112 protein-coding genes and 3 tRNA genes (2 of these 115 running past the window's edge) are annotated in these 110,332 nt (G+C 62.6%); 64 read left to right on the top strand and 51 right to left on the bottom strand.

From position 1 onward, the window contains the following. Positions 1-261, top strand: partial view of a hypothetical protein gene (locus ACTIGF_RS01385; protein ID WP_439635162.1) — the 3' portion only. Its footprint begins 210 nt before the window's first position; 261 of the gene's 471 nt are visible here — the last part of the coding sequence; its start codon lies beyond the left edge, outside the window; it ends in the stop codon at positions 259-261. A 72-nt stretch (positions 262-333) separates the two neighbouring features. On the opposite strand, the gene purL is transcribed toward ACTIGF_RS01385, so the two are convergent. From purL to purC, 4 genes are read right to left on the bottom strand one after another with little or no spacing between them, the layout of a single operon-like run. Continuing rightward, positions 334-2,577: a phosphoribosylformylglycinamidine synthase subunit PurL gene (gene purL / locus ACTIGF_RS01380; RefSeq protein WP_439635161.1), complete on the bottom strand. Its 2,244-nt coding sequence runs from the start codon at positions 2,575-2,577 to the stop codon at positions 334-336. After that, on the bottom strand, positions 2,574-3,239 hold the full coding sequence (gene purQ / locus ACTIGF_RS01375; protein ID WP_022699939.1) for a phosphoribosylformylglycinamidine synthase subunit PurQ: 666 nt from the start codon (positions 3,237-3,239) through the stop codon (positions 2,574-2,576). The genes purL and purQ overlap by 4 nt, the downstream gene beginning before the upstream one ends. Before the next feature lie 28 nt (positions 3,240-3,267). Next, positions 3,268-3,510: a phosphoribosylformylglycinamidine synthase subunit PurS gene (purS, locus tag ACTIGF_RS01370; RefSeq protein WP_107712831.1), complete on the bottom strand. Its 243-nt coding sequence runs from the start codon at positions 3,508-3,510 to the stop codon at positions 3,268-3,270. Next, positions 3,507-4,268: a phosphoribosylaminoimidazolesuccinocarboxamide synthase gene (gene purC, locus ACTIGF_RS01365; RefSeq protein ID WP_022699937.1), complete on the bottom strand. Its 762-nt coding sequence runs from the start codon at positions 4,266-4,268 to the stop codon at positions 3,507-3,509. Before purC ends, purS begins: the two co-directional genes overlap by 4 nt. A 290-nt stretch (positions 4,269-4,558) precedes the next feature. Here purC and ACTIGF_RS01360 point away from each other — a divergent pair, with 290 nt between their 5' ends. After that, positions 4,559-4,879, top strand: coding sequence for a DUF1476 domain-containing protein (locus tag ACTIGF_RS01360; RefSeq protein ID WP_439635160.1), 321 nt, complete (start codon positions 4,559-4,561; stop codon positions 4,877-4,879). 62 nt (positions 4,880-4,941) lie between these two features. On the opposite strand, the gene ACTIGF_RS01355 is transcribed toward ACTIGF_RS01360, so the two are convergent. The 5 genes from ACTIGF_RS01355 to ACTIGF_RS01335 all read right to left on the bottom strand — a co-directional run bounded on the left by ACTIGF_RS01355 (position 4,942) and on the right by ACTIGF_RS01335 (position 10,544). After that, positions 4,942-5,385, bottom strand: a complete 444-nt coding sequence (locus ACTIGF_RS01355) for a thioredoxin domain-containing protein (protein ID WP_439635159.1) — start codon at positions 5,383-5,385, stop codon at positions 4,942-4,944. A gap of 48 nt (positions 5,386-5,433) precedes the next feature. Next, complete coding sequence (locus ACTIGF_RS01350; RefSeq protein WP_439635158.1) at positions 5,434-6,384, bottom strand: aspartyl protease family protein; 951 nt, start codon at positions 6,382-6,384, stop codon at positions 5,434-5,436. A gap of 144 nt (positions 6,385-6,528) precedes the next feature. Then, a complete protein-coding gene (gene purB, locus ACTIGF_RS01345) occupies positions 6,529-7,833 on the bottom strand; it encodes an adenylosuccinate lyase (RefSeq protein ID WP_439635157.1) in 1,305 nt (434 codons plus the stop codon). Positions 7,834-7,902: 69 nt separating this feature from the next. Then, a complete protein-coding gene (locus tag ACTIGF_RS01340; protein WP_439635156.1) occupies positions 7,903-9,189 on the bottom strand; it encodes a spinster family MFS transporter in 1,287 nt (428 codons plus the stop codon). Between the two features lie 110 nt (positions 9,190-9,299). Further along, complete coding sequence (locus ACTIGF_RS01335; RefSeq protein WP_439635155.1) at positions 9,300-10,544, bottom strand: threonine synthase; 1,245 nt, start codon at positions 10,542-10,544, stop codon at positions 9,300-9,302. Between the two features lie 36 nt (positions 10,545-10,580). On the opposite strand from ACTIGF_RS01335, the gene ACTIGF_RS01330 reads away from it, so the two are divergent. Next, on the top strand, positions 10,581-10,970 hold the full coding sequence (locus ACTIGF_RS01330) for a VOC family protein (protein ID WP_439635154.1): 390 nt from the start codon (positions 10,581-10,583) through the stop codon (positions 10,968-10,970). A gap of 7 nt (positions 10,971-10,977) precedes the next feature. Here ACTIGF_RS01330 and ACTIGF_RS01325 read toward each other — a convergent pair whose 3' ends face one another. Both ACTIGF_RS01325 and radC read right to left on the bottom strand, forming a co-directional pair. Then, positions 10,978-12,738 carry an amidohydrolase gene (locus tag ACTIGF_RS01325; protein WP_439635153.1) on the bottom strand — a complete coding sequence of 587 codons (1,761 nt, stop codon included), beginning with the start codon at positions 12,736-12,738 and terminating at the stop codon, positions 10,978-10,980. Between the two features lie 48 nt (positions 12,739-12,786). Then, entirely contained in the window at positions 12,787-13,485 is a 699-nt protein-coding gene (gene radC / locus ACTIGF_RS01320) for a RadC family protein (RefSeq protein WP_439635152.1), read from the bottom strand. A 198-nt stretch (positions 13,486-13,683) separates the two neighbouring features. Between radC and gor the strand changes: the two genes are divergently transcribed. Then, complete coding sequence (gor, locus tag ACTIGF_RS01315; RefSeq protein WP_439635151.1) at positions 13,684-15,087, top strand: glutathione-disulfide reductase; 1,404 nt, start codon at positions 13,684-13,686, stop codon at positions 15,085-15,087. Positions 15,088-15,110: 23 nt separating this feature from the next. Here gor and ACTIGF_RS01310 read toward each other — a convergent pair whose 3' ends face one another. Further along, the gene (locus tag ACTIGF_RS01310) at positions 15,111-15,296 is read right to left on the bottom strand and encodes a hypothetical protein (RefSeq protein ID WP_439635150.1); all 186 of its coding nucleotides are present in this window, start codon (positions 15,294-15,296) and stop codon (positions 15,111-15,113) included. Between the two features lie 185 nt (positions 15,297-15,481). On the opposite strand from ACTIGF_RS01310, the gene ACTIGF_RS01305 reads away from it, so the two are divergent. Then, positions 15,482-16,858 (top strand): class II 3-deoxy-7-phosphoheptulonate synthase, encoded by a 1,377-nt coding sequence (locus tag ACTIGF_RS01305; protein ID WP_439635149.1) that lies wholly within the window; start codon positions 15,482-15,484, stop codon positions 16,856-16,858. 139 nt (positions 16,859-16,997) lie between these two features. Here ACTIGF_RS01305 and ACTIGF_RS01300 read toward each other — a convergent pair whose 3' ends face one another. Continuing rightward, positions 16,998-17,264, bottom strand: coding sequence for an HU family DNA-binding protein (locus tag ACTIGF_RS01300; protein WP_028284481.1), 267 nt, complete (start codon positions 17,262-17,264; stop codon positions 16,998-17,000). 208 nt (positions 17,265-17,472) lie between these two features. On the opposite strand from ACTIGF_RS01300, the gene ACTIGF_RS01295 reads away from it, so the two are divergent. After that, the gene (locus tag ACTIGF_RS01295) at positions 17,473-17,664 is read left to right on the top strand and encodes a hypothetical protein (protein ID WP_439635148.1); all 192 of its coding nucleotides are present in this window, start codon (positions 17,473-17,475) and stop codon (positions 17,662-17,664) included. Here the strand turns inward: ACTIGF_RS01295 and ACTIGF_RS01290 are convergent. The 4 genes from ACTIGF_RS01290 to ACTIGF_RS01275 all read right to left on the bottom strand — a co-directional run bounded on the left by ACTIGF_RS01290 (position 17,649) and on the right by ACTIGF_RS01275 (position 20,854). Further along, positions 17,649-18,371, bottom strand: a complete 723-nt coding sequence (locus ACTIGF_RS01290; RefSeq protein ID WP_439635147.1) for a hypothetical protein — start codon at positions 18,369-18,371, stop codon at positions 17,649-17,651. The two genes, ACTIGF_RS01295 and ACTIGF_RS01290, sit on opposite strands and share 16 nt — an antisense overlap. A gap of 57 nt (positions 18,372-18,428) precedes the next feature. After that, on the bottom strand, positions 18,429-18,860 hold the full coding sequence (locus ACTIGF_RS01285) for a PaaI family thioesterase (RefSeq protein ID WP_439635146.1): 432 nt from the start codon (positions 18,858-18,860) through the stop codon (positions 18,429-18,431). Between the two features lie 204 nt (positions 18,861-19,064). Then, positions 19,065-20,066, bottom strand: coding sequence for an NADP-dependent oxidoreductase (locus ACTIGF_RS01280; protein WP_439635145.1), 1,002 nt, complete (start codon positions 20,064-20,066; stop codon positions 19,065-19,067). After that, positions 20,063-20,854, bottom strand: a complete 792-nt coding sequence (locus tag ACTIGF_RS01275) for a hypothetical protein (protein ID WP_439635144.1) — start codon at positions 20,852-20,854, stop codon at positions 20,063-20,065. Before ACTIGF_RS01275 ends, ACTIGF_RS01280 begins: the two co-directional genes overlap by 4 nt. A gap of 162 nt (positions 20,855-21,016) precedes the next feature. Between ACTIGF_RS01275 and gltX the strand changes: the two genes are divergently transcribed. Next, positions 21,017-22,369, top strand: a complete 1,353-nt coding sequence (gltX, locus tag ACTIGF_RS01270) for a glutamate--tRNA ligase (protein ID WP_439635143.1) — start codon at positions 21,017-21,019, stop codon at positions 22,367-22,369. Positions 22,370-22,473: 104 nt separating this feature from the next. On the opposite strand, the gene map is transcribed toward gltX, so the two are convergent. The 4 genes from map to sfsA all read right to left on the bottom strand — a co-directional run bounded on the left by map (position 22,474) and on the right by sfsA (position 26,305). Further along, positions 22,474-23,298, bottom strand: a complete 825-nt coding sequence (gene map / locus ACTIGF_RS01265) for a type I methionyl aminopeptidase (RefSeq protein WP_439635142.1) — start codon at positions 23,296-23,298, stop codon at positions 22,474-22,476. A 101-nt stretch (positions 23,299-23,399) separates the two neighbouring features. Beyond that, positions 23,400-25,004, bottom strand: coding sequence for a M28 family metallopeptidase (locus tag ACTIGF_RS01260; protein WP_439635141.1), 1,605 nt, complete (start codon positions 25,002-25,004; stop codon positions 23,400-23,402). 93 nt (positions 25,005-25,097) lie between these two features. Continuing rightward, positions 25,098-25,607, bottom strand: coding sequence for an acyl-CoA thioesterase (locus ACTIGF_RS01255; protein ID WP_439635140.1), 510 nt, complete (start codon positions 25,605-25,607; stop codon positions 25,098-25,100). Then, positions 25,604-26,305, bottom strand: coding sequence for a DNA/RNA nuclease SfsA (sfsA, locus tag ACTIGF_RS01250; RefSeq protein ID WP_439635139.1), 702 nt, complete (start codon positions 26,303-26,305; stop codon positions 25,604-25,606). The genes ACTIGF_RS01255 and sfsA overlap by 4 nt, the downstream gene beginning before the upstream one ends. A gap of 71 nt (positions 26,306-26,376) precedes the next feature. Between sfsA and ACTIGF_RS01245 the strand changes: the two genes are divergently transcribed. The 3 genes from ACTIGF_RS01245 (at position 26,377) to ACTIGF_RS01235 (ending at position 28,074) form a co-directional block, all read left to right on the top strand. Further along, positions 26,377-27,138 (top strand): competence/damage-inducible protein A, encoded by a 762-nt coding sequence (locus tag ACTIGF_RS01245; RefSeq protein ID WP_439635138.1) that lies wholly within the window; start codon positions 26,377-26,379, stop codon positions 27,136-27,138. Between the two features lie 130 nt (positions 27,139-27,268). Beyond that, entirely contained in the window at positions 27,269-27,889 is a 621-nt protein-coding gene (locus ACTIGF_RS01240) for an ATP-dependent Clp protease proteolytic subunit (RefSeq protein ID WP_439635137.1), read from the top strand. A 96-nt stretch (positions 27,890-27,985) separates the two neighbouring features. Beyond that, positions 27,986-28,074, top strand: a tRNA-Leu gene (locus tag ACTIGF_RS01235). 181 nt (positions 28,075-28,255) lie between these two features. On the opposite strand, the gene ACTIGF_RS01230 is transcribed toward ACTIGF_RS01235, so the two are convergent. Next, the gene (locus tag ACTIGF_RS01230) at positions 28,256-29,605 is read right to left on the bottom strand and encodes a DUF1330 domain-containing protein (protein WP_439635136.1); all 1,350 of its coding nucleotides are present in this window, start codon (positions 29,603-29,605) and stop codon (positions 28,256-28,258) included. Positions 29,606-29,713: 108 nt separating this feature from the next. Here ACTIGF_RS01230 and ACTIGF_RS01225 point away from each other — a divergent pair, with 108 nt between their 5' ends. Beyond that, a complete protein-coding gene (locus ACTIGF_RS01225; RefSeq protein ID WP_439635135.1) occupies positions 29,714-30,592 on the top strand; it encodes a LysR family transcriptional regulator in 879 nt (292 codons plus the stop codon). A 96-nt stretch (positions 30,593-30,688) separates the two neighbouring features. Then, a complete protein-coding gene (locus ACTIGF_RS01220) occupies positions 30,689-31,117 on the top strand; it encodes a hypothetical protein (RefSeq protein ID WP_439635134.1) in 429 nt (142 codons plus the stop codon). Here the strand turns inward: ACTIGF_RS01220 and ACTIGF_RS01215 are convergent. From ACTIGF_RS01215 to ACTIGF_RS01205, 3 genes are read right to left on the bottom strand one after another with little or no spacing between them, the layout of a single operon-like run. Beyond that, positions 31,114-32,646, bottom strand: coding sequence for a PepSY-associated TM helix domain-containing protein (locus ACTIGF_RS01215; RefSeq protein ID WP_439635133.1), 1,533 nt, complete (start codon positions 32,644-32,646; stop codon positions 31,114-31,116). The genes ACTIGF_RS01220 and ACTIGF_RS01215 overlap by 4 nt on opposite strands. 11 nt (positions 32,647-32,657) lie before the next feature. After that, a complete protein-coding gene (locus tag ACTIGF_RS01210; RefSeq protein WP_439635132.1) occupies positions 32,658-33,248 on the bottom strand; it encodes a hypothetical protein in 591 nt (196 codons plus the stop codon). 17 nt (positions 33,249-33,265) lie between these two features. Further along, a complete protein-coding gene (locus ACTIGF_RS01205; protein WP_439635131.1) occupies positions 33,266-35,359 on the bottom strand; it encodes a TonB-dependent siderophore receptor in 2,094 nt (697 codons plus the stop codon). Between the two features lie 127 nt (positions 35,360-35,486). Here ACTIGF_RS01205 and ACTIGF_RS01200 point away from each other — a divergent pair, with 127 nt between their 5' ends. After that, the gene (locus ACTIGF_RS01200) at positions 35,487-36,098 is read left to right on the top strand and encodes a DNA-3-methyladenine glycosylase family protein (protein WP_439635130.1); all 612 of its coding nucleotides are present in this window, start codon (positions 35,487-35,489) and stop codon (positions 36,096-36,098) included. A 192-nt stretch (positions 36,099-36,290) separates the two neighbouring features. Here the strand turns inward: ACTIGF_RS01200 and ACTIGF_RS01195 are convergent, their stop codons facing one another. Then, positions 36,291-37,337, bottom strand: a complete 1,047-nt coding sequence (locus tag ACTIGF_RS01195; protein WP_439635129.1) for a serine hydrolase domain-containing protein — start codon at positions 37,335-37,337, stop codon at positions 36,291-36,293. Positions 37,338-37,445: 108 nt separating this feature from the next. Here ACTIGF_RS01195 and ACTIGF_RS01190 point away from each other — a divergent pair, with 108 nt between their 5' ends. Genes ACTIGF_RS01190 through ACTIGF_RS01180 form a run of 3 tightly spaced genes read left to right on the top strand, consistent with a single transcriptional unit; the run spans position 37,446 to position 41,169 of the window. After that, entirely contained in the window at positions 37,446-38,942 is a 1,497-nt protein-coding gene (locus ACTIGF_RS01190; RefSeq protein ID WP_439635128.1) for a LytTR family DNA-binding domain-containing protein, read from the top strand. A 59-nt stretch (positions 38,943-39,001) separates the two neighbouring features. Next, positions 39,002-39,775, top strand: coding sequence for a putative hydro-lyase (locus ACTIGF_RS01185; protein ID WP_439635127.1), 774 nt, complete (start codon positions 39,002-39,004; stop codon positions 39,773-39,775). 50 nt (positions 39,776-39,825) lie between these two features. Continuing rightward, positions 39,826-41,169, top strand: a complete 1,344-nt coding sequence (locus ACTIGF_RS01180) for a hypothetical protein (RefSeq protein ID WP_439635126.1) — start codon at positions 39,826-39,828, stop codon at positions 41,167-41,169. A 61-nt stretch (positions 41,170-41,230) separates the two neighbouring features. On the opposite strand, the gene murD is transcribed toward ACTIGF_RS01180, so the two are convergent. The 4 genes from murD to ACTIGF_RS01160 all read right to left on the bottom strand — a co-directional run bounded on the left by murD (position 41,231) and on the right by ACTIGF_RS01160 (position 45,974). Continuing rightward, positions 41,231-42,550, bottom strand: a complete 1,320-nt coding sequence (gene murD, locus ACTIGF_RS01175; RefSeq protein ID WP_439635125.1) for a UDP-N-acetylmuramoyl-L-alanine--D-glutamate ligase — start codon at positions 42,548-42,550, stop codon at positions 41,231-41,233. A gap of 3 nt (positions 42,551-42,553) precedes the next feature. Further along, on the bottom strand, positions 42,554-43,843 hold the full coding sequence (gene tyrS / locus ACTIGF_RS01170) for a tyrosine--tRNA ligase (protein WP_439635124.1): 1,290 nt from the start codon (positions 43,841-43,843) through the stop codon (positions 42,554-42,556). 87 nt (positions 43,844-43,930) lie between these two features. Next, positions 43,931-44,803, bottom strand: a complete 873-nt coding sequence (locus ACTIGF_RS01165) for a crotonase/enoyl-CoA hydratase family protein (protein WP_439635123.1) — start codon at positions 44,801-44,803, stop codon at positions 43,931-43,933. Between the two features lies 1 nt (position 44,804). Beyond that, positions 44,805-45,974 (bottom strand): CaiB/BaiF CoA transferase family protein, encoded by a 1,170-nt coding sequence (locus ACTIGF_RS01160; RefSeq protein ID WP_439635122.1) that lies wholly within the window; start codon positions 45,972-45,974, stop codon positions 44,805-44,807. Positions 45,975-46,092: 118 nt separating this feature from the next. On the opposite strand from ACTIGF_RS01160, the gene ACTIGF_RS01155 reads away from it, so the two are divergent. From ACTIGF_RS01155 to ACTIGF_RS01140, 4 genes are all read left to right on the top strand, one after another. Continuing rightward, on the top strand, positions 46,093-46,926 hold the full coding sequence (locus tag ACTIGF_RS01155) for a sulfurtransferase (protein WP_439636635.1): 834 nt from the start codon (positions 46,093-46,095) through the stop codon (positions 46,924-46,926). Further along, on the top strand, positions 46,923-47,468 hold the full coding sequence (locus ACTIGF_RS01150; protein ID WP_439635121.1) for a GNAT family N-acetyltransferase: 546 nt from the start codon (positions 46,923-46,925) through the stop codon (positions 47,466-47,468). The genes ACTIGF_RS01155 and ACTIGF_RS01150 overlap by 4 nt, the downstream gene beginning before the upstream one ends. 78 nt (positions 47,469-47,546) lie before the next feature. Beyond that, positions 47,547-48,512 (top strand): NAD(P)H-dependent flavin oxidoreductase, encoded by a 966-nt coding sequence (locus ACTIGF_RS01145; protein ID WP_439635120.1) that lies wholly within the window; start codon positions 47,547-47,549, stop codon positions 48,510-48,512. 17 nt (positions 48,513-48,529) lie between these two features. Continuing rightward, positions 48,530-49,132, top strand: a complete 603-nt coding sequence (locus tag ACTIGF_RS01140; RefSeq protein ID WP_439635119.1) for a hypothetical protein — start codon at positions 48,530-48,532, stop codon at positions 49,130-49,132. Positions 49,133-49,144: 12 nt separating this feature from the next. Here ACTIGF_RS01140 and ACTIGF_RS01135 read toward each other — a convergent pair whose 3' ends face one another. Continuing rightward, the gene (locus ACTIGF_RS01135; protein ID WP_439635118.1) at positions 49,145-49,777 is read right to left on the bottom strand and encodes a TetR/AcrR family transcriptional regulator; all 633 of its coding nucleotides are present in this window, start codon (positions 49,775-49,777) and stop codon (positions 49,145-49,147) included. A 96-nt stretch (positions 49,778-49,873) separates the two neighbouring features. Between ACTIGF_RS01135 and ACTIGF_RS01130 the strand changes: the two genes are divergently transcribed. Continuing rightward, complete coding sequence (locus tag ACTIGF_RS01130) at positions 49,874-51,409, top strand: amidohydrolase family protein (protein ID WP_439635117.1); 1,536 nt, start codon at positions 49,874-49,876, stop codon at positions 51,407-51,409. Between the two features lie 73 nt (positions 51,410-51,482). On the opposite strand, the gene ald is transcribed toward ACTIGF_RS01130, so the two are convergent. Further along, positions 51,483-52,601 carry an alanine dehydrogenase gene (ald, locus tag ACTIGF_RS01125; protein WP_439635116.1) on the bottom strand — a complete coding sequence of 373 codons (1,119 nt, stop codon included), beginning with the start codon at positions 52,599-52,601 and terminating at the stop codon, positions 51,483-51,485. 211 nt (positions 52,602-52,812) lie between these two features. Between ald and ACTIGF_RS01120 the strand changes: the two genes are divergently transcribed. From ACTIGF_RS01120 to ACTIGF_RS01090, 7 genes are all read left to right on the top strand, one after another. Continuing rightward, complete coding sequence (locus tag ACTIGF_RS01120; protein WP_439635115.1) at positions 52,813-53,274, top strand: Lrp/AsnC family transcriptional regulator; 462 nt, start codon at positions 52,813-52,815, stop codon at positions 53,272-53,274. Positions 53,275-53,319: 45 nt separating this feature from the next. Continuing rightward, positions 53,320-53,784 (top strand): preQ(1) synthase, encoded by a 465-nt coding sequence (gene queF, locus ACTIGF_RS01115; protein ID WP_439635114.1) that lies wholly within the window; start codon positions 53,320-53,322, stop codon positions 53,782-53,784. A gap of 197 nt (positions 53,785-53,981) precedes the next feature. Continuing rightward, entirely contained in the window at positions 53,982-54,887 is a 906-nt protein-coding gene (locus tag ACTIGF_RS01110) for an alpha/beta fold hydrolase (protein WP_439635113.1), read from the top strand. Between the two features lie 2 nt (positions 54,888-54,889). After that, a complete protein-coding gene (locus tag ACTIGF_RS01105; protein ID WP_439635112.1) occupies positions 54,890-55,282 on the top strand; it encodes a hypothetical protein in 393 nt (130 codons plus the stop codon). Continuing rightward, on the top strand, positions 55,279-55,482 hold the full coding sequence (locus ACTIGF_RS01100; protein WP_107712870.1) for a helix-turn-helix transcriptional regulator: 204 nt from the start codon (positions 55,279-55,281) through the stop codon (positions 55,480-55,482). The genes ACTIGF_RS01105 and ACTIGF_RS01100 overlap by 4 nt, the downstream gene beginning before the upstream one ends. A 250-nt stretch (positions 55,483-55,732) precedes the next feature. After that, on the top strand, positions 55,733-56,242 hold the full coding sequence (locus ACTIGF_RS01095; protein WP_439635111.1) for a curlin-associated protein: 510 nt from the start codon (positions 55,733-55,735) through the stop codon (positions 56,240-56,242). A gap of 74 nt (positions 56,243-56,316) precedes the next feature. After that, the gene (locus ACTIGF_RS01090; RefSeq protein WP_439635110.1) at positions 56,317-56,763 is read left to right on the top strand and encodes a hypothetical protein; all 447 of its coding nucleotides are present in this window, start codon (positions 56,317-56,319) and stop codon (positions 56,761-56,763) included. Here ACTIGF_RS01090 and ACTIGF_RS01085 read toward each other — a convergent pair. After that, a complete protein-coding gene (locus tag ACTIGF_RS01085) occupies positions 56,760-57,332 on the bottom strand; it encodes a TIGR00730 family Rossman fold protein (RefSeq protein ID WP_439635109.1) in 573 nt (190 codons plus the stop codon). The two genes, ACTIGF_RS01090 and ACTIGF_RS01085, sit on opposite strands and share 4 nt — an antisense overlap. A 139-nt stretch (positions 57,333-57,471) precedes the next feature. Here ACTIGF_RS01085 and ACTIGF_RS01080 point away from each other — a divergent pair, with 139 nt between their 5' ends. The 4 genes from ACTIGF_RS01080 (at position 57,472) to ACTIGF_RS01065 (ending at position 64,091) form a co-directional block, all read left to right on the top strand. Then, the gene (locus tag ACTIGF_RS01080; RefSeq protein ID WP_439635108.1) at positions 57,472-58,479 is read left to right on the top strand and encodes a LysM peptidoglycan-binding domain-containing protein; all 1,008 of its coding nucleotides are present in this window, start codon (positions 57,472-57,474) and stop codon (positions 58,477-58,479) included. A 54-nt stretch (positions 58,480-58,533) separates the two neighbouring features. After that, complete coding sequence (locus tag ACTIGF_RS01075) at positions 58,534-60,366, top strand: ABCB family ABC transporter ATP-binding protein/permease (RefSeq protein WP_439635107.1); 1,833 nt, start codon at positions 58,534-58,536, stop codon at positions 60,364-60,366. A 94-nt stretch (positions 60,367-60,460) separates the two neighbouring features. Next, complete coding sequence (locus ACTIGF_RS01070; protein WP_439635106.1) at positions 60,461-62,665, top strand: patatin-like phospholipase family protein; 2,205 nt, start codon at positions 60,461-60,463, stop codon at positions 62,663-62,665. Positions 62,666-62,807: 142 nt separating this feature from the next. Beyond that, entirely contained in the window at positions 62,808-64,091 is a 1,284-nt protein-coding gene (locus ACTIGF_RS01065) for an NAD(P)/FAD-dependent oxidoreductase (RefSeq protein WP_439635105.1), read from the top strand. Between the two features lie 80 nt (positions 64,092-64,171). Here ACTIGF_RS01065 and ACTIGF_RS01060 read toward each other — a convergent pair whose 3' ends face one another. The 4 genes from ACTIGF_RS01060 to ACTIGF_RS01045 all read right to left on the bottom strand — a co-directional run bounded on the left by ACTIGF_RS01060 (position 64,172) and on the right by ACTIGF_RS01045 (position 68,251). Further along, positions 64,172-64,375 carry a YgaP family membrane protein gene (locus ACTIGF_RS01060; protein ID WP_439635104.1) on the bottom strand — a complete coding sequence of 68 codons (204 nt, stop codon included), beginning with the start codon at positions 64,373-64,375 and terminating at the stop codon, positions 64,172-64,174. Between the two features lie 167 nt (positions 64,376-64,542). Then, on the bottom strand, positions 64,543-66,078 hold the full coding sequence (putP, locus tag ACTIGF_RS01055; protein ID WP_439635103.1) for a sodium/proline symporter PutP: 1,536 nt from the start codon (positions 66,076-66,078) through the stop codon (positions 64,543-64,545). A gap of 52 nt (positions 66,079-66,130) precedes the next feature. Beyond that, complete coding sequence (locus ACTIGF_RS01050; RefSeq protein ID WP_439635102.1) at positions 66,131-67,423, bottom strand: glutamate-5-semialdehyde dehydrogenase; 1,293 nt, start codon at positions 67,421-67,423, stop codon at positions 66,131-66,133. A gap of 54 nt (positions 67,424-67,477) precedes the next feature. Further along, on the bottom strand, positions 67,478-68,251 hold the full coding sequence (locus ACTIGF_RS01045; protein ID WP_439635101.1) for a pyrroline-5-carboxylate reductase family protein: 774 nt from the start codon (positions 68,249-68,251) through the stop codon (positions 67,478-67,480). 271 nt (positions 68,252-68,522) lie between these two features. On the opposite strand from ACTIGF_RS01045, the gene proB reads away from it, so the two are divergent. Continuing rightward, entirely contained in the window at positions 68,523-69,677 is a 1,155-nt protein-coding gene (gene proB / locus ACTIGF_RS01040) for a glutamate 5-kinase (protein WP_439635100.1), read from the top strand. A gap of 175 nt (positions 69,678-69,852) precedes the next feature. Here the strand turns inward: proB and ACTIGF_RS01035 are convergent. Further along, positions 69,853-69,928: transfer RNA gene (locus tag ACTIGF_RS01035), tRNA-Asn, on the bottom strand. A 320-nt stretch (positions 69,929-70,248) separates the two neighbouring features. Here ACTIGF_RS01035 and ACTIGF_RS01030 point away from each other — a divergent pair. Then, complete coding sequence (locus ACTIGF_RS01030) at positions 70,249-70,605, top strand: DUF962 domain-containing protein (protein WP_022699846.1); 357 nt, start codon at positions 70,249-70,251, stop codon at positions 70,603-70,605. A 103-nt stretch (positions 70,606-70,708) separates the two neighbouring features. Here the strand turns inward: ACTIGF_RS01030 and ACTIGF_RS01025 are convergent. Then, positions 70,709-70,782: transfer RNA gene (locus tag ACTIGF_RS01025), tRNA-Cys, on the bottom strand. Positions 70,783-70,973: 191 nt separating this feature from the next. On the opposite strand from ACTIGF_RS01025, the gene ACTIGF_RS01020 reads away from it, so the two are divergent. From ACTIGF_RS01020 to ACTIGF_RS01005, 4 genes are all read left to right on the top strand, one after another. After that, entirely contained in the window at positions 70,974-71,630 is a 657-nt protein-coding gene (locus ACTIGF_RS01020) for a protein-L-isoaspartate O-methyltransferase family protein (RefSeq protein WP_439635099.1), read from the top strand. A gap of 126 nt (positions 71,631-71,756) precedes the next feature. Further along, positions 71,757-73,106, top strand: a complete 1,350-nt coding sequence (locus ACTIGF_RS01015; protein WP_439635098.1) for a TolC family outer membrane protein — start codon at positions 71,757-71,759, stop codon at positions 73,104-73,106. A gap of 95 nt (positions 73,107-73,201) precedes the next feature. After that, positions 73,202-73,828, top strand: a complete 627-nt coding sequence (locus tag ACTIGF_RS01010) for a DUF2497 domain-containing protein (protein WP_439635097.1) — start codon at positions 73,202-73,204, stop codon at positions 73,826-73,828. 93 nt (positions 73,829-73,921) lie between these two features. Further along, on the top strand, positions 73,922-74,890 hold the full coding sequence (locus ACTIGF_RS01005; RefSeq protein ID WP_439635096.1) for a DUF3137 domain-containing protein: 969 nt from the start codon (positions 73,922-73,924) through the stop codon (positions 74,888-74,890). Here the strand turns inward: ACTIGF_RS01005 and ACTIGF_RS01000 are convergent. Then, positions 74,887-75,285 carry a VOC family protein gene (locus ACTIGF_RS01000; protein WP_439635095.1) on the bottom strand — a complete coding sequence of 133 codons (399 nt, stop codon included), beginning with the start codon at positions 75,283-75,285 and terminating at the stop codon, positions 74,887-74,889. The genes ACTIGF_RS01005 and ACTIGF_RS01000 overlap by 4 nt on opposite strands. Next, positions 75,282-76,073, bottom strand: coding sequence for an exodeoxyribonuclease III (gene xth / locus ACTIGF_RS00995; RefSeq protein ID WP_439635094.1), 792 nt, complete (start codon positions 76,071-76,073; stop codon positions 75,282-75,284). The genes ACTIGF_RS01000 and xth overlap by 4 nt, the downstream gene beginning before the upstream one ends. Positions 76,074-76,103: 30 nt before the next feature. Here xth and ACTIGF_RS00990 point away from each other — a divergent pair, with 30 nt between their 5' ends. Continuing rightward, positions 76,104-76,490 (top strand): hypothetical protein, encoded by a 387-nt coding sequence (locus tag ACTIGF_RS00990; RefSeq protein ID WP_439635093.1) that lies wholly within the window; start codon positions 76,104-76,106, stop codon positions 76,488-76,490. Positions 76,491-76,624: 134 nt separating this feature from the next. Next, a complete protein-coding gene (locus ACTIGF_RS00985) occupies positions 76,625-76,975 on the top strand; it encodes a hypothetical protein (RefSeq protein ID WP_439635092.1) in 351 nt (116 codons plus the stop codon). A 73-nt stretch (positions 76,976-77,048) separates the two neighbouring features. On the opposite strand, the gene ACTIGF_RS00980 is transcribed toward ACTIGF_RS00985, so the two are convergent. The 4 genes from ACTIGF_RS00980 to erpA all read right to left on the bottom strand — a co-directional run bounded on the left by ACTIGF_RS00980 (position 77,049) and on the right by erpA (position 81,150). Further along, positions 77,049-78,761, bottom strand: a complete 1,713-nt coding sequence (locus ACTIGF_RS00980; protein ID WP_439635091.1) for a serine hydrolase — start codon at positions 78,759-78,761, stop codon at positions 77,049-77,051. A 112-nt stretch (positions 78,762-78,873) separates the two neighbouring features. Then, positions 78,874-79,935, bottom strand: a complete 1,062-nt coding sequence (locus ACTIGF_RS00975) for a helix-turn-helix domain-containing protein (protein WP_439635090.1) — start codon at positions 79,933-79,935, stop codon at positions 78,874-78,876. Between the two features lie 118 nt (positions 79,936-80,053). Beyond that, the gene (locus tag ACTIGF_RS00970; protein WP_439635089.1) at positions 80,054-80,731 is read right to left on the bottom strand and encodes a nitroreductase; all 678 of its coding nucleotides are present in this window, start codon (positions 80,729-80,731) and stop codon (positions 80,054-80,056) included. 74 nt (positions 80,732-80,805) lie between these two features. After that, the gene (gene erpA, locus ACTIGF_RS00965) at positions 80,806-81,150 is read right to left on the bottom strand and encodes an iron-sulfur cluster insertion protein ErpA (protein ID WP_439635088.1); all 345 of its coding nucleotides are present in this window, start codon (positions 81,148-81,150) and stop codon (positions 80,806-80,808) included. 99 nt (positions 81,151-81,249) lie between these two features. Here erpA and ACTIGF_RS00960 point away from each other — a divergent pair, with 99 nt between their 5' ends. The 18 genes from ACTIGF_RS00960 to ACTIGF_RS00875 all read left to right on the top strand — a co-directional run bounded on the left by ACTIGF_RS00960 (position 81,250) and on the right by ACTIGF_RS00875 (position 95,995). Further along, the gene (locus ACTIGF_RS00960; protein ID WP_439635087.1) at positions 81,250-82,425 is read left to right on the top strand and encodes a deoxyguanosinetriphosphate triphosphohydrolase; all 1,176 of its coding nucleotides are present in this window, start codon (positions 81,250-81,252) and stop codon (positions 82,423-82,425) included. A 120-nt stretch (positions 82,426-82,545) separates the two neighbouring features. After that, positions 82,546-83,358, top strand: a complete 813-nt coding sequence (locus ACTIGF_RS00955) for an SPOR domain-containing protein (protein ID WP_439635086.1) — start codon at positions 82,546-82,548, stop codon at positions 83,356-83,358. Then, positions 83,355-84,383 carry a beta-N-acetylhexosaminidase gene (gene nagZ, locus ACTIGF_RS00950; protein WP_439635085.1) on the top strand — a complete coding sequence of 343 codons (1,029 nt, stop codon included), beginning with the start codon at positions 83,355-83,357 and terminating at the stop codon, positions 84,381-84,383. The genes ACTIGF_RS00955 and nagZ overlap by 4 nt, the downstream gene beginning before the upstream one ends. Then, positions 84,380-85,228 carry a segregation and condensation protein A gene (locus tag ACTIGF_RS00945; protein ID WP_439635084.1) on the top strand — a complete coding sequence of 283 codons (849 nt, stop codon included), beginning with the start codon at positions 84,380-84,382 and terminating at the stop codon, positions 85,226-85,228. The genes nagZ and ACTIGF_RS00945 overlap by 4 nt, the downstream gene beginning before the upstream one ends. Further along, positions 85,221-85,985, top strand: coding sequence for an SMC-Scp complex subunit ScpB (gene scpB, locus ACTIGF_RS00940; protein WP_439635083.1), 765 nt, complete (start codon positions 85,221-85,223; stop codon positions 85,983-85,985). The genes ACTIGF_RS00945 and scpB overlap by 8 nt, the downstream gene beginning before the upstream one ends. Before the next feature lie 145 nt (positions 85,986-86,130). Further along, positions 86,131-86,379 (top strand): Sec-independent protein translocase TatA, encoded by a 249-nt coding sequence (locus ACTIGF_RS00935; RefSeq protein ID WP_439635082.1) that lies wholly within the window; start codon positions 86,131-86,133, stop codon positions 86,377-86,379. Positions 86,380-86,382: 3 nt separating this feature from the next. Further along, the gene (gene tatB, locus ACTIGF_RS00930; protein WP_439635081.1) at positions 86,383-86,814 is read left to right on the top strand and encodes a Sec-independent protein translocase protein TatB; all 432 of its coding nucleotides are present in this window, start codon (positions 86,383-86,385) and stop codon (positions 86,812-86,814) included. Further along, positions 86,814-87,617, top strand: a complete 804-nt coding sequence (gene tatC, locus ACTIGF_RS00925) for a twin-arginine translocase subunit TatC (RefSeq protein ID WP_439635080.1) — start codon at positions 86,814-86,816, stop codon at positions 87,615-87,617. The genes tatB and tatC overlap by 1 nt, the downstream gene beginning before the upstream one ends. 117 nt (positions 87,618-87,734) lie before the next feature. Further along, positions 87,735-89,009, top strand: coding sequence for a serine--tRNA ligase (gene serS / locus ACTIGF_RS00920; protein WP_439635079.1), 1,275 nt, complete (start codon positions 87,735-87,737; stop codon positions 89,007-89,009). Continuing rightward, positions 89,006-89,791 carry a 5'/3'-nucleotidase SurE gene (gene surE / locus ACTIGF_RS00915; protein ID WP_439635078.1) on the top strand — a complete coding sequence of 262 codons (786 nt, stop codon included), beginning with the start codon at positions 89,006-89,008 and terminating at the stop codon, positions 89,789-89,791. Before serS ends, surE begins: the two co-directional genes overlap by 4 nt. Beyond that, on the top strand, positions 89,788-90,435 hold the full coding sequence (locus ACTIGF_RS00910; RefSeq protein ID WP_439635077.1) for a protein-L-isoaspartate(D-aspartate) O-methyltransferase: 648 nt from the start codon (positions 89,788-89,790) through the stop codon (positions 90,433-90,435). The genes surE and ACTIGF_RS00910 overlap by 4 nt, the downstream gene beginning before the upstream one ends. Before the next feature lie 102 nt (positions 90,436-90,537). Further along, positions 90,538-90,948, top strand: coding sequence for a hypothetical protein (locus ACTIGF_RS00905; RefSeq protein ID WP_439635076.1), 411 nt, complete (start codon positions 90,538-90,540; stop codon positions 90,946-90,948). 66 nt (positions 90,949-91,014) lie between these two features. Continuing rightward, positions 91,015-91,932, top strand: a complete 918-nt coding sequence (locus ACTIGF_RS00900) for a LysM peptidoglycan-binding domain-containing protein (RefSeq protein WP_439635075.1) — start codon at positions 91,015-91,017, stop codon at positions 91,930-91,932. Between the two features lie 109 nt (positions 91,933-92,041). After that, positions 92,042-92,410 (top strand): preprotein translocase subunit YajC, encoded by a 369-nt coding sequence (yajC, locus tag ACTIGF_RS00895; protein WP_022699820.1) that lies wholly within the window; start codon positions 92,042-92,044, stop codon positions 92,408-92,410. A gap of 62 nt (positions 92,411-92,472) precedes the next feature. Then, positions 92,473-94,107, top strand: coding sequence for a protein translocase subunit SecD (secD, locus tag ACTIGF_RS00890; RefSeq protein ID WP_439635074.1), 1,635 nt, complete (start codon positions 92,473-92,475; stop codon positions 94,105-94,107). 12 nt (positions 94,108-94,119) lie between these two features. Continuing rightward, positions 94,120-95,103 (top strand): protein translocase subunit SecF, encoded by a 984-nt coding sequence (gene secF, locus ACTIGF_RS00885; protein ID WP_439635073.1) that lies wholly within the window; start codon positions 94,120-94,122, stop codon positions 95,101-95,103. Next, the gene (locus ACTIGF_RS00880; RefSeq protein WP_439635072.1) at positions 95,093-95,461 is read left to right on the top strand and encodes an Mth938-like domain-containing protein; all 369 of its coding nucleotides are present in this window, start codon (positions 95,093-95,095) and stop codon (positions 95,459-95,461) included. Before secF ends, ACTIGF_RS00880 begins: the two co-directional genes overlap by 11 nt. A gap of 39 nt (positions 95,462-95,500) precedes the next feature. After that, the gene (locus ACTIGF_RS00875; RefSeq protein ID WP_439635071.1) at positions 95,501-95,995 is read left to right on the top strand and encodes a hypothetical protein; all 495 of its coding nucleotides are present in this window, start codon (positions 95,501-95,503) and stop codon (positions 95,993-95,995) included. Here the strand turns inward: ACTIGF_RS00875 and ACTIGF_RS00870 are convergent. Both ACTIGF_RS00870 and ACTIGF_RS00865 read right to left on the bottom strand, forming a co-directional pair. Beyond that, positions 95,968-97,305 carry a serine hydrolase domain-containing protein gene (locus tag ACTIGF_RS00870; RefSeq protein WP_439635070.1) on the bottom strand — a complete coding sequence of 446 codons (1,338 nt, stop codon included), beginning with the start codon at positions 97,303-97,305 and terminating at the stop codon, positions 95,968-95,970. The two genes, ACTIGF_RS00875 and ACTIGF_RS00870, sit on opposite strands and share 28 nt — an antisense overlap. Before the next feature lie 96 nt (positions 97,306-97,401). Next, complete coding sequence (locus tag ACTIGF_RS00865) at positions 97,402-97,998, bottom strand: superoxide dismutase (RefSeq protein ID WP_439635069.1); 597 nt, start codon at positions 97,996-97,998, stop codon at positions 97,402-97,404. Positions 97,999-98,137: 139 nt separating this feature from the next. Between ACTIGF_RS00865 and ACTIGF_RS00860 the strand changes: the two genes are divergently transcribed. After that, positions 98,138-98,983 (top strand): squalene/phytoene synthase family protein, encoded by an 846-nt coding sequence (locus tag ACTIGF_RS00860; RefSeq protein WP_439635068.1) that lies wholly within the window; start codon positions 98,138-98,140, stop codon positions 98,981-98,983. On the opposite strand, the gene ACTIGF_RS00855 is transcribed toward ACTIGF_RS00860, so the two are convergent. Together ACTIGF_RS00855 and trmFO are read right to left on the bottom strand one after the other, a co-directional pair. After that, positions 98,980-100,914, bottom strand: coding sequence for an alpha/beta hydrolase family protein (locus ACTIGF_RS00855; RefSeq protein ID WP_439635067.1), 1,935 nt, complete (start codon positions 100,912-100,914; stop codon positions 98,980-98,982). The two genes, ACTIGF_RS00860 and ACTIGF_RS00855, sit on opposite strands and share 4 nt — an antisense overlap. Positions 100,915-100,986: 72 nt before the next feature. Next, on the bottom strand, positions 100,987-102,390 hold the full coding sequence (trmFO, locus tag ACTIGF_RS00850; RefSeq protein ID WP_439635066.1) for a methylenetetrahydrofolate--tRNA-(uracil(54)-C(5))-methyltransferase (FADH(2)-oxidizing) TrmFO: 1,404 nt from the start codon (positions 102,388-102,390) through the stop codon (positions 100,987-100,989). Between the two features lie 105 nt (positions 102,391-102,495). Between trmFO and ACTIGF_RS00845 the strand changes: the two genes are divergently transcribed. The 4 genes from ACTIGF_RS00845 (at position 102,496) to ACTIGF_RS00830 (ending at position 106,388) form a co-directional block, all read left to right on the top strand. Then, complete coding sequence (locus ACTIGF_RS00845) at positions 102,496-103,374, top strand: hypothetical protein (protein ID WP_439635065.1); 879 nt, start codon at positions 102,496-102,498, stop codon at positions 103,372-103,374. A 70-nt stretch (positions 103,375-103,444) separates the two neighbouring features. Beyond that, positions 103,445-104,446 carry a hypothetical protein gene (locus ACTIGF_RS00840; RefSeq protein WP_439635064.1) on the top strand — a complete coding sequence of 334 codons (1,002 nt, stop codon included), beginning with the start codon at positions 103,445-103,447 and terminating at the stop codon, positions 104,444-104,446. Between the two features lie 3 nt (positions 104,447-104,449). Then, positions 104,450-105,406, top strand: a complete 957-nt coding sequence (locus tag ACTIGF_RS00835; RefSeq protein ID WP_439635063.1) for a hypothetical protein — start codon at positions 104,450-104,452, stop codon at positions 105,404-105,406. Between the two features lies 1 nt (position 105,407). Next, positions 105,408-106,388, top strand: a complete 981-nt coding sequence (locus tag ACTIGF_RS00830; RefSeq protein ID WP_439635062.1) for a CPBP family intramembrane glutamic endopeptidase — start codon at positions 105,408-105,410, stop codon at positions 106,386-106,388. A 12-nt stretch (positions 106,389-106,400) separates the two neighbouring features. Here ACTIGF_RS00830 and uvrA read toward each other — a convergent pair whose 3' ends face one another. After that, the gene (uvrA, locus tag ACTIGF_RS00825) at positions 106,401-109,283 is read right to left on the bottom strand and encodes an excinuclease ABC subunit UvrA (protein WP_439635061.1); all 2,883 of its coding nucleotides are present in this window, start codon (positions 109,281-109,283) and stop codon (positions 106,401-106,403) included. Positions 109,284-109,505: 222 nt separating this feature from the next. Between uvrA and ssb the strand changes: the two genes are divergently transcribed. Beyond that, a complete protein-coding gene (ssb, locus tag ACTIGF_RS00820; RefSeq protein WP_439635060.1) occupies positions 109,506-110,033 on the top strand; it encodes a single-stranded DNA-binding protein in 528 nt (175 codons plus the stop codon). A 73-nt stretch (positions 110,034-110,106) separates the two neighbouring features. Here ssb and ACTIGF_RS00815 read toward each other — a convergent pair whose 3' ends face one another. Continuing rightward, positions 110,107-110,332: the end of a tyrosine-protein phosphatase gene (locus ACTIGF_RS00815; protein WP_439635059.1), read on the bottom strand. 812 nt of this gene lie beyond the right edge of the window; the window shows 226 of its 1,038 coding nt (coding positions 813-1,038); its start codon lies beyond the right edge, outside the window; the stop codon is at positions 110,107-110,109.

Genomic DNA, 110,332 nt, shown 5'->3' with positions numbered 1-110,332 from the left:
TCCAACCGCAACAAGAACGCCGCCGCCGTCAATCTGTGCGCCGCGCTCGCCAATCAAGGCGATTCCGGCACGGCGGACGCCTGCGCCATGGCCATCGAACGCAATCCCGAAGGCTGGGAAGCCTACACCAATCGCGGCGGCGCCTTCTGGCTGGCGGGCGATCACGCCGCCGCCGCCGCTGATTTCGCGCGCGCCGCCGAACTGGGCGCCGGTGAAGCGGCGGTCACGCACAATTCCGCTCTGGCTCAGTGCCACAGCTAAGTCGCTGACCCGTTCAAATGAAAAAGGCCGGAGCATTGGCTCCGGCCTTTTTTGTGTGCTCTGTCGCCTGTCTTACTCGGCGACGCGTGCTTCAGGCTCGCCCTCCATCAGGGCCGGCATGAAGCCTTCATGGGCCTGTTTGAGGCGGATCAGATCCACCGCATGGCCGCCATTGATGGAGATGAAGCGACCGCCTGCGAGGCCCACGACCTCGACCGGGACGCTTGCGGTCTTGGCGTCCGCGCGGATGGCCTCGGCGTCTGACGCATCAGCAGCGATCAGATAACGGCCCTGATCCTCGCCGAACATCCAGGCGAAGACCGGCAGGCCGCCCGTATAGGCGAGCTTGATCCCGACGCCAGCCGCCATCGCCATATCAGCGGCGGCGCAGGCCAGGCCGCCGTCTGACAGGTCATGGACCGCCTTGGCGTGACCGGCGCGGATCGTCTTGCGGACAAAGTCGCCATTGCGTTTTTCAACGGCCAGGTCGACGCGCGGCGAGGCGCCTTTTTCCTGGTTTTCGATCTCGCGCAGATAGATCGAGGCGCCCAGCTCCCCGCGGGTTTCGCCTACCAGCAGCAGCACCTGGCCCTCTTTCAGACCGCCATAGCCCATGCGCTGGGCGATATCGGGGATCAGGCCCACCGCGCCCACCGCCGGAGTGGGCGGAATGGCGACGCCGTCGGTCTCGTTATAGAGCGAGACATTGCCGGACACGACGGGGAAGTCGAGCGCCTTGCAGGCCTCGGCCATGCCTTCCACGCAGCCCACGAACTGACCCATGATTTCAGGGCGTTCGGGATTGCCGAAGTTCAGGCAGTCGGTGATGGCGATGGGATCAGCGCCGACGGCGGTGAGGTTGCGCCAGGCTTCGGCCACGGCCTGCTTGCCGCCTTCGAACGGGTCAGCGAAGCAATAACGCGGCGTGCAGTCGGTGGTGATCGCCAGCGCTTTTTGAGTGCCGTGCACGCGCACAATGGCGGCGTCGGATGCGTCTTCGGAGCTGGCGGCGGTGTCGGCCATCACGTGGCGGTCATACTGACGCCAGATCCAGCGCTTGGACGCCATGTCCGGGCTGCCCATCAGGCTCGCCAGCACTTCACCCAGATGTTCAGGCTGGTGCAGATCCTTGGGATCGATGGAGCCGCGGGCTTCGGCGGGGAACCAGGGGCGGTCGTATTTCGGCGCGTTCTCGCCAATCGGATCAAGCGGCAGGTCGCAGACGACCTCGCCCTTGTGACGCAGCACAAGACGGCCATGGGGCGCAGTCTTGCCGATGGTCGCCACATCCAGATCCCATTTGCGGAAAATGCGCTCGGCCACATGCTCACGACCCGGCTTGATGATGATCAGCATCCGTTCCTGGGATTCTGACAGCATCATCTCATAGGCGGTCATGTTCTCTTCGCGCTGGGGCACGTGATCGAGATCAAGCTCGATCCCGAGGCCGCCAGACGACGCCATTTCCACAGATGAAGACGTCAGGCCGGCCGCGCCCATGTCCTGGATCGAGCTGATCGCGTCTTCGCTCATCAGCTCAAGGCAGGCTTCGATCAGTTTTTTCTCGGTGAAGGGGTCGCCGACCTGAACGGTCGGGCGGTTCTCTTCAGAGCCTTCGCCAAACTCCGCCGACGCCATGGTGGCGCCGTGAATGCCGTCGCGGCCGGTTTTCGCGCCCACATAGAGCACAGGGAACTCAGGCTCGCGCGCGGCGGCGGTGAAGATCTTGTCGGTGTCCGCCAGGCCCACAGCCATGGCGTTCACCAGGATGTTGCCGTTATAGCCCTTGTCGAAATTGGTCTCGCCGCCCACCGTCGGCACGCCGACGCAATTGCCGTAGCCGCCAATGCCGGCTGTGACGCCCGCGACCAGCTGACGGGTCTTGGGGTGTTCGGGATCGCCAAAGCGCAGCGCGTTCATCAACGCCACCGGGCGCGCGCCCATGGTGAAGACGTCGCGCAGAATCCCGCCCACGCCCGTCGCCGCACCCTGATAGGGCTCGATATAGCTGGGGTGGTTGTGGCTCTCCATCTTGAAGATGGCCGCCTGGCCGTCGCCAATGTCGATGACGCCGGCGTTCTCGCCCGGGCCATAGATCACCTTGTCGCCCGAAGTGGGGAATTTGGACAGGTGCAGGCGCGAGGATTTGTACGAGCAGTGCTCGGACCACATCACCGAGAAAATGCCCAGCTCCACAAGGTTCGGCGCGCGGCCGAGCTCCTTGAGGATGATCTCGTATTCGTCAGCGGTGACGTGATCGAGGGCGATCTCTTCGGTGATTCCCTCGGCGTAACGCGGGTTCACAGCTTCGCTCATGACAGTTTCCCCAGCACGCTTTCAAACAGGGCCAGTCCATCGGTTCCGCCATGATCGGCGTCCACCGCGCGTTCCGGGTGAGGCATCATGCCCAGCACATTGCCCGCCGCATTGGTGACGCCGGCGATGTCGCGGGCGGAGCCGTTGGGATTGTTGGCGTAGCGGAAGACCACCTGGCCTTCGCCCTCGATCCGGTCGAGCGTCGCCTCGTCGGCGAAGTAATTGCCGTCATGGTGCGCGACCGGAATGACGATCTCCTTGCGGTCGGCATAGCCGCGGGTGAAGCGGGTGTTCGCCGTCTCCACCAGCAGGGGCGCTTTCTCGCAGACGAAGTGCAAAGACGCGTTGCGCATCAGCGTGCCGTCCAGAAGGCCAGCCTCAGTCAGGATCTGAAAGCCGTTGCACACGCCCAGCATGGGCACGCCGGCTTCGGCCTTCTTTTTCAGGTCATTGACGATCGGCGAGCGCGCGGCGACCGCGCCCGAGCGCAGATAGTCGCCATAGGAGAACCCGCCGGGGACCATGACGAAGTCCAGCCCCTCAGGCAGTTCGGTCTCTTCATGCCAGACCATGGCCGGCGCGTGGCCGGTGACGGCTTCGATCGCCGTGGCCGCGTCGCGGTCACAGTTCGAGCCGGGGAAGACGATGACGGCGGTTTTCATGTCAGATCCGCTTCTTGCTCGCCAGCGCCTAAGCGCTCAGCTCGATGTCGTAATTTTCGATGACGGGGTTGGCGAGCAGCTTGTCGCACATCTCCGAGACGCGTTGCTGGGCTTCCTCGGCGTCGGCGGTGTTGAGATCAATCTCGATCAGCTTGCCCTGACGCACGCCCGTAACTTCGTCAAACCCCAGATGGTTCAGCGAGTTGGAGACGGCCTGACCTTGCGGGTCCAGAACGCCGGGTTTGAGATAGACGTGAATGCGCGCTTTCATTCCGGAGACCCCTCTTCGGTGACGGAACCGTTTTCTTTCATGATGCCCAGACGGCGGGCGACTTCGGCATAGGCTTCGGTCACATTGCCCAGATCGCGGCGGAACCGGTCCTTGTCGAGCTTTTCATTGGTGTTGGCGTCCCACAGACGGCAGCTGTCCGGGCTGATCTCGTCGGCGAGAATCACTCGCGGCATGTCGTTCTGGTCGTAGACGCGGCCAAATTCGAGCTTGAAGTCCACAAGACGGATGCCGACGGCGGCGAACATGCCCGACATGAAATCGTTCACCCGCAGCGCCATGGCGATCATCTCGTCCATGTCCTGGGTGGTGGCCCAGTTGAACGCGGTGACGTGTTCCTCGGCGACCATCGGATCTTCCAGCGCGTCGTTCTTGTAATAGAACTCGACGATGGAGCGCGGCAGCGCATCGCCTTCGGTCAGGCCGAAGCGTTTGGCGATGGAGCCGGCGGCCACATTGCGCACCACCACTTCCAGCGGAATGATCTCGACTTCGCGCAGCAATTGCTCGCGCATGTTCAAGCGCTTGATGAAGTGGGTGGGGATGCCCATCCGGCCCAGATGCTCCATGATGTATTCGGAGATCCGGTTGTTGAGCACGCCCTTGCCTTCGAGCACGGCTTTTTTCTGGGCGTTGAAGGCGGTGGCGTCATCCTTGAAATAGGCCACGACGGTGCCCGGCTCGGGACCCTCGTAGAGGATTTTGGCTTTGCCTTCGTACAGCATCTTGCGGCGGGACATCGTGGCCTCGCTCCGGCTTGGGCGCGCTTTAACGGCGCGCGAGTGGGGCGTGAGCCCGCTTTGATGTCGCTGGGAACAGAGACGTCGCGCCTGGGCCATGCCATGAGAAACGCGAAACGGCCCGTCGCCGCGGGCCGCTATCGTGGCGCCTTCATACGCGAGGGGCGCGCGTACATCAATATCTGTGCTGAAGCCTGTTCGCGCTCAGGCTTACACGATTGATAATCGGCGCTGCTGCAGCTAACTCTTCAGACAGCAGTATTGATGTCTGGGGTTGAAGGACCACCGCCATGTCAGGTTTTGATGATCGCGAAAACGCGTTCGAAAACAAATTCGCTCACGATCAGGAGCTCGAGTTCAAAGCGGTGGCGCGCCGCAACAAGCTTCTGGGTCTGTGGGCCTCCGAGCTGATGGGCCTGACGGGCGACGCCGCTGACGCCTACGCCAAAGAGGTCGTCAAAGCCGATTTCGAGGAAGCTGGCGATGAAGACGTGTTTCGCAAGGTGCGCGGCGATTTTGACGCCCGCGGCATCGAGCAGACCGATCACCAGATTCGTCACAAGATGGAGCAGCTGCTCGAAGAAGCCCGCGAGCAGGTTCGCCAGGGCTAACGGCTTTTGCTGTAAACGTAAAAAGGCGGCGCAGATCCTGCGCCGCCTTTTTCATGTCCGGCCTACAGTCCGAACGCCTCACGGTCGGCGATCACGCGCAGGGCGTGATCCAGCGCGCCGCGAATGTCTGCGTCTGAATACGCCATGCTGATCCGCGCCAGAACATCACCGGTGTCGCGGTCGACCAGAAGGACGAAGCCGGTCGCGCCGGCGGTCGCCTCGAAAACTTCGCTGACGCCTTCTTCTTCAGCCCGCCGCGCCAAGGCGCTGCGTCGCCCGAAAGAGCTGTCAAAGCGCACGCGTTCCAGCGGCGCCTCGGCGTAATCGGCCATCACCGCCTCATAGCGCGGCTCTAGCACCTTGCAGGGGCCGCACCAATTGGACCGGAACAGCGCCGCCACCAGACGCGGCTCGTCTGCAGTGCTTGCAGGCGTCGCTTCCCGAGCGGTCGCCACTGCAGTCAGGCCCAGGACCAGAAGCGATGCGAGAAGGGGGGCGCGGATCATGGCGGAGCTCTTTATCTGAAACGGCCTCACCGTTTAGCACACAGCAGCCTAGCGCGGGCTCAAACTCGCGTGAGTGCGTGCGGTCGGGCAAGCCTTTCCGTCAAAGCCCTGAAGGCGGACGCGGCCCGACCCGTAATCAATGCTGATCGCTGCGTATTGCAGAACATCCATGCCCAGGATGATGGCGGGTTCGTCCAGCCAGCCACGGTGATCAAAGGCGTAGAGATCAGATACGGTGATTTCAAAAAGACCCATGCAGAAATCATCGACGCGAAAACGACTGAACAGGCGGCGTATTTCGCCCTGAGCCTGAGTGCCGCCCGACACGCCCTCAATCGACACAGGGCCTGAAGACCGCGTGCGGCCGCGCGCATTCGCCAGGGCGGTGTTGACGATGGAGGCGCTGGCGCCGGTATCGATGAACACCCGGACCGGGCTCTCGACGCCGCGCATCTGGCCGACGCCCATCACCAGACCGTTTTGAAGGCTGAGCGGGCCAGCTTGCAGCTCTGTGTCATCGGGCAAGAGTTCCAGCAGCCCTTCAGTGAAATCCAGCCGGATGACTTCCGTGGTGAAGGCGTTGGCGCCCAGAAGCCCTGCAGCCGTCATCACGGAACCGAACGCCTCTTCGAAGACCGCCACTTCGATGACGCGTGGGCCGAGGCCATAGTCGAGATGCTCAACGAAAATCAGGTCGGTGTCGAAGCGCCCGGTCATCCCATGTCCAACCCGATCAAGGCTGATCACCTGCTGCTCGCTGAGCTGTTGCGCGATCAGCCGAGGCGCGGCGGTATGCGACGCGCCGGTGTCGATGATGAACGGGACGGGGTCCGCTTCCGGGTCGCCTGAGAACAACACACTGCGCCCCACATCCGTTTCGACCGTGAAGAGCCCGTAGGAGTTTCTCTCCATCGGGACGGTGACGGGGTCTTGCGCGAAGGCATTGGCGCCTGTCATCAAGGTCAGAGCGAGAACGACAAGGCTTTGGAAAGTAATCATCTCGGGAACCTGCTGTTCCATCGACGGTAGCAGTTCGAGAAAACGATACAATCACAAATCAGCCGGACGCCGCGGAGCCTGAAATGCATAACGCCGCCCGGATGACCGGGCGGCGTTATGACAAGCGACAGATGTCTTGAGAGATCAGTGCGCGCCGAAGACACGGTCGAAGATCGTGTCCACATGCTTGAAGTGATACTCCTCATCAAAGCAGGCTTCGATCTGGGCGTCCGTGAGCAGCGCCGTGACGCCCTCATCGGCTTTGAGGTGTTCGACCAGCTTGCCGCCTTCATCCCAGGTTTTCATGCCGTTGCGCTGGACGAGGCGATAGGAATCCTCACGCGAGGCGCCGGCCTGGGTCAGCGCGAGCAGAACGCGCTGGGAATTGTGGATGCCGCCATAAGTCTCAAGATTCTCCCGGCAGCGATCCTCGTGCACGATCAGGCCTTCAATCATCGAGGCGGTGCGGTGCAGGGCGAAATCCAGATGCGCGGTGGCGTCCGGGCCGATGCCGCGTTCCACAGAAGAGTGTGAGATGTCGCGTTCATGCCAGAGCGCGACGTTTTCCATGGCCGGAACCACTGCGGAGCGCACCAGACGCGCGAGACCTGTGAGGTTTTCGGTCAGGATCGGATTACGCTTGTGCGGCATGGCCGACGAGCCTTTCTGCCCCTTGGAGAAAAACTCCTGCGCCTCGCGCACTTCCGAGCGCTGCAAATGGCGCACTTCCACGGCCACATTCTCGATCGCGGAGGCGATCAGGCCGAGCGTTGCGAAGAAGGCGGCATGGCGGTCGCGCGGGATCACCTGGGTGGAGATCGGCTCCACGCTCAGCCCCATCGCCTGCGCCACATGAGCTTCCACCGCCGGGTTCACATTGGCGTAGGTGCCGATGGCGCCGGAAATGGCGCAGGTGGCGATCTCTTCACGCGCTTGCACAAGGCGTGCGCGGTTGCGGTCAAACTCGGCGTAGAAGCGCGCGAATTTCAGCCCCATCGTCGTGGGTTCGGCGTGGATGCCGTGGCTGCGGCCGATGCAGGCGGTCATCTTGTGCTCGAAAGCGCGCTTTTTCAGCGCCGCCAGCACCCGGTCCATGCCCGCAAGCAGCAGATCAGAGGCGCGTTGGAGCTGGACGGCGAGGCAGGTGTCCAGAACGTCAGAGCTCGTGAGCCCCTGGTGCACGAAGCGGGCGTCGTCGCCCACAAGCTCGGCCAGGTGGGTGAGGAAAGCGATGACGTCGTGCTTCACCTCAGCTTCGATCTCGTCGATGCGGTCGACGTCGAACGTCATGTCCTTGGCTTTCCACACCGCCTTGGCGGCGTCGGCGGGCACCACGCCCAGCTCGGCCAGCTTGTCGGTGGCGTGGGCCTCAATCTCGAACCAGATGCGGTATTTCGATTGCGGGGACCAGATATCGGCCATTTCCGGCCGGGTATAGCGAGGGATCATGGGGCGCGGCTCTCACGTCTGACGAAAGGGGCGGGTTTGCGCGCAAACAGCGCCAACCGGCCCGCCACGTCAAGTGCGCCGCTTCAGATCACGCTTGAGCGCATAGCCCGCCGCCACGAACAAAACCGCCGCCAGGGCAAAGGCCGAGCTGCCCGCCATCAAGGCCAGACGCAGCGCTTCGCCCTCGCCGTAATGGGGGCGCAGCGCGTCTGACAGGGCGCCGACGGCCAGCGGCCCGAGGCCAATCCCGATCAGATTGTTGAAGAACCCGATGATCGCCGCCACTGCTGCGCGAGAGGCGGGCGGGGTCATCGTCTGGGTGGCGGCGAGGCCCGGTCCTATCCAGGCATAGCTGAGCAGCAAGGGGATGGCGAAGAACATCAAGGTCGTGGTCCCGTCCCGCGCCATAAGCCCGCCGAGAAAGAACGGCACGGTCAGCAGCAAGGTGACGCCTGGAATGACGCCATAGGCTTCAGGACGTCCCGGACCGACCCGGTCCGCCATCCAGCCGCCGGCCACCGAGCCGATCAGCCCCAAAGCGAATAGCGGCGACAGGCCGGCGCCCACCTCTTCCAGCGTCATGCCTTGTGAGCGGATCAGGAAAGACGGCGCCCATTGATAGAGGCTATAGCCCGCAAACGAGGTCACCGCGGCGGCGGCCGTGAACAGGCGCAGCGACGGCGTGGCGAAGACGAGTTTCAACGCGCCAAGCGCATTGGCTTTCTGGGCGCGCAAGGCTTCCGTGTCGAACATGCCGCGCTTGGGTTCCTTGACAAGAACCAGTAGCACCAGCGCCAGCAAGACGCCCGGCAAGCCGACCAGAATGAACGCCCAGCGCCAGTTCAGCGCATCCGCGATAAAGGCGCCGAGCGCCGAGCCTGCTGTGAGCCCCAAGGGCGCGCCCACGGAAAACAGGCCGATTGCGAAGGCGCGCTTTGAGGGCGGAAAATAGTCTGACAACACCGAATAGGAGGGCGAGACGCCGCCTGCCTCGCCCGAGGCGACGCCGATGCGCGCCAGCAGCATCTGGACGAAATTGCTGGCGAGGCCGGACAGGGCGGTGAACATGCTCCACACCACGCAGGCCGCGGCGATCAGGCGGATGCGGTTGGTGCGGTCGGCCAGAATGGCGATGGGGATGCCAAGCGTGGCGTAAAACTGCGCGAAGGCTGTGCCGCCCAGCAGGGCGAGCTGTGAATCGCTCAGGTTCAGATCGACCCGGAACTCTTCCTGGAGCACCGCAAAGACCTGCCGGTCCATGAAATTGACCAGATAGACCACGAGCAAAACACCAAGCGCGGTCCAGGCGTTCCGGGCGGCCGGCCGTTTGGCGGTGAAAGGCGCTGGGGTGCTCATTGCGGTCCCTTAGGCTCGAATCAGAGAGGCCGGGGTTATGCGATAGGCAAGTGATTCAGTTAAAGGCTCGTGTGCATTACGATTCAGCGAAGTGGAATCTGGCTTGAAAGTCAGGCTTCAAGCATGTCAGTCGTGATGGCGTGTGTCCGATCCAAAGAGCGCGATGGGTCTGGCAGCGGATATTTCAGGCCCGAACCGCAATTAAACAGCACAATGTCTGAGTCGCGTTCAATCATGCCTTGATTCAGCGCAGATTGGCAGGCGGCGAGGGTCGCGGCGCCTTCCGGGCACAACAAGAGACCGTCCTCGCGTCCGCACTGCTGACGAGCGTTTTCGATCTGGTCTTCGCTGACTGCCAGCGCTGCGCCACGGCTTGCGCGTACGGCGCGCAGGATCAGGAAATCGCCAATGGCCTTGGGCACCCGAATGCCCGCCGCGAAAGTGTGCGCGTCCAGCCATTCGGGCGCGTGCTCCTCGCCCGCTTCATACGCCTTGACGATAGGCGCGCAGCCTTCGGCCTGGACGGCGAACATCTTGGGACGCTCTGAGCCGATCCAGCCGAGTTTTTCCATTTCATCAAAGGCTTTCCACATGCCGATCAGGCCGGTGCCGCCGCCGGTGGGGTAAAAGATCGCGTCGGGGAGTTTCCAGCCCAATTGCCAGGCCAGCTCGATCCCCATCGTTTTCTTCCCCTCGATCCGGTAGGGCTCTTTCAGGGTGGAGACGTCAAACCAGCCCATCTGCTCTTTGAGTGCGCCGACAATCGCGCCGCATTGATGGATCAGGCCGTTGACGCGAAACACCTTGCCGCCCTGGGCCGCGATCTCGCGCACATTCACGTCCGGCGTGTCTTCCGGGCAGAAGGAATAGGTCGTCATCCCGGCGCGCGCGCCATAGGCGGACAGTGCGGCGCCGGCATTGCCGTTGGTGGGCATGGCCATGGTTTGAACGCCATAGGATTTCGCCATGGACACCGCCAGCGCCAGTCCGCGCGCCTTGAAACTGCCCGTGGGCAGGCGGCCCTCATCCTTGACCCACAGGCGTCCGGATGCGCCGATCTTCGCCGCCGTGCCCGTCGCGTCGATCAGGGGCGTGTCCACTTCGCCCAGCGACACCACGTCCTCGTCTTTGGCGACGGGCAGCAGCTCGCGCCATTTCCAGAATCCGGGATGATCCATGGCGGAGCGCGCAGCGATGGCGTCGCGGTCAAGCCGCCCCTTCATCGTTGCAAGGTCATACCGCGCCAGCAGCGGCCAGCCGTCAGCAGAGAGGTTCCGCGGCTGGTCGGCGCTCATCCGCGCGCCCGTCATGGAGCATTCAAGATGGGTGAAAAAGTTGGACGGGGCGAAAGGCATGGGTCACTGTGAGACAAGGTTAAGAAGGAGACCGACATGCCAGTATTGGGCGTAGGCGGCATATTCGCGAAGTCGACTGATCCTGACGCGAGCAAGCGATGGTATCAAGAGGTGTTGGGTCTGGAGCTAAATTCTTACGGGGGTTTTGACTTTTCGCATGCTGAGACGGCTGACACCTTTGGCGACGGCGCGCGCACCATCTTCGCCCGCTTTGAGGACGGGTCTGATTATTTCGCCCCGTCAGAGCAGGCCTTTATGGTGAATCTGATAGTCGAGGATCTTGACGCCCTGCTGGAGCGGATCAAGGCGGCAGGTGTCGCCTTGATCGGGGAACCGCAAAAATTCGATTATGGTCATTTCGCCTGGCTGATGGACCCCGACGGGGTCAAGATCGAGTTGTGGGAGCCCGCCAAGCCGCAGGCCTAGCGGCCTCTTAGCGCGTCATCTGTCCCCAGGCGGCGGTGAACAGGCGCCCTAGTCGATCCAGCGACCAATCGCGCTGATCCACCGGGCGTCCGGCGATCCAGGTGCGCCGGGCGGTGAAGCGCTCCCCGGTTTCGAGCGCCGTCACGGGGTCGTGGTCAAACCAGACCAGATCCGCGCGCTTGCCCGGCTCGATCGATCCGATCTCATCGTCCAGGCCCAATTGCCGCGCCGCGTTGATCGTCATCATCGCAAATGCGTCTTCGGCGCTGACCGTGTCGCCCAGAGGCGCGTCGTCGGGCGTAAGACGCGTGACCGGCAAGGTCATCACGCGGGCGGCGTCGATGGTGCTGGCGGGATGATCGCCATGGATCGTCACCACGGCGCCGCTCTCCATCGCAGCCCGAATGGGCATGTAGCGCCCGGCGCGCTCAGCCCCGAACATCGCCTCCAGACGGTGGCCGTAATAGCCGATATGGTCGGGGAAAAAGCCCAATGAGACGCCCAGTTCAGCCGCGCGCTCGATCTGCTGGGGCGTCGCCAACGCCAGATGCTCCAGACGGTGGTGAAGACCGGATCGAGGATGGGCGCGCTGGGCGGCGTCGATCACATCAAGCGCCAGATCTATCGCGCGTTCGCCCTGGACGTGGAACGCCATCTGCACGCCCGATTGCTGCGCTTCAAGCGCGTACGCCAGCGCAGTTTCGGGCGGGATCGCCAGCGGTCCGCGCCAGCCTGACGGCAGCCCCAGCACCTCGGCGTTAAACGCGCTGTCGGCATAGGGTTCCGCCGTCGCGGCGCCGCCCACAAAGGGTGAGCCGTCCAGCCATAGCTTGAGCCCGGCGACGCGGGTGATGACGGCGTCAGAGCGGGCGTCATCAAACAGGGTGTAACCGTGCGCCGCTTGCTCGGGCAGCAGGTATAACATCGTGTTCAGCGCGGGGCGGGGAGATGTCGCGACGGTTTTCAGGATCGCCAGCGGATCGCGTGCGCGTCCGACCAGTCCTGTAATGCCGATGGTCGTGTAGCCCGAGCGGGCGTAGTCCGCGTAGGCGTCCGCCAGTATGAATTCCAGCGCCGCGTCTGAAGGCGTCGGGACCCCGGCCATCAGCTGGCTGACCGCATCCACCTCCACCACGCGCCCCGTCAGGGCGCCGCTCGCGTCGCGTTCGAAATAGCCGTGTTCGGGATCGGGCGTCTGGGCGTCGACGCCTGCCGCCTCAAACGCGGCGGTGTTGGCGAAGGCCTCGTGCATCATCTGGGTCAGGATCACCAAAGGCCTGTCAGGCGACAGGGCGTCCAGCTCTTCCATGCTGGGCGCGTCGATATCGCCCAAGAGGATCGGGTCCCAACCAAACCCGATCGCCCACGGGCTGGGGCCGCCGCGAGTCAGTCCTTGCTCGATCAGCGCCATCACTTCAGTCCGGCCGCCCGCATGGGGGCCAGACAGATTGATCGCCTGTCCCAGAAGCCCGGTGGCGAGGGGATGGGTGTGCGGCTCGATCAGACCCGGCGTGAGGGCGCCGCCCTCAAGGTCAAACCGGCGCACGCCGCGCGGCGCTTCGGCGGCGACTGTGTCCAGATCGCCCATGGCGATAATCTCGCCGTCGCGTATGTACAGGGCCTGCACGACGCCGCGATCAGACGCGGTGCGGATCACCCCATTGTAAAAGAGCAGGTCCTGGGGCGCGTCCGCGGAACGGGCCGTCAGCGCAAAACCCGCCGCCAATAGGGTCAGCATGGCGAGCCCGGCCAGAATGATACGCAGCATGGCGCGCCTCCCCGTCAGATGGTTCGGGCAGGCTAAAGCGCTGAAGGTCTAAAGCAATCCCAAACTTTTAAAGCTCGCCGTACGTTCGCGCCCGATGACCAGATGGTCATGGACCACGATGTTGAAGGGCTTGGCGGCGCTGATCACCAGCTTGGTCATTTCGATATCGGCATGGGACGGCGTCGGGTCGCCGCTGGGATGGTTGTGCACAAGGATCAGGGCGCTGGCGTCCAGCGCCAGGGCGCGTTTGACCACTTCACGGGGATAGACCGGCGCATGATCCACCGTGCCGCGCGCCTGATGTTCGTCCCCGACCAGGCGGTTTTTCTTGTCCAGATACAAAACCCGGAATTGCTCGGTCGAAGCGTGCTGGAGCGCCGTGCGCAGGTAATCGAGAAGGGCCGACCAGCTCGACAGGACCGGGCGGCCCACCACTTGCTCGCGCGCCATGCGCACGGCGAGGGCTTGAAGCAGTTTGAGATCGAGGGCGGTCTTTTCCGAGACGCCCTTGATGTCGGTCAGCTGGTGCAGTTCCGCCGCGCAGACCCCGCCCAAGTTTCCGAACCGCGCGATCAACGCCTTGGCCAGCGGTTTGACATCGCGCCGCGGGATGGAGCGAAACAGCGCCAGCTCCAGAAGTTCGTAATCGGCGAGGCCCTGACCACCGGCTTCTGAAAAGCGCGCACGCAGCCGGTCGCGATGGCCGGCATGGTGGGGGGTGTCAGGGAGGGTTTTGAGGTCGCTCACGATCCGCGCTCATCTGTGATAGTCTCCCTTGATAAGAGAATATTGAGTGAGACGCCACCTTTGAGGCGAGTCGGCGCGATTGACGCTCGAGCGCGCATAAGCGGTTTCCCCATCTTCCGCACCCGTGTGATTTGACCTATCCGGTCTGCAAGCACACATACGCATGCAGATTTGAGTGAATCACGAAAAGGGCGCGCAATGGCCGATCACGAGTTTGACTATGACCTGTTCACCATCGGCGCGGGCTCTGGCGGGGTGCGCGCGTCGCGCCTGAGCGCCATGAAGGGCAAGACAGTGGCCGTCGCCGAGGAATACCGTCCCGGCGGGACCTGCGTGATCCGCGGCTGCGTGCCCAAGAAATACATGGTCTACGCCTCGGGCTTCTCCAAAAGCTTCAAACAGGCCAAGGCCTATGGCTGGGATGTGGGCGCGCCGAGTTTTGACTGGCCGAAATTCCGCGACACCATGAACGCCGAAGTGGATCGCCTGTCGGGGATCTATTCGCGCAATCTCGCAAACGCCGGCGTCGAGCTGATCGAAGACCGGGCCGTGCTTGAGGGCCCCCACACCATCCGCCTGGTCAAACAGGATCGGACGGTGACGGCGAAACACATCCTGATCGCGGTGGGCGGCGCGCCGAACACGGACGAAAGCCTGCCCGGCGTCGAACACGCCATCACGTCAAACGAGCTGTTCCACCTGCCCAAATTGCCCAAGCACATTGTGATCGCCGGCGGCGGCTATATCGCGGTGGAGTTCGCCCAGGTGTTCGCCGGCTTGGGCGTCGAAACCTGCCTTGTGTATCGCGGCGAAACCGTGCTGCGCGGCTTTGACGATGATGTGCGCACCGCCGTGCATGAAGGCCTGAAAGAAGCCGGCGTGCGGGTCATCACCCATGCTGTGTTTAACAAGATCGAACTGACCGACGAACAGACCGGACTGAAAAGCGTCACGCTGGATAATGGCGATGTGATCGAGAATGTGGATCAGGTCGTCTTCGCCATCGGCCGCGACCCCTACACCAAGGGGTTAGGGCTTGAGAGCGCAGGCGTCGAGGTCAATGACAAGGGCGCGATCAAGGTCGATGAGTATTCCAAGACGAGCGTGGACAATATCTACGCTGTGGGCGATGTGACCGACCGGGTGAACCTGACCCCGGTGGCGATCCGTGAAGGCGCGGCGTTTGTGGATACGGTCTATGGCGGCAAGCCTAACGCCTATGATCACTCAACCATCGCCAGCGCAGTCTTCACCCAGCCGCCCGTGGGCACGGTGGGGCTGACTGAAGCCGAGGCGCGCAAGGCCTATGGCGAAGTGGACATTTATAAATCCCAGTTCCGGCCCATGAAGGGCATCATCACCGATCATCCGGACCGGATGATGATGAAGATGATCGTTCGCGCCTCCGACCAGGTGGTCGTCGGCGTGCATCTGGTGGGCGATGACAGCCCTGAAATCATTCAGGCCGTGGGCATTGCCGTGAAGGCGGGGCTGACCAAGGCCCAGTTTGACGAGACCTGCGCCGTTCACCCCAGCGTGGCCGAGGAACTGGTCACCATGAAGGAAAAATGGATCCCGCCTGAATTGCGCGCCGCGGAATAGCCGCGCGCAATTCAGCACAGGGTCTAGCTCTGCAAGGCGGCGGTGGCGGCGCTCAAGGCGTCAGCCTGCACGTCCGTGAAGCTTTTGCTGGCGTCCGACTGGAATTCAACCGCCAGGTCTGAATGCGTGATGCTGCCGCCGGACACCGTGAACTGTGCGGTGAAAACGGCGCCGGATTGATGAGAAATGCCTGTGATCGTGATGGTCATGAGATCGCCTCTCGCCCTGATGGAAGTTGAATTCCCCAATTAGAGGGCGCCTGGATAAAAAATTCAACTGAGGCGATAATTGTGGTGTTTACGATACAGTATACCCCGCGGGCTTACACTCGGGGCTTACTGCATTGCACAATCGCCGCTAATATGTCCGGCCAAATTCTAGAAAGGCGAAGGCCATGACTGTGTGGAGCCCTGAGAGCTGGAGATCCAAACCCGGTAAGCAATTACCGACTTATCCCGATATGGATAAGCTCTATTGGGTGGAATCCGAGCTCGCCAAGCGCCCGCCGCTGGTCTTTGCCGGCGAGGTGCGCCGGTTGAAAAGCCAGCTCGCCAATGTGTCCGCGGGGCAGGCTTTCCTGCTGCAGGGCGGCGATTGCGCCGAGAGCTTCAAGGAGTTCTCCGCGGAGACCGTGCGCGACACCTTCCGCGTGCTGCTTCAAATGGCGGTGGTGATGACTTTCGCCAGCGCCAAGCCGGTGGTGAAAGTGGGCCGCATTGCAGGCCAGTTCGCGAAGCCGCGCTCGTCGGATTCTGAAACCATCGACGGCGTGACCCTGCCCAGCTATCGCGGCGATTCCGTCAATGACATGGCCTTCACCGAAGAAGCGCGCGTACCCGATCCCGAACGTCTGATCCGGGCGTATGACCAGTCAGCGGCGACGCTGAACCTGCTGCGCGCGCTGGCGTCGGGCGGCTATGCCGACCTTCACAATGTCCACCAGTGGACGCTTGATTTCCTGGCGGGCAGCCCGGCGGGCGAGCGCTATCAGGAATATGCCGACCGCATCGGCGAGGCTTTGGCCTTCATGCGCGCGTGCGGCGTGACGCCTGACGGCGCGCCCTCGCTGGAAGGGGTGGATTTCTTCACCTCCCACGAAGCGCTGCACCTGCCGTTCGAGCAGGCGATGACCCGGATGGAGAGCAATTCCGGCCGCTGGTATGACACCAGCGCGCATTTGCTGTGGATCGGCGACCGGACGCGTCAGCCTGACCACGCCCATGTTGAGTTCATGCGCGGCCTGGAAAATCCGGTCGGGCTCAAATGCGGCCCGACGCTGGACCCTGATGAGCTGATCCGTCTGATCGATGTTCTGAACCCGCGTGATGAGGCTGGGCGTCTGATCCTGTATGTGCGGATGGGCGCGGACAAGGTGGCGGAGGGCCTGCTGCCGCTGGTACGCAAGGTGCAGTCTGAAGGGCGCAATGTGATCTGGTCGTGTGACCCGATGCACGGCAACACGCACAAGGCGGCCAATGGCTACAAGACCCGCGATTTTGACAAGGTGCTCTCTGAGCTGCGCACCTTCATCGAAGTCCTGCGCGCTGAAGGGGCCGAGCCCGGCGGGGTGCATTTCGAGATGACGGGCCAGGACGTGACCGAATGCGTCGGCGGCGCCGGGCACCTGTCCGAAGCCGATCTGTCGAGCCGGTATCACACCCATTGCGATCCGCGTCTGAACGCGGACCAGGCGCTGGAAATGGCCTTCCAGATCTCTGACGCGCTGAAGCCCGCCCAAGGCCTCAAACGCGGCGCTGTGGCGGCCGAATAGGCCAGCGCGAAAGCATGACGTCAAAAAGCCCGGCTCAACGAGCCGGGCTTTTTCTTGCGTTGCGTCGGGCCAAAACAAAACCGCCGCCCGTAGGGGCGGCGGTTTCGCTCAGCCTGATCCGCCCGAAGGCGGAAAACGCTTAAATGTCTTTCAGAGCCGAAGCCGGACGGAAGGCCAGCTGGGTCTTGGCTTTGGACATCATTTTCTCGCCGGTCCGCGGGTTACGCACTTCGCGCGCTTCACGGTGCTTGGCGTGGAAGGTGCCGAAGCCCGCCAGTTGCACGGAGTCATCAGACTTAGCAGCGCCGACGATGGCGTCTGCGAACGCGTCGATGGCGTCGCCGGCTTGGGCTTTGGTGATGCCAGCTTTGTCGGCGATGGCTTTGGCGAGTTCAGATTTATTCATCAGGGTTCCCCCCACTGGTTGGATAAGGCGGCGGCATGAGAATCGTTCGCCGCCAACATTGGACAGCGCCATGAAGCGCGATTCTGAGCCCTGATTGCAAGGCTATACAGGCGTATCAGCTGAATTGGTGTGCAGTCCTAACGCGAAATTGCGCGTTATGGTAAACAAAGGGCTACGAAACCGGCCCGTTGTTTGCTTTTAGGAAACCATGACCCAAGCACCTGTTTCATGGCTGAACAGAATCAGCGCGACCGGGCTGGCCGTAGCGGCGGCCTGCCTGTCCTATGCAGGTTTCCTGCACATGTTCGGAAATGACACGCTGGCGGCCTTTGTGGGCGCCTGTGTCGGCGGCGGCGTCCTGGGGCGCCTGTACCGCGTTGCGCGTCAGGGCCAGATGTAAGCGCCCAGCAGGGATAGGCTCTGCATGACGATGCCTGCGATCAGGATCAGGATGATCAGAACCAGGGTCATCAGAAGGCTGTAGCCCCAACGCTTGGCGCCGGCGCCGATGACGCTCTCCGGCATGCCTCTGTAGACCGTCTGAAAATATCCCAGCATCACCAGGCCCGTGCCCAAAGCCCATGGAAGCCCCAGTTGCGTCTGCGGGATCATCAAGACAAGCCCGATAATGCTGCCGGCATTCAGGATCGCAAACATCAGGTTGAGGTTGACGCTGAAGGGGCGTTTGTCGCCCATCAGGCGCAGGATCAGCACCGAGCAGGCCGTGAACAGGCCGACCAGAATGGGCTGAAGAAACCCGGCGATATTGCCGAAGTGCGCGTAGAACTCGTCGAGGGGCCGACCGACAAGGGTTTGCAGATCCTGCAGCTGCTCCTCTGACAAGCGGGAAAGCGATTGTTCCAGGATGCCGGCATGTCCGCCCCAGATCACGGACAGAGCGACTTGAATGCCCATCAGCCCGAGAAACAGGCGGAGCATTGGCGTGTAGCGCTCGCGGTCTTTCTCGGTGATGGCCTGCATGACCGATCGGGGGGTGGCCAGCAAGGCGTACACGGTTTTCAGGCTTCGTAGATTGAAGCCGAGCGTATCTTCGATCAGGTCGTCGCGATCCTTGCGCCCCTGTTCGTCAGTCTCTGACCCGCTCATCTTTGTCCCCCTGCCCCTGATAGGGACAGTGTGGCCTGAAATGCGATGGCGATGAAGCTACTCTTCTTTGGATTCGCCCCGGCGCGGCGGATAAAGCACCATCTGGGTGCAGCGGAAGACCGCGATTTCCTTGTTGTCGCTTTCGCGCCAGCAATTGGCCGACCAGATCTGGGTCGTGCTGCCCCGGTGGATGGGAACGGCCTCGCCGATGACGCGGCCTTCGCGCGCGGCGCCGAAGAAGCTCGAACTCACTTCAATCGTGGTGAAGCCGATCGATCGGTCGGGAATATTCATGCTCGCGCCATAGCCCGCCAGCGTATCGAGCATGGCGATGATGGTGGCGGTATGCAGGAAGCCTGTGGGCGCTTGCAGTTCAGGACGAACCGTCAGGGCGCCGCGAATGCGGGTGGCGCTGGCCTCAACGACATCCAGTCCCACAAGACCGGCGAGACGGCCCTCAGCACGCGCGTTCAATTGTTCTACGTTCATGGAAACCCTCGGACGCCTGAAAGACGACCGTCCTGTCTCAAACAACGGTAGGGGTAACCATTAGGGAGAAAGTCTTCACAAGAGGTATAGCAGGCGCTCCGTACGGAGAAGAATACGACGCGATAAATCAGAAGTTGATTGGTGGGCTATCACAGGTCGCGTTCGGGCCGGAACACGCGCAAGGCGCGTCCGGCCCGGTTCACGTCAGAGCTTGACCAGCATTTTACCGATATTGGCGCCGGTGAAGAGCCCCATGAAAGCGTCGGGCGTCTGTTCGATGCCGTCATAGACGGTGTCGCGGGTTTTCACCTTGCCCGCCATCATCCAGTCAGACAGATCCTTGATGAACTCCCCCTGCAGATCAAAATGATCTGACAGGATGAAGCCCTGGACCTTCAGCTTCTTGGCGATGATCTGGGTCAGATTGGTGGGACCGGGCAGGGGGGTGTCGTCATTATAGCGTGCGATCATGCCGCAAACGGCCATGCGGCCATGAGGCTTGATGACGTCCAGCGCGGCCTGAAGGTGATCGCCGCCGACATTCTCGAAATAGGCGTCCACGCCGCCAAATGGTTCCGCCGCGGCGCGCACCGCGCCCGCCAGATCATCTGTCGCCTTGTAATCGACCACGGCGTCGGCGCCGATCTCGGTGCAGAAATCGGTTTTCTCTTTACCGCCTGCGGTGGCGACGACATGGGCGCCCATGGCTTTGGCGAATTGAACGCCGGCCGAGCCCACCGCGCCGGCGGCGGCGCTCATCCACAAGGTTTCACCCTCTTTCAGCTCGATGATGCGCTTGAGGCCGATATAGGCGGTCATGCCGGTCAGACCCGCCACGCCCAGATAGGCTTCAGGGGGCAGGACGCTGGCGTCGATCTTGGTCAGGCTGTCGGCGGCGGCCACATAGCCTTCGCGCCAGCCCTTCATGCTCATCACCCAGTCGCCCTCGGCGAAACCGTCAGCCTTGGACTGGACGACCTGACCCACGGCGCCGCCTTCCAGCGGCGCGCCCACGGCGAACGGGTCGATATAGGTTTTCACGCCGATCATGCGGCCGCGCATATACGGATCCACCGACAGCCAGGCGTTGCGCACCACGACCTCGCCCTCGGCGGGTTCGGGCAAGTCCACTTCGGCGAGTTCAAAATAGTCTGATTTCACCGGGCCGGTGAAATGCTGCGTCAATCGGATTTCGCGTGATTTCATGGCGCTGTGTCTCCCCTTAATTCAATCATGTCCCTGACATTCTGATCAAAGCGATGCTCCATCACCTGATCAAATGCAAGAAATTGCAGAGCAACCGTGATCACTAGTGTGACCGGGGTCAACAGCATGAAGGAAAAGACCTTCAGTATCGTCCCTATCAGGCTGCTCGAATAATGCGCCGAGACGACCCGCGCAGTGACGTAAAAATAGATCACAGTGGAGAGGAAAAGACTCAGCATCATGGTCGTCTGGCTGTCTGAAACCAGAACCAGGCCCAGCATCAAGATGATCAGCGCCGCCGTCATGGTGTTGATCGTGGTCAGATAGACCAGCACCGCGCCGTACAGCGTTCGCTTGGGCGCAAATGCCTTGAACAGCAGCGCGAATGGGAAGGAAGAGATCACCATGATCGGCCAGACGAGGATGTTGAGCCAGAAGCTCCAGACCGCGTTCACCGTCTCGAGATCCGTCCCTTGCTCAACAAGCCAGGCGTTCAGAACTTCAGCGGATGCAGGCGTGACGGTTTCAATGGACTGCAGGTCTCCCCCGACGATGAAGACGGTCAGGGCGGTGTAGATGCCGAACAGAAAAATCAGAAGTCGAAGCGGCGAGGCGTACGTGTCGCGCTCCTGTATCAGAACCGCGTGGGCGACCCGTTCGGGCGCGAGCAAGCCATCAGAGAGAGTCCTCAGAAAGGACCGGTTCCAGCCCATCAGCCCGTCTAGCAATTCATCAAGCTGAGGGCCTTTCGGCCCTTGTTCCATCGGCGGCTCGGATTGTGACGTCATGGCCGTTCCCCACGGTTTGGGCGCCAGCATCGTCCTGTCCGGACAGACCATCAAGTCAGCCTGCGCACTCTGGTGTTTGACGCGCCGTTGGCGGCGGTCTAAAGCCGCGCTTTAGGTCGCGCACCAGTGCGGCGCCTCTTTATAGAAACAGAGCCGATATCCATGACCGTGAAAGTCCGTTTCGCCCCCAGTCCCACCGGCCGTCTGCATGTGGGCAATGTGCGCACCGCCTTGCTGAACGTGTTGTTCGCGCGGAGCCAGGGCGGCACGGTCTTGCTGCGGATCGACGATACGGACCTTGAGCGCTCCACACAGGACAATGAAGACGCCATCAAGGCCGACCTTACCTGGCTGGGGCTGAGTTGGGACGAAACGTTCAAGCAGTCCGAGCGCTTTGACAAATATGAAGCGGCCAAACAGAGCCTGATCGATCAGGGCCTTCTGTATCCGTGCTATGAGACCGAGGATGAGCTGGACCGCAAACGCAAGATCCAGCGCGCCCAGAGCAAGCCGCCGGTCTATGACCGCGCCGCGCTCAGCCTGACCGATGAGGACAAGGCCAAGCTCGACGCCGAAGGCCGCAAGCCGCACTGGCGTTTCAAGCTGTCAGGCGGCCGCATCGAATGGACTGATCTCGTGCGCGGGCCGAGCCATATCGAAACCAGCTCTGTCTCCGATCCTATCCTGATCCGCGCTGACGGCAGCTATCTTTATACGCTGCCGAGCGTTGTGGATGACCTGGACTCAAACGTCACCCACATCATCCGCGGCGAAGACCATGTGACGAACTCGGCCGCGCAGATCGAGATTTTCGAAGCGCTGGGCGGCAAGGGCTCGGCGCCCGCCATGGGCCATACCGCGCTTCTGGTCGGCGCAGACGGCGACAAGCTGTCCAAGCGTCTGGGTTCTCTGTCCATTGAAGACCTGCGTGAGATTGACGGCTATGAGCCGATGGCGGTGTGCTCGCTTTTGGCCAAGATCGGCACGTCGGACGCCGTGGATGCACGCGATGATCTGCAACAACTCGCCGACGAGTTTGAGTTCGGCAAGCTGTCGCGCACCCCGGCGCGCTTTGATCCAGAAGAGCTCAAGCGCCTGAACGCCAAGCTGGTGCACGCCATGAGCTATGCCGACGCCCAGCCCAAGCTGGCGGCGCTGGACGCGGATGGCGGCGAGGCGGTCTGGCTGACCGTGCGCCCGAACCTCACTTTTGTGAAAGACGTCATCGAATGGGTGCGTCTGATCGAAGGCCCGGTCACGCCCGCCATCGCCGATGAAGACGCGGACTTTGTCTCTCAAGCCGGCGACATGCTGCCTGAGGGCGCGCTGACCGGTGAGAGCTGGAGCGTCTGGACCGGCGCGCTGAAAGAAGCGACGGGCCGCAAGGGCAAGGCGCTGTTCAAGCCCCTGCGCATGGCCCTGACCGGTCAGGAACGCGGCCCGGAAATGGCCGAGATCCTGCCGCTGATCGGCGCCGAGAAAGCCAAGGCGCGCCTGAAAGGCGTGACGGTTTAGGTCTTCTCTCGGACTGAACGACAAAACCCCGGAGCACCGCTCCGGGGTTTTTTGTTTGAGTCATCTGAGTTTTGGCCAAGCCCTACCGAATGAAAGCTTGAGATCTAGCCGCAGGGCGGCTGGTCAAGACCGGCGGGGGATTTGGTGAACAGCTCGGCCCCGTCCTTGGTCACCCCGATGGAATGCTCGAACTGGGCGGACAGGGATTTGTCGCGCGTCACCGCGGTCCAGCCGTCATTGAGGATTTTAACGCCCGGCTTGCCGATATTGAGCATGGGCTCGATGGTGAAGAACATGCCTTCTTCGATAACAGGGCCTGTGCCGTATTCGCCGAAGTGCAGAACATTCGGCGCGTCATGGAACAGACGGCCGAGGCCATGGCCGCAGAAATCGCGCACGACCGAATAGCGCTGGGCTTCGGCGTGTTCCTGGATGGCGGCGCCGATATCGCCGAAATGATTGCCCGGTTTGACCTGTTCGATGCCGCGCATCATCGCTTCATAGGTCACTTCCACAAGGCGGGCCGCCTTGCGCTTGACGTCGCCCACGCCGAACATGCGCGAGGTGTCGCCATGCCAGCCGTCCAGCACGCAGGTCACGTCGATATTGACGATATCGCCGTCGCGCAGCGGTTTGCTGTTGGGGATGCCGTGACAGACCACGTGGTTGATCGAGGTGCAGCTTGATTTGGTGTAGCCGCGATAAAAGATCGTCGCAGGCGCTGCGCCATGGTCGAGATAAAACTCGCGCACCAGATCATCGAGGGCCTGGGTGCTGACTCCGGGTTTCACATACTCCACCAGCATGTCCAGCGCCCGGGCCGATAACTGGCCCGCCTTGCGCATGCCCTCAAAGTCCTCGGGCGTGTGGCGTTTGATATGCCCGTCGCGCGTCGGCGCGTCGTCGAGGTCCAAGCCGGTGTCAGTCACGTCTCATCCTGTCTTTACCTGACCCCTATATAACCGCGCCCGGACCGTGATGGAACATGTCCTGGGTCCGGGCGCGCATTCAGTCGCAGTTTGTGATCGCCTTACTGGGCGAAGAAGCTGTCCTCGTTCCAGTGCGGGGTCTCATCGCTGTTGGCGATCGCCTCGATGATGGCGAGATTGATGTTGGCGAACTTGGCGCCTTGATCAAACATCACGCCGTTATCGGCTTCATCGCCCGGCGCGTGATAATCGCCGCCCAGGAAGTTCAGGAAGCCCTGACCTTCGTCATCATCCGGATTGGGGCTGGAGAAGCCCGTCATCAGGAAGAGCGACGGGACGCCCTGGCGCACGAAGTTATAGTGATCGGAGCGCACGAACAGCGCCTGCTGCGGCAGAGGGTCTTCCGAGATGCTGGCGCCCACGGTGCGGGCGGCGGCGTCCGCGATCGGACCCAGGCTCGAATGCTCCGCGCCAAATCCGATCAGGTCGTTGAACTCATAACGGATCACCGGCATGTCCAGATTGATGTTGGCCACCATGCCTTCCATGGCCGGCGTGATGTTGGCGGCGATATGGGCGGACCCCAGAAGGCCTTTTTCCTCAGCCGTCAGGCCGATGAAGACCACCGGGCGGCGCTGACGCTCTCTGTCGGCCAGGGCGCGGGCGGTCTCGATCATGATCGCGGACCCCGAGGCGTTGTCGAGCGCGCCATTACAGATCCGGTCCACATCCTCTTCCAGACGGCAGATGCCGATATGGTCGAGGTGCGCGGTGATGATGACCGGCTCGTCCGCGAGCATCGGATCAGACCCGGGCAGCACGCCCACCACATTGTCGGAATAGACCATCTCGCGTTCGGTCACAGCGGACAGGCTGAGCATCTGGTTCAGGTCGAAGCCTTCGGGCGCTTCGCCGTTGACGGCGTTGTCCAGAATGGCGGCGAAATCCTGGCCCGCCAGTTCGAACAGACGCGCTGCGACAGCGTCGGAAATCGTCGCGCGGACCTGCAACTCGGACGCGGCGGACGCGGCTTCAGTGGTCATGCTTTCGCCGGCGGCGTAGGGCGCCATGCGGGCAAAAGTCCGGCGCGTCAGGCCTTCAGGCGCGATCTGAACCATGCCGATGGCGCCATTGTCGGCGGCGAAACGCGCCTTGGTGCGGCTGGAATTCAGGTGCGCGCTGACGTCAGACGCCAGCTCGCCCGGCGTGCCGGCCAGAACCACCACGATCTTGCCGGCCACATCCAGACCGTCGTAATCGTCATAGCCCAGTTGCGGCGTGTCCATGCCGAAGCCGACAAACACCGCGTCCGCTTCAATGGCGGCGTCGTCCAGCACGGCATGCGGAGAGACGACGAAATCCTCGCCCGGGGTCAGCGCTTCGCCATCCAGAATGAAGCGGGCTTCGTCCTGATTGGCGGACATCACCTGCAGCGGCACTTCGGCGCGATAGCCTTCCATGCCGCCCGGCTCCAGTCCGATCAGGCGGAACTGGCTTTCCATATAGGCGGCGGCGATGTCATAGCCGCGTTCGCCGGCCTCGCGGCCTTCCAGAAGGTCATCGGCCAGAAACCGGATATGCGCTTCAATCGACGACGCATTGACGGCAGGCGCCATCGCTTCGGTCTGAGCTGTTTCAGGCGCCGGAACGCTGGCGCAGGCGCTCAGAACAAGCGCGCTGGCCGCAATAGCGAGTGCAAATCGCATGATAGTCTCCCCTTAATCACATTGGGGCGGACTATAGGCGCGTGGGGCCGCTTGAAAAACTTTCCGGTCTGTAATGCGCAGCGGAGACCGGCGTCAGCCTCGCTTCAAGCGGGCGTCCAGCGCATCGGCTGCGGCGCGGATATCGTCAGCCGGTTTGGCGTAGTGGCGCGCAAAGGAGTCCGTCATGCGGGCCGGGCGGCCGGTTGAAAGCTGAAAGCAGACCAGCCGCGTCACAGCGCGAAAGACCGTCTCGCCATCAGAGATGCGGCGATACTGATACCAGCGTTCGGCGCGCAATTTGCCGTCAGATCGGGCGATCCAGACCGCGCAGGCGATGTCGTCGCCCAGCCGGCAATGGCCCAGATAATCGGCTTCGGTACGCATGATCGCCATGCCGCGATCTTCGGTGCGGCAGTCTTCAGGCTGAAACCCGTCCGCCGCCCAGTGCGCCCAGGCGTTCTGGTCCGCCCAGCGCAAATAGACCGAGTTATTGGCGTGATCGAAATCGTCGATATCCTCCGCCCGGACCGTCACGGGCAGGATGAACGGACGGGGCAGGTCCCAGCCTGCGTCCGCCGGGTTCAATACGCTCTGCTGGCTCACAGTTTCACCTCGATTTCACGCACGATTTCGATGCCGTCCAGCGTGATCTCACACGCCCAGGCGATGATTTCCACGCCCGCAAGCGAGGCGTCGCGCAAGGCTTGCGCATAAACCGGATCGAGATCGTCGGCCGGCGACAACACGTCACAATCATTGCGCTGTACGATAAAGAGCTGCACGGCGCGATGGCCCTGACGCACCATGTCCGACAGCTCGCCCAGATGCTTGGCGCCGCGGCTGGTGACGCTGTCGGGAAACTCGGTCAGGCCGGGCGTGCGCCTCAGATGGCAGTTCTTCACTTCCACATAACAGACAGGCCGGTCCGCGCTTTCCAGCAGCAGGTCGATGCGCGAATTGGCGCCGTATTTCACTTCCCGGCGCAAAGCCTCATACCCTGACAAAGCGGGAATGGCGCCCGCACGGATCGCGTCTTCCGCCAGCCGGTTGGGACGGTTGGTGTTGATGCCCACCAGCGTGTTGTCCGCTTCCAGCACTTCGAGCGTGTATTTGAGTTTGCGCTTGGGATCATCGGTATGGCTGAGCCAACAGCGGCTGCCGGGATCCTTCAGCCCCAGCATCGAGCCGGGATTGGGGCAGTGCGCGGTCACGGTCTCGCCGGTCTCAAGCTCCACATCCGCCAGGAAGCGCTTATAGCGTTTGATCAGGACGCCGGGATGGAGCGGGGCGGGAAATCGCATCACAAGACCTTGGAGAGCGGGAAGGGCGGGACCATAGTCTTCCCCATCACGCACGCAAGAGAGGGGCGGTCATGAGTGAAGCGAAACCGGAGGCTGTCAGCGCCGGCATTGTCGTCATCGGCGATGAAATCCTGTCTGGCCGCACCCGCGACATCAATGTGCAGCAAATCGCCGAATTCCTGGCGCCGCTTGGCATTGCTCTGAGCGAAGTGCGGATCGTGTCCGATGATCAGGACGCCATTGTGGAGGCGGTGAGGGCGCTGTCCGCGCGCTGCACCTATGTGTTCACCACGGGCGGCATCGGCCCGACCCATGACGACATCACCGCGGACGCCGTCGCCGCTGCGTTCGGTCGCTCGATTGATGTGCGCGATGATGCGCGCGAGATTCTCGAGCACTGGTACGCCAAGACAAACACCGAGGTCACGCCCGCGCGCCTGCGTATGGCGCGCATCCCCGAGGGCGCGGTTCTGGTGGAGAACCCGGTGACCGGCGCGCCGGGCTTTCAGATTGAAAATGTCTTTGTGCTCGCCGGCGTGCCGAAAATCGCGCGCGGCATGCTTGAAGACATCGCCCCGCGCCTGACTCGCGGCAAGGTCACCCATTCGGTCACCGTCCGGCTGGAAAACGCTCGCGAAGGCGATCTCGCTGAAGCTTTGGGCCAGATGCAGGCGGACTATCCGTCTGTGTCGCTGGGCTCTTACCCCTGGTTCAAGGACGCTGAAGACGGCTCCATCACCCGCGGGGTAGCCCTGGTCGCGCGCGGCACGGATGAAGCCGTGCTCAAGACCGTTGAGAGCGGGCTGCAAGCGCTTGCCGAAGGCGCGCGTTAAAGCAACCGCCCCTTAACGTGCTGGAGGCCATGCTTGCCGTCCCGCTCGGGCCATCTTACGTTTTGGCCTGAACCCGCCTTACCGGCCCTGAGCGTTCAGGGCCTCAAGCCTTTTTTGAGGACCGCCGCCGATGTCTTACGGCTATACCGACCCGATCATCCGCAATGACGACGAAGACGGCGAAGACAAGGACGCGCCGAAAACCCCTGATTATGTGGGCAAAGCGCTCTTTGAAAGCCGCACCATCCTGATCACCGGGGGAATCTCGGACAAAACCGCCCGTGAGGTTTGCGCCCAGCTCTTCGCGCTGGCGGCCAAATCCGACGAGCCGATCCTGATGGTCATCTCCTCGCCGGGCGGCCATGTGGAATCCGGCGACATGATCCACGACACGATGAAGTTCATCAAACCGCGCGTGATCGTGCTCGGTTCGGGCTGGGTCGCCAGCGCCGGCGCGCTGATCTATGTGGGCGCCAACAAGGAAGACCGGTACGCGCTGCCCAACACCCGCTTCCTCTTGCACCAACCGTCCGGCGGCGCCGGCGGCATGGCGTCTGATATCGAGATCCAGGTTCGCGAGATGCGCTCCATGCGCGAGCGTTTGAACCAGATCTTCGCCGACGCCACCGGGCAATCGCTGGCCCGGATCGAGAAAGACACCGATCGTGATTTCTGGCTGACCGCCAAAGAGGCCGTCGATTACGGCCTGTGCGGCAAGATCATCACCAGCCAGGATGAGATCAAACGCTAGAGCTTTCTGTCTTCTGCCAAAGATCAGCGGGCCGGACTTTTCAAAGTCCGGCCCGTTTCGTATTCAGAAGACACAGTGTCTGATTAAGGCGCGCATGCGGGCGTGGCGGAATTGGTAGACGCACCGGACTTAAAATCCGTTGGGCGGCAACGCCCGTGCCGGTTCAAGTCCGGCCGCCCGCACCATTTTTTCTGTTCTCCCTCGCCTCCGCTCTGTCGATCCTCGCTAAAGCTGCGGGCGCGCGGTCGCGCTTGCGGACCTCTGGTCCGGTTTTCTTGTTCTCCTTCGCCTCCGCTTCGTTGGTCCTCGCTGACACTGCGGGCGGCCTTTGGCCTTGCGGACCTTTGGTCCGGTTGCAGCAAGGCGCTAGGGCGCGGTGACGCCTTGTGAGGGCGGGGTGAGGTTGAGGCTGTAGAACTCGAAATATCGTGTGCCGCTGTCGAGATAGGGGGCGGCGGCTTGATATTGGGGCAGGCTGCGCAAGGCGCGCAGGCTCTCAATGCTGTCCCATTCGGCCAGGGTGATCTGGTCGGGCGCGTCCAGCGTCTCACCGGTCAGATGGGCGTCGGGATTGTACATCTTGTACACAAACCGCCCGCCGACGGCGGCGAGGTCTTCGGCGACCATATCGAGATAGCGCGCATAATCAGTTGGGTTTTCCGGGTCAAACCAGGCCAGCGCCAGCGTGTAGAACTTGTCAGGGTCGAGCGTCAGATCGAGGTCATCTTCCAGAACGGCGCTGTAAACCCGGCGCCCCGTCCAGCCTTGAGATGCAAAGCGCTCCAGCAGGGGGCGGCGTTCATAGGTCTCATACGCGTCGGCCGCGTGTTGAGAGGGCCAGACATGCATCTGCACGCTGTCCGGTTCAAAATCCCCCAAGATGGTGCTGCGCACATCAAAGCGCGGCCCGGAAGCCCGCTCTGCGGCGGCCATGGCGTCAAACTGGGCGAAGCCGTTGCGCGCCTGCACGCCTGTTTCTGAAGGCGCGGCGAGCGTGTAGCTGAGCACCGAGCCGGCCTCAAGCCGTGTTTGTGGCGCGCGCGCGTCTGGCGTCAGACCGGCGAAATACACATATGCGTCGAAATGGGCGGCGTTAAACGCGTCGGACGCTGAGACGATGTCGTCATTCATGGTGGCGAAGGCGCGGCCTTCGGCATAGTCGCGATAGTAAAACACCTCCACCGTGTCCGGCGTGGACATGCCGGCCGCCCAGTCCACATCGATCGTCGCCGCGATGGTGAAGGCGTGGGGGCGTTGAGCGGCTGTGGCCATGAAGTCTGCATGGCCGGCCTGGCGGGCGTCAGGGTCTGTGTTGTTGAAGGTCCCGATTTTCAGCACGTAATACCGCTCCGGCGTTTCAATCATTGAGGCAGGATTCATTTCCGTGTTCCGATACGCGCCTTCCAGCAGCACCGCGTTGTCAGGCAAGCCCAGACCGAAGCGCAGGGCGGCGCGACCTTCTGCAGTGGAAGTCTGATCGCTCTCACAGCTCGCCAGAGCAAAATGCGTGGCCTCGCCCAGAGAGAGTTCGCCGCGTGAGCCGCCGATCTGGCCATGGCGCCAGACCGAACATCCAAGCGCGTCCAGCGATAGAGGCGTCTGTTGCGGCAGGGAGATGGGCTGCGGGCTGAGAATAAGCAGGCCGGTTTCTGCCTGGGTCGGCGCGGTCATGAGCCCGAGAAGGGCGCTGGAGAGAAGGGGGAGAGTGAAACGCATGGGAGCCCTCAATGGTTGATATGCGCACCGTTTAGCACTGACTGGCTTCGTTATCTGGATTGTCTCCGTGCAGCGTTGGTGCATATATGCACCAAGCGGAGGGCGGGCATGACCCATTGGGATGATTTCAGGTTGGTGCTGGCGCTGTCGCGATCCGGATCTGTGCGCGAGGCCGGAGCGATGCTGGGGGTGAACCATTCCACGGTCTCGCGGCGTCTGACGGCGCTGTCGCAGCGCGTGGGCGGGGCTGTGTTTGAACGTGTCGCTGGCCGCTATCAGGTCACGGCGCTGGGAGCGCCTGTACTGGAGGCGGCCGAGCACATGGAGGCCGCATTTCTGGAGAGTGAACGCCGGGTGCGGGCGGCCCAACCCGATATGGCGGGCGCTGTGACGCTCTCCGTGCCTGACGCCATCTCCCGACTTCTCTTGCTGGAAGACATGAGCGCTTTCGCGCGCTCCAATCCGGGCATTCTGCTGACGCTCAAATGCTCGTACGCCTATGCGGATCTGGACCGGTCTGATGCGGACATCGTCATTCGCGGCGCGTCTGCGCCGGATGACCATCTGGTGGGGCGGCGGTTGTTTCCCTATGCGCTGGCTCATTACTGCGCCCGGGATTATTTCGACCAGGTGGCCCCGCCTGACCGGCGCTGGCTCGTGCGGCGCACGCCGGCGCAATGGATCGAGCGCTCCCCATGTCCGGAAACGCCGGTCGGCTTTGTGATTGATGATATCGATATGCTGCACGAGGCGGCCGCGCGCGGGCAGGGCATGATCCGGGGGGCTTGCTATATCGCAGAGTCAGATGAGCGATTGATCCGCATTCCTGGCTCGAAAGTGGAGCCTGGGGAGGATTTGTGGGTGCTTACACATCCCGATCTTCGCAATGCGCCGCGGATCAAGGCGGTGATGGGGCTTGTCACAGAGGCCCTGACGCGTTCCAGAGCCTTGATCGAGCGAGGGGAAATCGAGCGCTGGCGAGACTGATCGCACCCGGACGCCCTTGCGAACCCTGTGGGTTCGGGGTGACAGACTGCGCGAGACGCTCAGAAGTTATTAAAATATACGTCTCATTATTCCACGATGAGCCGTTTGATCTACGCCAGTGAAATGATCTGTGAGCGCCCGAGGATCTGGTATCTGGCGGTCGGCGCGAACATGACGATTGACCAGTCCGTGCCCGGCATACGCCGCTTGGGCGAGCGCTTCCGGGAGACCCCCGTCCAGGGCCTGATCGTGGATTATCGCGCCGCGACGATCCGCCAGCATCCGTTTGAGTACAGCGAGCTGGCTTTGAGCGTCAGCTTGCACATCCCGCCCACAACCTTGATCGCCTACATCACAGGACCACGGAATTGCCGGAAAGCCGCCCTGATGGTCAAACTGCTTCGGGACCGCAATTTCGCGGCACGAGGCTTTCAGCGCTGGGGCAAATTGACCGCCTGGCTGAACTGTCCGCCAGACCTGATGGATCCCATCCCCAGCAAGTGGCGCAATACGGTGATTGTCTAGGTTTGAAGCTGAGCGTCGGTCGCTTTGGGCTTATGAGCCGAGCGATCCGTTGAAGCCAGCACTGCATTGGCCCCAAGCGCCAGGGCGCTGGCGATCAAGCCTGCGAACACCCCCCATGCCGCCGGGCTTTGATACCCTGACATCCCATAGGCTAGGAAGTGCGCCCCCGCGCCGATGAGGATCAGCGCCGCGCCTGACAGTTTGAGGCCGGACGACAAAGCCGCTTTGGACGGCGCGAACACGCTGAGCCCGGTCAGGACCAGCAAGCCCATCCAGAACACCGCAGGCATTGCGGCGTCTGCGAGGCCCAGCACCCGGTCGAGCGCCAGCACGAGACCGATCAGGGCCGGCGGCCCCCAGACCAGTGCGATCCAGCTGCGTTCCAGACGCGGTTGCGGGCCTTTCTTGCGGGCGCGCTTATAAAGCCAGAGCTGCACGCCGCTGACGCAGACCACGCACAGAGCGAGGCCCAGCGCCACATAGATCAGCTTGACGGGCACGCCGCCCCAGTTTCCGAAATGCAGGTTGTAGACGGACGCCGTGGCCTGTTGACCAAACGCGCCGTCATCCAGCCCGGTCTTGCCGATGAACGCGCCGTCCGGGGAGAATTGCAGGTATTCGCCGAAGATCAGCCGCTGATTGGCGGCGGTCAGGATTTGCAAGGTCTGCCCGTCCTGTCCGGGGTTTTCGATCTGCACGATCCAGGGCGTCAGGCCAGCGTCGGCGAAGTCGGTCTCCACCACGCGCAGCGCTTGGGCGATGTCGGGCAGGGGGCCGGCTTCGGCGGTCTCCTCTGCGCCGGGGCCGAACACGGTATCAAACATCTCATTGACGTTCATGCCTGGCTGGGTCTGCGCCAGGGTCAGCGCCACGATGGTGGCGAGCCCCAAAGCGGCGCCGGTCAGCGGGATCATGATGTGAAAGGGCGCGCCCCAGACCGACAGCCGGTTATGGCGGTCCGCCAGGCTCAGCTGGCCATTGCCGGGCTTGTGACTGCGAAACGCATCCCTGAAGACGCGCGGGTGAGCGAGGAACCCCGACACGACCAGCGCCAGCATCATCACGCCCAAAAGCCCCACCACGATCAGGCCCAGCGTGGAGGGGAGATGCAGATAGTAATGCAGGTCGATCAGAAATTCGGAAAAGCCGTGGTCGATCGTCTCGCCCAAAGCCGCGCTCTCATCAATGAACCAGTAGGTGTCGCCATAGCCGCCCGCCAGGCGCGGGGAATCCGGGGTGGGCAGGAAGATCGAAACACGATCCGGCGTCTCTCCAGCCGCGCTCGCATGATCGAGCAGGGTTTGCGCCGCACGGGCGGCCAGTTCAGGCGATGCGGCGCTGACTTCGGTGATATGGGGCTGTTCCCAGCGGGCGAATTCAGCGTGAAACACCACCAGAACCCCGCTCAGCGAGACGATGTAGAGCAAGGCGCCCAGCACGACGCCGATCCCGGCATGGGCGGAGAGCATGCGGGCGACGAGTTTGGCGGAGAGGTCGGGCCAGACAGAGGGGCGAGAGGAGGCGGCCATAAGTCAGGATCTCACGAAACCGGGGGCGAAAGAAAAAGCGCAATCAGCGCAAAAACGAGGGCGAGGCCGACCAGGGCGGCGGTGCGCCAGCGCAGGGGCGCCTCCAGCGCGCAGATCACAGCCAATCCCGCCCAGCCCAGGGGTGCGAACACCAAGGCGGTGAACAGGCTGTCTGGCATCTCCCAGTTCAGGGTCTGGGTCAGACGGAACAGGGCGATGCTGGCGATCAGCGTGACGCCCAGAGAAACAGGTCCCGCCAGTGCGGCGACGGACAGGGTCCGCAGGCTCGCCATCCAGCGGGGGCGCGCATCGCTTGAACCCGGAGCGGCTTTGAGGGCGGGGGCCGTCACGGGGCGGGTCATACCCTGCGCCATGACGCTCATCGCGCCCAGCATGGGCGCGATGAAAGCCGCAGTGACGCCCAGGTCCGGCCCCAGGGCGATCACGAATGGCCAGACAGATACGATCATCATGCCCCACCCCGCCACCATCAGATAGAGGTGCGAACCCTGACGCCGGATCCAGGACAGCCGAACCAGCGCCAGGCCGATAAGGCCCAGCGCCAGTCCGGCGATCAGTACTGCAATCGAAGAGGTCGCCACGATCTCAGCACCTGATCCTAGAAGCGTCTTGCGACGCGAAGATTGACGGTGCGTTCCTCGCCGGGGAAGCAATCGCCCCGCGCCAGGCAGGAGCCGTAATATTCCTCGTCAAAGAGGTTGCGGACGTTCAGAGCGACGCTCCAGTCCTCCAGCTCATAGGCCACGAGCAGGTCGGCCAGGGTGTAGCTGTCAGAGACGATGGTGAGGATGTCGCCTGTTGCGAGGCTAAGGCCGCTGCTTTCCCGCTCACCCACATACCGTACGCCGGCGCCAATGCGCAGAGCGTCAAAGGCGGTCGGGCGGAACTCGGCCCAGAGCGAGGCCTGCTCGTCGGGGATGACTGAGAAGGGGAGGCCGTTGGCGTCTTCGGTGTCCAGAAGCGTCAGCGCGGCGTCCAGTTTCAGATCGCCCAGCGCGGTTTCGAACGTGGTCACGCCTTCAAACTCAAAACCGGTGATCGACGCTTCGCCTTCCTGTTGGGAGGGGGCGTTGGGCAGAGCCACCGGGTTCGGCAGATTGGTCTGGGTGATGTCAAAATACGCCAGCGTCACGTAAGTCTGGGTGCCGACAGGCTGGTACTTGACGCCGATCTCGACCTGTTCGCCCTCACGCGGTTCCAGTGGCGCGCCTGTGACATTGTCATTCCCGATGACCGGTTCAAAGGATTCCGCATAGCTGACATAGGGCGAAACGCCGTTGTCGAAAGCGTACAGGAGCCCGACTGAATAGGAGACCGCGTCATCATCCTGGGGGCCTGCGGCGGTCAGATTGCTCACATCATCCGTGCGAAGGCCTGCGTTGAAGATCCAGTTTCCCCACGAGATCTGGTCATGCAGGTAGAAGCCCCAGTAATCGGTGTCGCCGCTTGTGACGCTCCGCACAGCGTCGAACTCGGCCTGGGTCGGCACGCCGTCGCCATAGACCGGATCAAAGACGTTGATCACGCCCTGGTATTGATAGGCGCGGGCGTTTTCGAGCTCGACATCCTGATAGTTCACGCCGGCCAGCACTTCGTGCTCAAAGGCGCCCGTCATGAAGTCCGCGCGCACGCGAGCATCAAAGGCGAGCTGCTTGGAGCTTGCAGTGCTGTCGTACCAGGTGCGTGCGCCATTGCCGTTTGCATCAATACGCGGCAAGCCCGTGCCGGCGAAGCTCACCCAGCTCTGGCGATAGGTTGAGGACGAATCGCGCCAGCGCGCGGTGCCCTCAAGCGTGAAAATGTCGTTCAGGCGGTGGCTGCCGATCACGGTGAGGGCGGTGGACTCTGTCTCATAGGTGTTGAAGCCCGGCTCGCCCAGATAGGTGCTCGGCTCGATGGTCTGGCCGTTCGGGCCCGGATAATACGTCCCGGTCAGCGGCAGGAACTGGCCGGCGGCGTCGCCATCACGATCATCATAGTTGAGCAGGAAGGTGATCTCGGTGTTCTCGCCTGGGGTCCAGGTGAGGGACGGCGCCAGCGAGATGGCGTCATCATTGACGTAATCGACCTGGGTGTCGCTGTCGCGCACCACGCCGACAAAGCGGGCATAGAGCGTGTCCTCAATCAGCGTGGTGCTGAAATCGCCAGCCAGCTCTGCGCGATCATGGGTGCCATAGCTCGCCACGATCTCCTGACCGAGGTCAGGGCCAGCGATTTTTGACACAAGGTTGACGACGCCGCCCGGAGAGCCCTGACCATAAAGGACGGACGCCGGGCCTTTGAGCACTTCCACCTGGTCGATGGTGTAAAGGTCGGGGCGGGTATTGTTGTAATTGCCGAACAGCGCCTGAAGATTGTCGCGATATTCGGGAACATCCAGACCCCGCACGGTGAAGAAATCGCCGCGGGTGGCGAAGCCGTAGGCCTCGCCCAGAACGCCGGAGGTGTAGTTCAGCGTGCCGCTGAGATTGAGGGCGCCGCGCGAGATGAAGTCATAAGACGTCTCGACTGACACAGACCGCGCGGTCTCAAGGATCGGCGCGCTGGATTTCATCGCGCCAAACGTGCCGAGTGAACCGGTGACGACGATCACGTCATCGGTGTCAGGCTGGGCGGCGTCGGACTGGGCGAGGGCGGCCGGGGTGAGGGCGAGGCAGGCGCAAGCGCCAAGCAAGGTAGTACGCAAAGACATCGGGGATTCCCATTCTCAAATCTGCGCCCTCACTAATGCGAATCATTTTCACTATCAACAGTAGATGAGAATGAATTGCAGGAATAAGTTATTTGACGGGAAGGGCGCGCCGAGGCTGGATAGCGCCATGACGCACCACATCCATGATCATGCACTGTCCGCGGCGGAAGCGCTGAGCCCTGAGCTTTTTCAGGCGATTGAGCGGCAAGGCGCGCTTGAGGCCTGGTCTCCGCCGCAAACACCGTTTCCGGTTTCGCTGTGTCGCTCTGTGGCGGGTCAGCAGCTGAGCGTGAAGGCCGCAGCGTCGATCTGGGCGCGGGTGCAAACGCTCAGCGAGCACCCTGAAGGTTTGCTCGATGCGTTTCACCCTGACCGGCACGAGGCGTTGCGCGGCTGTGGTCTGTCCGGCGCAAAAGTGAAGACCCTGATCGCCATCGCGGACGCTCGGCGAGAGGGCTGGCTTGAGACCGAGCCCTTGCGCGCCATGAGTCCTCAGGCGCGATCAGATCGCCTGGTGGAAATCTGGGGGGTGGGACGCTGGACGGCGGACATGTCCAACATCTTTTATTTCGGGGAGCCCGACATCTGGCCCGATGGCGATGTGACCGCCCGCAAGACGCTGGAAAAGCTGACCAGCAAACGCCGCAAGACCGTGCGCACTGCGGCGCGCTTCGCGCCCTACCGGTCTTTTCTGGCGCGGTATATGTGGCGGCATGCGGACGCGCCGCCTGACGCCTGAAATCGTGAAAACGAGAACCAAACCGCTCATGGCGCGTTTTTGAACAGGTGCTGATCCCTGATCGGCGCCGTGAAAATCGGGTCTGATTGAGGATCGCATGGACGGCGGACCGAATTAGGTCGGCCTGCAGCGACGTCTTCGGTCTCCGTCTGGATCGGGCGCCCGGAGCAATCCGGGCGCCCGATGACCTGTCTACTGGCTATACCCCGCATAGAGATCCGCGAGCGCCAGCGCCAAGGGATAATGGTTTGCGCCGTCCGCATTCGCCGAGGTGGCGACCACCACTTGCGGCTCCACATACACCATCAGGAAGCTACGGCCGCCCGGGCTGCCGCCTGAATGTGCGGCGTAGTGCAGGCCGATGCTGGGTTCAAATCCGGCTTCCATGCCATAGACATAGCTGACGGTTTCACCTGCGCTCGTCTGGATGGGCATGAAGGCGGCGTCGATCTCTTCAGCACTCAGCAAAGAGCCGTCCGCCAGGGCTGCGCCCATCTGCGCCATGTCCCGGCTGGAGGCGATCAGGCCGCCGCCGCCGAACTTGCACTCCGCAGACAGCGGCATGGGCGCCAGACCTTCGCCGGCGTCAAAATACGGCGTCGCCTTCTCGGCGGTGTCTGAGTCAGATTGCGCGGTATAGACCTCGCCCAGCGCCGCGCTCATGGCGGCGTCAAAGCTGTCAGCGCCGGTCAGCTCCACCAGAAGGTGGCTCAGCAGCACAAAGCCATAGGTGCTGTATTCATGCTGGGCGCCCGGTTCAGCGATCAGCGGATCATTGATGAAATGTCCCAATGCGTCTGACGGCAGCGCGCACCGGCGATCACTGAAGGCGATCCAGTCGTCATCGCCCGTATAGCCGCGCACGCCGGCCGTATGGCTGAGCAGCTGACGCAATGTCACGTCCTGATAGGTGGCGGGCAGGGAGGGGTCGATGGCGCGCACCGACTGGTCCAGATCCAGACCGTGATGCGCCTCCAGTCGGGCGAAAGCGATCCCGGTCAGAAGCTTGGCGGTGGAGTAGACATTGTAATCGGTCGTCACGCCGTCGTGCGCGCTGCGCATCATGCCGCCTTCGGCTTCAAAGGCGATCTCGCCCTCCACCATGACAGTCACGTTGAGCGCGGGATACTCTTGCGCGAATTGATCAAAGATGGCTTGCGCGGTTTCACTTTGGCTTTGCGCCAGGGCGGAGGTTGAAACCAGCGCGGCGGCGCCGAGGGCGGCAATAAAGGTTTGCATTGGAAACGTCCTTGTTGTCGTTTGCGTGGGGAGAGGCGTTGACCGCCAACACCCTTCCTGTGCAGGCGGTTTCGAGTGCAGAAAAGCTCAAAAGGACGAACGGCTCATATGCAGGGTGAACAGCTCAAAGCCGCTCTGGCGCGGGCCGGACAGCTCTTGCGTCCTTGGGAGGCGGGGCTGGCGGCTATGCTCTGCGCGCTGGTCCTGCTGGCGCCCTGGCCGACTTCGAATGCGCCGATCTGGCGGGCGGATCGCGTTGAGACTCTGGTCGTCTCCCCTGAAGCCGACGACCCGGCGCTCTGGCGCGAGCAAGCGTTCTGGCGGGCCGATCCCGGCGCCGGCGTCATGCAAATGCGCTGGCGCGTGCCGGACGCCGCCCTGGCGCCGGACACGCCGATGGCGCTGGCTCTGTCCGGGCCGTTTTCCGCTGAAGCCTATTTCAATGGTCAGCTGATCGGCGGCAAGGGACGCCCGTTCAGTGATGAAGCGCCGGAGCGCGCAGGGCCGATCGACAGTCTGATCGCCCTGCCGCCCGATCTGATCCGCCCGAGCGGAAATGAGATTACGCTGGTCCTGTCCAGTACGCGCGCCGGGTACGCGCCCGCCGTGATCGTGCAAACCCTGGCGGTGACGCCGTTCAGGCCCGACGCCAGACGGTCCTTGCGCGACTACGCTCTGACTTTAGGACTGGCCGGCGTGTTGGCGGTGCTGGCGATCAGCCTGTTCAGGCTGGGGCTTGATCGTGACGACCGCATGGTGTTCTGGCTCGCAGGCGGGGTGGCTGCATTGGTCATCGCAGCGCTGGCTGAGATGTCGCGCGCTTATGTGAATTACCCATATGACTGGCATCAGCCGCGGCAGGCGGTGATCTTGCTGGGAATGGCGGGCGCTTCGGCGGGGTTTCTGGGCTTTCTGGTTCAGCGCTGGGCGCTGGGCCGGGTGTGGAGCCGGGCGGCCATCGGCGTCACCACAGTCTGCGCTCTGCTCGGCGTGGTTCTGTATGACGGCTATGACGGCAAGATCATCCTGCTCACCATGTGTACGGTCTTTGGCTGTCTGGTCTGGACGTTGATCGCGGGCTTTCGGCTGGACCGGAACGCCTTGGCCATGGCGGGCGTCTGGCTTGCGCTTTTGATCCTGAACCTTTTGGCGCCGGGGCGGTTCATTGATCTTGGCGTGTACGCCATTACCGCAGTCGCGCTGGGCGTGTGGATGGTGCGATCACCGGATCTGTTGTCCCCGGCTTCCGAAGGCCCTGAAACAGAGGCGCAGCCCTTGCAGGCCGCCCTGACCGTGCAGTCGACGGGCAAGATGCACCGCGTGGCGCTCGATGACGTGCTCTATCTGAAAGCGGCGGGCAATTACACCGAGGTGCATCGCTGCTCGGGGGGCTGGCTGCTGGATCAGCGCGGCCTGGCGGCGGTGCTGGAGGAGGCGGGTGAGGGCGTGTTGCGTGTTCATCGTTCGTATGCGGTCAATATGAGCAAGGTCGACGCCTTGTTGACCCGCCCGGGAAGCCGGTATGGGCTCAGTCTCTTAGGGGGCGCCGAGGCGCCTGTTGGCCGATCGCGGGTTGACGCGGTGCGCGATGCATTATCGCGTTAATCATGTCTTGCGTGACGCGCTGATCTGACGTGAACTGTCGCCAGATCAAGGACTTCGTGATGACTGACCCTGCCGACCTTCGAAACGCCCATCTTCAAGCCGTTCGTTCGGGCGCGTTCGACGCGCCCACGAGCGGCCTGTGCGCGGGCTACGCCCAGGCCAATCTGGTCGTTCTGCCTGCCGCGCTGGCCTATGATTTCCTGCTCTTCACCCAGCTCAATCCCAAACCCTGTCCGCTTCTGGGGATGAGCGAGCCGGGAGATCCGCTGATTACGAAGCTCGATGTGGATGTGCGCACGGACGCGCCGCGGTATGAAGTGTTTCGTGATGGCGAGTTTGTTGATGAGCGCACCGATCTGACCGATCTCTGGCGTGAGGATCTGGTGGCCTTGCTGCTGGGATGCTCCTTCACCTTCGAACATGCCTTGCTGGCTGAAGGCCTGCCGGTTCGCCATATCGCGGCGGGTACAAACGTGCCGATGTACCGCACCAATATCGCCTGCACGCCTGTGGGGCCGTTTTCGGGCGGCATGGTCGTGTCCATGCGCGGCGTCCCGCCAGAGCTGGTGGAGCGGGTCAGCGAAGTGACCGGGCGCTTTCCCGGCAGTCATGGCGGGCCTGTGCATGTGGGCGATCCCGCAGAGATCGGCATAACCGATATCAGCAAGCCTGATTTTGGCGATGCGCCGGTGCTGGAAGACGGGGATGTGCCGGTGTTCTGGGCGTGCGGGGTGACGCCTCAGGCCGTGGTGCTGGACGCCAGGCCGGAGCTGGCGATTTTTCACAAGCCGGGACATATGATCATCACCGCGCAGCGCGACGCGGTGGTGTAAGCGCGCAAGGCCCGCTAGGGTCGGCCCAGCTTTGAATGTCGTGAGCCCTGATGTCTTCTTTCCGCCTTTGTTTCCCGCGACGCCTGGACGGGCAGAACGGGTTCGCTTTCGAATATGACGTTCCCGGCCTTGGCGCCTTTACAGAGACGGTGATTTTTCCCGACGAGGCCCGGTTTGACCGGCTGGACCGCTCAGTCCTGGCAGGGCTTGTGCGCATGGCGGCCATTTTGATCGGGACCAGTTATTACAAGGCGGCGCCGGCCAGGTTGATCGAGCCTGATTTTGCGCTGAGCGACGCTGAGCGGCGCCTGGTTGAGTTGGCCTATGGGCCGGGGCTGGGTGAGTTCTATGTGCGCAATGATCTGCCCTATCCGCCTGATTTTACGATCAAGGCCGAGCCGCGCATGGCGCAGCTTCGAACCCCTGTGATCAAGACCGAAGATGTGCGCGCCGCCGTTGCGTTTGGCGGCGGCAAGGACAGCCATGTGGCCGCCAGCCTGATCAAGGCGTCCGGCGCAGACGTCGAGCGGGTGTCGCTCATTCTGTCTGAAAGCGTGGGCGAACGGCTGACAGCGATGAGCGAGGCGCCTGTGACCCTGATCCGGCGCCGGATTGACCCGTACTTGATCGAACTGGGCCGTTCGGGCCGGGCGCTGAACGGCCATATCCCCATCACCGGGGTCAATTCGTGCCTGATGGCGCTCTATGCGGCGGCCAAGGGGCTTGATTGGGTGGTGTTCGCCAATGAACGCGCCGCCAGCGAGCCGACCATGGAAAGCAATGGCCATCCGGTGAACCATCAGTTCTCCAAATCGCTGGAATTTGAAGACGCGCTGCGCGTCGCTTTCACCGCGATCAATGCGCCGGTGACTTATTTCTCGATCCTGCGACCGGTCAGCGAACTCTGGACCGCGCATTATCTGGCGACGGCGGGCGAGGCCGCGCTGGACATTTTCGCCAGCTGCAATCGCAATTTCGTCTTCGCCGGTCCGAACGCCTTGCCCAAGGGCAAGCGCTGGTGCGGCGAATGCGCGAAATGCGTCTACACCGCGGTCCTGCTGGCGCCCTTCCTGTCGGTCGAACGCCATGAGCAGGTGTTCCAGTCCAAGCCGCTGCACAACCCCGAGAACCTCGATTTCCTGCGTGAGATCGCCGGTCTGACTGACGCCAAGCCCTGGGAGTGCGTCGGGGAGCGACGCGAGGTGGCGGCGGCTTTGGCCCATCTTCTGACCGGTGCGGACTGGGCGAAAGCGCCGTTAATCCAAGCGATTGAGCCTGAACTCTTCAGTCAGTGGGCGCGTGAAGACCTGCAGCAGGCCTGGGCGGAGGCTCTCGACGCCCGATCCGAGCACCGCATGCCGGCGCCGGTCGCCAAGCTTATGGGCGCAAGCTGATCTTCCACATGAAGTCAGCGCCGCTGAATCCCAAACCTTGAATTGAATCAGTGAGCGGGTTTTATCCCAGCTTCTTCGCGGCTTGCGCGAAGGCGTCGCCGCGAGCACCGAAATAGGTAAAGGCTGCGCCTCTGGGCGCCGCAGGGCTCATCATCACAATCCCGCCTTCGGGCAAGGCCTCGTAGGCACGCTTCACCGCCAACTCAAAGTCTGGCTCGTAAGCCGTTATATTTGCGTGCGGACCGGATTTCAGGGCGTCGACGATGCTGGGTCCGTTTTCGGGGATGGTGATGATGGCCTTGATCCGGGTCTCTTTTTTGAGCCCCTCGGCCAGCGGCGCATAGTCTTGCTCGCGATCTTCGCCGCCCAGAATCAGGCTGATCGGACGGTCCGGAAACGCCTCCAGCGCCAGCAGGCAGGACTGGGGCGTCGTGCATAGCGTGTCGTCGATGAAGTCGACGCCGTTCAGGCTGTGAACCGTCTCCAGGCGGTGGGGCAGGCCCTTGAAGCTCGCAAGGCTGCTGAACGCGTCATAGGCGTCGAGCCCCAATCCCTCGATCACCGCCAGCGCCGCGCAGGCGTTCGCCGCGTTATGGGCGCCGGGCAAAGCGGGGACGTGGCCCCAAGCGTCCGACCCGTGATGAATGACGCCGCCGGGGGCGTGAAAGCCTTCGGACTGGTCATACCAGAGGGTGTTCGGACGATGCACGAACAGCGAGGTCAGCCGCGTGTCCTTGGCGCTCATGACGCCGCGCGCATTGGGGTCGAGCATGGCGAGCCGGGCCTTGTCGCGGCGATATTGCTCCACCCCGCGATGCCAGGGCGCGTGATCATTGAGAAGGTTCAAGAACACAAACCAGTCCGGCGCATGGACAAGGTCGGCGATCTGATAGCTCGACAGCTCCACCACCACGATCTCGGCATCGTCCGGCGTGTTGATGACCGGCTCGCCAATATTGCCCGCCAGAACCACGTTGACGCCCAGGCTCTTGAGCATGTGATGCAGCAGGCTGGCCGTGGTGGATTTGCCCTTGGTGCCCGTCACCCCGATCACGGTCTGATCGGCGGGTTTGGACGCGAACCACAGATTGGTCTGGCTGGTCAGCTCTGCGCCCAGATCCATCGCCTCGGCCAGGCGCGCATCATACAGCGACACGCCCGGTGATTTCACAATCAGCGACTGCCCCGCCAGGGTGATGGCGCGCGCCAGATCATCCTGACCGACGTACTCGACGCCTTCGGGCAGGTCTTCGGGCTCATGTGAGTCAATCACATACAGCGCGGCGTCAGGCGCGCGTTCGCGCACATGGTCGAGCGCGGCGCGCCCTTCCTTGCCGAAGCCCCAGATGAAAATGGCGTCGAACTCAGACAGCGCGGTCATGGATTATCCGGAAAAACGAATGAGGAAGCGTTTGGCCTTGCCCACGCTCATCACCACGGCGCCGGCGCCGGTGCGATGCTCGCGCAAATCCGCGTTTTCGTCCTGAACCTTCACGCCGTTCAGCGACACCGAATTCTGCTTGAGCAGTCGTCGCGCCTCGCTTTTGGAGGCGCTGGCGCCCAGGTCTTCAGCGACAAGCGCGTCAATGAGCGGCAGCGCGTCGCCGCCGCTGGCGCCCAGCGTCGGCACGGCGCGGGCGATCATGTCGACCAATTCGGCGCTGAGATTGTCGGACTTGCCCTTGAAGATCACGGTGGAGGCTTCAATCGCCAGATCGGCGGCCTTCTGGCCATGCACGCGCGCTGTCAGAAGCTCGGCCAGCGCCTTTTGCGGCAGGCGCAAATGCGGCTCGGCTTCGGTCAGCTCTGCAAGCTGGCTGAGATCAATATCGGTGAGCCAGCTGAGGAATTTCGGGGCGTCCGCGTCGGCGCTGTTCAGCCAGAACTGGTAGAACTCGTAAGGGCTGGTGAGATCGGGATCGATCCAGACCGCGCCTTTTTCCGACTTGCCGTATTTCTTGCCCTCGGAATTGGTCAGCAGCGGATAGGTGACCGCATGGGCGTGCTGGCCCTCGATCCGGCGCACCAGATCCACGCCGCCCACGATATTGCCCCATTGGTCCGATCCGCCCATCTGGATCTGGACGTTATGGGCGCGGTGCAGGTGCACGAAGTCATAGCCTTGCAAGAGCTGGTAGGAAAACTCGGTGAAGGAGATGCCCTGATCGCGGTTCTCGATGCGGTTGCGCACCGAATCCTTGGTCAGCATGGCGTTGACCGAGAAATGCTTGCCCACATCACGCAGGAAGCTGATCACATCCATTTTCCGCCACCAGTCGGCGTTGTTGACGTAGATCGGCTCCGGCCCGTCGGTCAGCGCGAACAGGCGTTCAAACTGCTTGCGCTGGCCTTCGATATTGGCCTGCACGATGTCTTCAGTCTGCAGATTGCGCTCGGCGTCCTTGCCTGACGGATCGCCGATCAGGCCCGTGGCGCCGCCCAGCAGCACCACGACCTGTCCGCCGCGCTGGCGATAGCGGTCCATGCCCAGAAGCGGCATGAGATTGCCCGCATGCAGGCTCGGCGCGCTCGGGTCAAAGCCCACATACATCGCCGGCTTGTGCTCGGCGATATAAGCGTCTGTCAGCTCGGGCGTCTTCTGGTTGAGAAGGCCGCGGGCTTCCATATCGGCGAGGAAGGGCGTGGCTTTGGGATCGGCGAGGCGAACGCTCATGAGGCTCTCTTGGTGGTAGGAACAGTCAAGCCTTCGGCTTAGCCGTCCCCACCCCGTCTTGCAACGCCGTGATGGCGCACAGCTGTGTCACTCCATGCGGTCATAGGGCGTCTTCTCGACCTCGGCTGCAATGGGATCGCCGCTGTCACGCTCGGCCACGGCCTGTTTGAAGCCGACCTCCTGGGCGCGCTGACGGAACCACATGCCTTCAGGCGAATGGCGCGAGACCCCGTCAAACACGGTCGCGAGCATCTGGGTGTTGGACAGCCCCATGGCCTCATAGGCCTGATTGACCACCATCTTGGTCATCATCAGCTGGTTCTTCGGCACGCCCTGAAGCCGTCCGGCGAGACGCTCAACAGCGGCGTCGAGTTCGGCTTCAGGAACGGCTTCCAGCGCCAGCCCGATGCGCTCGGCTTCTTTGCCGTCGATCAGCTCGCCGGTCATCATCATGCGCTTGGCCTGCTGGGGGCCGAGGCGATACACCCACATGGAGGGTGTCGGCACGCCCCAGACGCGGGCCGGCGGATACCCGATGCGGGCGTCCTCGGCCATGATCACGAAATCACAGCACAGGGCGATATCGGACCCACCCGCCGCCGCCGCGCCATGCACGCGGGCGATGGTGGGCTTGTGGCAGCGCCACAGGCTCATGAAATCAAGCGTGTTCTGGTGCATGAAGGCGTAGTCGATCATCGGGTCCCAGGGCATGTCCTGACTGCCCGGCAGCTCGCCCTCGCGCTCGGCATAGTCCTTCAGGTCATAGCCGCCGCAAAACCCTTTGCCGGCGCCCTGCACCACGATCACGTGGACGGCGGGGTCGCGTTCCGCCTTTTTCACCGCGCCCGCGATATCGCCCGGCATGGCGTCATTGATGGCGTTCAGGCGCTCGGGCCTGTTCAGGGTGATCGTGCAGACCCGACCCTCGACCTCGTAAAGCAGCGTGGAAAATTCGCTCATCTCAGTCTCCGCAAAGTCGTGTGATCAAGGCGCCGTCGACGCCTGCTTTTTCAAGGATCATGCGAGTGTCCGCTCCCAGCTGGCCTGAACAGGTCGCGCCCTGACCGGGGCGCTGCCCGTCAAAGCGCGCCGCGGCGCCGGGCAGGCGCACCGGGCCGGGGCCGTCCGCCTCGCCATCATAGATGAAACCGCTCGCGTCCAGCTGGGGATGGCTCAGGATATCGTCTGAACTGTTGACCTTGCCTGCGGGCACGCCCGCCGCGCGCAAACGCTCCAGCAACGCGTCCACGGGCTGGTCTTCGGCCAGCGGCGCGCAGGTCTCGCGGATGAAGTCCCAGTTGATGAACCGGCCCGCCATGTCCGCACAGCGCGGATCCTCCAGAAGCTGCGGGGCGCCCACGACGTCGCACCAGGCGCCGAACTCTTTTTCAGACAGCATCACCACCACAAACCAGCCGTCCGCCGCCTTCCAGGGGCGGTAGACCTTGGCGATGTTGGGGCCGGGCTGAAGCGGGTCCTTCAGCGTCAACGGCATGTGCACATCCATCCAGCTAAAGGCGAGGGCGGCTTCCAGCATGGACACCGCCACATGGCGGCCCTGGCCGTCGCGTTCACGCCCCGCCAGCGCGCTGGTGATCGCCTGGCACAGATAGAGCCCCGCCACCTTGTCGCAGATATATTGCGGATAAAGCTCAGGTTCTGGCTTGTCGGGGCGGGCGGCCAGCCCGCTTTCCGCCTGGATGACCGGGTCATAGGCGCGCACATCGCTCAAGGGATCCCAAGGGCCGAAGCCCGTGACTTCCGCGACGATCAGATCGGGATGGCTGCGCCGCAGCGTCCCGGCGTCGAGCTTGAGCTTTTGCGCCGCGGCCGGGCGGTAATTGTGCATCACCACATCCGCCTGCCTGATCAGGGTTTGCAGCGCCGCCTGCGCGTCTTTGTCGGTCAGGTCGAGGCTGATCAGGGATTTGCCGCGATTGAGCGTTTGAAACGTCGAGCTGGAGCCGTCCTTGGCGATGTAGCCCAGACGCCGGACCAGATCGCCGCCGGGCGGCTCGATCTTGATCACATGGGCGCCTTGCTGAGCAAGCGTCAGGCTGGCGATTGGGCCGGCGACGACCGTTGTCAGGTCAAGCACCGTCAGCCCGGCCAGGGGTGTGGCTAGGGTCATGATGTCCTCCCGTAAGCGCGCGATTTTTCGCGTCGTTTGTTCGAGACTGGCGCAGCCCGCTTCCCCGGACAAGCCAAGCTGGTACGGTGAATGCGATTAGTTCTGGAGAATCGCCTTGATGCGGGAAGCAGTGACAATCAGCGCGATACAGGCGCTGGCGGAGTCAGATCCGGTGTTTGTGGACGCCAGCTGGTTCCTGCCCGGGGCGGGCATGACCGGTGAAGAGGTCTTTGAAGAGCGTCGCCTGCCGCGCGCGGTGTTTTTCGATCTCGATGGCGTCTGCGATGTCAGCTCTCCCTTGCCGCACATGGCGCCGGGGGCGGCGGCCTTCGCCCGCTGGCTCAGCTGGCACGGGCTGAGCGGGGGCGAGAAATTCATCATCTATGACCAGACCTCGCTGGTGGGCGCCGCGCGCGTCTGGTGGACCTTCCGCCGGTTTGGGTGCGATGTGCGCATTCTGGATGGCGGCCTGAACGCCTGGCGCAAATCAGGCGGCTCGATTGAAACCGGAGAGATTTTCCGCAGGCCTCCCGCCATCGAGCGGGCGCCGCGGATGATCTGGGACGATACGGTCAATTGGGAGGATGTCTCCTTCGCCTCGCGCTCTGGCGGGGCGCTGGTGGTGGACGCCCGCGCGCCGAGTCGGTTTGAAGGAACCGAGCCGGAGCCGCGCAACGGGCTGAAATCAGGCCATATCCCCGGCTCGATCAATTTGCCTTTCCCCAAGCTTCTGACCGCAGACGGCAAGCTGAAATCCGAGGACGCATTGGAGGCGGCCCTGCCGCGGGTCAGCCGCGAAACCCGGATCATCACCACATGCGGATCGGGCGTGACGGCGGCGATCCTGAGCGCGGCCTTCCTGAGCGCCGGCTTCCGCGATGTGCGGCTTTATGACGGCAGCTGGGCGGAGTGGGGCGCGCGCGATCTGCCCGTGGAGACCGGCCCGGCATGAGCGTGACGCTGACGGTGTATGACACGCTGGCGCAGGCGCCCGCCGGCGTGCGCGATCAGATTTATGACCTGATCTGTGAAGCGGATGACGCCTTCTGGCCGCCGCTGCGCGCCCGTACGCCCGAGCAGGGCTTGTCCGTGGGCGAGGGGACGGTGCTGGACGCTGCGCCGACGGCGTACTGGGCCTCGATCCAGCCGCACGCCCTGATCACCGCCAGCGACGCGGCGGGCCGGGTGCTCGGTATGATGAGCGTGGCGCGCGACAAAAAGCTCGAGGCGCTGAAACTGACGGTGAGCGCCTATCTGTCGACCCTGATCGTGACGCAATCGGCGCAGGGGCGCGGCCTGGCGCGAACCCTGTATGAGCGCCTGTTTGATCTGGCGCGCAGCGGGTCGGAAACGCCCTGTGTGGCGACCCGCACCTGGAGCACCAATGGCGCGCATCTCCCGCTGATCGCCAAGCTGGGCTTTGAAGAAAGATTACGCCTTAAGGATGATCGTGGCGCGGGGATCGACACCGTGTATTTTCTTAAACCGCTCTGAGCGCTTTTCTTGTGCGAAAACCGCGCTAGCCTTGGCTCAAACACTGTTCACAAATTTCCTCCGGGGAGGGTCCTTCGCGTGTCTGAACTCAAATGCCTGAAAGGCAAGCTGCGTCTGCCGGTGATCGGCTCGCCGCTCTTCATCATCTCCAATCCCAAGATGGTCATCGCCCAGTGCAAGGCGGGCATTGTCGGCTCCTTCCCGGCGTTGAACGCGCGCCCGCAAAGCCAGCTTGATGAATGGCTGGATGAGATCAGCTCCGAGCTCGACAGCTATAACAAAGCCAATCCTGACGCCCCGGCGGCGCCGTTCGCGGTGAACCAGATCGTGCACCGCTCCAATGACCGTCTCGAGGCGGATCTGGCGAGCTGTGAGAAATACAAGGTGCCGCTGGTGATCACTTCGCTGGGCGCGCGCGAGGAGCTGAACCAGGCCGTTCATGGCTGGGGCGGCGAGACGATGCACGACATCATCAACATCAAATTCGCCCACAAGGCGCTGGAAAAAGGCGCGGACGGCCTGATCCCGGTGTGCGCCGGCGCAGGCGGGCATGCCGGCACCCTGTCGCCCTTTGGTCTCGTGAGCGAGATCCGCGAATTCTTTGACGGCCCGATCGCGCTGTCAGGCTCCATCTCCACCGGCGCCGGCGTTCTGGGCGCGCAGGCCATGGGCGCGGATTACGCCTATATCGGCTCGGCCTTCATCGCCACTGAAGAGGCGCGCGCCAGCGAGGCCTATAAACAGTCCATTGTCGACAGCACGGCGGAAGACATCATCTATTCCAACCTCTTCACCGGCGTGCACGGCAATTATCTGCGCAAGTCGATCGAGGATGCCGGGCTCGACCCGAACAATCTGCCGGAAAGCGATCCGTCCGCGATGAATTTCGGGTCGGGCGGCAATACCGACGCCAAGGCTTGGAAAGACATCTGGGGCTCCGGCCAGGGCGTGGGCTCGGTCAAGAAAGTGCAAAGCGCGGGCGCCTATGTGTCCGAACTGCAAGCCCAGTACGAAGCCGCCAAGCAGCGCATCTGCGGCGGCTAGAGCGGGAAGACGGGGCGATGGGGGAAATCGGCGCGCTTCTGGGCCGGATCATCAACAACCTGCCGGACAGCCTGTTGCTGGAGTCGCTCATACTGGGCGCTCTGGCGACGGTGCTGACCGCGGTGATTCGCATTGTTTGGGCGGGGTCGAGCTGGCTGATCGAGCGGGCGGTGTTCCTCCTGTCCCGCTCGCTGACCCATCACGTCATCTATCTGGGCCCGGTGGAGGCGTTTCCGCCGGGCATTCGGTTCAATGTGCTGATCATCCGCTTCGGCACCGATCAGTACATCTCCACCATGGCCAGTGACCGCGAGCGCATGGTGGGGCGTCTGCAGCTGAAGATTTACCCTGCTGAAGTGCGCGGCAAGAAGGATGGTGCCTATCTGTCCTTCCGTGTGCCGGTCCACAAGCGGTTGGGCACCCAGTTCAAGATCTTTGCAGATGTGGAGCCGGGCGTTGATCTGGATGACATCATGCAGGTCTTCGACGCCAATCAGGAGATCCATGAAGTCAGCGTGTCGGACAGCAAGTTCGACCGCCGTATATATTTCCTGCTCAAGGACTACGCCCAGACCCAGACCGTGGACGGTCCGGTGAACAATTTCATCTATCCTGTCTGAGCGGGCTCCACCTCACCCCTCCACCTCATGCACGCGCAGCAAGATCGCGCGGATCAGGGCGTCGCGTTCATCCGGGGTGCGCGATGAGAGCTGGAGCGGGCCTTCGGCGCGGCCCGAGATGATCAGCTCGGTCAGGCCATGCACCACCGACCAGGAGGTCATGAGCAAGATCGTGCGAAGGTCGGCGGCCACATCGCCGGGATAGAGCGCGGCGACTTCCCGTTCCAGTTTTCCATACGCGTCAAGCGAGGCGGCTGCGAAGTCAGGATGGCTGCGGTCTGGTTTTTCTGACGCGAACATCAGCTGGAACAGCGCCGGATGCGCTTCGGCGAAGTCCACATACCCAAGCCCTGACGCCACGAACTGATCCACCGCGCCTTGCCCCGCTTGCGCCTGTCTGGCGTTTTGCGTCTCGACAAGTCGTCGATAACCGTCAGCGGCGAGGGCGCTCAACAGCCCCGTCATGTCCTTGAAGTGATGCGCCGGGGCGGCGTGGCTGACATTGGCGCGTTTCGCGGCGGCGCGCAGGGAAAAGCGCTCCAGCCCGTTTTCCGACAACTCGTCTTCAGCGGCCTTCAGGAGAAGGGCGGGCAGATCGCCCTTATGGTACGGCTGCTTCTCGGTCATCGCCATTTCGTCACCCATCTCGATTTCAAACTTGACACTGACAAGATAGCCCGGCTATCGTATCTTGACAATGTAAAGATACAGGGCGTGGTCAGGCGCCCCAAGGAGAATGACATGTTGAAATGGGGCTTGCGGATTCTGGGCGTCTTCGTGCTGCTGAACGTTTTGGGCGCGATCGGGGCGTATGTGGTCATTGATCGTTCAATCGTGGAGATGTTTGGCGGGCGCACGCCGGTCATCGCGCTGGAGCCGTCCCACGAGACGCCCGAGCGCTATGTGCTCGCCAATGTGCGCGTGCTGGAGCCGGGCTCGGAGCGGTTCTCAGAGCCCATGGACGTGGTGATCGAGGCGGGAGTGATCGCCGATATGGGCGCCGGCATGGCGCAACGGGCTGACGCGCCGGTGATGGATGGCGAGGGACGCTATCTGATGCCGGGTTTGACGGATTCCCATGTGCATTTGTGGAACAGCCAGAATGATCTGGCGCTCTATCTGGCCCATGGCGTCACCCAGATTCGCGAAATGCACGGCCAGCCCCATCATCTGGAATGGCGCGACCAGATCGCCGACGGTGATCTGCTGGGCCCGGACATCTTCGTGGTGGCGGCTCAGATCGCGACTTATGATTTCGCCGAAGGCCTGTGGCAGTCCTGGACGTCCAAGCGCAATGTCGCCCGCACGCCTGAAGCCGCCGACCAGATGGTGCGCGATCTGGCGGCAGACGGGTATGACGCCGTCAAGGCCAGCAGTTATCTGAGCCTGAGCGGTTATCAGGCGGCCAGCGCCGCCAGCGAAGCGGTCGGCATCCCGCTGGTGGGCCATGTGCCGGTGGCGGCGCGGCTTGATGATTTGTGGGCGTCCAATCAGAGCGAAGTCGCTCATGTGGAGGAGCTGATCAAAGGGCTCGACCGGGATTTCGGCGGCTATGGCGTCAGCAATGCGGGTGAGTATCTCGACTATGTGCTGGCGCATCGCGACGCCGTTGCCCAGCACATGATCAACAATGAGATTGTTCTGGCGTCGACTCTGGCGCTGGTGTCGAGCTTCGCCCAGCAGAAGACCGATACCGAAGCCGCGCTGGAAACCGCGCCGGTGGGGCTGGTCAATCCAGGCGTCGCCGAAGGCCGCGCCATGGGCTGGCTGCCGGATGTGAACATCTACTCCGTGCCGCAGCAATATCGCTCAGAGGGCTGGCGCGACCGCTATCAGGCCTATTGGACCACCTATGCCGAGGCGCAGCAGCTGATGTTTGAGGCGGCTCTGGCGGCGGGCGTGCCGATGGTGGCGGGAACTGACGCCAATGTCCCGCTCATGGCGCCGGGCTATTCCCTGCACCAGGAGCTCGAAGCGCTGGTGTATGCAGGAATGACGCCCGCTCAGGCGCTGGAATCGGCGACGGCGACGCCGGGGCGCTTCATGGACTGGAATACGGGCCGCGTTCAGCCGGGCTTTCGCGCCAATCTGGTGCTGCTCAACGCCAATCCGCTTGAGGACATCCGCAATACGCGGGCGGTCGAGGCGGTGGTGATGCAGGGCGAAGTCCTCATGCGTGAGGAGCTGGACGCCATGCTGGACGCGGTCGAAGCGGTCAATGACGCGGCGCGAAACACGCCGCTGGATCCGGCCTGGACACAGGCCGCCGCGCAGTAGACGCCTTGCACCGGAACAGAAAAAACCCCGGCTCAATCTGAGCCGGGGTTTTAGTGTCGCGCTGTAAGAGGAGTTACAGCACGGTCAGCCAATCAGGTTTGTTGAACGGCACGCCCAGATCCTCGGCGGCGTCCTTATAGGTGACTTCGCCTTCCGCCACGTTCAGGCCGCGCGCCAGATGGATGTCGTCATTGAGCGCTTGCTTGGCGCCCTTGTCGGCCAGCGCCAGGGTGAAGGGCAGGGTGGCGTTGGTCAGCGCCAGGGTCGAGGTGCGCGCCACGGCGCCGGGCATGTTCGCCACGCAATAGTGCACGATGCCGTCCACGATATAGGTCGGGTCCTGGTGGGTGGTGGCCTTGGAGGTTTCAAAGCAGCCGCCCTGATCGATGGCGATGTCCACGAGAACCGCGCCCTCTTTCATGGTGGAGAGCATGTCGCGGGTGACCAGCTTGGGCGCGGCTGCGCCCGGCACCAGAACCGCGCCGATCACCAGATCGGCTTCGGCGATCTCCTCGGCGATGGCGCCTTGGGTGGAGTAACGCGTCTTCACCTGACCGCGGAAGAACTGGTCGGTTTCCGCCAGCTTCGGCAAGGAGCGGTCGAGCACGGTCACATCCGCACGCAGGCCCAGCGCCATCTCGGCGGCATGGCTGCCGGACACGCCGGCGCCCAGGATCACGACTTTCGCCGGGGTCACGCCCGGCACGCCGCCCATCAACACGCCGCGACCGCCGGCCGCCTTGTGCAAGGCGTTCGCGCCCACATGCACGCTCATCCGGCCCGCCACTTCCGACATCGGACGCAGCAGCGGCAAGCGGCCATTGATGTCGGTCACGGTCTCATAGGCGATGGCGATGCAGCCCGATTTGCGCAGGCCTTCGGTCTGAACAGGATCGGGCGCCAGGTGCAGATAGGTGAACAGGGTGTGGCGCGCGGTCAGCATCGCGGTTTCAGAGGGCTGTGGCTCTTTCACCTTCACGATCAGCTCACCGGCTTCAAACACCGCCGCGGCGTCGGCTAGGATTTCCGCGCCTGCTTCAGTGTACTCCTCGTTGGAGAAGCCCGCGCCATTCCCGGCGCCGTCTTGAATGAAAACCTCATGGCCGTGCGCGACCAGTTCGCGAGCGCCGTTCGGCGTCAGGCCCACCCGGTATTCATGGTTCTTGATCTCGGTCGGAACGCCAATGCGCATAATTCTGCCTCCCGGCTGGCCAGCTCTCGAAGCGAGATCTGGACGGTGTGATTTTGCGCGGAAAATAGGGATTGTGTGCAGCATCCTGCAAGTAAATTTATGATGTTCAAATTATTTTGCGTTTAAGTATGAAATTGCGCCATGATGCGCTGCGTCATTGTGGGTGCGAAGCGCGCCAGCGCGAGAAGTTTCGACGGATTGGGAGCGGGGTATGAAACTGGATGAGATCGACGCCGCCATTCTGGGCGCGCTTCAGCACGATGGGCGGCTGACCAACGCCGATCTTGCGGACCGGGTCGGCCTGTCTCCCTCCGCCTGTCACCGCCGGGTGAAGGCGCTGGAGGCGGAAGGCGTGATCGCAAGCTATGCCGCTTTGCTCAACGCCGACCGGGTGGGGCGGGGCCTGACGGTGATCGTGCTGGTGACGCTCGAAAACCAGAAGCGCGAAACCATGGAAGCCTTTGAAACCGCCGTGGCCGGGATCGAGCATGTGAGCGATTGCTATCTGACCACGGGCGCGGAAGATTATTTCCTGCAGCTGCAAGTGCGTGACGCCAGTGATTATGAGCGGGTGCACCGCGAGCGCCTGTCCGGCCTGCCGGGCGTGGCGCGTCTGGTCTCAAACATCGCCATGCGCACCGTCTTTTCGCGCCGCGCGATGAGCGTGCAATAACGCCCCCCATTGCCGTGCCCGCCTATCAGCGCTAAATGCGCGCCCATGACCGATGAACGCTATTCCAAGCTGGACATGCTGGGCGCCGACGCGAGAGCGGCGGACCGCCCCGAAGACGCGCGTCTTGAGCGGGTGGAGAACCCGTCGCAGGACGCCGACTACATGATCCGTTTCGCCTGTCCGGAATTCACCTCGATCTGTCCGGTGACCGGCCAGCCTGACTTCGCGCATCTCGTGATCGACTATGCGCCCGCGCAATGGATCGTGGAGAGCAAATCGCTCAAGCTCTATCTGCAGAGCTTCCGCAATCATGGCGCCTTCCACGAAGCGTGCACCATGATGATCGGTCAGCGTCTGGTGGATGAACTCAAGCCCAAATGGCTGCGGATCGGCGGCTATTGGTATCCGCGCGGCGGCATCCCGATCGACGTGTTCGGCCAATGGGGCGAGGCGCCGAAAGGGCTATGGATCCCCGATCAGGGCGTGCCCTCTTATCGCGGTCGCGGCTGAAGCAACATTAACATATTGAACTTGAAGCCCTTCCGGCGAGTGCTGGGAGGGCTTTTTTACGCCTGAGCTCGGGCGGAGCATGAGCGCAAACCCGACATTTAGACATGTAGGCTTGGAAAATTGTCAGGTCCTATTGACACATTGGAGAAATGTCAGGTAAACACGACATAACGTCAATTTATCCTGATGGTGTGAACATGAAACCTGTCACTGCCTGCCGTTTCGCCGCTTTCGTTCTAGGCGTTTTTTCAATCTTCCTGTCCCTTCAGGCCTTTGGAGTGTTTCGCGCTGAGGGCGCCGAGCCCTGGAATTCGGACCGTATCATGGTCTCGCAGAGCGGGGATCAGAGCGGCCCGACAGTCGTGTATGTACCGGGGCTGGCGTCACCGTCCGAGGTGTTCGAGCCCTTCGCTCGGTCTGACTGGGACAATCATCTTGTGACTCTGGCCGGTTTTGGCGGGGTCGAACCGCCTGCGGAGCTTGAGCCTTTCGTGGCGCCGGCCAGTCAGGCGATTGCTGAGTATCTCGTGGCGCAGGCTTTGGAAGACGTCGTGCTTGTCGGTCACTCCATGGGCGCGCAGGTCGCGCTTCTGACCGCCGGTTATGCGCCGGATCAGGTGTCTGACGTGATCGTCGTGGATTCCGCCCCGTTCTTTTCCGGTTTGATGCAGCCGGGCGTGACGCCTGAGATGATGGCGCCCCAAGCCGCCGCGATCCGCCAGCAGATGAGCGCAATGCCGCGCGACGCCTATCTGGGCATGATGGCGCAAGGGCTGCGGGTTCAGTCAATGACCTCAGAGGGCCAGGCTCAGGTCATGGCCTGGATCGAACAGGCCGATCAGCGCGCTGTCGCCGCAGCCACAGCGGAGTTGATGGCGACCGATTTCGCCCCGCGACTGTCCGCCGTCCAGGCGCCGGTGACCTTGCTCTACGCCGAGTTTCCTGAAATGGAGCCGGCCGTCATCCGTCAGATGTTCGTCAGCCAGTACGAAGGTCGGGTGGATCTTGAGGCGCGCGGCGTCGCCGACTCGCGTCACTTTATCATGCTGGACCAGCCAGAGCGCTTCGCCGAAGAAGTGGCTCGTGTGGTTGTAGGAGACTGATCATGAAAATGACCCCTGCCGCCCAAACATATCTGCAGCGCATGCTGGTGATCTTCACGCTCTACACAGTCTTACTGTTTGGCGCGGTGTGGACCGACAACCATTTCGAACTCGCCCAGCCTGTCCGGATCATTCTCAGCCTGTTGCCTGTCCTGCCAGTTCTCGCCTGCATCGTCACCATCATCGCCTTTGTCCGTGCGATGGACGAAGTGCAGGCCCGCATCGTTCTGGAATCCGCTCTGATCGGCGCGATCCTGGTGGCGGTGGCGAGCTTTACCTATGGCATGTTGCGCGGGGTGACAGACTGGCCGGGCATTCTCGAAGTCTGGTACTTGCCCGCCTTTATCGGGATCAGCGGCTTCGCCCAGGTCTTTGTGAAGAGGCGCTACCAGTGAAGAACCGCATCCGAGTGCTGCGCGCGGAACGGCGCTGGTCCCAGGCGGAGCTGGGCGACCGGGTCGGCGTGTCGCGCCAGGCGATCAATGCGGTGGAGACGTCCAAGCACGATCCCTCCCTCTCGCTGGCCTTCAAGATCGCCGAAGCCTTCGACGCCCGGATCGAGGATGTGTTCGATCCTCATGGCGAACCGGATTGAAGGCGCTCACTTTTCTGGTGTTCTCCTTCGCCTCCGCTCAGTCGATCCTCGCTGACGCTGCGAGCGGCCTTTGGCCTTGCGAACCCTGAGGGCTTGAAACCCTGCCTTGAAACCGCCTTGGTGATGAAAAGTGTGTTCAGCTTAATCAATTGAAGCTGAACACACTTTTCCGCATCGGTTCATGCGCGGTGCGCCAGTCTCTGTTTCGACGCGGACGATGATGTCCGTGGATGCACACTGGAGACTGCACATGATTACTCGCACCCTTCTGGCCGCCGGTCTCAGCCTGGCCTGCCTCACCTTCGCACCGAACGCGGAGGCGCAATCGCGCAATTCCATCGAGATCACCCAGTCCGGCCACGCCAACGAGCTGGCGGCGCGGGTGGACGGCTATCGCAACCGGTTAAATCTCGAACAGCGCGGCGTGCGCCAGTTTATCTCGACCCTTCAAGAGGGCGCCCGGAATGGCGCGCAAGTGTCCCAATATGGCGCAGGCAATGAGGCGGGCCTCAACCAGCAAGGACGCCGCAATCGCATCGTAATGGGCCAGGAAGGCCGGTTTAACGAGGCGTTCAGCTCGCAGTCCGGCATCGGCAATGTGGTGGGCGTCGCCCAGATCGGGTCAGACCATCAGGCGGTCACCCATCAAGAAGGCTCCAACAACGCCCTGGGCGTGATCCAGATCGGTCGCGGCCAGTTCACCGACATCCACCAAACCGGTTCAGGCAATGTGACCCTGGTTATCCAGGGCGGCTTTTAGGTCGGCATGCACAGGGCTCACAAGGCGGTCGGCGTCTGGCGCCGACCGCTTATCCCGGACACAGGAGAATGATTATGCGTATTCTGGCGGCCGTGATGGCCACGACAGCCTGCATTGGATCAGCGGCGGCTTGCGCGCATGCGCAGTCGGAGATTTCAAGCGTCAGGACGGAGCCTCGCTCGACGGCTTTATGCGCCCTGACAAGCCGGGAGAGCCTGGCAGGGCGCGAGCTGGTGGCGGACGCCGCCTCTGATCTCGCCGGACGCTGGGAGCTGCAACTGGGCGGTCCGGCGCTTTCGCTTCAGCAATCGGGCGTGCTGGAGCCTGGGCAAGGCGGGTATCAAACCCTGGCGCGAATCCAGCTGAGCGGTCCCGCTTCCGGGCCCGTCTCGCTGGATGACCTTCAGCCCGGCCAAACCGTCACGAGTGCTGACGCCGGGCCGCTCTTCGGCGCCCTGACGATCGTTGACGTCGAGGGACGGATTGTGTGTTCAGCGCAGTGGGAGGACGCGTATCGCTAGAGCGCTTGCGGTGCGGTCTGGGCTGGCTCACGTTCGCACAGCTCGCGCAGGCGCTCGATCCCGGCTTCGGGCGTGGGATGAAAGCTGATCGTCCTGATCACATCATCTTGAGCGAAGCCGGCGTCGACCACGCGCAGCAGCAGGGTTTCCAGCGGTTCCCAGAACTCCGCGTCCACAAAGACGGCGGGTTTGTCGTGCCGGCCCAGCTGGCGCAGCATGATCATGTCGAAGATTTCTTCAAGCGTGCCGGCGCCGCCGGGCAGGACGAGAAAGGCGTCGGCCTCTTCAACCATGATGGCTTTGCGTGCAGCGAGAGTCGCCGTGATCCGAGGCTCCACGCCCTCTTGCAGGCCTTCCGTCGGGATCAGGAATTCAGGAATGACCCCCAGGACTTCGCCTCCTTCAGCCATGGCGGCGCGCGCCATGCGGCCCATCAGCCCCGCTTCGGCGCCGCCATAAACCAGTCGCAGTCCCGCACGCGCTATGGCGCGCCCTGTGGCTTCGGCCATGTCTGAAAAGCGCGGATCCGCACCGTCATTGGACCCGCAAAATACGCATATGCTCCGCATTTTCGCCTCACATAGAATACACATTGTCTGCAAACGCGGATTGAAACGTTCAGACGAGACGTTCAGCATTACCAAGACGGCGCATCCGGCGCGAGGCTTGCATAACAGTGACGGATGTCAGTACGCGAGGAGTACGCCCATGGCCGCAACGCGGTCCTTTCTGATTGCAACAGCTCTGCTGATCGTTGCGGTTGCGGCGGCGGCGGTCTTCATCGTGATGCGTCCCGGTCCCGGCGCCATCAGCGCGCCGGAAACGCCGGCCATCTCCGAACAGGATGAAGGGCTTGCGCAATCCAGTCAGGAAACGGCTGCGCTCATTCCGCCGACCTTTGACATCGTGCGCGTGGATCCACGCGGCACCGCCGTGGTCGCCGGTCGCGGCGCACCGGGCGCCAGCGTCGTGTTGATGGTGGGCGAGGAAGAAATCTCCCGCGTTGAAATCGACAGCGCCGGTGAATGGGTGATGATCGTCGACCGTCCTTTGCCGGCCGGCTCGGTCGAGTTGTCATTGTTGATGGAAACGCCGGCGGGGCAGGAAATTCGCTCAGATCAGGTGGTGGTCGTCTCCGTGCCTGAGGGCCGCGATGAAACCCCTCTGGTGGTTCTGGGCCGTCCGGGCGAAGCCAGCCGTGTCTTGCAAGGTCCGTTTGACGGCGTGTCGGTGGGACCGCTGTCTCTCTCCACTGTGGATTATGACGATAGCGGCGCCGTGATTTTCTCTGGACGCGCCGTGCCGGGTACGGATGTGCGTGTGCTGGCGGATGGCGAGGAAGTGGGCCGTGTCACCACGGATGACGCCGGCCGCTGGGTGATCCGCGCCGGAACCGCCTTTGCGCCGGGCGTCTATGACCTTCAGGTGGATCAGCTTGATGAGGACGGCCGGGTCACGGCCGTGATCGTGCTGCCGTTTGAACGCGCCGCGCCGGAAGCTGCGCGCGCTGCGCAACAGGCGGGCCGGGTGATCGTTCAGCCGGGCAACTCGCTGTGGCGGATCGCGCGCCGGCTATATGGCGAGGGCTTGCAATACACGGTCATCTACGAAGCCAATCGCGACCAGATCCGCGACCCCAATCTGATTTATCCCGGCCAGGTGTTCTCGGCGCCTGAAGAGGATGGTCAGAACGGGTCATCCGGGGAGCCGGGATAATAAGGCGCCGGTCCGGCATGGCGCCGGGCTGGGCTTCGCCCTAAATAGGGCGTCATGCATCATCATGACCCTGCCAATCCCACCGAAGGCCCCGCACCCGAAGGCCGTCTGGGCGAGGCGATCTCGCGCCTTCTCACCATTCTGGCCTCTGACGCCATGCGGCGCTGGCGCCCGCGCATGGCGTTCGCCTTTCTGATCACCTTGATCGCCAAGGGGTTCGCGGTCGCGTCTCCGATTGCTTTCGGTGAGGGCGTGAATGTGTTGACCCGCGGAGCCGCGGACGGCGCTCTGGCGACGGGTCTGTTTGGCGCGGCGGCTGTGATGTTCGTCGCCTATGGCCTGTTGCGCTTCGCCGCCAGCGGAACCCCGCAATTGCGCGACGCGATCTTCGCTCCGGTCAGTCAGGACGCTCAGCGTCTGACCGCGGTGCAGGGCTTTGCGCATGTGCAGACGCTCTCCCTGAGCTTTCATCAGACCAAGCGCACCGGCGCCATGAACCGCATCATTGATCGCGGAGCCAACGCTGTGGATTTCCTGCTGCGCTTCCTGGTCTTCAACATCCTGCCGGCGCTGGCCGAACTGCTGCTCGCCGCCATTGTGGCGGCGGTGCTCTATGGTTGGATCTTCTCCGTCATCATCGTCATCGCCGTGATCGCTTACGCGGTGACCACCGGATTGATGACGGAATGGCGCGTGAAGCTGCGCCGTCAGATGAACGAGGCGGACACAGAGGTGAACGCCCGCGCCGTGGACACCCTCACAAACTTTGAAACCGTGAAGGCCTTCGCCGCGGAGCAGCGCGAGGCGGACCGCTATGACGACGCCAAGAAGCGCTATGCCGACGCCGCGTCAAAGTCCCAGCAAAGCCTGGCGGGCCTGAATGCGGCGCAGGCCGCAATCATGAATGGCGGCTTGCTCGCTGTGGCGCTGACCGGCGGCTGGATGGCGCTGAATGGTGAGCTTGAGCCCGGCGATGTGGCGGCTTTGACCCTGATGCTGATGAATGTCTATCAACCGCTGAACATTCTGGGCTGGGCCTATCGCGAGATCAAACAGGCGAGCGTGGATCTCGAACGCCTGTTCCAGACCTTGCGGCTCAAGCCTGAAGTGGCGGACAAGCCCGGCGCCGCGGCGCTGGCGCTGAAGGGCGGCGGCGTGCGCTTTGACCATGTCAGCTTCGCTCATGACGGGCGCGACCGGTCTGTGTCTGATGTCAGCTTTGAGATTGCGCCGGGCAGCTTTGTCGGGCTCGCCGGGCCATCGGGTGCGGGCAAGTCCACGCTGTTGCGTCTTCTGTTCCGCTTCTATGACCCGGATGAAGGCCGGGTGCTGATTGATGGCCAAGACATCGCCAATGTCAGCCAGTCGAGTCTGCGCAATGCGCTGGGCCTGGTGCCCCAGGATGTGGTCCTGTTTAACGACACGCTGCGCGAGAACATTCTCTACGGTCACCCGCAGGCGGATGAAGAGGCGTTGTGGGATGCGATTGAGCGCGCGCGCCTGAAAGACTTCGTGCTGTCTCTGCCCAAAGGCCTGGAGACGCGGGTGGGCGAGCGCGGCCTGAAACTGTCTGGCGGCGAGAAACAGCGCGTCGGCGTCGCGCGGGCGATCTTGAAAAACCCACCCATCCTCATTCTGGACGAAGCCACGTCGGCGCTGGATTCAGAAACCGAGAGCGAGGTTCAGGCCGCTTTGGCCGAAGCGGCGCGCGGCCGCACCACCATCGCTGTGGCGCACAGGCTGTCCACCATCGCCAAGGCCGACCAGATCATTGTTCTGGAAGACGGACATGTGACCGAACAGGGCGATCACGCCGCCTTGCTGGAGGCGGACGGGCGCTACGCCGCCATGTGGCGGCGTCAGGCGGAGGCCGGTGAGCTGGCGTGATGTGCGTTGTTTTCGGCAGGCCGTGTTTTCGCCGAATTCATGCATAAGAACCCCTCTGCCTGTCGGGACGCAGGCTGGACCGGGGACGCACAGAATGAACACCACCGCAGTTTTGAGCGCGGCGATCAGCGCGCTGTCGCTCGCGTTCACCGCAATGCCTGCCGCCCGAGCCTGTGATCACGATGACGCGGACGGCCTGGATGTCGCGCTTGTGCTGAGCGGCGGCGGAGCGCTGGCCAGCACGCATATCGGCGCCCTGAAAGTCATCGAGGAGATGGGCGTTCCCATCCATTGCGTCGTCGGCACGTCCATGGGCGCGGTGGTGGGCGGTTTGTACGCCGCCGGCTATTCCGCCCAGGAGCTGGAAGACGTCTTTGTCTATACCGACTGGCCAGAGGTGTTCAGCGGTCGTCCCCCGCGCGAAGACCAGTCCTATCTTCAGTCCGAACGCGCATCCGAGTATCTGACCGGCGCCTTGATCGGCCTGGGAGAAAACGGGGCGAGGCTGCCCGGCGGCATGCGCTCCATGCGCGGTCTGCGCCAGCATTTTCGCAGCCTGACCTTTCATGTGCCCCTGGACGCGGATTTTGACGCGCTCGACACGCCCTATCGCGCCGTGGTGACGGATTTCTCGACCGGCGACGCGGTCGCGTTGTCGTCCGGCGATCTGGTGCAATCCATGCTGGCCAGCATGGCGGTGCCGGGCGCGTTTCGCCCCCGCGAGATTGACGGCGTCCTGTATGTGGACGGCGGCATGGCGGCGCAATTGCCGGTGCGTCAGGCGCGTGAGATGGGCGCGGACATCATCATCGCCATCGACACCAGCGTCGAACCGCCTGCGCCGGGCGAGGCGCCGTCCATGTCCGAGACCTTGCAGCAATTGATCCGGGTGACGGTCTGGCGCAACCGGCAAGCAGATGTGGCCCGGCTGACCGAGGACGACGTCCTGATCACCCCGTCTCTGGAAGGCTTGTCGACCACGGCGTTTGATCAGGCCGTCCATGGCGTCTCCAATGGCGCACGCGCTGCGCAAGACCATCTGGACGCGCTGCGCGAGATTGCGCGGATCGCCGCGCCTTCGCGGCGACAGATCGCGCCGCGTCCGGACATGTCACAGTATGCAGAGGCTGACATTCGGGTGGTCAACAACACCACCATTGATGACGAGGTGCTGAGCGCACGCGCCAATCTGGAGCGCGCCCTGCAAGGCGATGACGCCCAGTTGCCGAGGCGGTTGAATGCGCTGACGGCGTTCGGCGCTTTGGGCGAGGCGGATCTGGCGCGCGATGAGAGCGGGCTGGTGCTGATGGTGGATGAGCGCGATATCGGGCGCAGTCACCTTCAGGGCGGGGTGCGCATGTCCAATACGTTCGAGGGCGAATCCACCTTTTCGGTCCTGGCGCGATATTCACGCCAGCCGTTTTCGCATCGCGGCGGGGATTTCAGCCTGTCTGTGGAGCTGGGCACCACGAACGGGCTGGAAGCGGTGCTCCAGCAGCCCTTCGGCGAGGCCGGGCGATATTTCTATGAACCGAGCCTTTATTATGAAGGTGAGGAGACGCCCCTGAGAATTGGCGATTTGAATCTGGGCGAGTTCTGGGACCAGAAGGCCGGCGCCCGGATGCGGCTGGGGCGGGAGCTGGGCGACTGGGGCATGGCTTATGTGGGCGGTGAAGTGCGTCGCGGGCGAACCGAGGCCAAAGTGACGCTGCTGCCCGACCTGCAGCCTGTGGTCTATACGCTGGCGGGTGTTGGGGGCGGTGTCCGCGTCGATACGCTTGACCAGTTGAGCTGGCCGACACGCGGCATGGCGCTGAGCGCAGAGGCGTATCAGCTGTACAGCCTGGGAGATGACGCGTCCGATACGGTCCAGCTGTCAGCGTCGGGTCTCTATGTCTATGAACTGGGCGAGATGCTGCTGCTCACCAGCGTGAGAGGCGGACAGGTCCGCAATGACAATGATGATCCGGTGGACCTGATTTCTCTGGGTGGTTTCCGTTCCATCTCCGCCTACGGGCAAAACGCCATTCCGACCAATGCCTATGTCTATGGGTCCGTGGAAGCGTATCAGCGACTGGACCGCACCGGCGCCGTTTTCAATGTGCCGGTCTATGCGGGCGTGCTGCTGGAAGCGGCGCATGTGGAGCTGGATTTCCTGGCCGCAGGTGAGGCGGGCGCCACATATTCGGGCGCGCTCTATCTGGGCGTGGACACCGTGCTGGGCCCGGTCATTCTGGGCGGGGCGATCGGAGAGGAAGGCTCAGGCGGCGTGTTCTTGCATGTGGGCAGTTCCTTTTAACGCCCGTTAACGCCTAACACTTTCGATAATTGATATGCGACGATCTGCCTAATGGGACGCCCGGGCCAAGGGCGCGACACTCTTGCGACAGGATAAAGCCCGTCACGGTTGCGCGTGACAGGGTGACAGCGGGAGGTTTCATATGGCTGACATCGTCATTCTCGGCGCAGGACTGGGCGGATTGCCCATGGCGTTCGAAGCGCGCGAGCAAATGCGAAAGACTGACACCATTACGGTGGTCAGCGATTCTCCGACATTTCATTTCACGCCCTCCAACCCCTGGGTGGCCGTGGGCTGGCGAGAAGCCGAGCAGATCAAGATCGAGCTTGCGCCGCTTTTGAAAAAGCGCGGCATCGAGTTCATCCATGCCGCCGCCACCAAGGTTCACCCGGATCGTGATCAGGTGGAGCTGAGCAATGGCGAGACCCTCAGCTATGATTATCTGGTCATCGCCACGGGACCCAAGCTCGACTTTGACGCCATTGAAGGGCTGGGACCGCATGGCGGTCATACCCAGTCAGTCTGTCATGTGAACCATGCTGAGCTCGCCGGTGAGGACTGGGAGAAGCTGGTCGCGGATCCGGGGCCGGTGATTGTGGGCGCCGTGCAGGGCGCGTCCTGCTTCGGTCCGGCCTATGAGCACGTCTTCACGCTGGAAACCGATCTGCGCCGCAAGAAGATTCGTGATCAGGTGCCCATGACCTTTGTGACCTCAGAGCCTTATATCGGTCATCTGGGTCTGGACGGCGTGGGGGACACCAAGGGCTTGCTCGAGCATGAGCTGCGCCAGCGCTCCATCCGCTTCATCACGTCCGCACGGATCACGAAGGTCGAAGCGGGCCTGATGCATGTGGAGGAGGTGGGGCGCCAGGGCGAAGTGGTGCAAACCCATGAACTGCCCTTCAAGCACTCCATGGTGTTGCCGGCCTTCAAGGGCGTGGACGCTGTGTTTGGCGTGGAGGGTCTCGTCAACGAAAAGGGCTTCGTGCTGGTGGATCGCCATCAGCAAAATCCCAACTGGCCGAAAATCTTCTCGGTCGGCGTCTGTGTCGCCATCCCGCCTGTCGCGTCCTATCCGGTGCCGGTGGGCGTGCCGAAAACCGGTTTCATGATCGAATCCATGGTGCGCGCCACCGCCAAGAATATCCGCGCCCTGATAGAAGGGCGGGAGATGAAGCACGAATCCACCTGGAACGCGGTCTGCATCGCGGACTTCGGCGATGGCGGGGTGGCGTTCGTCGCCATGCCGCAAATCCCGCCGCGCAATGTGAACTGGGCCGTGGAGGGCGGCTGGGTCCATATGGCGAAGGCGGCGTTTGAAGGCTATTTCATGGGCAAGATGCGCCGCGGGGTCAGCGAGCCCTTCTATGAGCGCATGATGCTGGACCTTCTGGGCATCACCAAGGTGCGTGACAGCAAAGCGTGATCCGGGCCTGAAATCAGGACGCAAAAAACCCCGGCGTGGGGGACGCCGGGGTTTCTCGCCTGACGACTGGGGCGAACCTTCTAGGAAAAGGCGCCGCCAGGCTTCACCCCCAGGATCTTGAAGATCATGGCGGCGGGACAAAATCCGGTGAAGCTGGATTGGACCAGATTCACCCCGACAAAAGCGGTCAGCCACAGCCAGTAGGGGCTGTGTACCTGTGACAAGAGCAGCGAAACCAGAACCATGGTTCCGGCCAATAGCGTGACAGCGCGTCCAATGGTCATGTGAGCCTCTTCCATTATCAGTTTTGATAATTGATAATAGATATGGCGTCCACCGGGTGTGAACACCATGCGGCGGACTGACGCGTTTGATTGCGACAGGGCTTCAGACAGCAAAACGCCGGCCTCGGATGAGGCCGGCGTTTGACCGATCAGGCTGAGCGCTAGGCTTAGCCGTGTTCTTCGATATGCGCTTCCATCGCATCGTACTGGTCTTTCACCTTGCCGCGCGGGGCTTTGGTGACAGCGTCCGTGATCACAATAGCGAGCGTTGACGCCAGGAAGCCTGGGATCATCTCGTACATGAAGGCGGACAGCGATCCGCCATTGATCGTGAGGGGCGCGTACAGCCAGAACAGAACCACAGCGGCGCCGGTCACCATGCCGGCGATGGCGGCCGAACGGCTCATATTCCTGCGATACAGGCTGAACAGGATCAGCGGACCGAAGGCGGCGCCGAAACCAGCCCAGGCGTTGGACACCAGATCCAGGATCGAGCTCGATCGGTCAAAGGCGAGGAAAATCGCCACCAGAGACACCACCAGCACCGACAAGCGCCCGATCAGCACCAGCTCTTTCTGGCTGGCGCCGCGGCGCAGGAAGGTCTTGTAGAAGTCCTCTGTCAAAGAGCTGGAGGACACCAGAAGCTGGCTGGAGATGGTGGACATGATCGCCGCCAGGATCGCCGCCAGCAAGAAGCCGCCCACCAGCGGGTGGAACAGGATCTGGCTCATCAGGATGAAGATGGTTTCAGCGTCCGTGAACTCGATGCCGCTTTGTTCGATCATCGCGCCGTTCTGAGTGACGAAAGCGAGACCAAAGATGCCGGTCAGCACGGCGCCGATGACCGTGACGATCATCCAGCTCATGCCGATCAGGCGCGCGGTCGCCACTTCCCTGAGCGTGCGGATCGCCATGAAGCGCACGATGATGTGCGGCTGTCCGAAATACCCAAGACCCCAGCTCATCGCCGAAATGATGCCGATAATGCTCATGGAGGTGAGCGGGTCGGGGATCATGGACATGTAGTGTGGCACGTCGGCGGCGGCGCGGGTCGTTGCGACGATCTCGCCCAGACCGCCCAGCTGCGTGAAGGCCACGATAGGCACCATGATCAGGGCCACGAACATGATCACGCCCTGGACGAAGTCTGTCAGGCTGACTGCGAGGAAGCCGCCAAACAGGGTGTAGGCGATCACCACGCCCGCTGTCAGGAACAGGCCCAGCCGGTAATCAAGGCCGAAGCTGGCTTCAAACAGCTTGCCGCCCGCCACAACGCCTGAGGAGGTGTAGAGGGTGAAGAAGATCACGATGACCACCGATGACAGGATCCGCAGGATGCGGGTGTCATCGCTGAAGCGCTTCTCGAAATAGTCAGGGATAGTGATCGCGTCGTCTGCGATCTCAGTGTAGACGCGCAGGCGAGGCGCCACCAGCAGGTAGTTGAAATACGCCCCGATCACCAGGCCCACCGCGATCCAGGCGGCGCCCAGACCCGACACATAGACCGCGCCGGGCAAGCCCATCAGCATCCAGCCCGACATGTCGGACGCGCCCGCGGAGAGCGCGCCGACGGCGGGGTGAAGTTTGCGACCGCCCAGCATGTAGCCGGAGACGTCGTCAGTGGATTTTTTGTAGGCGTATAGCCCGATGCCGAGCATCAGGACGAAGTACGCCCCGAGCGACACAAGCGCTTCAACTTGCATGATGGCCCCCGAATGAACGCGTAAAGAGTTCGATTAAGTTATGTCTTTGGGCTTACGGCCGGGTCTGGCCATTGCCGCGGACACGGTATTTGAAGCTGGTCAGCTGCTCCAGCCCCACCGGACCGCGCGCGTGCATTTTGCCCGTCGCGATTCCGATTTCCGCACCCATGCCGAACTCGCCGCCATCAGAGAATTGAGTGGAGGCGTTATGCATGACTACGGCGGAGTCGATCTCGTTGAGGAAACGCTCGGCGATCGCCGCGTCCTCGGTGACGATGGCGTCCGTATGGGCCGACGAATGCTCGGAGATGAAAGGAATGGCCTCGTCGGGGCCATCCACCAGCTTCACCGACAAAACGGTGTCGAGATACTCGGTGTAGAAATCCTCGTCGGTCGCCGGCTTGATCCGCGCATCGATCTCGCGCGCGTCCGCTTCACCGCGCACTTCGCACTCGCCCAGAGCGTCGAGCGCCAGGGGCAGGAAGTCTTTGGCGATAGAGCGGTCCACCACAAGGCTTTCCGTAGCGCCGCAAACGCCGGTCCGGCGCAGCTTGGCGTTTTTCACGATCGCCGCCGCCTTTGTCAGGTCCGCAGCCGCGTTCACATAGGTGTGGCAATTGCCGTCCAGATGCAAAAGCGTCGGCACGCGCGCCTGGTCGCGCACCAGCGACACCAGGCCTTTGCCGCCGCGCGGGATCACCAGATCCACGTACTCGGCGCAGGTCAGAAGCGCTTGCACCGCATTGCGGTCGGTGGTGTCGATCATCTGGATGCATTCGAGCGGCAGATCCGCCGCTTTCAGGCCCTCGGCCAGGCATTCCACGATCACGCGGGTGGAGTTCAGGCTTTCTGACCCGCCGCGCAGGATCACGGCGTTGCCTGATTTCAGACATAGCGCACCGGCGTCCGCGCCCACATTCGGGCGGCTTTCATAGATCATGCCGATGACGCCGAGCGGCGTGGCGACACGTTCGATGGTCAAACCGTTCGGACGCTCGGTGGTGTGCAGCACCCGGCCCACCGGGTCCGGCAGCGCGGCGATCTGGTCCAGCGCATCCGCGATCGCGTTCACCCGGTCTTCGTCCAGGATCAACCGGTCGATGAACGCGGCGGGCTTGCCCGCGGCCTTGACGCTGTCGACATCCTTGGCGTTCGCCTCCAGCAGCCGGGCGCGGTTGTCGCGCAGGGCTTGGGCGGCGGCGGTCAGCGCCTTGTTCTTGCGTTCGGTTGAGGCGGACGCAAGCGAACGGGCGGCGGTCGCGGCGCGACGCCCCAATTCGTTTACATAGGCGGTGACATCTTGAGTGTCTGGCATATCGTTCATCCGGCTGAGAACAGCGGTCATACGGTGGCTGGCTCCTTTATAGCGTCCGTTATCGGGGGCGGGTGAGTGAAAGTATTAGTCGCGTAGCTCGACTGCGCGCGTGTAGGCGGCGGTGAGGGCGGCGTTCAGGCGGTCATCAAGCACGCCATCATGATTGAGAGCGTTGACCCCGGCGGCGGTGGTGCCGCCCTTGCTCATGATGGAATTGCGCAGGTCTTCGAACCCGGCTTCATCTTCAAGCGCCAGAGCCATGCAGCCCGCCATGGTTTCAATCACCAGGCGTCGCGCATCCTTGGGGCCGAAGCCTTGGGCCTCGACGGCCTTTTGATAGGTGCGGGCGAATTCGAAAACATAGCCGGGGCCGCTGCCTGCGGCGGCGGTGATGCGATCAATCTGGTCCTCGTCCTCGAGCCAGATCGCTTCGCCTACAGCTTCGCCCAGAATGGTTCCGAGCTCGCGATGATCCTTGGTGGCGGTGTCGTCGGCATACAGACCGCTGACGCCGCGACCCACACGGGCGGGCATGTTGGGCATGAGACGCAGGGCGCTGACGCCGCCTGCGGCGGCGGACACCTTGGCGGCGGACGCGCCCGCGGCGATCGAAACCACGCAACCGCCATCCTTGACGAATTTGGCGGCCGGCGGAATGGCGACATCAATCAGCTGGGGTTTGACGGCCAGGATCAAGGCGTCAAAGCGTTCGGAGGCGTCCAGATCGTCAACGGACTTCACCCATTTCACGCCCACAGGCAGTTTGGGTTCGCCCGGATCGACCACGGTCACACCGACGCCGCCAAGTTTGATCCATCGCGAAAGCAGGGCGCCGCCCATATTTCCGCATCCAACCATAATCAAATTCCAGCGCACGAAACCTCCGTCACCGCTTTTGGTCCTAAGAGCGTCAATCCAGTCTGACGCGTCGCTGCATCATTTAGATGACGAAGTAAGATTTTTCAACTCGATGCAGAGTTCAGATGCTGCAACCGTTCGTAAACTACGCTGACATAGGATTTTGAACGCTGAAGAAACATTGGGGGGCTCCCCTTGAATTGTTTCGAACAAAAAGTATCTTCCGCGCATATTTGCGGCATGCTGCGCCGCGTCACTGGAGAGTATTGTTTTGTCTGATCGCCAACGCGTCGTTGTGAAAATTGGCTCATCCCTCCTCGCCAATGAGGAGCATCTCACTCTGCGCTACGCCTTTATGCACGGGGTGATGGAAGATGTCGCCCGTCTGCGCGACGAGGGCATTGACGTGGTTCTGACCTCGTCTGGGGCCGTGGCGATTGGATTGTCCACCATCGGCGTCGCGCCGGAAGAAGCCGGGCTTCTGGATAAACAGGCCGCCGCCGCTTGCGGTCAGCCGCTCCTGATGAACGCCTATAAGCAGATCGCGCTCGAATACGGGTTTGATATCGCGCAGGTGCTTGTGACGCTGGATGATCTGGAAGATCGCCGCCGTTTCCTGAACACCAAGAACACCATCACGCGCCTGATCGAGCGCGGCGTGATGCCGATCGTCAATGAAAACGACTCCGTGACCACGGCCGAGCTGAAGGTGGGGGATAATGACCGCCTCGCCGCCAAGGTCGCGCAGATGGTTCAGGCCGACAAGCTGGTGATCCTGACGAGCGTTGACGGTCTTTATGACCGCAATCCCGAGGATGAGGGCGCCCAGCACGTGCCGGTGGTCGAGGATGTGTCTGAATATCTGGAAGTGACCAGCTCGGTCAGCGCTCTGGGTACGGGCGGCATGCTCACCAAGATGCGGGCCGCAAACATGGCCCAGAACGCCGGCGTGGAGACCCTGATCGGTCAAGGCGAGGTGGATCGTCCGGTCTCGGCGCTTTTGAAAGACGAGCGCCGCCATACCAAATGCGTCGCGCTGGGCGATCCCGACAGCTCATGGGCGATCTGGCTGACGGACCGACTGCAGCAAGCGGGCGGCCTGGTGGTTGACGAGGTCATGGCTGAGAAGCTGCGCAAGGACCGGGCGGATATCGGTCGCTGTGACATCGTTTCCGTTCAGGGCGATTTCAACAAAGGCGACGTGCTGCATATCTATGACGAGGACGGCGAGGAGCTGGCCCGCGGCATGTCCAATTTCACATCGGCTGAAATCCTGCTGCTGGCCCGGAACACGGATTCCACACCGTCTGAGCTGCTGGGGTACGAATCAAAGCCGAGAATCATCGCCGCCGACAACATGGCCCTGATTCAGGATCACCACCTGACCTGGGAAGCGCCGACGGATTCGGTGACGCTGGTCGGCTGACTTTAGCGTATTCGCCAAGCTTGGAACGAGGAGAGGGGCGCTCAGAGCGCCCCTTTTCTTTGGTCTTGGGGGCGTGAACTCGGCAGCTTATGAGGCAGCCCAGATGCGAGCAGCCCCGCCTTGTGGGGCAAGACGGGGCTGGTGCTCACACTCTATTGGGCGTCATCGCCGCTGATGGCTCCTCGGGACGGGCTCGAACCGCCGACCCAGCGATTAACAGTCGCTTGCTCTACCAACTGAGCTACCGAGGAACACTCATCAGCGATGAGGTGGTGTGTATATCCAGAGCGTTGGACGCGATCAAGCGGCTGTGTGCAGCCCGATGCAGTTTCGTTTCAGTCCAGACATCCAGACATAAAAAAATCGGGAGCCCGAGAGCTCCCGAAAAGGCATTGGGTGGATGGTGGGGTGTCTTCGAAGGAAGACGAGTAAACAAATACTGAGTCGGGAGTTAACAAGCGCCTAACGTTAATGAAAATTCTCCACATTCCGTCGGGACTTCACCGATGGTCGCGGACCGGGCCGGACTGTGCTACTTTACCTGTTAAACAAAGCAGACGGGGAGGTTTGCATGGCTGAACGCAGCGCCACTTATCAACAATTCTGGCCCTTTTACCTTCGTGAACACGCCGAGGCGGGAACGCGATACATGCATTATGCGGGCACGCTTATCGGCACCACGATTCTACTGGCTGCGCTACTGACGCAAACCTGGTGGGCGGTGCTGCTGTGGCCGTTGACCGGATATGGTTTCGCCTGGGTCAGCCACGCCTTCATCGAGCGCAACAAGCCGGCGACCTTCATTCATCCGTTCTGGTCTTTCATCAGCGATTACCGGATGACGGCGCTGGCCTTCACCGGCCGCCTCAAGCCCGAGCTGGTCAAGGCGGGGGTGCTGGATCACCCGCACGCGCACGCCGCGGAGTAATCCGCCCGGTTGCGGATGGTCCGTAAGGATCGTCCGCACGCTCGCGTCCGAATCAGATCGGACGGTCTGTGAGGACCGTCCGCAATGCGTCTCAGGAAAAGGGTGGAGGCGCCACCCGGAATCGAACCGGGGTACACGGATTTGCAATCCGCTGCGTCACCACTCCGCCATAGCGCCGTCCTGTGGTGGGTCGCCCTCTATACAAAAGCCAGACGCCGCCCGCAACGCGCTTTGAGCGAGCTTTAACAGCTCTATATGTGGAAATATGCAGTGGCTTGGGGTCGCAGGGACGCGCCTTGGCCTTGCGGGTCAGAAAGCGAGCGCGATATAAGCGCCGCGAACACTCATTAAAGGGACGCCGTCGCGCCATGTCCGAATTCGAGACCGCCCGCCTCGCCATGGTCAATAGCCAGATCCGTCCGAACGACGTGACGGATCATCGTATCCAGGATGCGATGGCTGACATTCCGCGTGAGCGGTTCTTGCCCAAATCCCAGGCCGCCAAGGCTTACGCAGACACCGAAGCGCGTGTGGCCGAGGGCCGCTACATGCTGACGCCGCGCGATCTGGCCAAGCTCATTCAGGCCGCTGACATCCTGCCCAACGACGTGGTGCTCGATGTGGCGTGTGGTCGGGGATATTCCACCGCCGTGCTGGCGCGACTCGCCGAGACTGTGGTCGGGCTGGAGCAAAAAGATCTCGGCCTCGCCGAAAAAGCGACAGACGCGCTCAACGCCATCGAGACCGATAACGCCGCTGTGGTGGAAGGCGAGCTGTCAAAGGGCGTGCCGGGGCAAGGTCCGTTCAACGTGATCATCGTCAACGGCGCCGTGGCCGAGCCGGCCCAGGCCTGGATTGATCAGCTCAGCGTCGGCGGCCGTCTGGCTGTCATTGTCCGCGACGGAAGCGTGGGCCGGGCGCGTATCTACACCAAGGCGCAGAATACTGTGGGTGATCGCGATGTCTTTGACACGACCGCGCCCTATCTGCCCGGCTTTGAACCGGAGGCGAAATTCGCTTTCTAGGCAGGCTGTCATCGGATTGTCTGCCAAGGGTGACATTTTGCACCGTACACCGTGTCTTACCCGTCCTATACAAAGGCGGGTAGGTTTTGCGCGACTTGCGCAAGGGATGGTCAAGAGGGACGCCCCATGAAACGTTTGCTGTGCGCCGCCGCACTGTCGGTTTTCTCGTTTAGCCTTGCGCCCATGGGGATGGCGCAGGCGCAGTCTCTGCAAGAGACGCTGGTCGCCGCCTATGAATCCAATCCCACGCTGGGCGCTCAGCGCGCCAGCTTACGGCAGTCCGAAGAAGGTTATTTCCAGGCCCGCGCCAATGTTCTGCCCAGCCTGTCCGCCAATGGATCGGTGGGTGAGACGCTGGACACCTGGGGCGGTGCGCAAGAGAGCGATTCGTCCAGCTATGGCCTGACGCTGAACCAGTCCATTTATCGCGGCGGGCGCACCCGGGGCTCCATCGACGCCGCCCTGGCGCGAATCGAAGCCGCCCGCCAGCAGCTGCGCTCAACCGAGCAATCGGTTCTGCTGGACGCAGTCAGCGCGCACATGAATGTGGTGCGCGACCAGCAAATCATCGCCATCCGCAGCAATAACGTTGAAGTGCTCGCCGAGCAGCTGCGCGCAGCGCGCGACCGGTTTGAAGTGGGTGAAATCACCCGCACGGACGTCGCCCAGGCTGAAGCGCGCCTGTCTGGCGCTCGGGCTCAACTGTCCGCCGCGCAGGCCGCGCTGGCCGCTTCGCGCGCCGGATACGCCCGCGTGACGGGCGTCGATCCCATCCAGCCCGTCAGCGCAGGTCCTGCAGAGCAGGCGCCGGATGAATTCGCCGATGCTGCGGAAGTCGCCATCAGCCGCAATCCAGACCTTCTGGCCGCCCAGTTTTCAGAACTGGCCGCTGAACATGGCGTGCGAGTGGCGCGCGGCGCCCAATTGCCTGAAGTGGGCGTGCGGGCGAGCATCTCTGAAGGCCGTGAGAGCGATTTCTCCGGCCAGGGTCGCGGGTCCGCCTCGGTCACGGCTTCAGTGACGATGCCGATTTTCACCGGCGGCCTGAACCGCTCGAACGTGCGCCAGGCGCGCGCCTCCGCCGATCAGGCGCGCCTGTCGGGGCTGACGGTGCGCCGTCAGGTGATCGAGGGCGCAACGAATGCGTGGAACAATTACCTCGCTGCGCTCGCCGTGATCGAATCAAGCCGTCAGGCTGTCCGGGCGAATGAAATCGCCTTTGAAGGCGTCGAGCAGGAAGCCCTGGTGGGGCTCCGGACCACGCTGGACGTGCTTAACGCCGAGCAGGAATTGCTGAACTCCCGGCTCGAGCTGGTGCGCGCGGAACGTGACCTGACGGTGGCCAGCTATGCGCTGTTGCAAGCCATGGGACAGCTGGACGCCGCCAGCCTGGCTCTGCCGGTCGACGCTATGGACGTGGAGACGCGATTTGAAGAGTCGCGACGGGCTAACTTCGACTTAACGCCCTGGAATTAGACCTAGGAAATCAAGGAAGGGTGCTGGACAGCCAAGGCTTGCCGCGCCTAACCTGTGCGCCGCCGTTTACCCCTCGACGGACGAAGGACGTCTCTATGGCTCAGGATAGTGCTGAACAAGAACCGACGATGGAGGAAATTCTCGCCTCCATTCGCCGTATCATTAACGAGGACGAGGAAGAGCCGAAGGCTGAAGAAGCCGAGGCCGAAGCCGAACCCGCCCCTGAACCGGAGCCCGAGCTCGAGGCGGAGCCTGAGCCTGAGCCTGAGCCGGAACCCGAGCCTGAGCCCGAGCCGGAGCCTGAATTCGAGGCGGAACCGGAACCCGAGCCTGAGCCGGAACCCGAGCCGGAAATGGACATGGACGACGCGCTTGAGCTGACCGAGCGTGTCGAAGAAGACGAGCCGGTCGATCTCGCTGATGATCTGATGATCATGGATCGCGAGCCTGAGCCGGAACCCGAGCCTGAGTTCGAAGCCGAGCCGGAGCCCGTCGACGAAGAGTCTCTGGTTGATGCTGCGCCGGCTTCTGCCGCGGCCGGTATGTTCGCCGCTTTGTCTGAAAACCTGCGGGTCTCCTCCCAGCAGGGACAGACGCTTGAATCCATCGTGCGTGAAATGATGCGCCCGATGCTCAAGCAGTGGCTGGATGAAAACCTGCCCTCCATCGTTGAGGAAAAAGTGCAGGCTGAAATCGAGCGTATTGCACGCCGGGGCCGTTAATCGGGCCTGGACCTATGACGATTAGACGGGCGCCGCTGGACGGCGCCCGTTTTGTTTCAGCCTCCTGTTTCATAACCATCTCCGAGACCGGCCATGCGCGACCTGACCCAAGCCATTGAAGAGCTGACCCCCTGGCTTGAGAGCCTTGAAGCGGAGCGCAAAGCCGCTGTCTCTCAATGCTATAAAGGTGTCGGAATCGCCTTTGGCGGCGTGGCCGTGTTCTTGATCATATCGGGGCTCGCAGGCTTTCCCGCGCCGGTCATGCTGGTCGGATCCGGACTGATCGTTCTGGGGGCCATGATATGGGGCAATAGCGCGCTCAACACGCTGCGCAAGACCGTGAAGTCCGGCCTCAACGACCGGTTCGCCTCCGCCTTCGGCATGCGTTACAGCGCCGAAGTGCATAACCCGGTGCGCTTTGACGCTTTTCGCGAGCATGGCCTGCTGCCCGGCTCGGACCGCAAGAGCTTCGAGGACATGTTCTCAGGCGAATCCTATGGCGCGGATTTCGATATCTATGAGGCGCATTTGGAAGAGCGCCGCCGCACGAAGAACCGCACCTATTACGTCACCGTGTTTCGCGGGGTTCTGATCCGCATCAACTTCCCGCGCACGGTCGAAGGCGTTACCCTGGTGACCCGCGACAAGGGTATTTTCAACGGTCTAGAGGGCTGGGGGAAGAAGCTGTTCAGCGGCCGCAAGCTGGAGCGGGTCGGCCTGGTGGATCCGACGTTCGAGAAAGCGTTTGAAGTCTACGGCACTGATCAGGTGATGGCGCGCTACCTTCTGACGCCGTCTTTCATGGAGCGCTTGCTGAAGCTCGAGACCGAGCTCAAGGGCAAGAATGTGCGGTGCGTCTTCGATGACGCGCTGGGCGATGGGGATGGCCGCGGCGAATTGCTGATCGTCGCGGAAACCGGCAACAAGTTTGAAGCAGGCTCCATGTTCAAGCCGCTCACCGATCATGACCGCGTGGAGACCCTGCACGGCGAGTTCTCGATGATCGACGACATCATCAACACCGTGCTGGAGCCTGCGCGTGAGGGCGGGGGCGTCAGCTAGGCCTTCGGCTCCAGCAGATCCCAGCGATTGCCGTACAGATCACGAAACACCGCCACCTTGCCATAGGGCTCGTGTCGCGTGTCTTCTTCAAACGGCACGCCATTGATTTCCATGGCTTGGCGCTTGGCGTCAAAGTCATTCGTGTGCAGGAAAAAGCCCACCCGGTCGCCGGCGAAGGCGCCGATGGCGGCGACTTGCTCGACGCCTTTGGCCTTGGCGAGCAACAGCTTCACTCCGCCATCCCCTGCGCCGATCTCGACCCAGCGCTTGCCGTCTCCAAGATCGTCATCGGTCAGAACTTCAAAGCCGAGCGCGGTTTTGAACCAGGCGATGGCTTCATCATAATCGGCGACCAGATAGGTCACTGCGGCGAGGGTTTGAGACGGCCTGCTCACAGATCAAACACTCCGATGAAGGGCACGTGGTCAGAGGCTTTTTCTTTGCCGCGAACATCCTTGGCGATCTCGACGGATTTGAGCGTGTCCGCCGCCTGGGGGCTCAGCAGGAGGTGGTCGATGCGGATGCCGTTATTTCTCTGCCAGGCGCCGGCCTGATAATCCCAGAACGTATACTGGTGCGCGCGACCATCGGCCTGCATAAAGGCCTCTGAATACCCAAGCCACAAGATCTCCGCAAAGGCGTCCCGGCTTTCAGGCCGGATCAGTGCGTCGCCCTCCCAGGCGGCGGAGTCATGCACATCGCTGTCGCGCGGAATGAGATTGTAATCGCCCGCCAGAATGATCGGCTCTTCCAGAGCCAGCAGTGATTTGGCGTGCGCCTTCAGGCGCTTCATCCAGTTGAGCTTGTACTCGTATTTGGGGCCGGGCGCGGGATTACCGTTGGGCAGATAGATCGACGCGACCCGCACCGGGCCATGGTCTGCGCTGATGACGGCTTCGATATACCGCGCCTGCTCGTCTTCCTCATCGCCGGGCAGAGCGCGCTGGCTGACCTCTTCAATCGGGCGCTTTGAAAGCAGGGCCACACCGTTATAGGTCTTCTGGCCTACGGTCTCGACGTTATAGCCGAGCTCTTCGATCTCGAGCCGGGGGAAGCCTTCGTCCACCGTCTTGATCTCCTGAAGACACGCCACGTCAGGCTGCGCCTCCTTGAGCCAGTCCAGCACATTGGGCAGGCGCGCCTTGATCGAGTTGACGTTCCATGTGGCGACGGACAAGGTCATGAGGCAAATCCCGGCTGAGGACGAACGAACATGCGTGATATGGCGGATGACGCCTTTGAGACAGACGCGCCGCCACGCAGGGTGACGTTTCTAGCAGTGTTCGGTTTGCTTGTGGCCAGTGTGGTTGCAGCCTGGGTCGGGTTTTTCGGATACGGGCTGTGGATACCGCGCAGCGTCACCTTTGGCGATCGGGCGGGCGAACCGCTCGCCGAAGGGATCTATTACGCCATGAGCGCCGGCCCGGCGCTGGCCTGCGGGGCGCTCATCATGGGCTGGCTGGTGTTCTGGATCGGACGACGACCCGGCCTCGGGATCCGGCTGGTGTTCTTCATTCCCGTGACCTGGCTTTGCCTGCTGCTCGCGTATTCCGCTGTTGTGGCGACCGCATGCGGCGGCGATTTCCTGTGCCAGCCGTAGACGGTTTGTGAAACCGGCAGCTCAGGGATGAGATTTTCCTTAAGCTTTACAATTGTCTGTTATGACAGCCCTAGGCAAAGATCGATGGGCGACGCGTGAGTCATGCGCGGAGGCTGCACCTGGAGTAGGGCGATATGCAAACGGCTGATAAACAGGGGGCTCCGCAGGGCATGAACTCCGGGATGAGACTGGGATTGGTGGGGCTCACCCTTATCGCTGGCCTCATTGGACTGGTGAGTTTTGGCGTATCCGAGCTGGTCACCCAACCTTACTTGGAGCCATCAGATACCCCGTCAGCTTATCCCCTTTTCGTCTATTTGGTCTGGGCAGGGCCGGTGTTGTCATTTGGCGGACTCGTCCTGGGCTGGGCTGCAATACTCGGCCTGAAGCGCCCAGTGCTGGGTATGAAGTTGATTGGTTTCCCCGTTCTGGCTTGGGTGCTGGGGATGGTGGCTCTCGGTCTTCTGGCCATGCTTGCGCAATAAGCGCCGTATCAGAGGACTTGAGTGTTTCAGGCCCGCCCTTACGCGGAGGGCGAGCCTGAGTGCAGATGCTTGTCTAGCGATCGCGACGGGTAAAAGCGACGCGATCAACGAGGGGTGCGGAGCCATAAAACCCTGTGATTTCCCCCTGCTCATTGCGGATGAATGCCAGTTTCCGCATGGCGCCGCTGAAGGAGGAGAAGGTGTCGTCCTGGTACGCCACAGCCTCAAAACTCCCGGTCCGGGCATGAGTGATCATCAGGCCGTCATCTGACGCTGTGACCGTATAGGCGGTGGCGAGCTCCTCGCTTTCATAAACGCCTGCAAACTCGACCAGAGTGACGCTCGCGGCGTCAAACGGGGCCCGTTCAACACGCGGCGCTTTCAAAGAGCCATGCAGTCCGATCGTGTAGTCAAAAAAGGGCGAGGCGCCGTTCACCGGTTCGGCGAACACCAGTGAGATGTCCGAGCCCGGATTGAGCATGAAGGCGCGCTCGGCGATTTGCGGCAAAGGCTGCAGCTCGTCAGCGGGTGCTCCGAGCGGGCCCAACAGCAATCCGTCATCGCGGGCGGTGATCGTAAAGACCATGCCAGGCTGGATTTCATAATCCCCGGCATAGGCCGCCAGTTGCGCCGGCGTGGCGGGGGACCAGTCCGGATCTGGTTCAGCAATATAATTGGCGCTGTCGCCGAGAAAGGTGTCAGCGAGCGCGAACGCCAGCCCGGCGCTGTCGAAATCGGTCCGATTGCTCATCACGCTGAGCTCGAAATCTTCGCTCGGAATACGCAGCAGGAAGGCGCGGTAGCCCGCATCCGTTCCGCCATGCGACCAGGTCTCAAGGCCGTTATACACGCGCAATTCCTGACCTCTGCCGAAGACGGAGGTGTCGCCATTCGCCGCTGTCGACCGTTCCGCCATCAGCGCGAAAACACGGTCGTCCCCCACTGTGCGGGTCTCGAAATTCTCCGCCCATTTCAGAAGGTCGGACGCCGTAGTGAACAGGCCCGTTGACCCGGCAGTTTCATTGGCGGCGACGACGTTCGCGAAACCGTCGCGGGTCGGGTAGTAGGACGCTGCGCGCGAGGCGATGAGCGCGTTGCGGCTTTCCGGAAAGCGGGTGTTGGTCATGCCCAGCGGTTCAAAAATCCGCTCGCGGGTGAAGTCGTGGAAAGACTGGCCAGACACACGCGCCACGATATGGCTGAGCAGGGTGTAGCCGGTATTGCTGTACTCGACTTCGGCGCCCGCGGGGAAATTCACGCCCGTTTGACGGCTGATCAGCTCCAGCTCCCGGTCGCGCTGGCGGATATCATCCGCCATCCAGCCCGCCATAACGCTCAGCGAGGTCAGCTCGCGAAGGCCCCCCATATGATCAAGCAGATGCCGCACGGTGACGGTCTGCGGGTGAGGGGAGAGCTCGGGCAGATAGGTGCGGATGTCGGCGTCCAGATCAATCTGCCCATCCGAGACGAGCATCAGCGTGCTGAAGGCCGTGAACTGTTTTGAGATCGAAGCCACCTGGAAGGCGGTGTCTGGTGTGATGGCGATGCCATGTTCGAGATTGGCGAGGCCAGCGCCTCGCGCAAAGACAATCTCGTCATTGACCGATATGGCGATCGACAGGCCCGGAGCGTCATCCGTCCGCCAGGGCGCGATCAGGGCTTCCGCCTGGACGATTTCAGGCGGCATGGTTTCGACTTTGGCGGTTTCAGATGATGCGTTGCAGGCGCTTGTGAGCAGTGTCAGCGCAGCGCCGAGCAGGCAGAGATGAGCGTTTTGAATGACCATGGATGAACCCTCGTATTGTCGCGAGGGTCAGATGGCCCGGCCTGCCCGCTGCTTGCGACCGAGATCATGAAATCGAACCTGTTCGGGAAAGCCGGACCCGTTCGAAAACCTGCTAAGCAGTTTGTACAGTTTGCAAATTCTTTCTGAAGGCGCTGGGCGTCAGACCTGTGTGTTTTTTGAACGCGGTGTTGAACGATGATTTCGAATTGAAACCGGACGCGTGCAAAATCTGCAGGACGCTCTGTCCGTCCTGCGCTTCCAGCAGTGATTGGGCGTGACGCACCCGGTAGCGATTGATGAAGTCAAAGAAGTGAACCCCGTGAGACTGGTTCAACAGCTCGGACACTTCTCGCGGGGTCATCGCCAACTGGTCAGACAGACGCGCCAGATTAAGGTTGGGATCCAGATAGGGGGTCTGGGAGTCCATATAGGCCAGCACGCGCTGAAGGTCCGGGGCGTGAGGCGAGGCTGGGCGTGAGCTGAGGCTGATCAGGCGTCGGTCTACATCGCGGAAGAGTTCGGGGTGCAGCAAGGATTTCAGGGCGATCCATGTGGTGATGCCCAGTGCGAGCACGGCGCCCAGAAGCTGGAGCGGCAGCACCACGGCATGGGCTGGTGAGAGATTCAGCACATCCCTCAGCAGGATTAGCGTATGGGCGAAGAGCGAGGCGCCGGCCAATTGGGTCAGCCAGAGCAAAGTCTGTGACCGCCCCGCAGCATGCTGATTGCGATACAGGGTCCAGAAGCGCACCAGAACCCAGATCACCATGGCCATATAGCCGTAATAGAGCAGGTGAGAGCCGACGGTGAAGGCCGCCTGCTCGGCGGGGCTGAGATTGACGCTCGAATAGTCTCCTGGGCTCAGATGCAGTTGATCGCCCGGCAGGGCCAGCCAGAGCGCCATCGTCATGGGAATGAGGTGCAGGGCGTCGCGCCATTTCAGCCGGAAGTCGGCATAGCAGGACGCCAGAAAGAAGCCGAGAAACACGGGCATTTGCAGCTTGCCCAACGCCAGTCTCAGGGCGTTCGTCCAATGCGCCTGATTGCCGGCGTCCACCCACAGCCATCCGCTGAGCTCAATGGCGGTGAGCAACAGGAACGCGGCCAGAAAGCGGTTCGGCAAGGTGCGGGGATTGGGCGCCAGCACCAGGAAACAGGCCAGCAACACGCACATGAATCCGGTCAGGATGGACATGACCGAAAAGAAATTGACCAGCGTGATCTCTATGACCCGCCCCCCGGGCTATGACGTTCAGAATCCGTGCGGATGCGCGCAGAAAGCAAGCGGCCGGTCAAAATCCTTCAAACCGGGCGATTTCGTCCACAGAGGCGCGTTTGGCGCGCAGCCTGTTGACCGGCGCGTCAGGGTCGGCATGGCCCAGCGCCATGCCGCAATAGACCTGATCCGGGCTTTCAACGCCCAGCGCCTGGCCCACGGTTTTGCAATGGGGCGTCCAGGCTTCCTGAAAACAGGTGGCGAGGCCGCGTTCCTGGGCGGCGAGGGCGAGGCTCATCATGAACATGCCCAGATGCGCCCATTGATTGGGGTTCATCCGTTCGTCGATCACAAAGAACAAACCCACCGGCGCGCCGAAGAACTGATAATTCTGCATCAGCCAGTTCAGTCGCGCGGCCTTGTCCTCGCGCGGCACGCCCATGAGCGCGTACATGTCCTCGCCCAGCTCATAGCGGCGGCTGCGATAGGGCTCCCACAGTTTTTCAGGATAGACCGGGAAGGCGGCTTCGTCATCAAACGGGTTTTCAGCCAGTTTCTTGGACACGGCGTCGATCACGCGATGGCGCGCTTCGCCGGCCACCACAATGACTTTCCACGGCTGCAGATTGCCGCCGGACGCGGCCCGACGCGCATCCTCCAGAACGGCGCGCAATTCATCCTCTGACACCGGCGTGTCGAGAAAGGCGCGGGTGGAAATGCGATTTTTGAGGGCGTCGGAAACGGACTGGCTCATGAAGTCTCCTCTGAGTATTTTTTACAAGGGAGCGTGAAACCTGTCGGCCTGTCCAGTCAGATTGATAATCGTGATCAGATGGAAAAGCTGGTTCCGCAGCCGCAGGCGGCGGTGGCGTTGGGGTTCTTGATCTGGAAGCTCGCGCCGATCAGCTCATCCACATAGTCAATCACCGAGCCGTCCAGAAACTCCACGCTCATCGGATCAATCAGCACAGTGGCTCCGTTGCGCTCGATGCGCAGATCGTCGTCATTCGCGGTGTCGGTCAGATCATACTTGTAGGAAAAGCCTGAACAGCCCCCGCCCTCCACGGACAGGCGCAGATAGCGGGCCTCCGTTTGCGCCTTGATGATCTGGTTGATCTGGGCGGCGGCGGAGTCCGACAACGAGATATCGGCGATGTTGGCGGCTGTGGTCATGATCGGTCTGACTTTCAACGTCTGGCGTTAAGGCCTCGCATCAGTATATGGACGTTCCTGACGCCTGAAAAAAGACCTCAACCGACAATGGAGCAGGAGATGGCCCAGATGCGCGCTTCTTATGCCTGCGATCCGGCGAAAAGCCGCGGCCGCCATCATCCCCAGCCTGAAAGCGCCATGCGAAGCGCTTTCCAGCGCGACCGCGACCGGATCATCCATTCCAGCGCCTTTCGCCGGCTCAAGGAAAAGACGCAAGTTTTCGTCGCCCATGAAGGCGACGCCTACCGCACCCGCCTGACCCATTCGCTGGAAGTGTCCCAGATCGCCCGGACGCTGGCGCGGGCCTTGAACGTGGATGAGGATCTGGCCGAAGCCAGCGCTCTGGCGCACGATCTGGGGCATCCGCCCTTTGGACATTCAGGCGAGGACGCCCTGTCTGAATCCATGGTCGATTTCGGCGGCTTTGATCATAACGCCCAGACCTTGCGCGTGGTGACCAAGCTTGAAACCCGCTACCCCGAGTTTGAAGGCCTGAACCTCGCCTGGGAGACGCTGGAAGGCGTCGTGAAACATAACGGCCCGCTGATGCGTGCGGGCGATGATCCCAAAGTGCTGCCCTGGGGCTTCCGCGCCTATCCGGGCTGGCAGGCGCTGGAGCTACACACCCATGCCGGGGTGGAGGGCCAGATCGCGGCGCTGTCAGACGACATCGCCTATAATAATCACGACATTGATGACGGCCTGCGCTCAGGGATTCTCAAGATCGAGCAGCTGATGGATCTGCCGCTGGTGGGGCAGGTCTTCCGGCGTTGCCGCGAACGCTATCCTGATATTTCAGAGAACATCCTGATCCATGAAGCCGTGCGCGAGATGATCGGTCTGATGGTGGCGGATGTTCTGGAAGAGAGCCGGCGCCGCCTTGAAGAGAGCGGCGCGGACAGCCCCGACGCCGTGCGCAGCCTGGATCAGCCCGTGGTGGCGTTCTCGGACGGCATGACGGAAAGCCTCGCCGCCGTACGGCGGTTCCTGTATGCGAACATGTATCTGCATTACAAGGTCAAGCGGATGAAAGAGAAGGGGAAAATGGTTGTTCGAGACCTGTTTTCCGCCTTTCTGTCTGACCCCATGTTGTTGCCGACCGAGCTTCAGAGGGACGCCAGCGGCGCAGGCGCGGAAGCGACGGCGCGTGTGGTGTGCGATTACATCGCCGGGATGACGGATCGCTACGCGATTGAGGAGCACCGCAAGCTCTTCCACGTGGAGGGTTGGGGCTAAGACCCGCCGGACTGTGGAAAATCTCTACGGACAGGGCGACTCTGCGTCCAAGCTGTTGCTATGGTTTACGCTGCTGTTCGCCGCCGAATCACGGTGGCGCTGACCGGTGTGGAACGTGAGATGACCGACGACGACACCCGTTACGGGGCCTATGCCCCGCCGCCTGATGACTATGACACCTATGATGCGCGTGAAGACGAGCAGGACCGCCGCGGTTGGTTGTTCCTGGGCGCCTCGGCGGTGGTGTTCATCCTGTTCGTGGCGGTGGTGTACAACACCTTCCAGCTGGGCGTGCGCGAGCGCGGCGAAAACCCGGTGATCACCGCTGACGCCGAACCCTATCGCGTGGCCCCTGAAGATCCCGGCGGCTATGAAGCGCCCGATCAGGACCTCTCGGCCTATGAGTTGCGCGAAGGCGAAAGCGATCAGGCTGAAACTGAAACGCCGCCCGCGCGCACGGTTTCAGAAGAGCCCGTGACTCAGCAGCCTGCGGCGTCAGAGACCGAAATGCCCGCCCTTCAGGTGGAGACCGCCAGCGCGGATGCGCTGGACCAGCCCGCCGAGCGTGCGCCTGAACCAGAGCCTGAGCCCGTCCGCGCCGAACCTGCGCGCCCGGACCCGGCGCCGGCTCAACCCGCCCCGGCGCGGACCGAGCCACGGACCCAAACCACTGCGCAGACCGAAGGCGCCTATGTGGCCCAGATCGGCGCGTTCCGGTCCCGCGAAGACGCGGAAGCGGGCTGGGTGGCGTTCACCAGCCGCTTCTCTGATCTCGCTATCGGGCATGCGCCTGACATTCAGCGCGCGGATCTGGGCGATCGCGGCGTGTTCCACCGCTTGCGGGTCGCCGCCTTCACCAGCCGTGAAGACGCGGCGCAATTCTGCGCCTCGCTGGACGCCCGCGGTCAGGCCTGCCTGGTGGCGCGCCGATGAGCATAAGCGCGGCGCTGTACGGGCTGGAGGGGGAGACCCTGACGCCGGACGAGAAAGCCTTTTTCCGCGATAGCGATCCGTGGGGCTTCATCCTGTTCGCGCGCAATGTGGATACGCCCAAGCAAGTGCGTCGGCTGACCGGCGCGCTGCGCGAGGCGGTGGGACGAGAGGCGCCGGTTTTTATCGACCAGGAAGGCGGCCGGGTGCAGCGCCTGCGTCCGCCGCATTGGCGCGCTGCGCCGCCCGCGCGCATCTTCGGCGAGCTTTATGATCGTGAGCCCGAGCTGGCGCTTGAGGCGGTGAAACTGAACCATCAACTTCTGGGCGCCGAGCTGATCGCGCTGGGGATCGATGTGGATTTTGCGCCGTGCGCGGACCTGTCGGTGCCGGGCGCCCATGACGTGATCGGCGATCGCGCCTTACATACCGAGCCTGACCCCATCGCGAAGATGAGCACGGCGGCGCTGGACGGCTTGCGCGATCAGGGCGTGCTGGGGGTGATCAAGCATTTGCCCGGTCATGGCCGCGCCGCAGCGGACAGCCATCTGGAATTGCCGGTGGTCACGACCGACGCAGAAACGCTCTCCACGCGTGACTTTGCGGCCTTCAAGGGCATTGAAGGCGCGCTGATGGCGATGACGGCCCATGTGGTCTACGCCGCCATCGACAGCGAACATACCGCCACCCAGTCGCGCGACGTGGTGGACGGCGTCATTCGCGGCGCCATCGGCTTTGATGGTCTGTTGATGACTGATGATCTGTCCATGCAGGCGCTCGAAGGCTCTTTGCAGCAACGCGGCGAGCGGGCGCTCGCGGCGGGCTGTGAGCTGTTGATGCACTGTAATGGCACGATGGCGGAAATGATTGAGGTGGCCCACGCCGCCCCGGCGCTTGGCGGTCACGCCGCCGAGCGCGCAGGACGCGCGCTCGACGCGCGCCACAGACCGAACGTCTTTGACGCCGAGGCGGGCGTGAAACGCCTCAAATCCCTGTTTGATCAAGGGGGCGTGCCGCTGACGTCATGACCGACCTGTTTGACGGTTTCGAGGGGGATGAAGACTTCTCCGCCGCCAAGGAGGCTGGCGCGACCGAAGCGCTGATTCTCGATATCGGGGGCTGGGAAGGCCCGCTGCACCTGCTGCTGGCGCTGGCGCGCAAGAACAAGGTCGATCTCGCCGTCATCTCCATGGTCGAGCTGGCCGACCAGTATCTGGTCTTCATCAACAAGGCGCGCACGCACCGGCTCGACATTGCGGCCGAATATCTCGTGATGGCCGCCTGGCTGACCTATCTCAAATCGCGGCTGCTGCTTCCGAAACCACGCCCGGTTGATGACGAGCCCGAACCTGAAGTAATGGCGGCCGCGCTCGCCTTTCGTCTGAGCCGGCTGGAGGCCATGCGCGCGGCGGGTGATGCCTTGTTTGTGCGCTCGCTCAAGGGACGGGACGTCTTTACGCGCGGCGCGCCCGAGGGCGTGCGGTCGATCCGCACCCCGCTTTATGAAGCGGAGCTCTATGATCTTCTGAAGGCTTACGCCACGCGGCGCGAGCGTGAGGCCTTCGCCACCTATCAGCCCAAATCGCCCAATGTTTACGGGCTGGAGCAGGCCCGCAAACGCCTCACCCATGTGACGCGGGGGCTGACGGGCTGGGCGCGGCTTGATGAATTGCTGCCCGATGATGACGAGCTTGGCTATGACGCGCCCAGTTCAGATTCTGTCATGGCCTCGTCGCTTCTGGCGGCGCTTGAAATCACCAAGCATGGCGAGCTGCGGCTGAGGCAGGACGAGACCTATGCCCCGATCTGGATGCGGCAGGTGGCTGAAGCGGCCGGGCTGTCTCTAAGCGAGGAGGGCTCTGAGCATGGCTGAAGAGGATAACGACCCCATCGCCGAAGCGATCAAGGCGCTGCGCGCCCAGGCCCAGGCGATTCCCGCCGGTGACGCCGGACCGCCCGGCGTCAGGCTGGCGATTGATAACGAGCCTGAATTGCTGCGCATCGTGGAAGCGTTGCTGTTCGCCGCGTCCGAACCGCTGGATCTCGACACATTGCGCGCGCGCCTGCCGGACGACACTGACGTGCGCGGCCTGATCAATGCGCTGCAGGCCAAATACGCCGATGCGGGGGTGAACCTTGTGGAAGTGGGCGGGCGCTGGCGGTTTCAGACCGCTGAAGACCTGGGCTGGCTCTTGCGCACGGAGCGCGAAGAGCCGCGCAAGCTGTCACAGGCCGCGCTCGAAACCCTCGCCATCATCGCCTATCACCAGCCGGTCACCCGCGCGGAAATCGAAGAGATTCGCGGCGTGGCGGTGTCACGCGGCACGCTCGACCAATTGCTGGAAATGAAATGGATTCGCCTGCGCGGGCGTCGCCGGACGCCGGGGCGTCCAGTCACGTATGGCGTGACGGACGCCTTCATGGACTATTTCGGACTGGCGAACCTGTCAGATCTGCCTGGCGTTTCCGATCTCAAAGCGGCGGGGCTGCTCTCCAGCCGCCTGCCGCCGGACTTCTCCATTCCGTCGGCGGGCCATGTGCTGCCTGATGCGGACGAGGATCTGTTCAGCGAGGATGAAGCCGCCCAGTTCCATATGGATTTTCTGGAAGGCGACGAGTCCGAGGACTGACGGCGCGTGTCACTGAAATGTCGAGCTGGAGCTGACGGGGTTATTGGACCCCGGCGCTTATATCCTCTAGTGAAGTGAGAACTGAGCGCCCCGCGCGGCCTGCCGCGTTCAGCGCATCAGACAGTGTTTGCAAGGAGAGCGTCTCATGGGTGCGCATTGGACCGGCATTCTGATCGTTGTCGTTCTGCTGGTGCTGCTGTTTGGCGGCCGGGGCAAGATTTCAGGCCTGATGGGCGATCTGGCCAAAGGCGTGACTGAATTCCGCAAAGGCTTGCGCGATGATGGCGACAAGGACGATGAAAAATCATCGTCGACGTCCGCTTCAGCCGCCCTTGAGGAGGGTGGCGCGCAGGATAGCTCGTCCACCCGCGAGGACGAGCGCACCGGAGGCTAGGCCATGAACCCGGCCTTTGGTTTTCAGGAGCTGATCGTCATCGTCATTCTGGCGCTTGTGGTTGTGGGTCCCAAGGACTTGCCGCTCATGGTGCGCCGGGTCGGCAAGATGATCGGCCAGATCCGCGCTACGGCGCGTGAGTTCCAACGCAGTTTTGACGAGCTGGGCCGCGAGGCGGAGCTCGCCGAATTGCGCAAGGAAATCAGCTCGCTCAAATCCAACAATCCGATCAAGGATATCGAGCGCGAATTCCTGGAAACCGATATGGAGATGATGCGCGATATGGAGGACCGTCCCCATCCGCGCACGGCCCGCCCGATGGCGGACCCCAAGCCGCTGCCGGGTGAAGCGCTGACCCCCGATCCCGAGGCTCCTGACGCTTCTGATACTCCTGAGCCGTCTGATGCGCCGTCGACCAAGACCGGAGAGGGGTGATGGATTCGCCCCAGCTTGAGCATGACGACGAGGTGGAGTCCTCGCGCGCGCCGCTGATGGCGCATCTCGAGGAATTGCGTGACAGGCTGATCTGGTCTTTGGCCGCTGTGGTCATCGGCTTTGTGATCTGTTTCGTCTTCGCCGAATGGATCTACAATGTGCTTCTGGTGCCGTTTGAAGACGCGGCGCGTCAGGTGCGCGGCGACGCGCTGGACCTGCAGCTGATTTTCACCGCGCCGCTGGAATTCTTCTTCGTCAAACTCAAGCTCGCCTTGTTCGGCGCGATCGTGCTGGCCTTCCCGGTGCTCGCCTATCAGGTCTGGGCGTTTGTGCGGCCGGGCCTGTACAAGAATGAGCGGCTCGCTTTTGCGCCGTTTCTGCTGGCCTCGCCGCTGCTGTTCGCGGCGGGGATGGCGTTCGTTTATTATGTCATCCTGCCTTTCGTGATGAGCTTCGCGCTGGGCCAGGAGCAGATCGGGCAGGAGGGGCGCGCCAGCATCCAGCTTCTGACCCGGGTGTCGGAATACCTCAATCTGGTCACGACTTTGGCGCTGGCCTTCGGGATCAGCTTCCAGCTGCCGGTGCTGTTGTCGCTGCTGGGAAAGGCCGGGATCATCACCTCGGGTGATCTGATCCGGTTCTGGAAATTCGCTCTGGTGGGCATCGCCGCCTTCGCCGCTTTTGTGACGCCGCCCGACCCGATCAGCCAACTCTTCCTGGCGGCGGCCATGTTCGGGCTTTACGGCCTTTCGATCCTGGCGGTGAAGCTTGTCGAGCGCAAAGCGGACGAAGACGACGCCTGACGGCGGCTTGCTCGCGGTGTAAACTGCGCATGCACATCCATTTGAAGTGTGGACGATGGAAGCCTGCGCGAGTATCACGCGGGTTCCATTTCACCGTTCGACCTTTGAGTTTTTATCATGCATGACATCCGTCTGATCCGCGATGAGCCGGCGGCTTTCGACGCCGCCATGGCCCTGCGCGGCATGGAGCCGCAAGCCCAGCGCCTGATTGATCTGGACGCGCGCCGCCGTGAAGCGACCTCGCGCCTTCAGGAGATCGAGACCGAGCGCAACTCAAAGTCCAAGGAGATCGGCAAGGCGAAAGCCCAGGGCGATGAAGATCGCTTCAATGCGCTGCGCTCGGATGTGGAGAGCCTCAAATCGGAAATGGAGCGTCTGACAGAAGAGGCGCGCACCGCCGAGGAAGTGCTCAACCAGCACCTGGCCGCGCTTCCGAACCGTCCCGCAGACGACGTGCCCGAGGGCAAGGACGAGAGCGAGAACGAGGAAGTGCGCGGCTGGGGCGAGCCGCGCGAGTTTGATTTTGACGTCGCCGATCATGTGACTGTGGGCGAGCGTCTGGGGCTTGATTTCGAACGCGCCGCGGCGATGTCCGGCGCACGTTTTGCGGTGCTGCAAGGCCCGCTGGCGCGGCTGGAACGAGCGCTGGGTCAGTTCATGCTGGACCTTCAGACGAGCGAGAACGGCTATCGCGAAACGTCTGTGCCTTACATGGTCCGCGATGACGCGCTGTTCGGCACGGGCCAATTGCCCAAATTCGCCGAAGACCTGTTTCGCACCACCGATGACCGCTGGCTGATCCCCACCGCGGAAGTGCCGCTGACCAATCTGGTGCGCGACTCCATCCACGCGGAAGCCAGCTTCCCGATCCGTATGACGGCGCTGACGCCGTGCTTCCGGTCCGAAGCGGGGTCGGCAGGGCGCGACACGCGCGGTCTGATCCGCATGCACCAGTTCCTGAAGGTGGAGCTGGTGTCGATCACCACGCCCGAGCAGTCCGAGGACGAGCTTGAGCGCATGACCCAGTGCGCCGAGATGGTGCTGCGCCGTCTGGAGCTGCCTTACCGGGTGATGAAGCTGTGTACGGGCGATATGGGTTTCTCCGCGCGCCGCACCTATGACCTTGAGGTCTGGATGCCCAGCCAGGACACCTATCGCGAGATCAGCTCGTGCTCGACCTGCGGCGATTTCCAGGCGCGCCGGATGAATGCGCGCTATCGCAAGGAGGGCGAGAAGAAGCCTGACTTCCTGCACACGCTCAATGGCTCGGGCCTGGCGGTGGGCCGGGCGCTGGTCGCGATCCTTGAAAACCATCAGCAAGCCGACGGCTCGGTGCGCATCCCGGAAGCGCTGCAGCCCTATATGGGCGGCGTTGAGGTCATCAAGCCATGAGCCAGCCCCGCATCCTGCTCGTCAATGACGACGGCATCCATGCGCCAGGCCTGAAAGTGCTGGAAGAGATCGCGCGCACGGTCTCTGACGATGTATGGGTTGTGGCGCCGGCCGACGAGCAATCAGGCATGGGGCGCGCCCTGACGCTGAACGCGCCGCTGCGGGTCGAGCAATTTGACGATCAGCGCTTTTCCGTCTCCGGCACGCCGACTGATTGCGTGCATATGGCGATGGATATCCTGATGAAGGATGGGCGCCCGGACCTTTTGTTGTCTGGCGTCAATTCCGGTCAGAACATCGCCGACGATGTGACCATGTCCGGAACGGTCGCGGCGGCCATGCATGGCGTTCAGATGGGCGTGCGCTCCATCGCCCTGTCGCAAGCCTATGGCTTTGAAGGCCGGGCGCAAATCCGGTGGGAGACGGCGCGCGAGCATGGCCCGCGCATCCTCAAGGCCCTTCTGGACACGCCCTGGAGCCAGAACACGCTGCTCAATGTGAACTTCCCTGACCGGGCGCCCGATCAGGTGGCCGGCTCTGAAGTCACTGTCCAGGGCAAGCGCGATCAGGTCGTGCTGCGCGCTGATGAGCGCATGGATCTGCGCGGGCGGGCCTATTACTGGCTCGGCTTTAACGGCAAGCTGTCCGACCCGGCCGTGGGCACGGATTTGCGTGCTGTGTATGAGGGGCGGATCTCGATCACGCCGCTGCATCTGGACTTGACCAATTACGACGCCCGCACCCGCCTGAAAGACGCGCTCGGAGAGACGCTGAACCCATGACCGGCACGCCCGACACCCGCATGATCCAGCTTGTGATGGCGCTGCGACGGGCGGGCGTCTCTGACAAGCAGGTGCTGATGGCGATCGAGCGGACGCCGCGCGAGATCTTCGTGCCGGAGGGATTCGCGGATCAGGCGTTCGAGAACCGCCCTTTGCCGATTGATTGCGGTCAGACCATCTCCCAGCCTTTCGTGGTGGCGGCGATGACGGAAGCGCTCAAGCTCGACGATCGCTGCAAGGTGCTCGAGATCGGCACCGGGTCTGGCTATCAGGCGGCGGTGCTGGCGCGTCTGGCGCGCCGCGTCTACACGGTCGAGCGCTATCGCACTCTGGCCAAGGAAGCCGAAGCGCGGTTTCACGCCTTGCGTCTGTCCAATATCGTCACCCGCATCGGGGATGGCTCTCTGGGCTGGCCTGAACAGGCGCCGTTTGACCGCATCATCGTCACCGCCGCTGCGGCGGCGCGCCCCGACACGCTGCTCGATCAGCTCAAGCCGGGCGGAATTTGCGTCGCGCCGGTGCAAAACGGGCCCGTGCAGACGCTGATGCGCTATGACAAGTCCGAAGAGGGCGAGGTGACTGAAACCGCCCTGTTTGACGTGCGGTTCGTGCCCTTGGTGCCGGGCGAGGCCAGGGCGCTCTAGACTTTTCTCGAGAACCGGCTCCGATTTCACCCTCTGGCGTGATAAGATCTCCTGGCCGGGACCGCGTCTGACTGGGTCCCGTGGTTACACAAGGAGCTCCCCATGAAACTTTTCGCTGCATTGACGGCATTGAGCGCTTCGCTTGTCATGACGGGCGCCGCGCTGTCGCAATCTGACGACACGGATGAAACGCCGTTCGTACCGGAAGGCTATGAACTGACGGGCGAGACCCGCTCCTGCCTGTCGCTGACGCGTATCGACAGCATTGATACGATCAATGAAAGCGCGTGGCTGGTGACGATGAGAAACCGCGACGCCTATCTGACCCGTGTCGGTAGCGGCTGCCGGTCTGCAGCGCGCCCGTTCACTTATATCAGCTATAGCGTTCCCGGCTCCCAGTTGTGCCGAGGCGAGATCGTGCGCGTTATGGATCAAGGTTCTGATACGGTTGTGGGCAGCTGCGGCATTGGTGAATTTGAAAAATTGAGCCCGCTGCCGGAAGACGCCAGCTAAAGTCAACACACGGTTAACGCTCATCCGCCATTCTGCCGGGACAGAGTTCAAGGCAGGACAGGGTGTATGCGCCCTATGATGCGCACAAGTTTGCTGGGGCTAAGCGTCGCGGCGGTGTTATCCGCTTGCGCTGCGCCGTTGCGTGCGCCTGCTCCCATCGAGCATGGATCAAGCGCGGCGCCCCGCTCGACGGCCAGCTGCGGGCGAAGCGTTTCGGTTCGTCCGGGCGATACGCTGTTCGCGATTGCTCAGCGCTGCGGCGTCTCTGTCGCGGACCTGGCGGCTGAAAACAATTTGCGTGAACCCTACACCCTGCGCACCGGGCAAAGCCTGCGCTTGCCGGGGCCGTCCGTCTACACGGTGCGGCGGGGCGATAATCTGTATCGGATCGCGCTCGCGCACGGCATGAGCACGGACCAGCTGGCGCAGATGAACGGTCTGCGCCGCCCCTATACCATTTATCCCGGTCAGGATTTGTCCGTGAACGGCCCGGCGCGGTCTGTGGCGCAGGCGCGGCCTCCGGTCGCCAGCAGCGGCGGTTCAACCGCCCGGTCTGACCCGCCGCCGCGCCGCGCCAGCCCGCCGCCTCAGGCCTCCACCGCCAATGCGCCCAGCTTCCAATGGCCGTTGCAGGGGCAAGTCATCACGCCTTATGGCGGCGCGGAAGGCAGCCGGATTGACGGCATCCGCATCGCCGCGCGTCTGGGCGATCCGGTGCGCGCCGCCGCAGACGGCGAAGTCGTTTATGCCGGCAATGAGCTTCAGGGCTATGGCGAGCTGGTCCTGGTCCGTCACGCCAATAACTGGGTGACGGCGTACGGCCTCAACTCGATCTTGCGGGTGAATGTCGGCGACCGGGTCACGACCGGACAACACATCGCCGATGCAGGCTCGTCCGGATCAGAAACCCGAACAGCGCTCCATTTCGAGGTCCGGCGGGGCGTCAGCCCGGTCGACCCGATGCAGGTTCTACCCGCCCGATAGGGCCGGGCTGAGTAAATCAGGTGACGACATACCGTCGGGGCTTGTTGCATGCGGCGCGGACACCGATATATTCCGGCAACCCTTTCTCGCTCGTTTTATCGGAGCCGCCATGTTTTCCGCGACTGACTCTGTCTTTCTCGCCACCGCCGCCGCTTCAGGCGCACAAGGCGGACTCGTCCCCATGCTGATGCAATTCGCCCCGTTCATCCTGATCTTCGTGGTCTTCTACTTCCTGCTGATCCGTCCGCAGCAGCAGAAAGCCAAGGCGCATCGTGAGATGGTTGAAGGTCTTCGCAAGGGTGATGAAGTCGTCACCTCCGGCGGCATGATCGGCAAGGTCACACGTGTGGCTGACGCCGAAGCGACGGTGGAACTCGCCGAAGGCGTCCGGGTGAAAGTGCTCAAGCACACCATCATGGAAGTGCGCACGCGCACCGAGCCGGCCAATGACGCCGCCGACGCCAAGTCTTCCGACTAAGGCCTGACTGACATTCCGGCGTCGGGTCCTCGGCCCGGCGCCGCCGGACGCTTGAGAGCCCCATGCTGTATTTCGCTCCTTGGAAGACGACGGTCGTCACCCTCGTCATCCTGATCGGCCTTCTGTTCACTCTGCCCAATTTCGTGCCGGAAAGCGTCCGTCTGGACGCCAATGGCGAACCCAAGGGCGTCTTCACGGTTCTGCCGCACAAGACGATCAATCTGGGGCTCGATTTGCGCGGGGGCTCGCACCTGGTGTTCCAGGTGGATATGGAGGAAGTGCGCCAGGAGCGGCTTGAGAACCTGCAGGATGACGCGCGCAGCGCCCTGCGCGAAGATCCGCCCATCCTGATCGCGGGCTCGCCTGCGGTCGTGGAAGGCCAGGTCATTGTTCGGTTGTCGCGTCCCGACGACATGGACCGCGCCCTGGAGCGTCTGGAAGAGCTCAACGAGCCGATCACCACCGCCACGGGCGGGCAAGGGATGACCCAGACCCTGACGATCAATCAGGGCGATGACGACCGGACGATCCGTCTGGGCATCACCGAGGCGGCTCTGGACGCCGTGCGTCAGCGCACGGTCACCCAGTCCATCGAGGTCATCCGCCGGCGTGTGGACTCCACCGGCACCACCGAACCCAATATCGCCCGTCAGGGTGAGGACCGGGTTCTGGTCCAGGTGCCGGGCGAAAGCGATCCTCAGCGCATTATCGACCTGGTCGGCACCACGGCGCGCCTGACCTTCCACATGGTCGAAGAGGGCGTCACCATCAATCCGGACGGTACGGGCCGGACGCCCCCCGGCGTCATGATCCTGCCGTCTGAACGTTCGAGCGAGCCTTATCTCGCCGTGCAACGCCGCGCGCTGGTCACGGGCGAGCAGCTGGTGAACGCCGGTCAGGCGTTTGACCAGAACGGCCAGCCTGCGGTGAGTTTCCGTTTCAACACGTCCGGCGCCCGCTCTTTTGCAGAAGCGACCACCCAGAACCGCGGTCGCCGCTTCGCCATCGTGCTCGACGACACCATTATTTCCGCGCCTGTGATCCGAAGCGCCATCACCGGCGGCTCGGGCATCATTGAAGGCGGCTTTACGCTGCAATCGGCCACAGACCTGTCCAACATGCTCAATGCGGGCGCCCTGCCTGCACGTTTGACGCCGGTGGAGCAACGCACCGTCACCGCCAGCCTGGGCGCGGATTCGGTGGCGCGCGGCGAGACGGCGGTCCTGATCGGCTTCGGCCTGGTGATCGTGTTCATGGCGCTCGCCTACGGCTTCTTCGGCATTGTTTCGACCATGGCGCTGCTGGCGAACATCCTGCTGCTGCTCGGCGCCCTGTCCGGGCTTCAGGCGACTTTGACCCTGCCGGGCATCGCCGGGATCGTTTTGACCATCGGCATGGCGGTGGACGCCAATGTGCTGATCTTTGAGCGGGTCAGGGAGGAGTACCGATTGGGACGAACGGTCACCACGGCCTTCGAGGCCGGGTATTCGCGCGCCCTGTCCGCTATTCTGGACGCCAACATCACCACCCTGATCGCAGCGTCGGTTCTGTACATGCTGGGCGCGGGGCCCGTGCGCGGCTTCGCCGTGACGCTGGGCATCGGCATCCTGACCTCGGTCTTCACCGCTTTTGTGTTCTCACGTCTTCTGATTTCGACCTGGCTGCGAATGGCCCGTCCGAAATCGCTGGCCATGTAAGGGGAGGCGATCATGTCGCTTGCACTCGTCCGCCTCATTCCCACCGACACCGCCATTCCCTTCATCAAGGTGCGCTTTGTGGCGTTCCTGGTGTCGGTGGCGTTGATCCTGGGCTCCTTGACCGCCTTTTCCACGCTGGGGCTCAATTTCGGCATTGATTTCAAGGGCGGCACCGCCATTGAAGTGAAAACCCCCGGGCCCGCCGATACAGGCGCGCTGCGTGAGGTCCTGTCCGGTCTTGATCTGGGCGATGTCCAGGTGCAGGGCTTTGGCGCTGAAGACGAAGCGCTGGTGCGCGTGGGTCTGGTCTCGACAGAGCGCGTGAACGAGATCGAGGGCTATAGCGTCGCCAATGACGCCGAAGCCCAGCAGGCGGTTCGCCAGATGGTCTCCAACGCGCTTGAAGAGGCCTTTCCCGGCATCGTGTTTCAGAAAACCGAATCCCTGAGCCCGCAGGTCTCAGGCGAACTGGTGGTCGCGGGCGCCAGCTCCATCGGCGTGGCCCTGCTCTTGATGCTGATCTACATCTGGTTCCGGTTCGAGTGGCAGTATTCGGTGGGCGCCGTGCTGGCGCTTATCCACGACGTCATCGCCACCATCGGCTTCTTCGCCATCACCCAGCTGGAATTCAACCTGTCCACCATCGCCGCGATCCTGACGATCGTGGGCTATTCGATGAACGATACGGTCATCGTCTATGACCGCATTCGCGAAGACTTCCGCAAGTTCAAGACGCGCCCCACCGTGGATGTGCTCAACGGCGCCATCAACTCCACCCTGTCGCGCACCATCCTGACCTCTGGCACCACCATGATCGCCATCGTCGCCATGGCGGTGATCGGCGGTCCTGCGCTGGAAGGCTTCGCACTGGCGTTGATCTGGGGCGTGGGCGTGGGAACGTATTCGTCTATCTTCGTGGCGGCGCCGCTTCTGACCCTGACCGGGGTGAAGCGCGAGGCCAATGAAGACGGCAGCGGGGGCGCTCTTGCCCCGTAACGCGGCCGGGTCCGGCCTGCCTCCGATTGACGCGTTTGGCGATGGCGGTTTTCGCATCGCCGGGGTGCGAAAGGATGGCGCGACCTTGATCGTGGACGGTGCCGCTCGCGCCTGGTCCAGGACCGGCGATACGCTGGAGCTTGCAGACCTTCAGATCTTCCTCAACGCCTCAACGCGGCCGGACATGCTGATCCTGGGCGTGGGGGAGCGCCTGGTGCATCCCCCCGCCAGCATTCGCCAAGCATTTCGCGAGGCGGGCGTCGGGCTGGAAGTGATGGACACCGCAACCGCCTGCCGCACCTATAATCTGTTGGCCGGCGAGGGACGCAACGTGGCGGCGGCCCTGTTACCAGTTTAAGTAATCTTAAGCATATGTGGGGTTTCATGGGGCATACTTATGCCGCAGGCGAATGTCGCTTTTCAAGGCTTTAAGATGACGATTGAAATGAACCCAGCTGTTCCAGAATTTCAAATAATTGAAAAAACAATCAATAATAGAATAAGTTATACAGGGCTTATAGGGGCGAGCCTTCAGCCTTTATTGGGCAAGGCCATCGCCGATTACAAACGCAAGATCAATGAACATTCTATTCTGATTGTCGACTACCGCAAGGGAGATCCGGTCGTGCAGCCGCAAGACCTCAATGATCTACTTGATGAGGTCGGTGACGCCTGGTCGATCCCTGAACGCATTGTCTATCTATACAATGAAAACAATCGCATGCGGACGGCGCATTTCAGCAAGCTCGTCCTCAAGCGCGGCGGCTCTGTTGTTGCGGTTTCAAGCTGGCGGGACGCCGGCGAAGCCCTGGGCATGGACCTGGGAAGCGACCCGCTGGATGAGCTTGATGTTGCTGTCGATGCTCAGGATTCTGACGAAATCGCGTCATAGACCAACCGGTCGAAGACAGCGCGTGCGCCAATGGTGTCTGGCGTTGTCGGTCCGGGCTGTTCCTGGCTCATGATGACGGCGACAATGCCCGTGGCCGGGCTGACGAAGAATTCCGTGTCGAAATAGCCTGACCAGCCAAAATCACCCTGTGCGCGCACCGGATGCTCACCTGGACCGTCATAGATGACGCCGACGCCGTAACCATAGCCGAGATCAACCGAATCCATACGATCCGGCATCCGATCGGCCTGGACGTGCGCTGTGCTCATGGCGGCGACGGTGTCCTCTGAAAGCAGGCGAGCGCCATCCAGCGCGCCGCCATTCGCCAGCATTTGCGCAAACCGGATATAATCATTGGCGGTTGAGAACAGGCCGGCGCCGCCCGCTTCCAAGGCGGCGACGCTCACTGTGTCTTCAGCGCTGGGAACCCGCGTCAGCTGGCCGTCCTCGCCATGGGTGTAAACGGCGGCTAACCGGTCACGCTGATCATCGCGCAGGAAGAACGTGGTGTCGTCCATGCCCAGTGGCTGGAAAATCCGCGTTTGTGTGAAGTCTTCAAGGCTTTGGCCGGACGCCACGGATACGAGATGGCCGAGAACATCGCTGGCGTAAGAGTAAAACCAGGCGGAGCCGGGCTGGAAATACAGCGGCAATCCCGCCAGCGTCTCCATGCGGCTGTCCATGTCGCCTTCAGCGGCGTAAATATCGTTGCCGATATAAAGCGCGCCCAGATTGGACTGGTAATCAAACAGATAGCCCAGCCCCGACGTGTGGGTGAGCAGATCCTCCACAGTGATCGGTCGCTCGGCGTCCGTGGTGGGGATTTCAAAGCTCTCATCTCTTTGCAAGGCGGTGGCGACGCGCACATTTGCAAAGGCGGGGATATAATCGCTGACCGGATCGTCGAGCGCGATCACGCCGTCTTCAATCAGCATCAGGGCCGCGACGGCTGTCACCGGTTTGCTCATCGACGCGATGCGCACGACCGTGTCCGCCGTCATGGGGCGGTCGGCTTCCAGATCGGCGTATCCGGCAGTGGAGGTGTGCATCACCTCGCCATTGCGGGCGAGCACGGCCACATAGCCGGCGCGTTGCCGCGCGCTGGCGAGCTCGGCCAGGCGGCTGTCGAGCTGGGCGAGACCCGCTTGAGAAAAGCCCGGCGTCGGCGATGGGGCGGGCGCGGCTTGCGAAGCGGCTTCTGGTGCGGGAGCAGGCGAGGCGGCGGGGCCGTCACAAGCGCCGAGAGCGAGCAAGAGCGTGAGAGCGCCAAGCGACGCGCCTTTCCGGCAGTGTGACAGATTGATCCGCATGAGAGGTCCCCTGAAATCCCAAAAAAAACGGCTGCGGTGAAACTCACCGCAGCCGCCTTTCTCGTCAATGTATAATTAGATCAGGGCAGAACCAGATCAGGCGTCCGCCAGATTCTGGTTTGCGAAGTCCCAGTTCACCAGCTTGTCCAGGAAGTCGCCGATATAGTCCGGGCGGCGGTTCTGGTAGTCGAGATAATAGGCGTGTTCCCATACATCCATGGTCAGAAGCGGGGTGACGCCGTCGGTGATCGGGTTTTCAGCGTTCAGCGTCTTGCGCACTTCCAGCGTGTCGCCGTTCTTCACAAGCCAGGCCCAGCCCGAGCCGAACTGGCCGGCGCCGGCGGCTTTGAATTCCTCGACGAATTTGTCATAGGAGCCGAAAGACGCGTCGATGGCGTCCGCGATGGCGCCCGTCGGCTTGCCGCCGCCATTGGGCTTCATCGAGTGCCAGTAAAAGGTGTGGTTCCAGATCTGGGCGGCGTTGTTGAACACGCCCATATTCTTGTCAGCCCAGCTTTTCTTGATCAGCTCTTCCAGGCTCAGGCTTTCAAGGTCGGTGCCTTTGACAGCGTCATTGGCCTTGTCGACATAGGCTTTATGGTGCTTGCCATGGTGGAAGCTCAGGGTTTCCGCAGAGATATGCGGCGCCAGAGCGTCTTGGGCGTAGGGCAGGTCGGGAAGAGTGAACGCCATGTCGGCCTCCTTTGGGAGTTTGAGCGAGAGGGTGCTCATAGGGTGCGGCGGCCGGTTGGAAGACCGCCATACTCAGGTATTACGCACGAGCTAGATATGGGTTCCAACCCGTATGTGTCTACCGGCCAGAGAGAATAGCGTGACTGATTTCGACAGCTTGTTAGCCGCAAATGATCCTGAACGTCGTGCTGCGGCTCTGTTTGCGCCCGCTGAATTGCGCGCGCGCCTGTATGCGCTGTACGCATTTTATCATGAGATCGCGCAGATTCCCGACAAGGTGTCTGAGCCGGTGATCGGCGAGATGCGTCTCGCCTGGGCGCGTGAGGCGGTCAGCGATCTGTTCACCGATCCGCCGAAAGTGCGTCGCCACGATATCTATGAAGCGCTGTCTGAATTGCGTGAAGCGCCGGGCGCTCCGGATCAGGCGGGCCTGGCCGGATTGGTTGAGGCGCGCGCCGCGGATCTGGGCGAGGGTCCTTTCCCCACGCGCGAAGATCGGCGCGACTATGTGGACCGCACCTCAGGCGCGTTGATCCAGATCGCCGCGCGTCTGCTCAAGCCTGATCTTGATCTGGGCGGAGAGCCGGGCGTCGCGATCACCGCAGCAGGACGGCTGTGGGGCTTTGTCGGTCTGTTGCGCGCCTTTGCGCCCCTGGTGCAGGCGGGGCGTCCCCCGTTCAGCGCCGATGAACTGGCCGGCGCCGATCTGAGCAAAGCGGATCTGGCGGCGGGGCGCAAATCGGATGCGGCCAAGGCGGCGCTGGCCGGCCTGCTGAGCGAAGCGCAGGACGCCGCCGGTCTGCTGAGCCGCACCCGCAGCGCGCTCCCCGCCGAGGTGTTCCCGGCGCTGGGCTATGTCAGCCTGGCGCGGGGCTATCTGAAAACCGCTCAGACGCTTGAAGATCCGTATCGCGAACAGATCGAGCGCGCGCCCTTCGGCCAGAATGCGCGCCTGACCTGGGCGTCGCTCACCGGGCGGGTCTAGTCGCCGACCTGCTCGTCGAGAAACGCGCCTATGGCGGAATACGCTTCCAGCCGCGTTTCATACTCGAGCAGCCAATGGTCGCCGCCCTCAAGGGGGATGAAGGAGACCGGCGCGCCTGCGCGCTGCAGGGCGCGATGCATGGCGCGGCTCTGGCGAAAGGGGACGACGCTGTCATCTTCGCCATGCAGCAGCAGCACTGGAATGCGCGCCTGGCCCGCGTAATTGACTGGTGAAATCGAGCGCAAAAGATCGCCCGATATGCGGTCCTGGACCTCGCCGCTGAAAGACCGGTTCCAATACCGCACAGTTTCTGAATCGCGGCCATAGCGCTCACCGACATAGCGCTGGAAGTCCTCAGCATCGGTCATGGGGTTTAAGGCGATGGCGCAGTCAAAGACATCCGGCGTGAAGACGGTTGCTGCGAGCGCCGCGTAGCCGCCATAGCTGCCGCCCGCGATGCAGATCTGCTCGGTCAGGCCAGCTTGCTGCAGATAGGCGGCGGCGTCTGTCACGTCCTGTTGCATGACGCCCGTTCCCCACTGCCCCCAGCCTTGCGCCTCCCATTGCACGCCGTAACCGCCAGAGCCGCGGAATTGCGGCTGGAGGACGCCATAGCCTTGACTGGCCAGCATGTGAGCCAGGGTGTCAAAGCCGCCATAATCACGTGAGGCTGGGCCACCATGCACCAGGACCACAAAAGGGTGCGGCCCTTCCGTGTTTGGCACGGTGAGGTAGGCCGGGATGGAGGCGCCGTCGCGCGCGGCGTAGCGAATTGACTGCCGCTGCGGCAGCGCCGTCCGGAACAGCTCTGGATAGGTCAAACGCACCGGATCAGCCGACCGGGCCGTTAGGTCCACCAGAACATAAACCGGCGCCTGATCCTCGCTGCCGACCCAAATGATGAAACGGCTGCGATCGGGCGTCCAGTCGATAAGGGAGACGCTCTTTCCGGCGAATGAGGCTTCAAGGCTTGACTGAATCTGAGCCAGTTCGGAGTCAAACCAGATGCGTTCGCGTCGCTCACGTTCGATGACGACGCCAGCCACATAGCCGCGATACGGGTCGATGCGAACGCTGTCAAAGTCATAGCGATCATCAGAGAAAATGATCTCCCCCAAGGCGCCGTCTGCTAATTCCACACGCTGCAGGATGTTGGCGTAGGGGGGCTGGTCTGCTGTGCGCGAAATGATGACCGCTTCGCCATCCTGAGAGAAACCGACCACGCCCAGATCAATGATGTCCTGACGTTCCTCGATCAGCGTGCGCCATTGATCGTTTTCCTCAATGGCGACACGCAAACGTTCTGTATCTTGAGAATAACTGACGCGGACATGACGCTCCCCTTGGGCGTCAGAGACCCAATAGCGCGTGTTCACAGCGCCACGGGCGACCACGCTGCGGCGATTGCCGTTTTCAGGGTCCACCGCATAGAGGTTTTTATGCTGGTTCGCGTCACGCAAGGGCAATAAAAGGCGCGCCCGGTCGTTCTGCCAGCCTGCTACTTGCGCGGTGTTCTGGTTGAACCCGGTGTCGCGGCCTTCCCGGATCAGCTGTTCGGCGTCCATGGTGTCGGTGTTGACGGTCAACAGCGCCTGAAAGTCAAAATCGCCGCTTATGTAAAACAGATCAGCGGCGCGCCCGACCCGCGCCATCAGCGTATTCTCGTCAGCCCAGAAGGTTTCAAAGGCGCGCATATTGCTAATGTTGAGCGCGTCCTGCTCGCCTGTTTCCAGCGATTGAACCACCAGATAGCGATCGCTGCCTGAGTGCGCGATATACGCAATCCGGTCGCCGTTCGGAGACAGCGACAGTCCTTGGCCAGCCGGCAGCCTGGCAAAGTGTTCAACCGGTATGACATCAGACGTCTGAGCCAGCGATGACGCTGAAACACACGCCCAGGCGATGGCGGCGCCGAGCAAAGTTTTGAGCATGAAATCCCCCTGTGAGGGGGAGTTTAGTTCGCAAAAAACGCTCTAAACAAGAGAAACTTCCGTAAAAGCTTATTATTCAGCCGCTTGAGAAACTCCATTGAGCCAGGCGTCACAATCTGACAGGGCGCGCGCGCTCATGGCGCGTTTCTTGGCGACGGACTTGTCCTTGCCCTTCAGGCGCTTGCCCTCGGCGTCCTTGGTGGGCGCCTCGATATCGGGGAAAAGGCCGAAATTGACGTTCATCGGCTGGAACGCACCCTTCTTGCCCGGCACATGACCCGTGGTGATATGGGTCAGCAGGGCGCCCAGCGCCGTAGTGGGCGGCGGCGGGGTGACGGCCCGCCCCAATTTCTCAGCCGCCGCGAAACGGCCCGCCAGAAGTCCCATGGACGCGCTTTCCACATAGCCTTCAACGCCGGTGATCTGGCCCGCGAAGCGCAGGGCGGGGCGCGCTTTCAGGCGCATCAAGCCATCCAGCAGCTTGGGCGAATGCAGGAAAGTGTTGCGGTGAATGCCGCCCAAGCGCGCAAAGCTGGCGTTCTCAAGACCCGGGATCATCTTGAACACGTCCGCCTGTGCGCCGTATTTCATTTTGGTCTGAAAGCCGACCATGTTGAACAGGGTGCCCAAGCTATTGTCCTGGCGCAGCTGCACCACCGCATAGGGCTTGGTTTCAGGATCATGAGCGTTGGTCAGCCCGCGCGGCTTCATCGGTCCATGGCGCAGGGTTTCACGCCCGCGCTCGGCCATCACCTCGATGGGCAGGCACGCGTCAAAATAGGGCGTGTCCTTCTCCCATTCCTTGAACTCGGTTTTTTCCGCCGCCAGCAGGGCGTCCACGAACGCCTCATACTGGTCCTTGTCCATGGGGCAGTTGATGTAGGCGGCCTTGTCTTCCTCGGTCTCGCCCTTGTCATAGCGCGACTGTTTCCACGCCACGTCCATATTGATGGAGTCGGCATAAAGGATCGGTGCGATGGCGTCGAAAAAGGCCAGCTCGCCCTCTTCGGTCGCGGCGTGAACCGCTTCGGCCAGCGCTTGCGAGGTGAGGGGGCCGGTGGCGACGATGACGCTGTCCCAGTCCTCGGGCGGCAAGCCGGTGATTTCCTCGCGGACGATTTCGATGTTGGGATGGTTTTCCAGCGCTGCGGTCACCGCTTGGGAGAAGGCCTCGCGGTCCACGGCCAGCGCGCCGCCGGCGGGCACCTGATGTGTGTCCCCCATCGCCATGATCAGCGATCCGGCGCGCCGCATCTCTTCATGCAGCAGGCCCACCGCGTTCGTCTCCGCATCGTCGGAGCGGAACGAGTTCGAGCACACCAGCTCGGCCAGGCCTTCGGTCTGGTGAGCGAAGGTGCCGCGCACCGGGCGCATCTCATGGAGCACGACGCGCACGCCGGCGTTCGCAGCCTGCCAGGCCGCTTCGGAGCCGGCCATGCCGCCGCCAATGATGTGGATCGGGGTCATATCTGTCATGGCGCGTCATATAGTCTTGATGACGGCGCGGCTCAATTGTCTGCGCACAGGCTTTCGGCGCCCTGATGCTTGGCGCAGGGGCGGTTTCGGGCTAACTGGCGTCCCATGAGACTGATTGATCTTCGCGCTGTGGGCGCCGCTTACCGTTTTGTTCTGGAAAATCCGGCTCCCGTTCTGGCGGCGAGCGCGCTTTATGGCGTCGTGTTCGCCGTGCAATCGCTGCTGACGGCCTATGCCGGCGCCTATGCGCCGGGCGCGGCGCCCGCGGCGATCGCCTTCATGGCGGTCGCATTCGGCGCTTTCGTCATCGGCTGGGCCAGCCTGGGACGTTTGGCGCTGGGCATTCCGAAGAAGGGAATGTTCGGCCTGACGCTGGGCGGAGACGAGGGACGGCTACTCTGGGCGCTGGCGCTGGTCGTGCTGTTGCTGGTGATCATCTTGATGACGGCGGGCGTGGCCATGGCCTTCATGATCGCCGGTCTCGCCTTCACTGAAATGGACCCCGGCGCGCCGCAGCCCGACGGATACGTCAATCTGTTTGAACTGATGGGGCCGGTCGCGCTGGCGGTATCCTTCGCCTTGATTGCGGTCTTCCTGGTGTTCAGCCTGTGGCTGATCACGCGGCTGGCGCTGACCGCGCCGGCGACTTTGGAAGCGGGCGCCATCCGGGTGCTGTCCATCTGGCCGGCGTCGCGCGGGCGCAGCGTCGAGATCGCGCTGACGGGGCTGGCCAGCCTGGCGCCCGGCATCGTTGTGTTGGCCGTCTTCAATACGGTCTGCGTCGCCCTGCTGGGCGCAGGGCCGGCCCTTGCACAATCGGCCTCTGGAGAGGCGGGGGCGTTGATCGTGAACCCTGTGCTCTTCCTTCTGGTCAGCGCTGCCTACGGCGTTGCAAAGATTGCGCTTCTGGCGGCGCCTTTGATCGCGGCCCTGTGCGCGCTCTATAGCGTTTACAAGCTGGAAGGCGAGATTTCTCCCGATTAAGGCGGGACCTTCGCGCCAGTCTGAGCTATCGTCTCACGCGAGTGCTTTGTTCGGACACGCGGGGGGAAGAATGTCCAAGCCCAGCTATAATTTCATCGACGCCACCTTCTATTTCCTGAAGGTGTTTGGCCAACGACCATTGAGCGTGGCGTGGATCGGCCTGTGGCAAGTGCTTCTATATGCGGGCTTTGGCGCGCTGATGCTTTACGGGTTTTGGCCCTTGCTCGAAATGGCGCTTGAGTATGGCGGCAAAGGGGATCCGAGCGACGCGGAGATGGCGCAGGCCGCCTTGCAAGGCATGGGCTTTTACATGCTGGGCATTCTCGGCATCCTGATCTCCGCTCTCATGATCCAGGGCGCCTGGCTTCGCCTTCTGGCGCGGGATCAGGTGGTGGTCGGGCTGCCGATCCGCCTGGGCGCGGACGAATTACGTCTGCTGGTCGTCAATATCGTGATTTGGCTGTTGATGATGGCGGCTGGCGTGTTGACCATCATGCTCTTCGCCGTCGTCAATGCAGGGCTTACCATGGGCGGCCAGCCGGGCGGGGTCGCCGTTCAGGCCCTGGTCAACACGCTTCTGACCGTGATCGTCATCGTTGGCTGGATCATTTTCCTTCTGGGGCTCGCGCCTGCGACCTCGCTGACCGTGCGTCAGCGCGGCATCAAGATTTTTGACGGCTTCGCCGCCGCTCAGGGCGTGATGTTCTGGATGTTCCTGTCCTATGTGGTGCTCTTCTTCGCCATTCTCATGGCTTACGTAGTGCTGAGCGTCATGCAGCAGGCGTTCATGATGATCGGATCGTCAGAATTGGTGGGCGCGCTGATCAGCTTTGAACAGACGAGTGATCCGGACCTCATGATGGAGGCTCTTCTGGATGCTCTGGACTCGCCGCTGTTCTGGGCGATGGCCGCGATCGTCCTCATCTTGCAGCTGATCTTCGACATGTTCGTGCAGGGAAGCTGGCAAGGCGTCGGCGCCTATGTGGCGGTGCGCCATGATGGCGGTTTCGCTCCCGATACGCCGCTTGAAGCGCCCGCGGAATCTGTGGGCCAGGCGCCCAGCGAGGGCTGATCCATGACTGACATGACGACGCCTTCCGCCCATCGGTTCACGGTGGGCGGGGCGCTCAGCTTCGGCGTTGAGGTTTTTCGCGCCCGGCCCGGAGCCGTGCTGACCCTTCTGATCGGGCACACCCTTATCTATGTCGTTATGGCGGTGGGGCAGTTCGTTCTGTTCGGAGAGCTGGCGCGCACGGGCGTGCAGGCCGCTGACATGGGCGATGCCGCCGAAGCCTATGCCCTGAGCCTTCAGTTTTCATCCGCCAGTTCGCTCATCTCTCTTCTCAGTGTCCCGCTCTGGATCTGGATGGAGGCGGTCTGGCTCACGCTGTTCATGAGTGGCCGGTTCACCCTCTGGCCCGGCTGGGCGGGCATCGGTCGTCTGACCCTGAGTGGTTTGATCCTCTTTGGCGTTTATCTGGCGGCCTTTCTGGTCCTGTTCTTCGTGATCATGATCGGTATCGTGTTTGCGATGCTGGCCGCAGAGAGCGGGACCGGCGACAGCGCAGTCGCCGCCGTCCTGGTTGTGATTGCGCTTTGCCTCATCGGCGGTCTGGGCCTGGTCGCCATCCTGTCAGTCTTCTCCGGCCTGCCGGCGCATGCCCTGTCCGGGCGCTATGATATCGGGGGCGCGATCCGCGCCGGTCGGCGGCATGTGCTTGGCCTCACACTGGCATGGGTTCTGTTCTTGATCCTCTACATGCTGGTGATGGTCGTCAGTTACGGCGCCATCGCCTTAAGCGTCGGGGACCAAGTTGCGAATACGTTTGAAATGCTGCTCCAGAACCCTGAAGACCCGATGATCACCATGCGGCTGTATGCGCTGTTGATGCCTGGCGTGGACCAGGCCTTGATTACTGCGCTCGTACTGACGCCCGTGATGCTCAGCATGGGCCTCGTGATGATCATCGGACGCGGCATCAGCGCCAAACTCGCGCTCTCCATGCCCAACCCTTCTGAGAAAGCTCCTTGAGATGACCCAAGCGCTGTATGCGCCCTGGCCTGAAACCGCGCGTCGCACCTGGGGGTGGGGCGCGGTCGGCTTGATGGTGGCGGGGTATGTCGCGTCGTCCGTGCCGGTGCTGGTCGGGACGATCATCTACACCATCGTCCTGACGGTCTCGTCAGGCGAGACCGACCCGCTGGCCGCCCAGCAGGCGCTGAACGAGAACACACTGACCGTGCTGCTGCCGCTGATGCTGTTGCAGTTCATCAGCTGGGCGGCGATGACGCTGCTATGGGTGAAGCTGTTTGAGCGCCGCCCGCTCTCGACGATCGGCCTTGAGGGACGGGGCTTTTTCGGGCGCTACATTCTGGGCTTGCCGCTGGGGGTGTTTCTGGTGGTGCTGGTCAGCGTGGTCGCGGCCCTTCTGAGCACGGGGGCGAGCATGGCTGACGCCGACAGCCTGGGCGCGATGGAGGTCACCCGCGCGATCACCCAAACCGCCCTGATCGGATATGCGGCGCTGTTCGCGGGGTTTCTCATCCAGGGCGGGGTGGAAGAGCTGGTCTTTCGCGGCTGGCTGATGAGCGCGCTGACCGCGCGCTGGGGCAAACCTGTCGGCGTCTTTGTCGCCAGCTTCGCCTTCGCGCTCCTTCACGCCCATGTCTTCATCTCGGGGCTGATGTTCGGCGTGCTGGCGCTGTCGGGCATCGGGCTGACCGGGCTTGTTTTCTCGCTGACCGCATTGTGGCGGCGCTCCATCGTCGAGGCCGCCGCGGCTCATGGCGCGTTCAACGCGGTCGCCGTCATCGCGCCGACCTTCGCGCTCCTGGCGTCCGATCCCGATCAGACGATCAAGACCGCCGTCGCCCAGGTGTTCAGCTCCGCAACCGGCCTCGCCGGCGCGGATTCCGTCAGCCTTGGCCCTGAAACCTACGCCCAGCTCATCGCCATGGGCGGGTTGAGCGCACTGATGCTGATCGGTCTGATCATGCGCGGGCGGAAGGGGTGAGCGCGTCCAGCGCTACCCCGCCAGCTTCTTCTGACGCGCCACATCCCGCTCCAGAAGCGGTTTGAGATAGCGGCCGGTCCAGCTGGCCTCGACCTTGGCCACCTGTTCTGGCGTGCCGCAAGCGACGATCTCGCCGCCGCCCGAGCCGCCTTCAGGGCCCAGATCCAAGAGCCAGTCGGCGGTCTTGATGACGTCGAGATTGTGCTCGATGACGATCACCGTATTGCCCTGATCCACCAGCTCGTGGAGCACTTCGAGGAGCTTGCGCACATCTTCAAAGTGCAGGCCGGTGGTGGGCTCGTCGAGGATGTAGAGCGTCTTGCCGGTGGAACGCTTGGCGAGTTCCTTGGACAGCTTCACCCGCTGGGCTTCGCCGCCTGACAGCTGGGTGGCGGGTTGGCCGACTTTCAGATAGCTCAGCCCCACCTGTTTGAGCGTCTCCATCTTGTCGCGCACGGACGGGACCGCCTTGAAGAAGTCGGCGGCCTCCTCGACGGTCATGTCGAGCACGTCGGCGATGGATTTGCCCTTGAAGGTCACTTCCAGCGTTTCGCGATTGAACCGCGCGCCATGGCAGACATCGCACTCCACATAGACGTCGGGCAGGAAGTGCATCTCGATCTTCACCACGCCATCGCCCTGGCACGCTTCACAGCGCCCGCCCTTGACGTTGAACGAGAAACGGCCCGGCTTGTAGCCGCGGGTCTTGGCTTCCGGCAACGAGGCGAACCATTCACGGATCGGGGTGAAGGCGCCGGTATAGGTGGCGGGGTTGGACCGCGGCGTACGCCCGATCGGGCTCTGGTCGATATCGATGATCTTGTCGACCTGGTCGAGCCCTTCCACCGTGTCATGGGGCAGGGGCACGGCGGAGGCCTTGTTCAGGCGCCGCGCCGCCGCCTTGTAGAGCGTCTCGATGGTCAGGGTGGATTTGCCGCCGCCCGATACGCCGGTGACGCAGGTCATCACGCCCAGCGGATAGGCGGCGTCGATGTTCTGAAGATTGTTGCCGGTCGCGCCCTTCACGGTGACCGCGCGTTTCAGGTCCACCGGGCGGCGCTGTTCCGGCACCGGCACCATGCGCTTTCCGGACATGTACTGACCGGTCAGCGATTTGGGGTTCGCGGCGATCTCCGCCGGCGTGCCCGCCGCGATCACTTCGCCGCCATGAACGCCCGCAGCGGGGCCCAGATCGACCACATAATCGGCCGTCTCGATGGCTTCTTCATCGTGTTCGACCACCAGCACGGTGTTGCCCAGATCGCGAAGGCCGCGCAGGGAATCCAGAAGCCGCGTATTGTCGCGCTGGTGCAGGCCGATGGACGGCTCGTCCAGCACATAGAGCACGCCCGTCAGACCCGAGCCGATCTGGCTGGCCAGACGAATGCGCTGGCTCTCCCCGCCCGACAGCGTGCCGGAGGCGCGGCTGAGCGTGAGATAATCCAGGCCCACATCGACCAGGAATCTCAGGCGGTCGCGGATTTCCTTGAGGATGCGCCGCGCGATCTCCTGCTCCTTGGCCGACAGCGTGTCTTCCACCGCTTCAAACCAGCGCAGCGCCGCCTTGATGGATTTCTCCCCGGCGATGGAGATGTCCGCGCCGTCGATCTTCACCGCCAGCGCTTCGGGCTTCAGGCGTTTGCCGTCGCACACATCACACGGCTGGGCGGACTGAAAGCGCGCCAGATCCTCGCGCACCCAGGTGGAGTCCGTTTCCCGCCAGCGCCGCTGCAGATTGGGCATCACCCCTTCAAACGCCTTGGAGGTGGTGAACTGGCGCAGCCCGTCCTCATAGGTGAACTTGATCTTGTCCTTCGTGCCGTGGAGCACGATCTTGCGAAAGCTGGCGTCCAGATCGCGCCAGGGCGTGTACATGCTGGCGCCGTAATGGTCGGCGATGGCCTGCAGGGTCTGCTGATAGAGCTTGGAGGTCGCCCGGCTCCACGGCGCCACGGCGCCGTCATACAGCGACTTGTCGCGATCGGGGACAACCATGTCCTCATCAAATTCGAGACTCTGGCCCAGCCCGTCACAGGCCGGGCAGGCGCCGAACGGATTGTTGAACGAGAACAGGCGCGGCTCGATCTCTTCAATGGTGAAGCCGCTGACCGGACAGGCGAATTTTTGCGAGAAGATGATCCGCTCGCCCGTCTTGTGATCGCCGTGATCAGAGGCGAACTCCGCCATGGCGATGCCGTCGGCGAGCCTGAGCGCGGTCTCCAGGCTGTCGGCGAGGCGCTGTTCGAGCCCCTCCTTGGTGACCACCCGGTCCACCACCACATCGATATCGTGCTTGAATTTCTTGTCGAGCTCGGGCGCCTCTTCCAGCGCATAGAACTCGCCATCCACCTTCACGCGCTGGAAGCCCTGTTTGAGCAGCTCGGCGAATTCCTTGCGGTATTCGCCCTTGCGGCCGCGCACGATGGGCGCCAGCAGATAAAGCCGCGCGCCTTCGCCAAGCGCCGTGATCTTGTCCACCATCTGCGACACGGTCTGCGCCGAGATCGGCTCGCCGGTGGCGGGCGAATACGGCACGCCCACCCGCGCCCAGAGAAGGCGCATATAGTCGTAAATCTCGGTCACCGTGCCCACGGTGGAGCGCGGGTTTTTCGAGGTGGTCTTCTGCTCGATCGAGATGGCGGGCGACAGGCCTTCGATGGAGTCCACATCGGGCTTGCTCATCAGCTCCAGGAACTGACGCGCATAAGCGGACAGGCTTTCCACATAGCGGCGCTGGCCCTCGGCGTAGATGGTGTCGAAGGCGAGCGAGGACTTGCCCGATCCCGACAGCCCCGTGAACACGATCAGCTCGTCACGCGGCAGGTCCACCGACACGCCTTTGAGATTGTGCTCGCGCGCGCCGCGCACGGAAATGGTTTTGAGCTTGTCAGTCATGGGTGACGCAAAGTCCTTAGCTGGCGGCCGGGCCGGGCGGGCGTATCGGGCGTTACTTAGGGCTCCGCCGCGTCTCTATCCACCGTATAGGCGCCGACAGCGGCGCCCGGCGATGGACAGGAGAGGCGGGATAGGCTTCGTTAACACCCGACTCGCGCCTTAATTGACGCGCGGAACGGAATGTGAACAAATACGACGCGAAAGACAAGCGGGAGACGCGGTATGGCTGGTTCTGTAAACAAGGTGATCCTGGTGGGCAATCTGGGCGCCGACCCTGAAGTGCGGCGCCTGAATTCCGGCGATCCGGTCGTGAACCTGCGCATCGCCACCTCGGAAAACTGGCGCGACAAATCCACCGGCGAACGCCGCGAGAAGACCGAATGGCACAACGTCGTGATCTTCAACGACAACCTGGCCAAGGTCGCGGAAAACTATCTGAAGAAAGGCTCGAAGGTTTACATCGAGGGCCAGCTTCAGACCCGCAAATGGCAGGACCGCGACGGCAATGACAAATACACCACCGAAGTGGTGCTGCAGCGCTATCGCGGCGAGCTGACCATGCTGGACGGCCGCGGCGAAGGCGGCGGCGACCGTGCGGGCGGCGGCTATAACAACAACCAGATGGATGATCGCTCCGGCGGCGGCCAGGGCGGCTACAACCAGGGCGGCGGACAAGGCGGCGGTCAGCGCAGCAACGCCCCGCGCGAGGATTTCACCTCCGACACCCTGGACGACGACATCCCGTTCTAGGGTCTGTCCGCGAGACGAAACTGAAAAGCCCGGCGCAGCGCGCCGGGCTTTTTGTTTGAGACGGTCGCCGTCTTTAGCGCAGCAAGGCGTTGCGGATGGCGTCGCGCTCGGCGTGGGTGACGCCGACCACCTCGCGCAGATAGGTCTGCACATCGCCATGATCAGTTTCGATCTGGTCGAACATGGCGCGGATATAGTCGGGGTCCGAGGCCATGAAGGGCGCAATCACCTCTGGCGGCAGCTGGGTGAAGGCGTACATGGGATCTTCGGGGTCGATCTCGGTGGACTGATGGCTCTGC

Origin of the sequence: Oceanicaulis sp. (assembly GCF_051859625.1) — a bacterium.
GTDB lineage: Bacteria > Pseudomonadota > Alphaproteobacteria > Caulobacterales > Maricaulaceae > Oceanicaulis.
Note: the sequence above shows the minus strand (reverse complement) of the source record. Positions and strands in the feature narration are given on the sequence as shown.

Bases quoted from the DNA above. Each gene is read 5' to 3' on its own strand.
- purL (WP_439635161.1), bottom strand. From the start codon at position 2,577: ATGAGCGAAGCTGTGAACCCGCGTTACGCCGAGGGAATCACCGAAGAG.
- purQ (WP_022699939.1), bottom strand. From the start codon at position 3,239: ATGAAAACCGCCGTCATCGTCTTCCCCGGCTCGAACTGTGACCGCGAC.
- purS (WP_107712831.1), bottom strand. From the start codon at position 3,510: ATGAAAGCGCGCATTCACGTCTATCTCAAACCCGGCGTTCTGGACCCG.
- purC (WP_022699937.1), bottom strand. From the start codon at position 4,268: ATGTCCCGCCGCAAGATGCTGTACGAAGGCAAAGCCAAAATCCTCTAC.
- ACTIGF_RS01360 (WP_439635160.1), top strand. From the start codon at position 4,559: ATGTCAGGTTTTGATGATCGCGAAAACGCGTTCGAAAACAAATTCGCT.
- ACTIGF_RS01355 (WP_439635159.1), bottom strand. From the start codon at position 5,385: ATGATCCGCGCCCCCCTTCTCGCATCGCTTCTGGTCCTGGGCCTGACT.
- ACTIGF_RS01350 (WP_439635158.1), bottom strand. From the start codon at position 6,384: ATGATTACTTTCCAAAGCCTTGTCGTTCTCGCTCTGACCTTGATGACA.
- purB (WP_439635157.1), bottom strand. From the start codon at position 7,833: ATGATCCCTCGCTATACCCGGCCGGAAATGGCCGATATCTGGTCCCCG.
- ACTIGF_RS01340 (WP_439635156.1), bottom strand. From the start codon at position 9,189: ATGAGCACCCCAGCGCCTTTCACCGCCAAACGGCCGGCCGCCCGGAAC.
- ACTIGF_RS01335 (WP_439635155.1), bottom strand. From the start codon at position 10,544: ATGCCTTTCGCCCCGTCCAACTTTTTCACCCATCTTGAATGCTCCATG.
- ACTIGF_RS01330 (WP_439635154.1), top strand. From the start codon at position 10,581: ATGCCAGTATTGGGCGTAGGCGGCATATTCGCGAAGTCGACTGATCCT.
- ACTIGF_RS01325 (WP_439635153.1), bottom strand. From the start codon at position 12,738: ATGCTGCGTATCATTCTGGCCGGGCTCGCCATGCTGACCCTATTGGCG.
- gor (WP_439635151.1), top strand. From the start codon at position 13,684: ATGGCCGATCACGAGTTTGACTATGACCTGTTCACCATCGGCGCGGGC.
- ACTIGF_RS01310 (WP_439635150.1), bottom strand. From the start codon at position 15,296: ATGACCATCACGATCACAGGCATTTCTCATCAATCCGGCGCCGTTTTC.
- ACTIGF_RS01305 (WP_439635149.1), top strand. From the start codon at position 15,482: ATGACTGTGTGGAGCCCTGAGAGCTGGAGATCCAAACCCGGTAAGCAA.
- ACTIGF_RS01300 (WP_028284481.1), bottom strand. From the start codon at position 17,264: ATGAATAAATCTGAACTCGCCAAAGCCATCGCCGACAAAGCTGGCATC.
- ACTIGF_RS01295 (WP_439635148.1), top strand. From the start codon at position 17,473: ATGACCCAAGCACCTGTTTCATGGCTGAACAGAATCAGCGCGACCGGG.
- ACTIGF_RS01290 (WP_439635147.1), bottom strand. From the start codon at position 18,371: ATGAGCGGGTCAGAGACTGACGAACAGGGGCGCAAGGATCGCGACGAC.
- ACTIGF_RS01285 (WP_439635146.1), bottom strand. From the start codon at position 18,860: ATGAACGTAGAACAATTGAACGCGCGTGCTGAGGGCCGTCTCGCCGGT.
- ACTIGF_RS01280 (WP_439635145.1), bottom strand. From the start codon at position 20,066: ATGAAATCACGCGAAATCCGATTGACGCAGCATTTCACCGGCCCGGTG.
- ACTIGF_RS01275 (WP_439635144.1), bottom strand. From the start codon at position 20,854: ATGACGTCACAATCCGAGCCGCCGATGGAACAAGGGCCGAAAGGCCCT.
- gltX (WP_439635143.1), top strand. From the start codon at position 21,017: ATGACCGTGAAAGTCCGTTTCGCCCCCAGTCCCACCGGCCGTCTGCAT.
- ACTIGF_RS01260 (WP_439635141.1), bottom strand. From the start codon at position 25,004: ATGCGATTTGCACTCGCTATTGCGGCCAGCGCGCTTGTTCTGAGCGCC.
- sfsA (WP_439635139.1), bottom strand. From the start codon at position 26,305: ATGCGATTTCCCGCCCCGCTCCATCCCGGCGTCCTGATCAAACGCTAT.
- ACTIGF_RS01245 (WP_439635138.1), top strand. From the start codon at position 26,377: ATGAGTGAAGCGAAACCGGAGGCTGTCAGCGCCGGCATTGTCGTCATC.
- ACTIGF_RS01240 (WP_439635137.1), top strand. From the start codon at position 27,269: ATGTCTTACGGCTATACCGACCCGATCATCCGCAATGACGACGAAGAC.
- ACTIGF_RS01230 (WP_439635136.1), bottom strand. From the start codon at position 29,605: ATGCGTTTCACTCTCCCCCTTCTCTCCAGCGCCCTTCTCGGGCTCATG.
- ACTIGF_RS01225 (WP_439635135.1), top strand. From the start codon at position 29,714: ATGACCCATTGGGATGATTTCAGGTTGGTGCTGGCGCTGTCGCGATCC.
- ACTIGF_RS01220 (WP_439635134.1), top strand. From the start codon at position 30,689: ATGAGCCGTTTGATCTACGCCAGTGAAATGATCTGTGAGCGCCCGAGG.
- ACTIGF_RS01215 (WP_439635133.1), bottom strand. From the start codon at position 32,646: ATGGCCGCCTCCTCTCGCCCCTCTGTCTGGCCCGACCTCTCCGCCAAA.
- ACTIGF_RS01205 (WP_439635131.1), bottom strand. From the start codon at position 35,359: ATGTCTTTGCGTACTACCTTGCTTGGCGCTTGCGCCTGCCTCGCCCTC.
- ACTIGF_RS01200 (WP_439635130.1), top strand. From the start codon at position 35,487: ATGACGCACCACATCCATGATCATGCACTGTCCGCGGCGGAAGCGCTG.
- ACTIGF_RS01195 (WP_439635129.1), bottom strand. From the start codon at position 37,337: ATGCAAACCTTTATTGCCGCCCTCGGCGCCGCCGCGCTGGTTTCAACC.
- ACTIGF_RS01190 (WP_439635128.1), top strand. From the start codon at position 37,446: ATGCAGGGTGAACAGCTCAAAGCCGCTCTGGCGCGGGCCGGACAGCTC.
- ACTIGF_RS01185 (WP_439635127.1), top strand. From the start codon at position 39,002: ATGACTGACCCTGCCGACCTTCGAAACGCCCATCTTCAAGCCGTTCGT.
- ACTIGF_RS01180 (WP_439635126.1), top strand. From the start codon at position 39,826: ATGTCTTCTTTCCGCCTTTGTTTCCCGCGACGCCTGGACGGGCAGAAC.
- murD (WP_439635125.1), bottom strand. From the start codon at position 42,550: ATGACCGCGCTGTCTGAGTTCGACGCCATTTTCATCTGGGGCTTCGGC.
- tyrS (WP_439635124.1), bottom strand. From the start codon at position 43,843: ATGAGCGTTCGCCTCGCCGATCCCAAAGCCACGCCCTTCCTCGCCGAT.
- ACTIGF_RS01165 (WP_439635123.1), bottom strand. From the start codon at position 44,803: ATGAGCGAATTTTCCACGCTGCTTTACGAGGTCGAGGGTCGGGTCTGC.
- ACTIGF_RS01160 (WP_439635122.1), bottom strand. From the start codon at position 45,974: ATGACCCTAGCCACACCCCTGGCCGGGCTGACGGTGCTTGACCTGACA.
- ACTIGF_RS01155 (WP_439636635.1), top strand. From the start codon at position 46,093: ATGCGGGAAGCAGTGACAATCAGCGCGATACAGGCGCTGGCGGAGTCA.
- ACTIGF_RS01150 (WP_439635121.1), top strand. From the start codon at position 46,923: ATGAGCGTGACGCTGACGGTGTATGACACGCTGGCGCAGGCGCCCGCC.
- ACTIGF_RS01140 (WP_439635119.1), top strand. From the start codon at position 48,530: ATGGGGGAAATCGGCGCGCTTCTGGGCCGGATCATCAACAACCTGCCG.
- ACTIGF_RS01135 (WP_439635118.1), bottom strand. From the start codon at position 49,777: ATGGGTGACGAAATGGCGATGACCGAGAAGCAGCCGTACCATAAGGGC.
- ACTIGF_RS01130 (WP_439635117.1), top strand. From the start codon at position 49,874: ATGTTGAAATGGGGCTTGCGGATTCTGGGCGTCTTCGTGCTGCTGAAC.
- ald (WP_439635116.1), bottom strand. From the start codon at position 52,601: ATGCGCATTGGCGTTCCGACCGAGATCAAGAACCATGAATACCGGGTG.
- ACTIGF_RS01120 (WP_439635115.1), top strand. From the start codon at position 52,813: ATGAAACTGGATGAGATCGACGCCGCCATTCTGGGCGCGCTTCAGCAC.
- queF (WP_439635114.1), top strand. From the start codon at position 53,320: ATGACCGATGAACGCTATTCCAAGCTGGACATGCTGGGCGCCGACGCG.
- ACTIGF_RS01110 (WP_439635113.1), top strand. From the start codon at position 53,982: ATGAAACCTGTCACTGCCTGCCGTTTCGCCGCTTTCGTTCTAGGCGTT.
- ACTIGF_RS01105 (WP_439635112.1), top strand. From the start codon at position 54,890: ATGAAAATGACCCCTGCCGCCCAAACATATCTGCAGCGCATGCTGGTG.
- ACTIGF_RS01095 (WP_439635111.1), top strand. From the start codon at position 55,733: ATGATTACTCGCACCCTTCTGGCCGCCGGTCTCAGCCTGGCCTGCCTC.
- ACTIGF_RS01090 (WP_439635110.1), top strand. From the start codon at position 56,317: ATGCGTATTCTGGCGGCCGTGATGGCCACGACAGCCTGCATTGGATCA.
- ACTIGF_RS01085 (WP_439635109.1), bottom strand. From the start codon at position 57,332: ATGCGGAGCATATGCGTATTTTGCGGGTCCAATGACGGTGCGGATCCG.
- ACTIGF_RS01080 (WP_439635108.1), top strand. From the start codon at position 57,472: ATGGCCGCAACGCGGTCCTTTCTGATTGCAACAGCTCTGCTGATCGTT.
- ACTIGF_RS01075 (WP_439635107.1), top strand. From the start codon at position 58,534: ATGCATCATCATGACCCTGCCAATCCCACCGAAGGCCCCGCACCCGAA.
- ACTIGF_RS01070 (WP_439635106.1), top strand. From the start codon at position 60,461: ATGAACACCACCGCAGTTTTGAGCGCGGCGATCAGCGCGCTGTCGCTC.
- ACTIGF_RS01065 (WP_439635105.1), top strand. From the start codon at position 62,808: ATGGCTGACATCGTCATTCTCGGCGCAGGACTGGGCGGATTGCCCATG.
- ACTIGF_RS01060 (WP_439635104.1), bottom strand. From the start codon at position 64,375: ATGACCATTGGACGCGCTGTCACGCTATTGGCCGGAACCATGGTTCTG.
- putP (WP_439635103.1), bottom strand. From the start codon at position 66,078: ATGCAAGTTGAAGCGCTTGTGTCGCTCGGGGCGTACTTCGTCCTGATG.
- ACTIGF_RS01050 (WP_439635102.1), bottom strand. From the start codon at position 67,423: ATGACCGCTGTTCTCAGCCGGATGAACGATATGCCAGACACTCAAGAT.
- ACTIGF_RS01045 (WP_439635101.1), bottom strand. From the start codon at position 68,251: ATGGTTGGATGCGGAAATATGGGCGGCGCCCTGCTTTCGCGATGGATC.
- ACTIGF_RS01030 (WP_022699846.1), top strand. From the start codon at position 70,249: ATGGCTGAACGCAGCGCCACTTATCAACAATTCTGGCCCTTTTACCTT.
- ACTIGF_RS01020 (WP_439635099.1), top strand. From the start codon at position 70,974: ATGTCCGAATTCGAGACCGCCCGCCTCGCCATGGTCAATAGCCAGATC.
- ACTIGF_RS01015 (WP_439635098.1), top strand. From the start codon at position 71,757: ATGAAACGTTTGCTGTGCGCCGCCGCACTGTCGGTTTTCTCGTTTAGC.
- ACTIGF_RS01010 (WP_439635097.1), top strand. From the start codon at position 73,202: ATGGCTCAGGATAGTGCTGAACAAGAACCGACGATGGAGGAAATTCTC.
- ACTIGF_RS01005 (WP_439635096.1), top strand. From the start codon at position 73,922: ATGCGCGACCTGACCCAAGCCATTGAAGAGCTGACCCCCTGGCTTGAG.
- xth (WP_439635094.1), bottom strand. From the start codon at position 76,073: ATGACCTTGTCCGTCGCCACATGGAACGTCAACTCGATCAAGGCGCGC.
- ACTIGF_RS00990 (WP_439635093.1), top strand. From the start codon at position 76,104: ATGCGTGATATGGCGGATGACGCCTTTGAGACAGACGCGCCGCCACGC.
- ACTIGF_RS00985 (WP_439635092.1), top strand. From the start codon at position 76,625: ATGCAAACGGCTGATAAACAGGGGGCTCCGCAGGGCATGAACTCCGGG.
- ACTIGF_RS00980 (WP_439635091.1), bottom strand. From the start codon at position 78,761: ATGGTCATTCAAAACGCTCATCTCTGCCTGCTCGGCGCTGCGCTGACA.
- ACTIGF_RS00975 (WP_439635090.1), bottom strand. From the start codon at position 79,935: ATGTGCGTGTTGCTGGCCTGTTTCCTGGTGCTGGCGCCCAATCCCCGC.
- ACTIGF_RS00970 (WP_439635089.1), bottom strand. From the start codon at position 80,731: ATGAGCCAGTCCGTTTCCGACGCCCTCAAAAATCGCATTTCCACCCGC.
- erpA (WP_439635088.1), bottom strand. From the start codon at position 81,150: ATGACCACAGCCGCCAACATCGCCGATATCTCGTTGTCGGACTCCGCC.
- ACTIGF_RS00960 (WP_439635087.1), top strand. From the start codon at position 81,250: ATGGCCCAGATGCGCGCTTCTTATGCCTGCGATCCGGCGAAAAGCCGC.
- ACTIGF_RS00955 (WP_439635086.1), top strand. From the start codon at position 82,546: ATGACCGACGACGACACCCGTTACGGGGCCTATGCCCCGCCGCCTGAT.
- nagZ (WP_439635085.1), top strand. From the start codon at position 83,355: ATGAGCATAAGCGCGGCGCTGTACGGGCTGGAGGGGGAGACCCTGACG.
- ACTIGF_RS00945 (WP_439635084.1), top strand. From the start codon at position 84,380: ATGACCGACCTGTTTGACGGTTTCGAGGGGGATGAAGACTTCTCCGCC.
- scpB (WP_439635083.1), top strand. From the start codon at position 85,221: ATGGCTGAAGAGGATAACGACCCCATCGCCGAAGCGATCAAGGCGCTG.
- ACTIGF_RS00935 (WP_439635082.1), top strand. From the start codon at position 86,131: ATGGGTGCGCATTGGACCGGCATTCTGATCGTTGTCGTTCTGCTGGTG.
- tatB (WP_439635081.1), top strand. From the start codon at position 86,383: ATGAACCCGGCCTTTGGTTTTCAGGAGCTGATCGTCATCGTCATTCTG.
- tatC (WP_439635080.1), top strand. From the start codon at position 86,814: ATGGATTCGCCCCAGCTTGAGCATGACGACGAGGTGGAGTCCTCGCGC.
- serS (WP_439635079.1), top strand. From the start codon at position 87,735: ATGCATGACATCCGTCTGATCCGCGATGAGCCGGCGGCTTTCGACGCC.
- surE (WP_439635078.1), top strand. From the start codon at position 89,006: ATGAGCCAGCCCCGCATCCTGCTCGTCAATGACGACGGCATCCATGCG.
- ACTIGF_RS00910 (WP_439635077.1), top strand. From the start codon at position 89,788: ATGACCGGCACGCCCGACACCCGCATGATCCAGCTTGTGATGGCGCTG.
- ACTIGF_RS00905 (WP_439635076.1), top strand. From the start codon at position 90,538: ATGAAACTTTTCGCTGCATTGACGGCATTGAGCGCTTCGCTTGTCATG.
- ACTIGF_RS00900 (WP_439635075.1), top strand. From the start codon at position 91,015: ATGCGCCCTATGATGCGCACAAGTTTGCTGGGGCTAAGCGTCGCGGCG.
- yajC (WP_022699820.1), top strand. From the start codon at position 92,042: ATGTTTTCCGCGACTGACTCTGTCTTTCTCGCCACCGCCGCCGCTTCA.
- secD (WP_439635074.1), top strand. From the start codon at position 92,473: ATGCTGTATTTCGCTCCTTGGAAGACGACGGTCGTCACCCTCGTCATC.
- secF (WP_439635073.1), top strand. From the start codon at position 94,120: ATGTCGCTTGCACTCGTCCGCCTCATTCCCACCGACACCGCCATTCCC.
- ACTIGF_RS00875 (WP_439635071.1), top strand. From the start codon at position 95,501: ATGCCGCAGGCGAATGTCGCTTTTCAAGGCTTTAAGATGACGATTGAA.
- ACTIGF_RS00870 (WP_439635070.1), bottom strand. From the start codon at position 97,305: ATGCGGATCAATCTGTCACACTGCCGGAAAGGCGCGTCGCTTGGCGCT.
- ACTIGF_RS00865 (WP_439635069.1), bottom strand. From the start codon at position 97,998: ATGGCGTTCACTCTTCCCGACCTGCCCTACGCCCAAGACGCTCTGGCG.
- ACTIGF_RS00855 (WP_439635067.1), bottom strand. From the start codon at position 100,914: ATGCTCAAAACTTTGCTCGGCGCCGCCATCGCCTGGGCGTGTGTTTCA.
- trmFO (WP_439635066.1), bottom strand. From the start codon at position 102,390: ATGACAGATATGACCCCGATCCACATCATTGGCGGCGGCATGGCCGGC.
- ACTIGF_RS00845 (WP_439635065.1), top strand. From the start codon at position 102,496: ATGAGACTGATTGATCTTCGCGCTGTGGGCGCCGCTTACCGTTTTGTT.
- ACTIGF_RS00840 (WP_439635064.1), top strand. From the start codon at position 103,445: ATGTCCAAGCCCAGCTATAATTTCATCGACGCCACCTTCTATTTCCTG.
- ACTIGF_RS00835 (WP_439635063.1), top strand. From the start codon at position 104,450: ATGACTGACATGACGACGCCTTCCGCCCATCGGTTCACGGTGGGCGGG.
- ACTIGF_RS00830 (WP_439635062.1), top strand. From the start codon at position 105,408: ATGACCCAAGCGCTGTATGCGCCCTGGCCTGAAACCGCGCGTCGCACC.
- uvrA (WP_439635061.1), bottom strand. From the start codon at position 109,283: ATGACTGACAAGCTCAAAACCATTTCCGTGCGCGGCGCGCGCGAGCAC.
- ssb (WP_439635060.1), top strand. From the start codon at position 109,506: ATGGCTGGTTCTGTAAACAAGGTGATCCTGGTGGGCAATCTGGGCGCC.